Source organism: Cedecea sp. Ae19-4, from assembly GCF_059801165.1.
Window position 1 is genome coordinate 2,572,636 of record NZ_JBCHWG010000001.1, and the last position, 114,567, is coordinate 2,687,202.

The following is a 114,567-nucleotide window of genomic DNA, read 5'->3' on the forward strand; positions in this document are numbered from 1 at the left end:
ATCATGCCGGCGCGGGGCACGATGCGCTCATGCAGGCGCGTGACCAGCTGCTGGAAATGGCCGGCAATAACCCGCAGCTCACGCGAGTGCGCCACAACGGCCTGGACGACAGCCCGCAGCTGCAAATCGATATCGACCAGCGTAAGGCTCAGGCGCTGGGCGTCTCCATCGATGATATCAACAACACCCTGCAAACGGCCTGGGGCTCAAGCTATGTGAATGACTTTATGGATCGCGGGCGCGTGAAGAAAGTGTATGTCCAGGCTGCGGCCAAGTACCGCATGCTGCCGGACGATATCAATAGCTGGTACGTGCGTAATAAAACAGGCGGCATGGTGCCGTTCTCCGCCTTTGCCACTTCCCGGTGGGAAACAGGCTCGCCTCGCCTGGAGCGATACAACGGCTATTCCGCGCTGGAAATTGTCGGGGAAGCGGCACCTGGGTTAAGTACCGGTACCGCCATGGACATTATGGAAGATCTGGTCAGCAAGCTGCCGAACGGCTTTGGTCTCGAGTGGACGGGCATGTCCTACCAGGAACGCCTCTCCGGCGCGCAGGCACCTGCCCTGTATGCCATTTCATTGCTGGTCGTATTCCTGTGCCTTGCGGCGCTGTACGAGAGCTGGTCCGTGCCGTTCTCCGTCATGCTGGTGGTACCGCTTGGGGTGATTGGCGCCCTGCTCGCCACCTGGATGCGAGGCCTTGAGAATGACGTTTACTTCCAGGTCGGGCTGCTAACGGTGATCGGCCTTTCGGCGAAAAATGCCATTTTAATCGTCGAATTTGCCAACGACCTGAACGCCAAAGGCCAGGACCTGGTTGCCGCCACGCTTGAGGCCTGCCGCCAGCGACTGCGCCCGATATTAATGACGTCCCTGGCGTTTATTTTCGGGGTTCTGCCGATGGCGACCAGCACCGGGGCAGGCTCCGGCAGCCAGCATGCGGTAGGCACCGGCGTGATGGGCGGGATGATCTCCGCCACCGTGCTGGCCATCTTCTTTGTGCCGCTGTTCTTTGTCCTGGTGCGCAGACGCTTCCCGCTCAAAGAGCACCACGACTAAACTCTCGGGCAATAAGCCACAAAAAAGGCGGCCTTTTCAGGTCGCCTTTTTGCTGATGTTCGCAGAGTATTCAGTACCAGAATATCGCGCCGTTGCTTTTTATGCCGGAACGCTTATTTGCGCAACATACCTTCGATGAAGTCTTTCCACTGCCCTAATTCGTGCTCGATCATAACCGCCTCTCTTGATGTTGGCGCAAGTATACGCGGATATATCCTGCAGTTGAACCTTTTTTGAGCGGTCAACTATTGAGCGCCATCACAAATATATCGTTAGCAGAATAACGGTTTAGCACTGAATCGCGGCTCGATAATTCCCCTCACCTGCGGCAGAATGGTTGCCCTATGGCAAACTAAAACGGAACCGACCGCCACTATGATCACCATGTACGGCATTAAAAATTGCGACACCATCAAAAAGGCGCGCCGCTTTTTAGAAGCTCAGGGCGTGGATTACCAGTTTCACGACTATCGAGCTGACGGGCTGGATGCCGCGCTGCTGAACAGTTTTATCTCTGAGCTTGGTTGGGAAGCGCTGCTAAATACGCGGGGCACAACCTGGCGCAAGCTGGATGAGGCCCATCGCGCATCCATCAATGACGCACAAAGCGCGGCGGCGCTGATGCTGGAGATGCCGGCAATCATCAAACGCCCATTGCTCTGCGCGCCCGGTCAGCCTATGCTGCTGGGTTTCAACGAAACTCATTATCAGCAGTTTATCAACGAGGTATAGTCCTATGTCCTGCCCGGTTATTGAGCTGACGCAACAGCTTATTCGTCGTCCTTCCCTGAGCCCCGATGATGCCGGTTGCCAGGCGCTGCTGATTGAGCGCCTGCGCGCGATTGGTTTTACCGTTGAACACATGGATTTTGGCGACACCCAGAACTTCTGGGCCTGGCGTGGGCAGGGTGAGACGCTGGCGTTTGCCGGGCACACCGACGTGGTGCCATCAGGGGATGCCGACCGTTGGATTAACCCGCCGTTTGAGCCCACGATTCGCGACGGAATGCTGTTTGGTCGTGGCGCGGCGGACATGAAAGGTTCGCTGGCGGCGATGGTGGTAGCGGCTGAACGTTTTGTCGCCCAGCACCCCAACCATAAAGGCCGTCTGGCGTTCCTGATTACCTCCGACGAAGAAGCCAGCGCAACCAACGGCACCGTGAAGGTTGTTGAAGCGCTGATGGCGCGCCGCGAGCGTCTGGACTACTGCCTGGTTGGCGAGCCGTCCAGTACCGAAGTCGTTGGCGACGTGGTGAAAAATGGCCGTCGCGGCTCCCTGACCTGTAACCTGACCATTCACGGCGTCCAGGGCCACGTTGCCTACCCGCATCTGGCCGATAACCCGGTACATCGCGCAGCGCCAATGCTGGCAGAGCTGACGGATATTGAGTGGGATAAGGGCAACGAGTTCTTCCCGGCCACCAGCATGCAGGTTGCCAACGTGAAGGCCGGCACCGGCAGCAACAACGTTATTCCGGGCGATATGTTTGTGCAGTTTAACTTCCGCTTCAGCACCGAGCTAACCGATGAAGACATCAAGCAGCGCGTTATCGCCCTGCTGGATAAGTACGAACTGCGCTACACCGTCGAGTGGTGGCTTTCCGGTCTGCCGTTCCTGACGTCACGCGGTAAGCTGGTGGATGCGGTAGTGAACGCCGTTGAGCACTATAATGAAATTAAACCGCAGCTGTTAACCACGGGCGGTACATCTGACGGGCGCTTTATCGCCCGCATGGGTGCTCAGGTTGTTGAGCTGGGGCCGGTGAATGCCACCATTCATAAAATCAATGAATGCGTTAACGCCGCCGACCTGCAGCTGCTGGCCCGGATGTATCAGCGCATTATGGAACAGCTTGTCGCCTGACGGGCAGCCAACTGAAGAGGTATCAGCATGGAATGGCTATCGCATTACTGGTGGATTATTGTCCTGGTGTTATTACTGGGGATCTTTATTAACGTCATTAAAGACCTGAACCGAATCGATCCGAAGAAGTACATGGCAGACAAGCCTGAGCTTCCGCCGCATCGTGATTTTAACGATAAGTGGGATGACGAGGACGACTGGCCTAAGAAGAAATAGCAGTCTGTCTCACTCCGGGCGATTCCGGAGTGAGACGCATATTTACAGCAGCTCAATCAGATCATCATCTTTTGGTGCCGCGCCGCCGCTCAAAGCCTCATCGAAATAGTGCTTCGGCACGGTGTAGCGCAGGTGATCCAGCGCCGCCTTCATGCTGCGGTCGTCTATCGCATGCCCCAGATCGTCAATCAAATCCAGCGTCACGTCCCCGCCCAGGCTAAGTAACTTCTCGGCGGCATCCACCGCGTGTGTCGCGTGGATCACTTTGTCGTTGTCGCCATGAATCAGGTGGATCGTGGTGCTGGTGGAGGCCTGCTGCGGCAGCTCCGCATAACGTCCGCTAAAAGCAATGACCCGAGCCGCCAGACCCGGCTGAACCTTAATGCTCTCCAGCGCCATAATGGCCCCCTGAGAGAAGCCAATCAGCGCCGTCGCCGTGGGCGGCACACCGCTTTGCCGCTGCCAGTCACGCACGGCTTCAATAAACTCAGGCATCGCGGCATCCACGCGCTGCTGACGGTTTTCTTCCGTCACGCCTGCCACCGAAAACCACTCCCGGCCTGCGCCACTTTGATTCGGCCCGCTAATACTGACCACCAGAGCATCAGGAAACTCTGGCGCAAACCAGCTCCCAATTTCGCCCATGGCTTTGGCCGTGTCGCCTACGCCGTGAAACAGCAGTATCAGCTGGCTGGCCGGCGTTGCGGGGCTTTGGACAACAAAATGGTCATGTTTCATGGCTTTCTCCTGGTTAATGGAGACAACTATACGCCGCTGCATGGGGATGACCATGCCGTTTCATTGAACAAGTTAGTGGAATTTTTGCAATTGCATAATGCCGTTGTGCAGCTCAGCCGTGCGATCCCGATCGAGATTTTCCAACGCGCTTTGGGCTTCCTGACGCATTAGCGTAAGCAGGGCTTTTTTGCCGGAAAGCCCCAACCGCTGGCTGAGCGCCTCGTTGCTTTCATGTTGCTGCAGGCGCCCGCGAAGCGCATGCAGCGGTAAAACGGACGCCAGCAAAAGGCGATTCAACGCCCCCAGACAGGCTTCCAGCGGACGATGCGCGAAAGCAAAACCGGATAACTCTTCCCAGTCTTCGGCCAACAGTTCTGTTGGACAATCCGCGGTAAGAGGCAAAGACAATTCCAGCCAGTCTTTTTGCCAAGGCCAGTCTCTCCGTAGCCGCCGCCGCTCATTTTCTGCCAGCGACCTGCCTTCGGGGGTCAGAGGCAATAGTGCCATAGCGCTGTAGCAGCCGCTGCTGGCCTCTTTGTGGCTTCCGATTCGCACCAGCTCAAAACCACAGCGTTGCCAGAAGCGCCACAGTTCATCGGTATAGCCGAAGCTGACCGAAAGATAATCACATTGATGATTAACCGCCTGCCGCGCATGTTCAATCATGCTGGCACCAATATGCTCGCGCTGACGCAGAGGATGAACCGCAATGCGGCTGATACGCAGCCCGCGAAGCGTAGCGGCCAATGGGCTTCCGCCATGTGCCGCCAGCGATTGTGCCACCAGATTGCCTCTCGGGCGCCGGAACCCGGCCCACACGCAACGGCTTAGCGTTGCATCGAGTCCACCTTCTTCAACCAGCCACAAAGCGCCTGCACACTGCTCTTTGATAATGGCCGCGATAAAATGCTGGCCGGGCGCATCAAGCATCCGCCGCCAGTCGAGCGGTGAGGTACGGTAATGTGCGCCCGAAAGCAGCCGATACATCTGCTTTAATTGCTCAGGGTTACTAAGCCAGTCTGCCTGCTCAACAACCTGTAAAACGGGATTGCCTTGCGGGAATTGCGCCAGATCCGGCTCATCAAAAAGCATGATCTTGTCAATCACCTGCTCCAGCGGATCGTTCGGCGCCCAGCGGATCGGCGTATTCAGCGTGAAAAGCTTGAGGGACGGAAATGTCGCACAGAATTTCAGTAAAAATCCGCGCCCGGTTCCCTCGTACCCCTGCACCGTCGTGGTCAGTAAAACGCGGGGGAAACGCTCTATTAGCTGGCGTAGCAGCGGGGTCGGAATAGCGGCGGCCTCGTCCACAATCAGCCAGTCATATGCCGCGAATTCACGCTCTGCGGCCAGCGCGTCCGGGGCCATAAACTGAAATGATTCGCCCGCATAGCTTGCCAGCACGTCGGTGGCGGCCTTCGCGGGCGCTGTCACGAGACAAGCACCGGGTGTCCGGTCAACGAGCATGCCCGCCAGCGCAGATTTCCCCCGGCCTCTGGCCGCCGTTACTACCGCCACGCCGCGCGCCATCCCGGACAAATTATCAAGGATAGCGGCCTGCTCTTGCTCCGGCGCACCGCTGGCGGGCTGCCAGACCGGGCGGTGCGCAAAAGGATTCAGGGTGAATGATTTATGCTGCTGCCACAGCACGGCTTCTGAATCTTGCCGTATGCAGCGCTGAAGATGGGAAACAAAATGGGGAGTCGGAATCGCCTGTGGCGCATCGCTCCAGCGGCCGGAATCTTCATCCGGAAGCGAAGCCCAGCGCGACCACTCAGGCGTCAATAGCAGCAACCAACTGCCCGCTTTGAGCATCCCGGAAAGCGCAGCGAAGGCGGCGGCATCCAGGCCTCGCCTGGCATCAAAAACGGCATGCTGAAACTCACGCCCAAGCATGCTGCGCACTGCCGAGGGCGCGCAATGCAAAGGCAACTCAGGGGAAGAGCCAACCCACAGCCAGTCTCCGGGTAAAGAAGTCGACAGCGTTGCAACCTGCTCGCTGCTCCACAGACTATCACCGGCCAGCACCATCAGCCGGCGGATGCCCGTCTGCCACATATGCGCCGTTGCCTGCTGCATCGGCGCGATGAAAGTTGCTGCGGTCATCGATTAACGGAGCGTATTGCCGAAGGTGTTGCACTGGGCCGGATCGCCGCTGTCAAAACCCCGTTTGAACCAGGTATAGCGCTGCTCGGAAGTGCCGTGGGTAAAACTGTCCGGCACCACTCGGCCCTGGCTTTGCTGCTGCAGGCGGTCGTCCCCAATGGCTTCAGCAGCATTGAGCGCTTCTTTCAGGTCACCTGAATCAAGCACCTGCTGTTTCTGCATGCTGTTCCCCCAGACGCCGGCGAAGCAGTCGGCCTGAAGTTCCATTTTTACCGACAGGCGATTAGCTTCGGCCTGAGAAGCATTCTGCTGCAGCTGGCGCACTTTCGGTTCAATACCCAACAGCTTCTGCACGTGATGCCCCACTTCGTGAGCAATGACGTAGCCCTGGGCAAAGTCGCCGCCCGCCCCAAGTTTGTTGCGCATATCATCGTAGAAGGAGAGGTCGATATAAACGGTGCTGTCCGCCGGGCAATAGAACGGCCCCATCACGGACTGGCCGGTACCACAGCCGGTGCGCGTTGCCCCGCGGTACATCACCAGCTTAGGCTGCTGGTAGGTACGCCCCATCTTCTGGAAAATTTCACCCCATGTATCTTCGGTTGTCGCCAAAATGACCGAGGTAAATTTGGCGGCTTCGTCGTCTTTCGGGCTGATGGAGCGCTGCTGGGAAGACTGCTGAGAAACCTGCGGCTCGCCGGACAGGAAGGAAGTAAGATCGACGCCGTAATAGCTTGCCACAATGACCACGACCAGCAGCACCAGCCCGCCTTTTCCGCGTGGGATGCGAAAACCGCCGCCGCCCATGCTCATTCCAGGGCCAGAGGCGTCATTGCGCCTGTCTTCTACATTGTCGCTTTCGCGACGTCCTTGCCAACGCATACGCTCGTCCTCATTAACAATCACAACATGTAATGGATAGATCGTAGGTGGTTACCGGCAGGATTACCATAAGAACAGACAGCGAAAAAACAGGGTGCGCAAAAACGCACCCCATTGCGCAACGTAAACGATTGCGTAGTTAGTCTAATTTAACGCCGAGACGGTGAGCAACTTCCTCGTACGCTTCAATCAGGCCACCCAGACTCTGGCGGAAACGGTCTTTGTCCATTTTATCAAGCGTTTGCTTGTCCCACAGGCGGCTGCCGTCCGGGGAGAATTCGTCACCCAGCACCACTTCGCCTTTGAACAGCCCAAACTCCAGCTTGAAGTCAACGAGGATCAGGCCAGCGTCATCAAACAGCTTGCTCAGTACGTCGTTAGCTTTGTAGCTCAGTTCACGCATGCGGGCCAGATTCTCTTTGCTCACCCAGCCAAAGGTTTCGCAGTAAGATTCATTGACCATAGGGTCATGCATGGCGTCGTTTTTCAGGAACAGATCGAACAGCGGCGGGTTCAGCTCAATACCTTCTTCAATACCAAGGCGCTTCACCAGTGAACCCGCGGCGCGGTTACGAATCACGCACTCTACCGGCACCATGTCGAGTTTCTTCACCAGCACTTCGTTGTCAGAAAGCAGCGCTTCCATCTGGGTCGGGATACCCGCTTCTTCCAGTTTGGCCATAATGAAATGGTTAAACTTGTTGTTTACCATGCCTTTACGGTCGAACTGCTCGATGCGCGCCCCGTCACCTGCTGACGTATCGTTACGGAATTCGAGCACCAACAGATCCGGATTTTCGGTACTGTAAACGGTCTTCGCTTTGCCGCGATACAACTCAGCTTGCTTTTGCATCTTTCTTACTCCAGGTATAGCGATCGCTTGCGCAATCGAGGGGGGTTAATACATAAGGCTTAAATAACAAGGGCCGGAATTAACCGGCCCTTGAGTATTACTTGCTGAATGCTGCCTGGAAGACAGCGACCAGTGCATCGTTCTGAGACTGCGTCAGCGGGTGCCCTTTCGGATCGATGAACTGCAGGCTGCTGCGGTTATCGAGGTCGCCAACCTGCAGCTTATAGTCGCCGTTGGTGAGCCCAGGATCTTTCGCCCCCAGATCACTCCAGCTGCTGTCAGACAGCGCTTTGTAGGTTACCGCGATATTGCCCTGAGAGCGGGTTGTATCGGTGACCTTCATGCCCACTTTTTCAAGCGCGGCCGGCAGGCGGTTCCACACGACGTTGAACGGCGCACGAACGACCAGCATTGGCAGCCCGGTATCATCCGCGGCACTCTGCACGTCAAGCTGCGCTGAGCTGCGGTTGTCCAGCGCATTCTGGCGGGTCGTTTCAGACTTATCGAGACCGGCACTGATGATGTTCAGCATTTGCGCGCTATAGCGCTGCAGAGATGAAGCATCCGCCACCGGCTTGCCGCCCTGCTCCAGGTTCAGCAGCTTAACGACGACTGACTGCTGGTAGCCCTGAGGCTGCACGCTAATCTGGTAGCGGCCACGATACTGGACGTCTTCGTCAGCGCGGTTCCACTGAACCCAGTCGGTTGTCAGGGTCTGGCTGGCATCGTTGCGCTGGGCAATAGCGTAGTTCCCGGCTTGCAGGATACTGACCACCTGAGGCCAAAGGCCGCTTGCCTTGTTAGCTTCAACCTGCAGCGTGGCGGTATCACCGGTGAACTGAGTACGAGCCCCGTTCACCAATGCCAGCGCCTGCGCCGGCGGGCGAATATCCAGCTGCTTGCCTACAGCACCGCTGCCGTTGGTGACCGGAATGTTGTAGTCGCCATTCTGAATCGGCAGGATCATCCCGGCCGGAGAGTGGATTTCCGCAAGTGGGGTCGCATCCAGGTAGGACTCATCGCCGCTAACCTGACGCTTGTAACGCTGATCGGAACTGCACGCCGCTAACAGCATGGCGAGCGAAACAACAGCAACTTTTGCCACCGTCGACTTCTGTACTGAGTAAGCCATCAAATCTCCCTAAGCTTTACAGCAGACCGGCATGCTTAAGCGCGCTGATAATCACCGGGCGACTGGCGTCGGTCAGCGGCGTCATCGGCAGGCGTAAGGTGTCGGTTGCCACAAGACCCAACTCCCTCGCGGCCCATTTCACCGGGATAGGGTTAGGTTCTACAAACAATTTATGGTGCAGCGGCATCAGACGCTGGTTAATTTCGCGAGCCTGTGCAAATTGCCCTGAGGTGGCAAGTTTACACATTTCTGCCATTTCACGCGCGGCTACGTTTGCCGTCACGGAAATCACGCCGTGGCCGCCAAGCTGAATGAAGTCCAGCGAGCTGGCGTCATCACCGCTCACCAGGATGAAGTCATCTTCAACCAGCTCTTTGATCTGGTTTACGCGGCTTAAGTTCCCGGTGGCTTCTTTGATACCGATAATATTTTTGATTTTCGCCAGGCGGCCAACGGTTTCCGGCAGCATGTCACAGCCGGTACGCGACGGCACGTTATACAGCATCTGCGGCAGATGGGTGCTTTCAGCAATCGCTTTAAAGTGCTGGAACAGGCCTTCCTGAGTAGGACGGTTGTAATACGGGGTGACCGTCAGGCAGCCCACAATGCCGCTGTCCTGCAGGTGATGCGTCAGGGAAATCGCTTCGGAAGTGGCGTTAGCCCCGGTACCGGCAATGATCGGGATACGCCCGTCCGCCAGTTCCACGGTAAGCTTCACTACGTCGACGTGTTCGTCGTGGCTTAAGGTAGCCGATTCGCCGGTAGTCCCTACCGAGACAATCGCCGATGTTCCGCTGGCGACATGGTAATCAATCAGTTTTTTCAGGCTGGACCGGCAGACATTACCTTTCTCATCCATCGGCGTAATTATCGCGACAACACTTCCCGTAAACATTAGCCACCCTCTGTGCAAACATGTTCTCCAATGTTACGTTTGGTGCCATAGCAAAAGCAAGCCGCCAGAAGGCGCTAAGCGGTTGGCAGCATACTTTTTTTATGCTTTCCTAATGTGAATCTCACCGATTGACAGGAAGAACACGTTTGACACCCTCATCACACCATTATTTGGTTATCACAGCCCTGGGGGCGGACCGTCCGGGTATCGTCAATACCATCACACGTCACGTAAGCAGCTGCGGCTGTAATATCGAAGACAGCCGGCTGGCGATGCTGGGTGAAGAGTTCACCTTTATCATGCTGCTTTCCGGCACCTGGAACGCGATAACCCTGATCGAATCCACTCTGCCGCTAAAGGGCGCCGAACTCGATCTGTTAATTGTGATGAAACGCACAACCGCGCAGGAAAGACCGGCCACGCCGGCCACGGTTTGGGTGCAGGTTGAAGTGGCAGACTCGCCGCACCTGATTGAGCGATTTACCCATCTGTTTGATACCCATCAAATGAACATTGCCGAGCTTGTTTCCCGCACTCAGCCCGCTGAAAACGGCGTGGGGCCACGTCTGTATATTCAGATCACGGCCCACAGCCCCGGTTCACAGGATGCGACAATTATCGAGCAAGCGTTTAAAGCCCTATGTACAGAACTGAAAGCAGAAGGCACTATTAACGTGGTTAACCCACAGCAAGATGATTAAAGACGGAGAGTAGTGATGAGCCCACTGAAAGCCGGTGATATTGCACCGAAATTTAGCTTGCCCGATCAGGACGGCGAACAAGTAAATTTAACCGACTTCCAGGGACAGAGAGTTCTGGTTTATTTCTATCCAAAAGCGATGACACCAGGCTGCACCGTGCAGGCATGTGGTTTGCGCGACAACATGGATGAGTTGAAAAAGCGTGGCGTGGAAGTGCTGGGCATCAGCACCGACAAGCCGGAAAAACTTTCCCGTTTTGCCGAGAAAGAGCTGCTTAACTTCACCCTGCTTTCTGATGAAGACCACGAGGTTTGCAATCAGTTTGGCGTGTGGGGCGAGAAATCTTTTATGGGTAAAACCTACGACGGCATTCACCGCATCAGCTTCCTGCTGGACGGCGACGGTAAAGTGGAAAAGGTGTTTGACGATTTCAAAACCAGCAACCACCACGATATCGTTGTGAACTGGCTGACCGAAAACGCCTAAGTACAGATAAAGAACAGATAAAAAAGCCGACATCTTAGTCGGCTTTTTTCTTCCTGTTACTCCCGACTCGTCGCGTCATCCACCGCTGAAGCATCCGGCCAGGCGTGAACCACGGCTTTAATCAGCGTTGCCAGCGGGATTGCAAAGAACACGCCCCAGAATCCCCACAGCCCGCCAAAAATCACCACTGACAGAATAATCACCAGCGGATGAAGATTCACCGCCTCCGAGAACAGCACCGGCACCAGCAGGTTGCCGTCCAGCGCCTGAATAATCAGATACACGCCAAAGAGCGTCCAAAACTCAGTGCCCAGGCCAAACTGGAACAGCGCCACGCAAATCACCGGAATAGTGACCACAAACGCGCCGATGTAAGGAATTAGCACCGAGAAGCCAACCAGCACCGCCAGCAGCAGCGAGTAATTCAGCCCGAAAATAATAAAGCCGATATAGGTCGCCACGCCCACGACAATCATCTCCAGCACTTTGCCGCGAATATAGTTGGTGATTTGCTGGTTCATCTCCAGCCAGACTTGCCCGGCCAGACCACGGTTGCGCGGCAGAACACGGCGCACGGCATTCAGCATCTGCTCTTTGTCCTTCACCAGGAAGAACACCATCAGCGGCACCAGAATCAGGTAAATAGCCAATGTCAGCAGCCCAACCAACGACGCCAGCGAGAATTTCACCACCTGGTCGCCCATGCCGGAAAGCCGACTGCGAACGTTTTCGGCCATGGCGTCAATAATGCCCGCATCCACCAGCGCCGGATAACGCTTCGGCAATGTGGCGGCAAAATCGGAAAGTTTGTTGAGCATCCCCGGCATATCACGAATCAGGTTGATGCCCTGCTGCCAGGCGACGGGCGCCACAAACAGCACCATCAGCAGCAAAATGCCGACAAACAGCACCAGCACAATGGTGGTGGCCCACGTTCGGGAACAGCCAATACGCTCGAGGCGCACCGTAGGCCACTCAAGCAAATAGGCCAGAACGATGGCAACCAGCAGCGGTGCCAGCAGACCGTGCAGGAAGAACAGGATGCAAAAACCCGCCACCAGAATAACCAACAGGGCAATCGCCTCCGGGTCGCTGAAGCGACGGCGATACCACTGCAACAACATGTCGAGCATACATCCCTTCCGTGAAGTTTTTTTTGATGCCGAATTGTATCGAAATGTCACCGCAAAGACTTTGCTTTTTACGGCGGATTACAAAGGAGAATCCACCAAATAAAATCTTCGCAGCTTCAACGCCCTACAGTACACTTCTTTAAGCGAACAAACTTGTACTCATCGTGTCAAAATCTGACAACGACTAAACGGGACAGTAGTTATGGTTAGGCAGTTGAAAAAGACCCTGATTGCAACACTTACGGCCTCACTGCTGGTAGGAACCCTACTGCCAGCGCGCGCGGATGTGACTGACCAACTCCCAGATATGGGAACATCCGCGGGCAGCACGCTGTCTATCGCGCAGGAAATGCAGATGGGCGATTTTTACGTCCGCCAGCTGCGCGGTAGCGCCCCGCTGATTAACGATCCGCTGCTGACGCAGTACATCAACTCACTGGGCATGAGGCTGGTTAGCCACGCCAATTCGGTGAAGACCCCGTTCCACTTCTTCCTGATCAACAACGACGAAATCAACGCCTTCGCCTTCTTCGGCGGCAATGTGGTACTGCACTCGGCGCTGTTCCGTTATGCCGATACGGAAAGCCAGCTGGCTTCTGTTATGGCTCACGAAATCTCCCACGTCACCCAGCGCCACCTCGCGCGTGCGATGGAAGATCAAAAGAAAAATGCGCCCCTGACCTGGGTGGGAGCCTTAGGCTCAATTCTGCTGGCAATGGCCAGCCCCCAGGCCGGGATGGCCGCCCTGTCCGGAACGCTGGCCGGGACGCAACAAGGCATGATCAGCTTTACGCAGCAAAATGAGCAGGAAGCTGACCGCATCGGTATTCAGGTACTCCAGCGTTCGGGGTTTGATCCTCAGGCGATGCCTGGCTTCCTCGAAAAGCTGCTCGATCAGGCCCGCTACTCCTCTCGTCCACCGGAAATTCTGCTGACCCACCCATTGCCGGAAAGCCGCCTGGCGGATGCCCGCAACCGCGCCAACCAAATGCGCCCGGTGGTGGTTCAGTCCTCGGAAAGTTTCTACATGGCAAAGGTTCGCACCCTGGGGATGTATAACTCGGGCCGCAATCAGCTAACCCCGGATCTGCTGGATGCCTGGTCAAAAGGCAACGTGCGTGAGCAAAACGCGGCGCAATATGGTCGCGCGCTGCAGGCTTTGCAGGCGGATAAATACGACGAGGCAAGAAAAACGCTTCAGCCACTGATTAGCGCCCAGCCGGGCAACCCGTGGTATCTCGATCTGGCCACCGATATCGATCTCGGCCAGCACAAAGCCAACGACGCGATCAACCGGCTGAAAAACGCCCCGGACCTGAAGAATAACCCGGTGCTGCAGCTGAACCTCGCCAATGCTTACCTGGAAGGCGGGCAGACCGCCGAGGCAGCAACGCAGCTTAATCGCTACACGTTCGCTCACCCTGACGACACCAACGGCTGGGATTTATTGGCTCAGGCTCAGGGGAAACTGGGCAACCGCGATCAGGAGTTAGCGGCTCGCGCCGAAGTCATGGCGCTCAATGGCCGTCTGGATCAGGCCATTTCAATGCTCAGTAGCGCCAGCTCGCAGGTGAAACTCGGCAGTCTGCAGCAGGCGAGGTACGACGCCCGGATCGATCAGCTGCGCCAGCTTCAGCAGCGCTTTAAACCTTATATGAAGATGTAACAGGAGTCCGTATGTCCACGAAGGTCGAAATTTATCACAACCCGCGCTGCTCCAAGAGCCGTGAAACGCTGAACCTGTTGAAGGAAAAGGGCGTCGAGCCAGAAGTAGTGCTCTACCTTGAAACGCCGCCTGACGCAGCTACCGTCAAATCACTGCTGAAGAAACTGGGCTTTACCAGCGCCCGGGAGCTGATGCGCCGCAAAGAAGACTTGTACAAAGCACTGAAGCTGGACGACGCCAGCCTCAGCGAAGAAGCGCTCATTCAGGCGATGATTGAGCACCCGAAACTTATCGAGCGCCCAATCGTACTGGCCAACGGCAAAGCCCGCATTGGCCGCCCGCCGGAACAGGTGCTCGAGATCCTCTGACCTGCCCCGCCCGTTCTCTCTCCGGGAACGGGTTAGCCGCTCACCGGCACAATTTTCAGCTCAGCCAGCCCCACGCCAATCTTACGCGGTTCATGCCCCAAAATATTGCCTTCGTTGGACAGCTGCGGCTTCGGCGGCTCAATAGTCAGCACTTTGCTGCCTGCCGGGTTATAAAAACGTAGCGTGATGGTAGAAAGCTGGTCGCCAAAAGTAATGGTTTGCTCTTCATCACCGACCTTCACCGAAACCGGCTCGCCGACGTTTGGCCCAAAGGCTTTGGCCACCAGCACCAGATCAAACGTGGTCGGCAGCGGATCCTGATACTCAATGGTCACCACGGGCGCCATATTGGCGTTCGACCATCGGCCCCAGGCTTCCGGGCGTGAAATGCCGCTGAACTGCTTCACGCTTTGCGGCGCCCCAGCCACGTTAAAGATAAAGCTGTCCGCCTGGTAGCGAATGTTGTTCTCATCCGCCTTCAGCAGAGCCACATTATTTTTGAAACGATCGTTACTCAGCGTTTGCTCGTCAAACTGCACGTTGTATTCATCCAGCGGTTTGTCCACCAGCCGTACCGTTGGCTCTCCACCAAGCTGCCCCTGGGCCACGCACAGCCCGGTAGAAAGCGCGAGCTGCGGTTCCCACAGGCGCGCCATTTTGTAGCAGCGGTCAGCCCAGATAAACCGGTCATCGCTTTTAAAATCCGCCAGCTGATAGCGCAGCGGCGCGGAGTACTCGCTTTCCGGCAGCGGTTCAATTTTGCCTTTACCGATTTTCAGCAATAACGGCAGCTTGAAGTGCGCGCCAGAATAACTGAACGTGCTCTTCTTCTGATCGATGCTGTAGCGGCTGATGGTTTTCGGGAAGTTCCACAGATCGATCACGTCCGGTTTCCACTCGGTAACCTTCTCTTTCAGGTTGGTAAAGACCATCGACAGAGACTCGCCCGACAGGCTGCTGCGCCCCAGGCCGATGTAGTTCCCCCCGCCGAGGATATCCAGCACCGTCGCGCCGTTATCCATCGTGTTACGCTTCACGGCTTTTATTTCCGCCTGCGGTTTATCGCCGCGAATGACAAAGAACAGGTTCTGCCTGTCCTGCTTCGTCAGGTATTTATACGCCGTGTTGTTCATCGCCAGATGGTCGGAAGAGACCACGATCACCGTGTTACGGAAATACGGCGAGGCTTTGATTTTGTCTATCAGCGCCGCGATATGCTCCTGGCTGCAGGAAACGGCGCTGAAAGATCGGTTTTCTTTGCCCCCGTAGCTGTAGCTGCGGCGGTTACATGTTCTCGAGATAAAGCCATCGGGGTGATGCGTGTCGACCGTCAGGGTAAACAGCGAGAAACGCTTCCCGGCTTTAGAAAGCTCGATAAACTTGTCATAAGCTTCGTCCAGCACCGTATCGTCGTAAAAGCCCCAGTTATTCTTGTAATTCGGGTCCGCCACCATTCCCTTCAGCTCCTGCGCGCCGTACATATGCTCGAAGCCGTGGGACTGCAGGAAAATGTCTTTACCCGCAAAGCGCAGGTCCGCGCCCTGGATAAAGTAGTTTTGATAGCCGGATGCCTTAAGAATATCCCCGAGGCAGATGTTCTTCGGGAAGAAGCTCGACATTGACGCCGAGGAGTTCCCCTCGAAAGGTGCAAACAGCGGGATACCGCACTGCGAGGCCACAATGCCCGCAATGGTGTAGTCCATCCCCGCCATCTGCCCGGTATGGCTGAAATCTATTGCCTGGCTTTTCAGAGCGTTCAGCTCGGGCGCTAAGCCGGGAAACGTCTGCTCATCAAAATAGGTGCGTTCCAGACTTTCGCCGTAGATATAAACCAGGTTGAGCTTCGGCTGTTTAATGGTGCCTTCCGGGACTTTATACCAGTCGGCAAAGTCAGACGCGCCGGTGCGGGTCTGGGATTTAATCAGCGACACCACCTGCTGGTAGGCAGGCGTTGTTTTGATTGAAAACAGGGCCAGAAACAGCGCCAGGCACTGTAGCCCAAATGATGAGGATGATTCTTCCGGCGTAAAATCCAGGTCAGACCGCCAAAAATCGCAATCAACCCCACGGCGAGGCCCAGCCCAGGCAAAATGTATTTGCCGACGCCCGCGCCTGTCATGCTGCTGGTGAGCGTATAGAGCACCGCGTCGTTAATGCCTTCGCCGGTAAAATAATTACTGGCCAGCAACGTCACGTTGAGCACGATAAACAGGCCGAGCATCAGCAGGATGATCGACAGCCACCAGATATTTCGACCCGCCTTTACCGCATATACGGCAATAGCTGCCAAAAACAGCACCAAAGAAAGCAATTCGGACAATGCAAATACCTCAACCCTCGCGCGGCCTGGCGCGATTATTCATGCAGAAAAATAACAGCCGGTAATTTAACCTTACCGTCATATAGCTGCAATTCCCCTGACATTACTTTGCTCACCACCTCGACTTTTCAGAATATCCCGCGAATTTTAGGACTGATGACCTTTAATAGTTTTCAACGATTACAACCATCGCTACTACAACGAACCGGGGAATTGACCTTTTTAAGGCTAAAGTGCTGTAATTTCGCCGCTGTTATAATTTTTTAAAGTGGAATTGTAACGCGCAACACCGGCCACCCCCGCAACGGGTGGCCTTTTTTATGCCCGCCGCATAGCTGTTAGGAAATACCTCTTGATTCAATAAAGCCTACCCATTAGTGACGCAGTTCAAAATTCGGTACCTTTCTCCCATCGCAAAACGGAGGAAGTTTAGATGTCTTTAATTAATACCAAAATCAAACCATTCAAAAACCAGGCTTTTAAAAACGGCGAATTCGTTGAAGTTACGGAAAAAGATACCGAAGGCCGCTGGAGCGTTTTCTTCTTCTACCCGGCTGACTTCACTTTCGTTTGCCCGACCGAACTGGGCGACGTGGCTGACCATTACGAAGAACTGCAGAAACTGGGCGTAGACGTGTATTCCGTTTCTACCGACACCCATTTCACCCACAAAGCGTGGCACGGCAGCTCTGAAACCATCGCTAAAATCAAATACGCGATGATCGGCGACCCAACCGGCGCGCTGACCCGTAACTTCGAAAACATGCGTGAAGACGAAGGTCTGGCAGACCGCGCTACCTTCGTGGTTGACCCACAGGGCATCATCCAGGCTATCGAAGTGACCGCCGAAGGCATTGGCCGTGACGCGTCTGACCTGCTTCGTAAAGTGAAAGCGGCTCAGTACGTCGCTTCTCACCCAGGCGAAGTTTGCCCGGCTAAATGGAAAGAAGGTGAAGCGACTCTGGCTCCATCTCTGGACCTGGTCGGCAAAATCTAAGTTTTACCCGCGTTACCCTCTTTTATTTTACGGCTGCTCCGGCAGCCGTTTTTTTCTCGCCACCAGGGAGACTGACCATGCTCGACACAACAATGAAAACCCAGCTCAAAGCCTATCTTGAGAGACTAACGAAACCTGTTGAGTTGATTGCCACGCTGGACGACGGCGCGAAATCATCTGAAGTAAAAGAACTGCTGGCAGACATCGCTGAGTTATCCGACAAAGTTTCTTTCAGCATTAATAACGACCTGCCGGTGCGCAAACCGTCGTTTTTAATCACTAACCCAGGCTCAAGCCAGGGCCCGCGCTTTGCCGGCTCTCCGCTGGGTCACGAATTCACTTCCCTGGTGCTGGCTTTGCTCCAGGTCGGCGGTCACCCGTCCAAAGAATCTCAGGATCTGCTGGCGCAAATCCGTGAGATCGACGGTGACTTCCACTTTGAAACCTATTATTCCCTCTCCTGCCACAACTGCCCGGACGTTGTGCAGGCGCTGAACCTGATGAGCGTGCTGAATCCGCGCATCACCCATACTGCTATCGACGGCGGCGTTTACCAGAATGAAATTCAGGCACGCAATGTGATGGGCGTGCCTGCCGTGTTCCTGAACGGCAAAGAATTTGGTCAGGGCCGCATGACGCTGGCTGAAATCGTGGGCAAAATTGATACCGGCGCAGAAAAACGCGCGGCGGAAGCGCTGAACCAGCGTGAGGCTTATGACGTGCTGATCGTCGGCAGCGGCCCTGCGGGCGCGGCGGCGGCGGTCTATGCGGCGCGTAAAGGCATCCGTACTGGCCTGATGGGCGAACGCTTCGGCGGCCAGGTGTTGGATACCGTGGATATCGAAAACTACATTTCCGTGCCGAAAACCGAAGGCCAGAAGCTGGCGGGCGCGCTGAAAGCCCACGTGGACGACTATGACGTGGACGTGATCGACACCCAAAGCGCCAGCAAGCTGATCCCGGCCAAAACCGAAGGCGGCCTACATCAAATTCAAACCGCGTCCGGCGCTACGCTGAAAGCGCGCAGCATTATCGTGGCGACCGGCGCGAAATGGCGCAACATGAACGTGCCGGGTGAAGATCAGTACCGCACCAAAGGCGTGACCTACTGCCCGCACTGCGACGGCCCGCTGTTCAAAGGCAAGCGCGTGGCGGTCATCGGCGGCGGGAACTCCGGCGTGGAAGCGGCCATTGACCTGGCGGGTATCGTCGAGCACGTCACCCTGCTGGAATTTGCTCCGGAAATGAAGGCTGACCAGGTTCTGCAAAACAAAGTGCGCAGCCTGAAAAACGTCGACATCGTGCTCAACGCCCAGACGCTGGAAGTGAAAGGCGACGGCAGCAAAGTGACCGGCCTGCAGTATAAAGACCGCGTGACCGAAAGCGTGCATGACGTTGCCCTGGCCGGCATCTTCGTGCAGATCGGCCTGCTGCCGAATACCACCTGGCTGGAAGGCAGCGTGGAGCGCAACCGCATGGGTGAGATCATCATCGACGCAAAATGCGAAACCACTGTGAAGGGCGTGTTCGCCGCAGGCGACTGCACCACCGTGCCTTACAAACAGATCATCATCGCCACCGGCGAAGGCGCGAAAGCCTCCCTGAGCGCGTTTGATTACCTGATTCGCACCTCAGCCCCGGAATAAAGCACCTGCCAATCAGGCCGCGCCACAGCGGCCAGCCATAAAAAAAGCGGCCTGTCATAGGCCGCTTTTTCACGTTATAAATCTTACTTACGACGCCAGGTCGTGCCACCCGCGCCGTCTTCCAGCACAATGCCCATCTCGTTCAGGCGGTCACGCGCCTGGTCCGCCAGCGCCCAGTCTTTCGACTGACGCGCATCGTTACGCTGCTTGATCAGCGCTTCGATTTCCGCCACTTCGCCGTCGTCCGCCTGCGCGCCGCCCTGCAGGAACTGCTCCGGATCCTGCTCCAGCAGGCCCAGAATTGCGGAGAGCTTACGCAGCGCCGCCGCCAGTCCGTTTGCCGCCGCAAGATCTTCCGCTTTAAGGCGGTTCACTTCGCGGGCCATATCGAACAGCACGGAGTAGGCTTCCGGGGTGTTGAAGTCATCGTCCATCGCTTCGCGGAAGCGGGCTTCGAAGGCTTCGCCCCCGGCTGGCGCCACGCTACTGTCGGTCCCACGCAGCGAGGTGTACAGACGCTCCAGCGCCGAGCGAGCCTGTTTCAGGTTCTCTTCACTGTAGTTGAGCTGGCTGCGATAGTGGCCGGACATCAGGAAGTAACGCACGGTTTCCGCGTCGTAATACTTCAGCACGTCACGCACAGTAAAGAAGTTACCCAGGGATTTGGACATCTTCTCGCGGTCAACCATCACCATCCCGGAGTGCATCCAGGTGTTGACGTACTCGCCGTCGTGGGCACAGGTAGACTGCGCGATTTCGTTCTCGTGGTGCGGGAACATCAGATCGGAGCCGCCGCCGTGAATATCAAAGTGGTTGCCCAGCTCTTTGCAGTTCATGGCGGAACATTCGATATGCCAGCCCGGGCGGCCTTCGCCCCACGGAGACGTCCACGCAGGCTCGCCTGGCTTGGACATTTTCCACAGCACGAAGTCCATTGGGTTGCGCTTAACGTCAACCACGTCCACGCGTGCACCCGCCTGAAGCTGATCCAGATCCTGGCGAGACAGCAGGCCATAATTCGGGTCGGTCAGCACCGAGAACATCACATCGCCGTTTTCCGCCACATAGGCGTGATCGCGGGCCAGCAGCTGTTCAACAATTTCGATGATTTCCGGAATGTGTTTGGTCGCACGCGGCTCGCTGTTCGGGCGTGAAATGTTCAGCGCGTCGAAATCTTTGTGCATTTCGACGACCATGCGGTCGACCAGCGCCACAAAGTCTTCGCCATTTTCATGGGCGCGCTTAATGATTTTATCGTCGATGTCGGTGATGTTACGCACGTAGTTCAGCTCATAGCCGAGGGAACGCAGGTAGCGCGCCACCACGTCGAACGCAACAAAAGTACGGCCATGGCCGATATGACAGAGATCGTAAACGGTGATACCACACACGTACATGCCTACCTTTCCGGCATGAATAGGTTTGAATTCCTCTTTTTGGCGAGTCAGTGTATTAAATATTTTTAACATCAGGGGATTCCATGTAAGCGTGTGGAAGAATACTCCCGGTTATCTTACCCGATTATTTTCCCCGACGGCAGTCTGCTTTGCATTACTGACTATGATGTAGCGTTATGCTATAACAGCGTGCTGGTACGACGGCACCGTTTGCCGCCGTACTCTCTGACACTCATAGGATGCAAGCATGGTTACTTTTCACACTAATCACGGCGACATCGTCATCAAAACTTTTGATGATAAAGCGCCTGTTACCGTTAAAAACTTCCTGGACTACTGCCGCGAAGGCTTCTACAACAACACCATTTTCCACCGTGTGATCAACGGCTTTATGATCCAGGGCGGCGGTTTCGAACCGGGTATGAAGCAGAAAGCGACCAAAGACACCATTCAGAACGAAGCGAATAACGGCCTGAAAAACACCCGTGGTACGCTGGCAATGGCTCGTACCCAGGCTCCGCACTCTGCTACCGCACAGTTCTTCATCAACGTGGCCGACAACGACTTCCTGAACTTCAGCGGCGAAAGCCTGCAGGGTTGGGGCTACTGCGTGTTCGCAGAAGTGGTTGAAGGGATGGACGTGGTTGAGAAAATCAAAGCCGTTTCCACCGGCCGCAGCGGTATGCACCAGGATGTACCGAAAGAAGACGTTATTATCGAAAGCGTGACCGTCAGCGAATAATGTCGACACTGTTTATTGCAGATTTACACCTCTGCCCAGAAGAACCGGCGATCACCGCCGGTTTTCTGCGTTTCTTAGCCGGTGAAGCCCGCCAGGCGGATGCGCTCTATATTCTTGGCGATCTGTTCGAAGCCTGGATTGGCGACGACGCGCCGGAGCCGCTCTACCAGCAAATCGCCGCGGCCATTAAAGCGGTGGTTGATACCGGCATTCCCTGCTATTTCATTCACGGCAACCGGGACTTTTTACTCGGCAAGCGCTACGCCAAAGCCAGCGGCATGACGCTGCTACCGGAAGAAAAGCTCCTCGATGTTTATGGCCGAAAAATCCTGATCATGCACGGCGACACGCTGTGTACCGACGACGCAGGCTATCAGGCGTTTCGCCGCAAGGTTCATCAGCCATGGCTGCAGAAGCTCTATCTCGCCCTGCCGCTGTTTATTCGCCAGCGTATTGCCGACCGGATGCGCGCCGACAGCCAGGCGGCGAATAATATGAAGTCGCTGGAGATCATGGACGTAAACCCGCAGGCGGTGGTCGACACTCTCACCCGCCACAACGTTCAATGGCTGATTCATGGGCATACCCATCGTCCGGCTATTCACGAACTTGAGGCTAACGGGCAACCCGCTTTCCGCTGCGTGTTAGGCGCGTGGCATAAAGAAGGGTCGATGATCAAAGTCACGCCGGAAAACGTCGAGCTGATTCATTTTCCTTTCTGACCTAAAAGCCCGCTTTTTTGCCGATTCGTTAACCACGCAACCGTTTTCCTTGCCGGGAGTTCGTGCTATTCTCTGAGCCCTTCTGATATGGGCGCCCGTCGCCCGATGATGTCTGCACACCCACAGGAGTTTTGAGACGCATGTCTTCTGAGCACACCCCGGCGCGTATCGCCATTGTTATGGGTTCCAAAAGTGACTGGGCCACCATGCAGTTCGCCGCTGAAATCCTTACCGCCCTGAATGTCCCTCACCATGTCGAAGTCGTCTCCGCCCACCGCACGCCGGACAAGCTTTTCAGCTTTGCCGAGCAGGCCAAAGCCAATGGCTACCAGGTGCTCATCGCCGGAGCCGGTGGCGCAGCGCACCTGCCGGGTATGCTGGCCGCGAAAACCCTGGTCCCGGTGCTGGGTGTGCCGGTTCAAAGCGCTGCTCTGAGCGGCGTGGACAGCCTTTATTCTATCGTCCAGATGCCGCGCGGCATTCCTGTCGGCACGCTGGCCATCGGTAAAGCCGGAGCCGCCAACGCCGCCCTGCTGGCCGCGCAGATCCTGGCCCTGCATGACGCCGACCTGAGCCAGCGCCTTGCGACCTGGCGTCAAACCCAGACCGACGAAGTGCTGGATAATCCGGATCCACGGAGTGAAGCATGAAGCGCGTCTGTGTCTTAGGTAACGGCCAGCTGGGGCGCATGCTCCGCCAGGCCGGTGAGCCGCTGGGCATCGCCGTTTACCCTGTCGGGCTGGACGCCGAGCCGGAAGCCGTGCCGTTCGCCCAGAGCGTGATCACCGCCGAGATTGAGCGCTGGCCGGAAACCGCGCTGACCCGCGAACTGGCGCGCCATAACGCCTTCGTTAACCGCGATATCTTCCCGATCATCGCCGACCGTCTGACGCAAAAGCAGCTGTTCGATAAGCTCGGCCTGGCCACCGCGCCGTGGAAGTTGCTCTCCGGCAGCCACGAATGGCAGGACGTGTTCAGCCAGTTGGGCTCTCTGGCTATCGTGAAGCGCCGCGTGGGCGGCTACGATGGCCGCGGCCAGTGGCGCTTACGTGCCGATGAAACCGACCAGCTGCCGGCAGAGTGCTACGGCGAATGCATCGTCGAGCAGGGCATTAACTTCTCCGGCGAAGTTTCTCTGGTAGGCGCGCGCGGCCACGACGGCAGCACGGTGTTCTACCCGCTGACCCACAACCTGCATCAGGACGGCATTCTGCGCACCAGCGTTGCCTTCCCGCAGGCCAATGCCGAACAGCAGCGCCAGGCCGAAACCATGCTCACCGCCATCATGCACGAGCTGGGCTACGTCGGCGTGATGGCGATGGAGTGCTTCGTCACGCCAGCCGGCCTGCTGATCAACGAGCTGGCCCCGCGCGTGCACAACAGCGGGCACTGGACGCAAAACGGCGCCTCTATCAGCCAGTTCGAGCTGCACCTGCGCGCCATCGTGGATTTGCCGCTGCCGCAGCCTGTCGTTAATGCCCCGTCGGTGATGGTGAACCTGATCGGCACCGACCTGAACTATGCGTGGCTGAAGCTGCCGCTGGTGCACCTGCACTGGTACGACAAAGACGTTCGTCCGGGCCGTAAAGTCGGGCACCTCAACCTGAACGACAGCGACACCGGCCGCCTGAGCGCCTCGCTGGAAGCCCTGGTTCCCCTGCTTCCGGCCGAATACGCCAGCGGCATCGCCTGGGCGCAGAGCAAGCTGGTGAAGTAAAACCGCACCTCGTCTGACCCTCTGTTTGACTTTAGAGGGTCAGACCATTTTCCCCCTTCCCCTTTCCTTTGCCCGACCAGAAGCGCACAATTCCCCCGTTTCGCCGCTTCAGACTAAGGTTATGCCATGGAAAAACGCCCCAACACGCAGGACTACGACCGCCTGCTGCTCAACGACATCCCGCTGATTGACGTTCGCGCCCCGGTAGAATTCGCTCAGGGTTCAATGCCCGCCGCGCATAACCTACCGCTGATGCTGGACGATGAACGCGCTCAGGTCGGAACGTGTTATAAGCAGCAGGGCCAACAGGCCGCCGTCGAACTGGGGCACCGTCTGGTCAGCGGCGAGCGAAAAGCCAGCCGAATAGAACGCTGGCTGGAAAGCTGCCGCCAGCAGCCCGAGGGCTATTTATGCTGCGCCAGAGGCGGAATGCGCAGCCACATCGTGCAGCAGTGGCTGCGGGAGAGAGACCTCGAGTACCCGCTGGTCACCGGCGGCTACAAAGCCCTGCGCCAGCATGCCATGCAGGTAATCGACACCCGTTCTCAGTCGCCGATGATTATCGTCAGCGGCAACACAGGCTGCGGCAAAACGATTCTGATCCGCTCCCTGCCAAGGGGCGTTGACCTCGAAGGGCTGGCGCACCATCGCGGCTCGTCGTTTGGCCGCACGATTGTCGCCCAGCCTTCTCAGGCCAGCTTCGAAAACAATCTCGCCGTCACTCTGCTGAAAATCAGTCCGACCGAATTGAAAACGCTGGTTGTAGAGGATGAAGGCCGGATGATTGGCTCCCGCCATATCCCCGAAGCCTTCAGGGAACAGATGCTGCGCTCGCCGATTGTGGCCATTGAGGATCCGTTCGAGCTGCGGCTGGAGCGCCTCAAAAACGAATACTTCCGGCAGATGAGCGAGGCGTTTTTATCCGTCAGCGAGGAAGAAACCGCGTGGCGCGATTACGCCGAGTATCTGCACCACGGTCTGTTTGCCATCCGCCGCCGCCTGGGCATGGAACGCTTTCAGCAGTTCACCGCCAGGCTGGACGAAGCCTTGTTGACCCAGAGGAAAACCGGCTCCTGCGAAGGCCATCTGGCCTGGCTGTCGCCGCTGCTGAAAGAGTATTACGACCCGATGTACCGCTATCAGCTCAGCCAGAAGGCCGACCAGATCGTCTTCCGGGGGGATTACCAGCAGGTCGAAGCCTGGCTGCGCAGCGTTAACGAGTAGCCGATTTTTCCCCGGAGGCGAGCGTCAGCCCTAGTCCGGTCACCGCCAGCCCAACCAGCGGAATGCCCACTGCCCACGGCAACGTAAACGCCAGCGCGAACAATGCCGTGCCGGTAGCCGGCCCCACCGATCCCTGCAGATCGCTCACCACCGAAAGTGCCGCCATGTAGGTCGCGCGCAGCCGCGCCGGGGCTAACTTGTTCACCGCCGTCGGGATCAGCGGGCCGGTCATCATCTGGGACAGAGAATAAAGGCAGACCGCCATCACCAGCGTGACGACGTGTGGATGAGCCAATAGCAAAACAAAGGCAGCGATCAGCGCCAAACCCGCACTGAGCGTGATAAACAATGCAGAGCGTCGGGCAAACAGCTTCGTTAAGGCCAGCTGGCCGACCGTGTTAATCCCCGCCCCGAACGCGAAAAGATAACCGATGCTTGCGGCGCTCATTCCCATCTGATTGCTGGCATACAGCGGCATGACGGCTTCCACCCAGCTCCCGGCCACGCCCAGCAGCAGCACCCAAATCAGCACCCCGGCCAGACGGCGATCCCGAAATGCGGGCAGCAGCGCGCTGAGCCCCTCTTCATCGTCGGCCTCATCGTCCACTCCAGCGGCCAACGGACGCGTTTCCGCCAGAGAGATCGCCAGCATCACGCCGCCGACCACCATTCCCGAACCTCCGGCCAGAAAAACGTAGCCCAGCCCCTCTTGCACCAGTACCGTGCCCAGCAGCGGCCCGGCAATCGCGCCTGCACCGGAACACACGCGCATGATGCTGAACTGGCGGCGGTGCTCCGAGGCTGGCGTGGCGTCCGCCACCACGGTGTAAATGGTCGGATGCAGCACCGATTCAAACAGGCCAATAACGATCAGCACAGCGGCGGCGGCAAAAACGCCGTGCGCAAAGAACAGCGCGATAAAGCCCGCCCCAACGCCGGTCGCCGAAATAATCAACACGGGCCTTCTGCCCACGCGATCGGCAATCCCGCCGATAAACGGCGCGGCCAGCAGCTCGCCCCCGGCATAGCAGCCGAACAGCAGGCCAATAAACTCCACCGGGATAGCGGCAGACTGCTGCGCCCACAGCGGGAAAAAAGGCACAATCGCGCCGTCGACCAGGCCAACGATGAAATAGAGGATAAAGCCCAGAACGTGGGGCTTGCGGTACGAAATAAGGGGGGATACAAAAATTGCCATTATGTTACCCAAGTACAATTACCCCGAATGCCGGGGAGAATATGTACGTTGGATAACGTTAACGTTTACGACTTGCGAGAAGCAGGAGCGATACTAGCCAATCGCAGGGGAAAGGGCAACTGTGAGATTTGGGGCAACCTGGATACAAATTTTCAAAGATACGCCGCCCCCTATGTCACCAAGTTCTCTGAACCGCAAACTATCACCCACACATCAAAACATCTGCGTGGGCTCGGAATAAACATGAAATCTAAATTCAGCTAAAGGTTACCAAAATCCAAATGAGCTTTATTTGGCAAAGAAAAAAAGGAAAGCCAATACTGTCATGATCGCCGCTGCCCATTTCCATTTTTTCGATTGCTCAAAGTAAAAAAATAGCATCTGAGATAGAGATATAAAGAGTAATATTACCCCTGAAAAAACGACACTATTATTGCTGCCATTACCTAATGACCCCCTGGGAAATGCCGAATCCATATCATATATGACATCATATTTATCAATCATAGATAAATACATCGCAACCATACACAATAGATAAAACAGAACAAGTACAACCCTAGTAAACACTCTCATTCTGCCCCCTACTGCAAAACCAGTCTGTTAAAGTGCGGCCAATGCTTGACAATAAAATCACCATATCGCGTATCTTTTTTTATATTTTCCAGACTCGGACTCGTACCACGGTTATATCTCGCCCCAATAATTTTCACATCATTAATACTAAGCCGCGAAGGTAACCTGTCATAGTCGGCAAGTTGGCGTAAATGCATAGCAGCAAGATTGATATTATAGGTGTCTTTTTCAAGGCACTGAGACAGGGAGCGAAGCTCTGATGTGCTCATTGTGTCAGCATCCAGCCCCATAGTTTGAGCGGCAGTACGCAACTGCATACTGACAAATCCAAACGAGGTTTTAGCCGGAAGGGAGGTTATTGTGAAATAACGATCGGTATACGCAGGCCCGCTCCAGTCTATGGCTCGAACCTCAAAAGCAAAACGATCTATGATATTTGGGTCACCGCCTACCTCTATCCAGCAAACACCCGCGAGCAATTCTGGCGGAAGTTTATAGCGAAACGCTGCAGCTCTGATAAGAGTACGATTTTTTTTGACCCATGCATCTTTAAAATCTCGGGCATAAGATCTGCCGCCGCCGAATTTTTCGGGAAGTATCTTCCAGCGAAAGACATCAAGAAAAGTCCATGATGGTGATTTCGTCATCCCTCTACATTGTTGGAAATTACGCATATCCATATAAAAATCTCCATTATTCGGGGGCGCTTCTTTTTCCGGCTTTGACCGGGTTTATCTTTTGCTCAACGCTCCGATCATACGGGATGGCTGCACAGTCATATAGATTAAAAATCAGGCAGAATGGAAAAATTCGAGGCGGCTCGCAGGAATGATGAAACGCCTTGGGGAATTGCAGTTTGGGGGTTTATCAGGCAGAAAACCGCCGGGAAATGGGCCTCACAAGCAGCTAAAAATCATATTGGCCGAACGAACGCCCGGCCAGAAAGAAGGTTAATGCCTGTCGCGCTTGTCCGCGCGTTTGGCGAGAAAGTCGCCAAACATTTGCACGATTTGCACCAGCACGATCAGCGCCACAACCGTGACCACCATGACCTGGGTTTCGTAGCGGTAATAGCCGAAGCGGATCGCGAGGTCACCCACGCCGCCGCCGCCGACAATCCCCGCCATCGCCGAGTAACCGATCAGGCTGACCAGGGTTATGGTTAAGCCGCGCAGCAAACCGGCGCTGGCTTCCGGCAGCAGCACGGTGCAGATGATGCGCATCGGGCTGGCACCAAAGGCTTCTGCGGCCTCAATAATGCCTTTGTCCACTTCCCGCAGCGCGCCGTCTACCAGGCGGGCATAAAACGCAATTGCCGCCACCGACAGCGGCACGGAAGCCGCAATCGGCCCGATGGTGTTGCCGAGCAGGAACTGCGTCAGCGGCAACAACAGCACCAGCAGAATGACGAACGGCACCGAGCGCACGATGTTCACCAGAACCGAGCTGATGATGTTCAGCGAACGGTTCTGCCAGAACAGATTGCGGTCGGTCACGAAGATCAAAAAGCCCAGCGGCAGGCCGCCGATGATCGCCAGCAGCGTGGAAATGCCCAGCATCTGGAAGGTTTCGCCAAAGGCAATCGTCAGGTCCGCGACTAAATCATCCATTCAGCACCTCCACACAGGCCGTATGTTTCCGAATATGGTCGATGGCATCCCCTACCGCCGCCGGGTTGCCGGGCGCGGTGATCGCCACCACCAGAATGCCCAGCGCGCGGTCGCTGATGTACTCAATTTTGCCGTGCAGAATGTTCACCGCCACGCCGTATTTCACCGCCGCGAAGGAGAGCACCGGCTGTTCGGCCGAGTCGCCGACAAACATGATTTTCAGCAGCGCGCCGCGCATGTTGTCCAGCAGGCGCACCGGCAACGTCAGGTTCAGCGTGTGGGACACCAATTGGCGGGTAAATTCATGCTGCGGATGCGCGAAGATGTCGAACACCTCGCCGGACTCCACCACTTCCCCGCCGGACATCACCGCCACGCGGTCGCAAATCGTTTTGATCACGTTCATCTCGTGGGTGATCAGCACGATAGTGATCCCCAGTTGCTGGTTGATCTTCTTCAGCAGCGCCAGAATGGTGGCCGACGTTTCCAGATCCAGCGCGGAAGTCGGTTCGTCACAGAGCAAAACATCCGGGTGGTTAGCGATGGCGCGCGCAATGCCCACGCGCTGTTTCTGCCCGCCGCTCAGCTGCACCGGGTAGCGGTTCGCTTTGTCGGCCAGGCCCACCAGCTCAAGAATTTCGGCCACGCGTGGGCCGATTTTACTGCGTTCCCAGCCTGCGGCTTTGAGGCTGAACGCCACGTTCTGCCTGACCGTCCGGGTGTGCATCAAATTGAAGTGCTGGAAAATCATGCCGATACGCTGACGCGCTTTGCGCAGCTCGGCCCCCTGCAGCGAAGTTACCTCAGTTCCAGCGATTTTTACGCGGCCTTCACTCGGGCGCTGGAGCGCGTTCAGAGTACGTAATAAGGTACTTTTCCCGGCTCCGCTGGTGCCGACAATGCCAAAAATCTCCCCCGCGCCAATGTGCAGTGAAACATCGTTCACCGCCCGACTGGTCTGGCTCCGGCCCGTGGGGAAGTCCACGCAGACCTTTTCAATCTCAATCATGACAACCTCAAATTAGCGACAAAAGGCAGGCATCCCGCCTGCCCGCTTTGCTCTATGACTTTTTATCGGCGGCAACCATCCAGTCCGGTTTCTGGAAGGCGTTGAAAATATTCTGCGGATCGTCGATCGCTTTTTCGTAGGCCGGGGATTTCACGGTCTCCACGATGTCTTTGGCGAACGGTTTATCCGCATCTTCGGCACGCACCGCGATGATGTTTTTGAGGTTCTCGTCCAGGTGTTCCTGTTTGAGTGCGGAAGAGAGTTTTAGCCCGGCGGCAATAGCAAAGTTACCGTTGACCAGCGCGGCGCTGGCGCTGTCCAGCGTGCGCGGCAGCTGTGCGGCTTCCAGCGATTTAAACACCAGGCCTTTCGGGTTGGTGGCGATATCGCGCTCGGAGGCTTTGGTCGGGTCAATGTTCTCTTTGATGGTGATAAGCTCCATGGACTGCAGGAAGCGCAGCCCACGGGCGAGGTTGGTCGGGTCGTTAGACAGGGTGACAATGTCGCCCTGCTTCAGCTCGTCCAGGCTTTTGACTTTATGGGAATAAATGCCCATCCCGGCGGTTGGTACGGTAATCAGCTTCGCCAGCTTGAGGTTTTTGTCGGCGGTGAATTTGTCGAAGTACAGCGAGTGCTGGAACAGGTTGGCGTCGATGCTGCCGTTGGCCAGCGCCATGTTGGGCTGCACGTAGTCGCTGAACTCACGCACCACGACTTTATAGCCTTTCTCTTTTAACGACGGGGCGATGGCCTGTTTGACCATATCGCCGTATGGCCCCGGCGCTACGCCGAAGACGATGGTGTGCGGGTCGCTGTTGGCCTGAGCAAACTGCAGGCCGCTGGCCAGAAGTAAAGCGCCGGTCGCCACGCGCCAGCCGAAATGATTTCCCATGGGTATTCTCCCTTACAGAATGATGTGTGGTGTCCTGAGGCGAGCCTCTTTCACGGGCCGCTTACTAAGTTGTTGATCCAACTGGACAGAATAAGATGGCACATTCCGTTAACAGGGTTAATTGAAAATATTTCATCTTGCTCGCAGGAGAAGGCGCGGCGGGCATGAACAGGGCTTTTGCGAATAACAACCAAGCAAAGCGGAAAACCCGCTTTGCATTGAGATGAGCTTAATCCGCGCAGGATTCCGCCCTTTTGCGCTTAACGTTTGTTTTGACATTGAACAGCAAATAACTCGCCAGCGACAAACAGCCCACGCCCACAGCGCCGTAGGCCAGCACGCCGGAAAAACCATTACTCAGCGCCTGAATAATCATGTCGCTGCTGAGCATGGCTCTGGTGCCGCCGGCTATTTGTTCTGCCAGGGCATACCTTTCGCTCACGCTGTCGATATGGCTCTGTAAGCTTTCGGCTATCCCCGCCACCAGCAGGCTCCCCATTAACGCAATATTTATGGCAAGGGTAATTAAGCGCGAACTGATATCAATCCCGGAAGCCATGCCCACGCGGTTAGCACCCACGGAGCCGGTGGTGGTGTTGGTGACCGGGGTATTGATTAACCCCAGCGCCATGCCCGAAAGTATTGCGCCGGGCAGTAAACTGACGTGATAGATAACGCCCAGCCTCATCAGCACAAATCCCAGGCCGATAGCAAGCAGCCCCAGCGGGATGATGCGTGCGGCCCCAAAGCGCAGCACGAGTTTTTCACCGACCGGCGGCATTAATAGCGTGGGCAAGGTGTAGGCCAGCAGCGCCATGCCGGTCTCCATAATGCTGTAACTCTTCCCAATCTGGTAATAAACCGGCAGATAAATCATCAGCGGCCAGAAGCTGAAATTCATCCCCACAGATCCCATTAGCGCCCCGGAGAAAGGCCTGATCCGAAAGACGGAGAAATCAAACATAGGATGCGGGTGGCGTAACTCAATAATGACGAACAGCGCCAGGCTGATAAACGTGCCCAGCAAGATGAACTCGGCTTCACGGCTGGTCCAGCCGATGCTCCCGCCCTGGGTGATGAGCCACGTCGCCCCCACCACGCCCACGCTCAACGTCATCAGGCCAGCGACATCCAGCGGTTTCGTGGTATTTTCCCGCGACTCGACGACATTTTTCAGCGTCAGGGCCAGGGTGAGCAGCGCAATAACGCCGTGGATCAGAAATACCCATTGCCAGCTAAACCACGCCTCCAGCACGCCGCCGATGACGGGGCCAAAGCCCAGTCCAAAACCAAATGTGATCCCCCAGGCGGAAAACGCCCGGCTGCGCGCTTTTCCTGCCGGAAACTGAACCGACAGGATGGCAATCAGGCTGGTTAACATCGCCCCGCCGCTTAGTCCCTGCAAAAAGCGCCCCACAATAAGCCATTCCGGCGTCCGGGACAGGCCACAGAGGATCGACGTCAGGCCAAACCCAATAATGCTGATAATAAAAATACGCTTGCGGCCATATTTATCCGCCAGCGTCCCCGTGGCCATCAGCACCGCGGTGCAGGAGAGTGTGTAAGCATTCATGATCCATTGCAGTTCACGGAAATTGGCCTGCATCTGCTTTTCCAGCACCGGCAGGATAACCGGGACGCTGGATATTTCCAGGCCCGACATCAACGCGGCTAAGCAGACCGCCATCAACGCTAAGAGATTTTTCATACTGATTTCCTGCCAAACGTTAAGAAGGTGCCAGCATGAAAGATTCGGGGTGGAGTAGAAATCGACGCTCAGGTCAGATATCGTCAAGATCGTGCCATTTTTAGAGACAGGACAACCATGCCAGGCATCTCTCCAGATCAAGACCGCACTTTTAGACCGAAAAATCGACGGCTGGTTGTGCTGGCCTATCAGTGTCTCTGCACTTTTGAGTTTGGGATTGCCGTCGAAGCTTTTGGCCGCGTGGACGAAGTGCTCGGCCAGCCTCTCTATGACTTGCGCGTCGCGTCGTTAGAGAACGGCGTTTTTGACGCTCAGGGCGGCGTGCGTTTAGTGGTGGATGGCGGGCTGGAGCTGCTGGAAGACGCAGGAACCATTGTCATCCCCGGCTGGCGAAATGTTTTTGAACCGGCCCCGGAGCCGCTGATTGCCGCCTTACAATGCGCCCATCAAAACGGTTCCCGCATAGTGTCGATTTGCGCCGGCAGTTTTATTCTCTGCGAAACAGGATTACTGGACGGCAAGCGAGCCACCGCCCACTGGAACAGCACCGAGATCCTCGCGAACAGGTTCCCTGCGGTACAGGTGGAGCACAGCATGATCTACGTCGATGAGGGCAGCCTGATCACCTCCGCAGGCGGTGCCGCGGGGGTCGATCTCTGCCTGCATCTTATTCGTCGTGATTACGGGATTGAAATCGCCAACCGGACTGCGCGGCGCATGATTACGCCCCCGTTACGGGAAGGCAGCCAGGCACAGTGGGTCCAACAGCCCGTACCTAAACGCAGCACCAAAAGTCTGGCGCCGTTGCTGGACGACTTGCGCCACCATCTCAATGCGCCCCTGGTGATTGAGCAGTTAGCCAGGCAAGCGGGCATGAGCCGCCGCACCTTCATCCGCCGGTTCAAAGATGCCACCGGCACCACGCCGGGCGAGTGGATGCTCAGCCTCCGGCTGGAAAAGGCTTGTGCGCTGCTGGAAAGCGAGAAAATCAGCATTGACCAGGTGGCAGAGCAGTCTGGATTCGGCTCAGCGGAAACACTCCGGCATCACTTCAGGCTGCGTTTTAAAACCACGCCCACAGAGTGGCGCAAAGCCTTCAGGGCCCGAACATGCTTACCCGTTTCTGAATAGATAAAAAATAAGGCAGGAAACGCTGAATGAGGCGGGCAGCAAGGCTGCCACCCGCCAGAGGCACGATTAGAAATCGTAGCGCAGACGAACCAGGTTCATGTCGCCCAGGTTGTCGGTGCTGGAGGTGAAGACGTGCTCGTAGTCCACCTGGAAGCCGTAATCCAGCTTGAAGCTCACGCCCACACCGTTGTCGATACGCTGGTAGCTGCGGCCGGTCACGTACTGCAGACGGTCACCCATGAAGTATGGCTGTACGGATTTCACCGCGTACTGGCCAACCGGGATGGTGTAACCCGCGAAGTACTCGATGCCCCACGCGTCGCCGGAGAAGTAGTTGTTCACGTCTTTCAGCTTGGTGGTCAGGAAGTTCTGGTACCAGCCGCCGCCGAAGCTAAACGTCCAGTTGTCCGGTTTCCAGCTCAGCGCCGTACCGTAGATGTTCTGGTTGTAAGACTTGCTGTCGCCGTCGGTCGGGTTACGCATGTCGGCACGGGTGTAGTTCCATGCGGTACCCCAGGTCAGGTCTTTGGTGATGTGGTAATCCACGCCCAGAGAGCCGCCGCCTTTACGCTTGTAGCGCATGCCGTTGGTGGCACGGATGTCGTGATCTTCAAACAGGTAAGAAGCGTACACGTCCGCATCGCCGAAGGTGTTTTTGTACTTCAGCATGTTGCGGGAACGGTAAGAACCGTCGTAGTCGCCGTTCATGCCGTTACCTGGAGCCTGACCGATCATGTCGTAGTCCCAGATATCGGTTTTCGCGCCAACCACATCATAGTAGATGCTGTTTTGCTGGCCGTAGGTCAGCTGACCCCAGGTTTTGCTTTTCAGACCGGTGTACAGCATACGGCGAGTGGTATTGTTCGCGCCTTCTGCATAGTGGTTGTCCCACTCGAAGACCGCCGGAATATTCACGCCCAGCTCGTAATAGCTGATCCAGCTAATATCATCGAACAGATAATAATCGGCCGCGAAGCGGAAACGGGTGCCGCCATCAAAGCCATTACGTTTGTAAGAGCCTTTATCGCCGTCGCCGGACATCATATTAAACTGTGGACGAATACTGCCGCCCACGGTGAAATTGAGGCGGCTGAGCGGGTTACCGGCCTGCGGATCTTGCTTCAGGACAGTGATTTCTGCGTTAGCAGCGAAAGATGCCATACCTGCAAGCAGGCCGGCCCCAATCAGTAATGGTAAAGCGCGCAAATTTGCTTTCATGTGGATCCCTGGTAAACGTATTTATTATAAGCGGGGGCATATTAACGCTTATTAAGTCCGATTTCTGAGGGATTTTTATTAATTCGTGCGGTTATCCATCAGTCTTTTCTTAATAGATATTAAAAAAACACCAATAAATGCAGAAAATATGTTCTAACGCAATAAATAGCGAAATATAACAAAGTTTATAGCGGTAGGCGGGCATCCCTGCCCGGCCTCCTCAGATAACAAACTGGCGGAACAGCGCCTTCCCTTTCAGCAAACGAACGCCCAGCCAGCCGCCGCAAAGCGACAGCAATACCGCCCCGGTGACCGGCAGCACGATCCACAGACGCAAATCTGGCTCCCACGGGAAGTCGAACACGCGCGTTTGCAGTACGCCCAGCGCCGTTTCCGCGCCGATGGCCGCTACCAGACCGGACACCAGCCCCAGCACGGCAAACTCGCACCACAGCGTGGTTCTGAGCAGCTTTTTACCCGCGCCCAGCGTACGGTAAACCACCAGCTCCTGATGACGCTGGCGCATCCCCACCTGTACCTGAGCCAGCAACAGCAGCAGACCGCAGGCAGTCACCAGCACCACCATCACCTCAAGCGCGCGGCTGACCTGCTCCAGCACCTGGCCGATTTGTTTCAGGATAGCCCCGATATCCAGCAGGCTGACGGTCGGGAATTCGCGGTTAAGCTGGGTCAGCAGGCCGTTATTCCCCTCCCAGCGGAAGCTGGTGAGCCAGCTCTGCGGCTGCCCGTCCAGCGCGCCCGGCGGGAAGATAAAGTAGAAGTTTGGCCGCAGGCTTTCCCAGTCCACTTTGCGCAGGCTAGTCACCTTCGCGGTGAAGTCCTGGGTATCCCCCACAAAGGTCACGCTGTCGCCGAGTTTAATGTTCAGGCGTTTCGCCACGCCGTCGTCCATCGACACTTCCCCGGCCTTCGGCGGCCAGCTTCCCGCCAGGATAGGGTTATGATCCGGCTTCTGGCTCTGCCAGGTCAGATTCAGCTCGCGGTTCAACGCCTCATCCGGGTTGCCCTCGGTGGGCTGGCCGTTAATCGCCGTCATGCGCGCCCGTACAATGGGATAGAACGACTCCGGGATCACCTGATGGTCAGCAAGGAAGGTTTTCACCGGCTGAACCTGCTCCGGCGCAATGTTCACCAGGAAGTAGTTCGGGCTTTCCGGCGGCAGCTGCTGCTGCCATCTGTCCAGCAAATCCCCCCGCAGCACTAAAAGCAATGCCAGCAGCATAAACGACAGCGAGAACGCCGCCAGCTGGCTGAGCGTCGCCCACGGCTGGCGCAGCAGGCGGTTAACCGCCAGGCGCAGGGCCAGGTTTTTCAGCGTCAGCTTTTTCAGCAGCTTCAGGACGCCCCAGCCAACGAGGCCGCACAGCGCCGCCAGCACCAGCGTGCCCGCCAGCACCGCCCACAGCAGCGAACTGCCGCCCATTAGCAACGCCAGCAGCAGCACCACCACTACGCTGATGACCGGCAAATAAATTTTTAACGGCCAGACGTTGGCCACGGCGTCACGGCGCAGCACACGCAATGGCTGAGTGGCCAATAGCAGCCGGTACGGGCGCAGCCCCACCAGCACGGAGATTGTGACCATCGCGCCGATAGCCCACACCCACGGCCACAGGCTCGCTGGCGGCAGCGCGGCAGGCAGCACCGGCTTCAATAGTTGCATCAGCGCGGCTTCGAACAGCAAGCCGACGGCGCCTCCGGCAATAGCCGAGAGCACCAGCACCATCAGCCACTGGCCGATAATCAGCTTCCGGAGCGCCGCCCTGCCCGCCCCCAACGTTTTCAGGATTGCTACCAGGTCGTAACGGCTGCGGCAGTAATGGCTCATCGCCACGGCAATCGCCGCCACGGCCAGCAGCAGCGTCAGCAGCGCAGAAAGCAGCAGGAACTGCTGCGAACGCTCCAGGGATTTGCCCAGCGCGCCTTCGTCCTGCTCCATGCCGATCCAGCGCTGCTCCGGCTTGAGCTTAGGCAGCAGGTAGTTTTCATACTGCAGCAGCTGCTGCGGGTTACCACCAAACTTGTAGCGCCAGCTAATACGGCTGCCGGGCTGCACCGCCCCGGTTTTCTCGACGTCGGCCAGGTTCATCATCAGGCGCGGCGCAATCTGGAACGGGTTAAATCCGGCGTCCGGCTCCTGAATCACCTGCCCGACAATACGCAGCGTGGCGTCGCCCACGTCAATGTTGTCGCCCACTTTCAGGTTAAGCAAAGCCAGCAGGCGCGGGGCAAGCAGTGCGGTGCCTGGCTCAGGCTTCAGGCCCGGCGGGCTGGTTTCCAGTTCCCCGTACATCGGATACACGCCGTCGACCGCTTTCACATCGGCAAGCTGCGGCGTGTCCCCGGCAAAGGTCATGGTGGCGAAGCTCAGCTGTTTGCCGACCTTTAAGCCGTCGCTTTGCGCCTGAGTCAGCCACTCGTCCGGTACGGCGCGGGCGCTGCGCAACGTCCGGTCGCCCGCCATGTATTCGCGGCTTTGCTGGCTGAGCCCTTTTTCCATTCTGTCGCTGATGCTGCCCAGCGCCAGCACGCAGGCCACCGCCAGACTAAGCGCCAGCCAGACAATCAGCAGCGAGGGAGAGCGCCACTCGCGCCAGAACCAGCGGGCTATCATGCTTCCTCCCACAGTTTGCCTTCGCGCAGCCGCAGGCGGCGGTCGCAGCGTGCCGCCAGCTGTTCGTCGTGGGTGACGAGGATCAGCGTGGTGGCGAAATCACGGTTGAGGGAAAACAGCAGGTCGGCAATGCGGTCGCCGGTTTGCCTGTCGAGGTTGCCGGTGGGCTCATCGGCAAACAGCACGCCCGGCTTGCCGTTAAACGCGCGAGCCAGCGCCACGCGCTGCTGCTCCCCGCCAGATAGCTGAGCTGGCAGGTGATCGAGGCGTTTGCCTAAGCCCAGCTGTTCCAGCAGCGCTTTAGCCTGCGCCCGGCTGGCCGAACTGTTTTCGCCGCGCAGCAGCGAAGGAAGTTCCACGTTTTCCAGAGCATTAAGGGTGGGCACCAGCATAAAGGACTGAAACACAAAGCCAACGTTTTTCGCGCGTAGCACCGCCCGGGCCTCTTCATCCATGCTGTGCAGCGGCTGCCCGCAAAGGTTGACTTCGCCGTCCGTGCCGTCATCAAGCCCGGCCAGAATCGCCAACAGCGTGGACTTGCCCGATCCTGACTCGCCAATCAGGGCGATGGTTTCGGCCGGTTTGACAACCAGCTCAACTCCGGTAAGGATGGAAAGCTCGTGTTCACCCTGACCCACGGACTTACTAAGATGATGAACTTCAACAATGTTTTCCGCTGGCATTTGCCCTTCCTGTTTCTGGCTTTGATGACTTTCCGCGCCGCCGCGGCGGACACGCTATTGATTTTAGGCGATAGCCTGAGCGCCGGTTACCGTATGGCGGCCACCAGCGCCTGGCCCGCCCTGCTGGATGCCAAATGGCAGCCGCAGGGTACAAAAGTCGTGAATGCGAGCATCAGCGGCGATACCGCGGCGCAGGGCCTGGCTCGCCTGCCGGCGCTGTTAAAACAGCACCAGCCCCGCTGGGTTTTAGTGGAGCTTGGCGGCAACGACGGCCTGCGTGGGTTCCAGCCTCAGGCGGTAGAAAAAACCCTCAACCAGGTTATCACCGACGTGAAGGCTGCCGGTGCGCAGCCGATGCTGATGCAAATTCGCCTGCCCGCCAACTACGGACGCCGCTATAATGAGGCGTTTAGCGCTATTTATCCGCAGCTTGCCAAAGCGTTTGATATTCCCCTGCTCCCGTTCTTTATGGAGGAGGTATATCTGAAACCGCAATGGATGCAGGATGACGGCATTCACCCTAATCGGGATGCTCAGCCGTTTATCGCCGACTGGATGGCGACGCGGCTGACTCCGCTACTCTCTAAATAACCGGCACAGCCGCGTCGGATACAACGAGATAGTTAAACACGACTGATAAATAATCGGGGCGCCCTTCGGGTAAAGTTATGCAAAAATCCGTTTTAATTACAGGCTGCTCCAGCGGGATTGGCTTAGCCAGCGCGCAGGAGCTACAGAAGCTTGGCTATAACATTCTCGCCGCCTGCCGCAAACCAGCCGATGTAGAGCGCATGAATCAGCTTGGGTTCACCGGCATTGAGCTCGATCTTGACGATGCGGAAAGCGTCCAACGCGCCGCCGCCGAAGTGATTGCCATCACCGGCAACCGCCTGTACGGACTGTTTAATAACGGTGGCTACGGTGTGTATGGCCCGCTGAACGCCATTTCCCGCGAACAGCTTGAGCAACAATTTTCCACCAACTTCTTCGGCACGCATCAGCTCACCATGCTGCTGCTGCCGGCCATGCAGCCTCATCAGGAAGGCCGCATCGTGATGACCAGCTCGGTGATGGGGCTGATTTCCACGCCGGGTCGCGGGGCCTACGCCGCCAGTAAATATGCACTTGAAGCGTGGTCCGACGCGCTGCGCATGGAGCTTCGCCACAGCGGGATTAAAGTCAGCCTGATTGAGCCGGGGCCGATCCGCACCCGCTTTACCGATAATGTCAATCAAACCCAAAGCGACAAACCGGTAGAGAATCCGGGGATTGCCGCACGGTTTACCCTCGGCCCGGAGGCGGTGGTAGCGAAAGTACGCCATGCTTTTGAAAGCCCAAGGCCGAAGCTGCGCTACCCGGTGACCGTGGTAACTCACGTGATTACCGTGCTCCGCCGCCTGCTGCCAGCGTGCGTAATGGACAAAATTTTACGGAGCTGAGTTGAAGTCCCGGCCTCAGCCCCCATGTAAAAAAACAAATGCTTAACAGAGAATCGCCCATGTCCGCAGAAAACATTATTAACATTACCGAAGCGAACCTGCATCAGACGCTGGAACAGTCCATGGCTAAGCCGGTGCTGTTTTATTTCTGGTCTGCCCGCAGCCAGCATTGCGAGCAGTTAACGCCGATCCTGGACAAGCTCGCGGCCCAATACAGCGGCCAGTTTATTCTCGCTAAAGTTGACTGCGACGCCGAGCAAATGGTGGCTTCGCAGTTTGGCCTGCGCTCCATTCCTACCGTCTATCTGTTCCAGAACGGCCAGCCGGTGGACGGCTTCCAGGGCCCGCAGCCGGAAGAAGCGATTCGCGCCCTGCTCGACAAAGTGCTGCCGCGTGAAGAAGAGCTGAAAGCCCAGCAGGCCGTAGAGCTGATGCAGGAAGGCAAGCACGCCGAAGCCCTGCCGCTGCTGAAAGATGCGTGGCAGCTGTCCGGCCAGAACAGCGAAATTGGCCTGCTGCTGGCGGAAGTGCAGATTGCCCTGAACCGCAGCGAAGACGCAGAAGCGGTGCTGAAAACCGTGCCTCTGCAGGACCAGGACACCCGCTATCAGGCGCTGGTTTCCCAGATTGAACTGCTGAAACAGGCCGCCGACACGCCGGAAATTCAGCAGCTGCAGCAGCAGGTTCAAAACGAGCCGGACAACGCCCAGCTCGCCAGACAGCTCGCGCTGCAGCTGCATCAGGTTGGCCGGAACGAAGAAGCGCTGGAGCTGCTTTACACTCACCTGAAAAAAGACCTGGGTGCCGCCGACGGCCAGGCACGCAAAATGATGATGGAGATTCTGGCCGCGCTGGGCACCGGCGACGCGCTGGCGTCCAAATACCGCCGTCAGATTTATGCGTTGATGTATTAAGCAGAGAGAACGAAAAAAGGCCGGATATTCCGGCCTTTTGTTTATCGGTAAACGCGGATCCCGCCTTCCACCCCATTAGGGCTCAGCAATACCTGCCAAAGCTGAATATTCCTCGCGCGAAATGCGCCCGCACAGGCGTTCAAATAATAGCTAAACATCCTCTTGAAGCGCTCGTCATAATTACGCGAGATATTAGGCCAGCAGCGGAGGAAATTATCGTACCAGGCCATCAGCGTTCTGTCGTAATCGGCCCCGATATTGTGCCAGTCCTCCATAATAAAATGTTTTTCACTGGCGCTGGCAATGTGGCGCACCGAGGGCAAACAGCCGTTAGGGAAGATGTATTTGTTGATCCACGGATCGACGTTTAAATCCGTTTCATTCGACCCAATGGTATGCAGCAGGAACAGGCCATCAGGTTTTAAATTGCGGGCTGCAACTTCAAAATAGGTATTGTAGTTTTTTGGCCCGACGTGTTCGAACATGCCCACGGAAACAATGCGATCAAATTTGCTGTTGAGGTCTCGATAATCCTGCAGCAGGATCTCGACGTCCAGGCCCCGGCAGCGATCCTGGGCCATTTTTTGCTGTTCCGCCGAAATAGTCACGCCGACGACGGAGACGCCATATTCCTGCGCCGCATACTGCCCCAGTCCGCCCCAGCCGCAGCCGATATCCAGCAGCTTCATGCCCGCTTTGAGCTGCAGTTTTTCGCAGATCATCCGCAGCTTGTTACGCTGCGCCTCTGCCAGATTTTCCGCGTCTTTCCAGTAGCCGCAGGAATATTGCATATACGGATCAAGCATCGCGGCAAACAGATCGTTGCCAATATCGTAATGTTCTTTGCCGACTATCCAGGCGCGTTTGCGAGACTGCAAATTAAAGACTCTGGCCCCGGCAATACGCAGCAGGTCGGAGAAATGCTTCGGCATTTTGCTGTCCAGGCCGTGGCGCAAAATATGGGTAAATAAAATGTCCAGCCGGTCGCAGTCCCACCAGCCATCCATATAACTTTCACCCAGGCCAAGAGAACCTTCCTGTAATATTCGCTTGAAGAAGTCTGGATTGTTCACCCGAATATCTGCCGGGCCGTTGCCGTCAATATCAATCGCCATGGGTGAAATTAATTCTTCCACAATTTTCTGCCAGCGGTTGTTATTCGCCTGATGCTGCTCAGCTATTATTGTTCCCATTGCTTCCTCACCGGGATAAGTGTTCTTGCCAAATACCGCCCGCCCGATAGCGCGAGCTGCCGAAGCATTCGATACTACGCCTGCTGACACCATGCGTGAAATGAACTTACTCCATGAAAATCATTCCATTTAGGCATAATAAAAATAAAAACAGCAATTAATTCTTCTCGGGTACAGGGATGTTGCTGAATGTTTCAAATTAAGCAGTTAGACTGAATGCAAAACAAACAGGAGGTTTTTTAATGCTTATCGTGATCCCCGTATTAATTCTCGTGGCGCTGGTGATTGTGGCTGCCGGGGTAAAAATCGTGCCCCAGGGCTTCCAATGGACCGTCGAACGCTTTGGCCGCTACACCAAAACCCTGATGCCAGGCCTGAATCTTGTGGTGCCGTTTATGGATCGCGTAGGCCGCAAAATCAACATGATGGAACAGGTGCTCGACATCCCTTCTCAGGAAGTCATTTCCAAAGACAACGCCAACGTCGCCATTGACGCCGTGTGCTTTATTCAGGTGGTTGACGCCCCGCGCGCCGCCTATGAAGTCAGCAATCTTGAGCTGGCGATCATCAACCTGACGATGACCAACATCCGTACCGTGCTCGGCTCGATGGAGCTGGATGAGATGCTGTCCCAGCGCGACAACATCAACACTCGCCTGCTGCACATCGTCGACGAAGCCACCAACCCGTGGGGCATTAAAATCACCCGTATCGAAATCCGTGACGTGCGCCCACCGGCTGAGCTGATTGATGCGATGAACGCCCAGATGAAAGCCGAGCGTACCAAGCGCGCCTATATTCTTGAGGCCGAAGGGATCCGCCAGGCGGAAATTGTCAAAGCCGAAGGTGAAAAGCAGTCGAAGATCCTGAAAGCTGAGGGTGAGCGTCAGTCGGCTTTCCTTGAGGCGGAGGCCCGCGAGCGTAGTGCTGAAGCAGAAGCTCGCGCCACGCAAATGGTGTCCGAGGCTATCGCCAAAGGGGATATTCAGGCGGTGAACTACTTCGTGGCCCAGAAATACACCGACGCGCTGCAGCAAATCGGGTCGGCCAATAACAGCAAAGTGGTGCTGATGCCGCTGGATGCCTCCAGCCTGATGGGCTCCATCGCCGGAATCAGCGAACTTATTGCCCAGAGCGGCACAGAGCGTAAAAAATGATCGACAGCATTCTCGCGCACCCACACGTCTTCTGGCTTGCGCTTGGCGGACTGCTGCTGGCGGCGGAGATGCTCGGCGCCAGCGGCTATCTGCTGTGGAGCGGCGTGGCGGCGGTAATCACCGGCCTGCTGGTCTGGCTGCTGCCGCTTGGCTGGGAAACGCAGGGCGTCTGCTTTGCCCTGCTGACGCTGGTCGCCGCCTTTATCTGGTGGCGCTGGCTGTCCAGCCGCAGGCAGCAAATTCCAGGTGAAGTGCTGAATCAGCGCGGGCAGCAACTGGTTGGCCGCCGTTTCCGTCTTGAAGCGGCACTGGTCAATGGCCGGGGACATGTTCGCGTGGCCGACAGCAGTTGGCCAGTCACCGCCGATGAAGATCTCCCGGCGGGCTGTGAAGTTGTGGTGCTGGCCGTGGAAGGCATAACGCTCAAAATTAAAGCGGTTTAGTTAATCTCGTGGCGATGGCAGCAGCCGGAAAGATTGTCGATGATCGGGCAATCGGCGCTGTCATCACCCGGGCAGGCTTCCGCCAGCGTGAGCAAATGCTGGCGCATATTCTGCAGCTCAATAATGTGCCGCTCGATATCCGCGACTTTCTGCAAAGTTCGGGCTTTTACGTCCGCGCTGTGCCGGGCCGGATCGTTAAACAGGCTCACCAGCTCTTTGCACTCTTCCAGATTAAACCCGACCTGACGGGCCTGGCGCAGCAGCGTCAGCTCATCGAGATGCTTTTGCGTATAGCTGCGGTAGCCGTTGTCGGCGCGAAACGGCGGCGTGACCAGCCCTTTCTCTTCGTAAAAACGAATCGCCTTGCTGGTTAGCCCGGTTTTTTTCGCCACATCGCTAATATTCATTTTTGCTCCTTGACCTTCCCCTTGATGGAAGGTTTAACCTCTTTCATAGTTAACCGAATCATCCTTTCGGTCAATATTTCACCTCACCATCATACAGGAGTCTTGCGATGTCACACATTGTGGATCTGAATCTGGATGGCCTGACCTGCGGCCATTGTGTTAAACGCGTCAAAGAGAGCCTCGAGCAGCGTGCAGACGTTGAGCAGGCTGAAGTCACCCAAACCCACGCCCGCGTTACCGGCAGCGCTACGCCGGAAGCGTTAGTGGAAACTGTCCAACAAGCGGGATACGGCGCAGAAGTCGCCAGCCACCCAAAGGCTGAACCGCTGGCAGAGTCATCAACTCCGTCGGAAGCACTGACAGCGGTCGCCCCTTCGCTTCCGGCAGCGTCTACCGACGATGACAGCCAGCAGTTGCTGATCGGCGGTATGAGCTGCGCCAGCTGCGTCTCCCGGGTGCAAAATGCCTTACAAAATGTACCGGGCGTCAGCCAGGCACGGGTTAACCTTGCGGAGCGTAGTGCGCTGGTGATGGGCACCGCCTCCGCAGAATCGCTGGTCAAAGCCGTGGAAAGTGCCGGTTACGGTGCCGAAGCGATTGAAGACGATCAGAAACGCCGCGAGCGCCAGCAAGAAACGGCAAACGCCGCCATGAAACGCTTCCGCTGGCAGGCGATTGTCGCCCTTGCCGTCGGGATCCCGGTGATGGTCTGGGGCATGATCGGCGACAATATGATGGTCACCGAGAACAACCGTTCCCTGTGGCTGACCATCGGGATTATTACCCTTGCGGTGATGGTCTTTGCCGGCGGTCATTTTTACCGTAGCGCCTGGCGCAGCCTGATGAACCGCGCGGCTACCATGGACACGCTCGTCGCCCTCGGTACCGGCGCGGCCTGGCTCTACTCAATTACCGTAAATATCTGGCCGCAGCACTTCCCGATGGAAGCCCGCCACCTCTACTACGAGGCCAGCGCGATGATCATCGGCCTGATAAACCTTGGGCATATGCTGGAACAGCGTGCACGTCAGCGTTCTTCTAAAGCGCTTGAACGCCTGCTGGACTTAACGCCACCGACCGCGCGAGTGGTGACGGAAGAAGGCGAAAAAACGCTGCCGCTGGCGGAAGTCACCGCCGGAATGACGCTGCGCCTGACCACCGGCGACCGCGTGCCCGTTGACGGGGAAATCACCCAGGGCGAAGCCTGGTTCGACGAAGCGATGCTGACCGGTGAACCGGTGCCGATGCAAAAATCAAACGGCGACGGGATTCACGCCGGGACCGTAGTGCAGGACGGCAGCGTGCTGTTCACCGCCACCGCCACCGGCAGCCACACTACGCTGTCGCGCATTATCCGCATGGTTCGCCAGGCGCAGAGCAGCAAGCCGGAAATCGGCCAGCTTGCCGATAAAATTTCCGCCGTATTTGTGCCGGTCGTCGTCGCTATCGCGCTGATCAGTGCCGCCATCTGGTACTTTTTCGGCCCTGCACCGCAAATTGTTTACACGCTGGTCATTGCCACCACGGTGCTGATTATCGCCTGCCCTTGCGCCCTGGGCCTTGCCACGCCGATGTCGATTATTTCAGGCGTGGGCCGTGCAGCCGAATTTGGCGTTCTGGTTCGTGATGCCGATGCCCTGCAGCGCGCCAGCACGCTGGATACCGTGGTCTTTGACAAAACGGGTACGCTGACCGAAGGCAAACCACAGGTGGTCGCCGTGGAAACCCGCGCCGGCGTGGACGAGGTGCAAGCGATACGCCTTGCAGCCGCGCTTGAGCAGGGTTCAAGCCACCCGCTTGCTCGCGCCATTATTGAAAAAGCAGGCAGTTCAACGCTGCCGGAAGTGACGTCGTTCCGTACTTTGCGCGGGCTGGGCGTCAGCGGTGAGGTGGACGGGCACAAACTGCTGCTGGGCAACAAAGCATTGCTCGATGAGCAGGGCGTGGACACTCAGCCGCTTGCCGACAGCATTGACGCTCAGGCTCGCCTGGGCGCAACCCCGGTGCTGCTGGCGGCAGACGGCCAGCTCATGGCGCTGTTAGCCATCCGCGACCCGCTTCGCAGCGACAGCGTCAGTGCGCTCCAGCGCCTGCACCGTAACGGCTACCGCCTGGTCATGCTCACCGGCGATAACCCGGTGACCGCCAACGCTATCGCCAAAGAAGTCGGCATTGATGAAGTGATTGCGGGTGTGCTGCCGGGCGGCAAAGCTAACGCCATCAAGCAGTTACAGCAGCAGGGCCGCCAGGTGGCGATGGTCGGCGACGGCATAAACGATGCCCCGGCGCTGGCTCAGGCCGAGGTAGGGATTGCGATGGGTGGCGGCAGCGACGTAGCCATTGAAACCGCCGCCATTACGCTGATGCGCCACAGCCTGGTGGGCGTTGCCGATGCGCTGGCCATTTCCAAAGCCACGCTGCGGAACATGAAGCAAAACCTGATGGGAGCCTTCGTGTACAACTCGCTTGGCATTCCGATTGCCGCGGGCGTGCTCTACCCGCTGACCGGCACGCTACTCAATCCGGTGGTTGCCGGTGCCGCGATGGCGCTGTCTTCCATCACCGTGGTGAGCAACGCCAACCGCCTGCTGCGCTTTAAACCGAAAGGCTAGCCTCTCTGCGGCCTTCCCTTCTCCTTTTGAGCGGAAGGCCGACTTTTTCCTTCCCCCTTCCAGCCCAGGGCGTTAGCATGGCTTTTTAGCCAGGGAATCGCGATATGGGTTTGTTCCAACGTCTTAGCGCACTGCTTTCCAGCCTGACAGCCTCTGGTTATCCCTGGCCTGCCCTTGATATTACGCTCCCCGGCAAGCGCCATTTGCACCTCGTGGGCAGCATTCATATGGGTACCCGGGACATGGCTCCGCTTTCCTCTCGCCTGGTGGACAAACTTCGCGCGGCAGATGCGCTGATCGTCGAGGCAGATATCCGCTCTGGCGATTCGCCGTTCAGCGAAATAGTGGAGGACATCGACCTGGAGGCTCGTCTGGCTCCAGACGATTACCAGCAGGTGCTGAGCCTGTGCAGCGAGTTAGGTATTTCACTGAGCAGCATTGAGCACCAGCCCGCCTGGCAGGTGGCACTGATTTTACAGGCACATCAGGCCCAGCGGCTTGGCCTTCGCCCTGACTACGGCATCGACTATCAGCTGCTGGAAGCTGCACAGCGCTACGGCGTGCCTGTCACCGAGCTTGAAGGCGCGCAAAGCCAGATAGAATTATTGAAGGGGTTGCCTGACGGTGGGCTGCCGCTGCTGAACGACACGCTGGAGCACTGGCACACCAACGCGCGGCTGCTGCAGATAATGATTGGCTGGTGGCTGGAAACGCCGCCGCAGCAGGGCAATATTGCGCTACCGAACACCTTTGGCGATGCGCTGTATGACGTTTTGATGCATCAGCGAAACCGCCAGTGGCAGGCGTTTCTGCAACAGCTGCCCGCCGGGCGCTATGTGGTTGCGGTCGGCGCGTTGCACCTTTACGGCGAAGGTAACCTGCCAGAAATGCTGAAAAAAGGATAAAAAAATGGCCAATATTTCTATTGGCCCGTCAAAGAGGAATTTCATTTATTATTCTGTTTATCCCGGCTGCCGAAGCAACCGAAGCTGAATTGTCGCTTAATGTGATGGTTTACGCCATCACTATTATGTAGCGCTATATTACTCGTCAAGTATATCACTATGATTACTATTTTGTGCGTTTTCAAAACAACGAATAAAGAAGGAAACCATGACTCCCGCGGTAAAACTCCTCGAAAAGAACAAAATCAGCTTTCAAATTCATGCCTATGAGCACGATCCGCTGGAAACCAACTTTGGTGACGAAGTGGTCCGTAAGCTGGGGCTAAATGCCGACCAGGTCTATAAAACGCTGCTGGTGGCGCTGAATGGCGACATGAAACACCTCGCCGTGGCAGTGACGCCGGTTGCCGGGCAGCTTGATCTGAAAAAGGTCGCTAAGGCGCTGGGCGTGAAGAAGGTTGAAATGGCGGACCCGATGGTCGCGCAGCGAATCACCGGTTATCTGGTGGGCGGCATTAGCCCGCTGGGGCAGAAAAAACGCCTGCCAACGGTGATTGATGCTCCGGCACAGGAGTTTGCCAGCATCTACATTTCCGGCGGCAAGCGCGGGCTGGATATCGAACTCGCGGCAAGCGATCTGGCGAAACTGCTGGATGCCAGCTTCGCCGATATCGCCCGCCGCGATTAACGCTTAGTTCCAGCTTACCTCGCCCTTAGGTTGGTAAGCATTTACGTCCAGCGGGGAGTTCTGTTCGATGTACTGCTTCAGGACTTCCGCATCGACAAACCCGGTGTTGACGTAGCCCGGCTTTTTATCGATTTCCGGGTAACCATCGCCGCCAGTGCCGTTGAAGCTCAGCGTGGCCATGCGGTAAGTTTTGGCCGGATCAATCGGCTGGTCTTTGATTTTCAGGTTACTCAGCTTGCCGCCGGTTGAGGTGAAGCTGACGTTAGAGAACTGCGGGTAAGCGCCGGAGTCCGGTGTTTTCTGCGCCACCGCCGTCAGGTATTCCTCAACGTCTTTGCCGTTCATGTCGATATAAACCACGGTGTTGCCGAACGGCTGCACCTTGAGCACATCTTTATAGGTAATGTTCCCGGCTTCGATAGAATCTCGCACGCCGCCACCGCTCATCACCGCAAAGTCCGCGCTGGTTCGGGCCATTTGTGCCGCCAGCAATACGCGCGCCAGGTTGGTCTGCACAAAGCGCACTTTGCTGCGGTCCCCTTCCAGATGCCCGTTCACGCTGCCTACTTTCACCTTCAGCGCGGCCTGGCCTTTGTTCTGGAACGGCGTCAGCAGGGAAAGCATCTGCTGGCTTTCGGCGATTTCAGGCGTGTAAAGTACGCGCTCACTTTGCCCGTTGTCGTAGGTGATTTTCTTTTTCAGGTTGATGGGGATCAGCTGATAGTGCACCAGCTTCATCTCGCCGTTGCGGAACTCAAAATCTGCCCGCCCGACGTATTTCCCCCACTCATGCGCCTGCACAATCCAGGTGCCATTTTGCCTGTCCGGCGCGCATGGTGTGCCCGGCACATAATCTTTCAGCTTCTGGTTTTCCTGCGCCATGCAGACCGGATCCTGTGAGTGACCACCCACAATCATCGTCAGCGCGCCTTCCGGCAGGCTTCTTGCCATTTCGACATCGCCCGGCGCATTCGAGCCGTGGTTGCCGTTATCATAGTGGCCCATATGGGTTGCGGCGATGATCACGTCCGGTTTTTCGGTGCCCTGTAGCTCCTGGATCACCAGTTTGGCTTCCTCCGCAGGTTTGCGGAATTCGATGTCGGTGAAGTATTCCGGATTGCCGATTTTAGCCGTATCGTCGGTGGTCAGGCCGATAACCGCCACCTTAATGCCCTGAGGTTTGAAAATCGCATAAGGCTTAAACAGGCGCTCGCCGGTACTTTTTTGATAAATGTTGGCGGACAGCAGCGGGAACTTTGCCCATTTTTCCTGCTGGCGCAGCACGGATAAGGGGTTGTCGAATTCGTGGTTGCCGACGGCCATGGCGTCATAGCCAATCAGGCTCATGCCGCGAAAATCCGGTTCAGCATCCTGCAGGTCTGATTCCGGCACGCCGGTGTTGATATCCCCGCCGGACAACAGCAGCACGCTGCCGCCTTCCGCCGCGACTTCTTTACGCACGCTGTCTACCAGCGTTTTTTGCGCTGCCAGCCCGTATTCTCCATACTCATTCCGCCAGAAGTGACCATGGTGGTCGTTAGTATGAAGAATGGTAATTTTATAGGTCTTGTCTTTTTCCCAGGCCAGCGCTGAAGCGCTGGTTAAACTCAATGCCACCAGCAGCGCCGTGGTTATTGTTTTCGCAGCAAACCGCATTGCAAATCTCCATGTCAAAATGTAACTGCGCAGAAATAACAGATAGCGTTCAGGATAGACAGCTATCTTTTCCGAAATGCGACTTTCTTCAAATCCCCCGCGCGAGTATGTTAGCAGGGTAAGAATTTCTTCCGGGCGATCTCCTGCGCCGCCCGCTCTAAAAACAATAACCGTTCGTACAGGTAATTATGGCAAGCTCTCAAACCCTCACCCAGCCGGGTACGCCCCCGGAGCAAAAAAAAGCGCGCACCGCATTTGGGATCCTTGGCGCTATAAGCCTCTCCCACCTGCTTAACGACATGATTCAGTCGCTGATTCTGGCTATTTACCCGCTGCTACAGGCCGAGTTCTCCCTAAGCTTTATGCAAATCGGGATGATCACCCTGACCTTCCAGCTCTCTTCATCGCTGCTGCAGCCGCTGGTGGGCTACTACACAGACAAATACCCGATGCCGTGGTCATTGCCGATCGGCATGTGCTTTACCCTTTGCGGGCTGGTGCTGCTGGCGCTGGCGGGCAGCTTCCCGGCCGTTCTGGTCGCCGCGGCGCTGGTAGGCACAGGCTCTTCGGTATTCCATCCTGAGTCCTCACGCGTGGCGCGTATGGCGTCCGGTGGCCGTCACGGGCTTGCGCAGTCGCTGTTCCAGGTGGGCGGTAACTTCGGCAGCTCTCTGGGGCCATTGCTGGCGGCTATTATTATCGCGCCTTACGGCAAAGGTAACGTGGCGTGGTTCGTGCTCGCTGCTCTGCTGGCTATCGTGGTTCTGCTGCAAATCAGCCGCTGGTACGCCGCTCAGCATAAAATCGCCAAAAGCCGCCCTGCCGTGCCGGTGGTCAACCCGCTGCCGCGCAACAAAGTGATTCTGGCGGTCTCGATTTTACTGCTGCTGATCTTCTCTAAATACTTTTATATGGCGAGCATCAGCAGCTACTTCACTTTCTACCTGATGCAAAAATTCGGATTATCCGTACAAAATGCCCAGATTCACCTGTTCGCATTCCTGTTTGCCGTCGCGGCAGGCACGGTGATTGGTGGCCCCGTGGGGGATAAAATTGGCAGAAAATACGTAATTTGGGGCTCTATCCTCGGCGTCGCGCCATTTACCCTTGTTTTACCCTACGCATCACTTTACTGGACGGGCGTCCTGACGGTGATCATTGGCTTTATTTTGGCCTCCGCTTTCTCGGCCATCCTGGTGTATGCTCAGGAACTGCTTCCTGGCCGTATCGGTATGGTTTCCGGGCTCTTTTTCGGCTTCGCCTTTGGGATGGGCGGCCTGGGTGCAGCCGTACTCGGGTTAATTGCTGACCACACCAGCATCGAGTTGGTCTACAAAATATGTGCCTTCTTGCCGTTACTCGGCATTATGACAATATTCCTGCCCGATAATCGCCACAAAGCGTAGATTTTAGCGGCCAAAGTATTGCTTTGGCCGCATCCTGTCTCCATACCCTTCTGGCAGTCGCCTCAGATAACTGAGTTAAATGCTACTCAGAGCCTATTTTTTATCGAAATGCGCTTTTTATTCAAAATTCAACAATTATTCATAAACGCCGATAAAGAATTTGTCATAAACTGTGTAACAGAACGTTTTGGAACATCGGCCAACCAAAGGAGACGGAATGCATCACGCCACACCGCTTATCACCACCATTGTTGGTGGTCTCGTGCTCGCTTTTTTACTGGGTATGCTGGCTAACAAGCTGCGCATATCTCCGCTGGTGGGCTATTTATTAGCTGGTGTGCTGGCGGGACCTTTTACCCCTGGTTTTGTTGCTGATACCAAACTTGCCCCTGAGCTGGCGGAGTTAGGCGTGATTCTGCTGATGTTCGGCGTCGGGCTGCATTTTTCATTGAAGGATTTGATGGCGGTAAAGGCCATCGCCATCCCCGGCGCCATCGCGCAAATAGGCGTCGCGACGCTGCTGGGCATGGCGCTTTCCTGGCTGATGGGCTGGTCGGTGATGACCGGTATCGTCTTTGGGCTTTGTTTATCGACGGCAAGTACCGTCGTGCTGCTGCGCGCGCTTGAAGAAAGGCAGCTAATTGATACTCAGCGAGGGCAAATAGCCATTGGCTGGCTGATTGTCGAAGATCTGGTGATGGTGCTGACTCTGGTGCTGCTGCCAGCCGTCGCCGGCATGATGGAAAAAGGCAACGTTGGGCTGGTTTCCCTGAGCCTGGATATGGCTATCACCATCGGAAAGGTCGCGGCGTTTATCGCCCTGATGATGCTGGTTGGCCGCCGCCTTGTGCCGTGGATTCTGGCTCGCAGCGCAGCGACAGGTTCCCGCGAGCTGTTTACCCTTTCCGTGCTGGCGCTGGCCCTGGGCATCGCATTCGGCGCGGTTGAATTGTTTGATGTCTCCTTTGCGCTGGGTGCCTTCTTTGCCGGTATGGTGCTGAATGAGTCAGAGCTAAGCCACCGCGCGGCACACGACACCCTGCCGCTGCGCGATGCGTTTGCGGTGCTGTTCTTTGTTTCCGTCGGCATGCTGTTTGATCCGCTGATCCTGATTCAGGAACCGCTGGCGGTACTGGGCACGCTGGCCATCATCATCTTCGGTAAATCCCTGGCGGCGTTCCTGCTGGTGCGCATGTTTGGTCACTCCCAGCGGACCGCGCTGACCATCGCCACCAGCCTCGCGCAGATCGGTGAGTTCGCCTTTATTCTGGCCGGCCTCGGCATGGCGCTGAACCTGTTACCACAAACGGGGCAAAATTTGGTGCTGGCTGGCGCAATTCTGTCGATTATGCTGAACCCAATTCTGTTTGCCGTGCTTGAGCGCTACCTCGAGAAAACCGAAACGCTGGACGAGCAAACCCTGGAAGAAGCCATCGAGGAAGAGAAACAAATCCCGGTGGATATCTGCAACCACGCTCTGCTGGTGGGCTATGGCCGCGTCGGTAGCCTGCTTGGCGAGAAGCTTATTGCCGAAGGTGTGCCATTGGTGGTGATCGAAACCTCCCGCAGCCGAGTGGATGAGCTGCGCGAACGCGGGATCCGCGCCGTGCTGGGCAATGCTGCTAACGAAGAGATCATGAGTCTGGCCCATCTGGACTGCGCCCGCTGGCTGCTGCTGACCATTCCTAACGGCTACGAAGCCGGTGAAATCGTCGCGACGGCCAGAGCAAAATGCCCGGATATCGAAATCATCGCCCGCGCACATTACGACGACGAAGTGGATTACATCACCGAGCGTGGCGCTAATCAGGTTGTGATGGGAGAAAGGGAGATTGCCAATACCATGCTTGGGCTGCTGGTGCCGCCGGTCACACAGGAAGCGGTGACGGGTTAATGGTCTTTTGGGCAGGTCTTGCACCTGCCCGTTTCAACAAAAGCTGAGCGTTATAGCTCAGCGCTTCAACTTAACGTTCCCAGTAAGACTCTTCGAGACTGTCTTCCCGCTCGGGCAGGCCGCGCGTCAGGCGTGGCGAATGCTGATTCAGGACCTGATAACTCACACGGTTGGCGTATTTGCACACCTGGGCCAGCGAGGAATAAGTCAGCCAGGTCAGCTTGTGTTTGCTGGAATTCGGCACGTTACTGCGGTGGTAATTGTTCGCGGTGATATCGTGCAACAGCGCCGCAAGCGCCCCGTCTCCCGCGCCGTTGGTGTTCATGATCTTCTCCGGGCCGCCCATATATGGCGCGATGTGGGAGTAGATTCGCAGCGGCTCAGCGCAGTCTTTCAGGCGCATCGCGCGGCTAAATTCGAACTGGTTAAATTCGGCAATCGCACCAGGCAGAAGTGGGTGCTGGGTTTTACGCTTCGCGGTCTCTTCGGTATAACCCGCCATATAAAGGCCTACCGGCCCGGAGGTGCAAAGCACCAGGTCAACCCAGTCCAGCGCCTTGTCGGCGGCCAGCAGCGGATCGCTTTCACCGGTTAGCGCTTCACCCTCTTCTTCGTTCATCGCCAGGATCGAAACGTGCTCGCTCAGGAAAGCCTGCCACCAGGTCGGGTTTTCGGCAATCACGTATTTGGTGCCCAGAGTCAGTACCACCGGCACGTTGTGTTTCTTCGCCCAGGCAATCGCCTGCATGGTGGCCTCCGGCATCGGCTCGCCCGGCTTACAGCGCACCAGATAAGAGGTCAGCACCAGCGCGGATGCCCCGGCAATCACTTCTTCCGGAATGCTATCCGCACGTAGCTGGTTCATGTGGCCCGGGCTGATGGCAAAAGTACGCTCGCCCTGGTCGCCAATCAGCGTAAAGCAGCGGCCAATCGGGCCATCAACGCCCTGCAAATAGTTAAGGTCGGTCCGGCTGGAGGTATTGCAGAGGTAGCGGTAGGCGTAGCTACCGATCTCGACATTGCGGCACATTACGCCGAGCAGCACCGAGCGGTCATCGGCCAGCACTGAGTAATTGTGCATGGTATTGCCGATGGTGCCTCCGGCAAACTGGTGGGTAATCAGGTTGTTGTCGACCAGCTCTTTGTAGAGCGCGTCGGCCACATCATCCTCAATCACCAGAGAATGGCCAAAACTCAGCCCGTAGCGCTGTACAAACTCATCGTCCACTTTGGCTTCAATGTCGACCAGCGTTTGGTCGATGCCGACCACCCAGGAAGAGCCGCTTTCTGCTTCAGGCTGAGTTTGCTGTAAGAGCGGGTCGCGGGCGCTGACGGGGAAGTAGTGTTTGGATTTGCGTTTACCGGGAAATTTCATGGTGTCGTTACGGGGCTGGATAATAAGGCGGAGAATAGTAGCATTCCCCGCCTCAGGTTTCTATTTGCGATACCGCTCCACCAGATTCATCATCATCGCGATATGGGCCGGATCGTCATTCAGCGCCGGAATGTACTCGTATTTCGCCCCGCCCGCCTCGATAAACACTTCCCGGTTCTGGACCGCCATCTCTTCCAGCGTTTCCAGGCAGTCAGCGGAGAAGCCCGGGCACATCACCTGAATATGCTTCACGCCCTTTTCGGCCAGCATTTTCAACGTTTCGTCGGTGTACGGCATCAGCCAGGGTTCGCGGCCAAAGCGGGACTGGTAGGTCATCATCACTTTTTCCGGCGGCAGCTCAAGGGCGCTCAGCAGTTCGCGGGTGGTGTCGCGGCAGCGCTGCGGGTAATCATCGCCTTCATTCGCGTAGCGCTGCGGAATACCGTGATAGGAAAGCAGCAGCACGTCCGGTTCACCGTGTTCGGCAAAAGAGCGTTTGACCGAGGCCGCCAGCGCGTTGATGTAAGCCGGCTCTGTCGCGTAGTCGCGAATCAGGGAAATAGAAGGCAGACTGCGGTAATCGGCGAAGATACGCCCCAGCTCGTCCCATACCGCCGCCACGGTTGAGCAGGAAAACTGCGGATAAAGCGGCAGCACCACAATGTGCGTCACGTTCTGCGCCAGGAGGTCGTCCACGGCGCTTTTGAGCGACGGTTCGCCGTAGCTCATCCCTAGCGCAACCGGCGTGTCCGGCAGCTGCTGCGCCAGCGCTTTTTCCTGCCGACGGCTGTATACCATCAAGGGCGAGCCCTCTTCCATCCAGATGGACTGATAGAGTTTGGCGACACGCGGTGAACGGATCGGCAGAATGACGCCGCGCAGCAGCGGCCACCAAAGCAGGCGGGGCGTATCTACCACGCGCTTATCGCTGAGGAACTGACGAAGATAGCGGTTGACCGCCGCCGGTGTCGGGGCGCTCGGCGTACCAAGGTTAGCCAGTAAGATGCCAATTTTTTCCTGATTCATTCCCACCCCTTATCTGTAAATTGCCGTCAATTGTAACGTAAAAGAGCGAAACGAGAACCGATTACAGTGAAAGGGGAAAATAGGGGCAAAAAAATACCAGGGCATGCCCTGGTATTTTTTGCCGCTGCGGGAAATTATCCGAGGATTTTTTCCAGTTCAGCGCGCACGTCAGCCACGGCCTGGGTGCCGTCAACTTTAGCGTATTGGGTGTTACCCGCCTGCGCTTCTTTAGAGTAGTAGCCGATCAGCGGCGCGGTCATCTGATGGTATTCCACCAGGCGTTTACGCACGGTTTCTTCCTGATCGTCTTTACGGGTAGTCAGCTCTTCGCCGGTCACGTCGTCTTTACCTTCAACCTTAGGCGGGTTGAATTTAATGTGGTAAACGCGGCCGGAAGCAGCGTGCACGCGGCGACCCACGATGCGGTCAACGATCAGCTCGTCAGGTACGTCGAACTCCAGCACGAAATCAACCTTGATGCCCGCTTCTTTCATGGCGTCTGCCTGCGGGATAGTGCGTGGGAAACCGTCCAGCAGGAAGCCGTTACGGCAGTCTTCCTGCGCAATGCGCTCTTTAACCAGGGCGATAACCAGCTCATCGGTCACCAGTTTGCCAGCATCCATGATGTCTTTGGCCTGTTTACCCAGTTCTGAACCAGATTTAACCGCAGCACGCAGCATATCACCGGTGGAGATTTGCGGAATACCGTATTTCTCCATGATGAACTGAGCCTGAGTCCCTTTACCTGCGCCCGGTGCGCCGAGCAGAATGATACGCATTGCGTAATTCCCCATACATTTAATTATTCAATCGAATTTGAGGCGAAAACCATACCACTAAAGGCGGTATCATCACAAGGAAGGGAGGCGCTCAGGCTGAAGCCCTGGGCCTCGATTTCGCTTGAATCCCGACCGCTTAGCGGCCCTGATGGAAGCCAGAATCGGTTCAGCCAAACAGCATTTTTATTTTTCAGCAGCGGCCTTATCCCTTATCTCATCGGGGGAATAATAAGGTTTTCGCCTGGTAATTTATGAACCGTCAGGCTGGCTGAAAAAGGCCTGCTATATAGATTAGGTTTATGTACAGCAATTATAATGACGGCCAACACAGCCTGCCGACGCTGTTTGGCGTCAGGCTGTTAACCAGGAGATCTATTTTGCTAAAAGGAAGAGCGCCCGCCATGAATAAGCCCTTAATTGCCATTATCTGTTGTTTGCTGCTAAGCGGGTGCACATCTCAGTGGGTAAAAACTCGCAGTAACGCGCAGGAGTACACCAGCGCACGAGGAGACTGTGAAACCCAGTCCCAGCAGGCTTTTCCGGTAAGGAATGAGGTTGCACAACGTACTAAGTACACCACTTACTACGAAGCCTGTACTAAAAAAGATGAGTGTGATGGCGAGAAAACCCGGGCGGTAAAAAAGCCAGAAATTGAAAGCTATGTGATGGACGTGAATAGCGAAAGCCGGGACCGGTTATTTAATCAATGCATGGAACTGAAAGGTTGGGAAAGCAAAATAAAGTGGCTGTAATATCTGAAATTCAACATCCATAGCCCGTATTCCGACAGAAAAATAACCTTACTTTTTAAAGCATGAAATTTTCTGCAGTTACTGTGCCTGAATATTTAAGTGAAAAAAAACCACCTGTCGATACAGGTGGTTTTTGTCAGATAATCAATCCGACTTAAGAAACCAGCAGCTGGTTCATGCGGCGGATGAACTGGTTAGGATCTTCCAGCTGGCCGCGTTCAGCTAACAGCGCCTGGTCAAGCAGCAGCTCAACCCACTCGCTAAACTGCGCGTCATCCTGCGTATCCGCAGCGCGTTTCACCAGCGCATGCTCCGGGTTAAGCTCGAAGATGTACTTCACTTCCGGCACTTCCTGGCCCGCAGCGGCAAACAGTTTCGCCATCTGGGTGCTCATGTCGTTGCTGTCGGTGGTGACGATCGCCGGGGTATCGGTCAGGCGATGCGTCAGACGCACTTCCTTCACACGCTCGCCCAGCAGGGTTTTCACGCGGTCCACGAACGGCTCCAGCGCCTTCTCAGCTTCTTTCGCTTCTTCGGTTTCTTCGTCCGTCAACTTATCCAGTGATTCATCGGTCTTGCTGACTGACTGGAACGCTTTCCCGTCGAACTCGGTCAGGTAGCTCATCATCCACTCGTCGATGCGATCGGAAAGCAGCAGGACTTCGATGCCTTTCTTACGCAGCAGTTCCAGGTGCGGGCTGCTCTTCGCCGCCGCGTAGCTGTCCGCGGTGATGTAGTAGATCTTCTCCTGGCCTTCTTTCATGCGGGAGACATACTCTTCCAGCGACACGGTCTGCGCGGAGGAGTCGTTGTGCGTGGTCGCGAAGCGCAGCAGTTTAGCGATAGCTTCCTGGTTCGCGTTATCTTCCGCCGGGCCTTCTTTCAACACCAGGCCAAAGTTTTTCCAGAAGGTCTGGTATTTCTCAGCATCGTCTTTCGCCAGCTTGTCCAGCATCTGCAGCACACGCTTGGTCAGCGCGCTGCGCAGGTTCTGGGTCACGCGGCTGTCCTGCAGGATTTCACGGGAAACGTTCAGCGGCAGATCGTTAGAATCTATCAGGCCACGCACGAAGCGCAGGTAGTTCGGCATGAACTGCTCGGCATCGTCCATGATAAACACGCGCTGCACGTAGAGTTTCAGCCCGTGTTTGTGGTCACGGTTCCACATATCCCACGGCGCCTGCGCAGGGATGTACAACAGGCTGGTGTACTCCTGCTTCCCTTCTACACGGTTGTGGCTCCAGGCCAGCGGGTCGGTAAAGTCGTGAGCGATGTGCTTGTAGAACTCTTTGTATTCGTCATCGCTAACTTCGGATTTGCTTCGGGTCCACAGCGCCTGAGCTTTGTTGATTTTTTCCCAGCTAACGATGGTCTCACCGTCTTTTTCTTCCTGCTGTTCAATCTCAACCGGCAGAGCGATGTGATCAGAATATTTGCTGATGATGGAGCGAACGCGCCAGTCGTCGAGGAACTCATCTTCGCCTTCACGCAGATGCAGCGTGATTTCGGTACCACGATCGACTTTCTCAATGTCGGCCACGGTGTATTCACCCGCGCCTTCAGACTCCCAGAACACGCCCTGCTCCGCGCTGGCACCGGCGGCGCGAGTGCGAACGGTGACTTTGTCCGCCACGATAAACGCAGAATAGAAGCCTACGCCGAACTGGCCGATAAGCTGGCTGTCTTTCGCCTGGTCAGACCCCATGGACTCGAGGAAAGCCTTGGTGCCGGATTTAGCAATGGTGCCCAGATGATCGATAACTTCATCACGGGTCATGCCGATGCCGTTATCGGCAATAGTCAGGGTACGGTTGTCTTTGTTAAAAGAGACGCGAACGCGCAGTTCACCGTCACCTTCGTAAAGGCTGGCGTCAGACAGGGCGCGGAAGCGCAGCTTGTCTGCCGCATCGGAGGCGTTGGAGATCAGCTCACGCAGGAAGATTTCTTTGTTTGAATAGAGAGAATGGATCATCAGGTGCAGAAGCTGTTTTACCTCTGACTGAAAACCGCGGGTCTCTTGTCCTTTCATGGTCATTGATACCTCAACAAAATCATACGGGATGAAGAAAACGTTGAGGGGGATATGGTAGCGATTTGTGCCTTTTCAAGCTGGAGGAGGCAAAAACCTCCCCCAACCGATTAAAAATTAATCTTATGGCGACCCAGCAGCGAGTGTGAAAGCGTGGTGCCATCCACCATTTCCAGCTCGCCGCCCACCGGCACCCCGTGGGCGATACGGCTGGCTTCAACGCCGTACTGCGCGCACAGCTCGGCAATGTAGTTCGCCGTGGCTTCGCCTTCTACCGTCGGATTAGTGGCAAGAATAACTTCTTTCATCGGCTCGCTGGCAAGGCGCTGCTCAAGGCGATCCAGTCCAATATCGTTCGGGCCAATGCCATCCAGCGGCGAGAGGTGCCCCATTAAGACAAAGTAGCGGCCTGAGAACTGGCCGGTTTGCTCGATGGCGTGAATATCCGCCGGGCTTTCCACCACGCAAATCTGGCCGTTTTCCTGGCGACGTGGATTGGAGCAAATGGAGCAAACTTCCTGCTCGGTAAAGGTACGGCAATCCGCACAGTGGCCAATCTCGGACATGGCGCGGGTCAGCGCCTGAGCCAGACGCATGCCGCCGCTGCGGTCGCGCTGCAACAGGGCAAACGCCATACGCTGGGCGGATTTCGGGCCAACGCCGGGCAGGCAGCGCAGGGATTCCATAAGGGCTGAGAGTAAAGGACTGGTTTGCATCGCTCGGGCTTGTGAGAAAAAAGTGGGCTATAGCCTAACATTAGCCCCGCGGATGGGTATAGGAAAAGATATCCCCCGCACGAAGGCTCGCCGGGGGAAATGTTTACGCGATGTCTTTGCCGAAACGACCCTGATTAAAATCATCGATGGCCTGATGAATCTCCTCTTTGGTGTTCATCACGAACGGGCCATAACCCACCACAGGTTCATTCAGAGGCTCACCGCTGAGCAACAGAACCACCGCGTCATTATTGGCTTCGAGGGTCACGCTTTCGCCTTTGGCATCCAGCACTACCAGCTGTGCTTCACGCGCCACCTCTTCACCGTTGACCAGCACCGTGCCTTTCAACACCACCAGCGCCGTGTTCCAGCCGTCTTTCACCGCCAACTGCGTAACGCCTTGTGGGTTCAGGCGCAAATCCCAAATGCTGATTGGCGAGAAGGTCCTGGCCGGGCCTTTGGTTCCGTCAAACTCACCGGCAATCACGCGAACCTTACCGGCATTGTCGGGCAAATCGACCACCGGAATATCGCCGTCGGTAATCGGCTGATAGCCAGGCGCGGTCATTTTGTCTTTTGCAGGCAGGTTAACCCACAGCTGCACCATTTCCAGGCTGCCGCCCGCTTCGCTGAATGCCGGAGAATGGTATTCCTCGTGAAGGATGCCGCTCCCGGCGGTCATCCACTGCACGTCACCCGGGCCAATCACACCGCCGTTGCCCGCGTTATCGCGATGCGCCACTTCGCCTTTGTAGACGATGGTCACGGTTTCAAAGCCACGATGCGGATGCTGATCCACGCCGCGCTGGCCTTTATTGCTCGGCTTAAATTCCGCCGGGCCCGCGTAGTCCAGCAGCAGGAACGGGCTAAGCTGCTCGGCAAATTTTGAGTACGAAAACAGCGACCGAACCGGGAAACCATCCCCCACCCAGTGGGAAGCCGGTGCGGTGTAGACGCCAAGAATTGATTTCATGATTCTCTCCACAAGGGTTGTTTCTGATGGGATAAAGCTTACCCGTCAGACGCTCAGCCCGGTAGAGTGCTAAAATGGACTCAGTGTCCCATAATCAGGACAATAGAAATGCAGGACCTAAACGATCTGTGGTACTTCGTGCAGGTGGTAGACCACGGCGGTTTTTCCCCCGCCAGCCGGGTTATCGACATTCCAAAGTCCCGCCTGAGCCGCCGCATTGCGCTGCTGGAAGAGCGGCTTGAAACCCGCCTGCTGCAGCGCTCGACGCGGAGCTTCACGGTCACCGAAGCCGGGCAGATCTTCTACCGCCACTGCAAGGCAATGATGATTGAAGCAGAAGCGGCGCAGGAAGCCATCGACACGCTCAAGTCAGAGCCGCGAGGGCTGATCCGCCTCACCTGTCCGATAGCGCTGCTGCATGTCCACGTCGGCGATATGCTGGCGCGCTTTATGCATCTTTATCCGCAGATTGTGATTCAGCTTGAGGAAACCAACCGTCGCGTGGACGTGCTGAACGAAAACGTTGATTTAGCTATTCGCGTGCGCCCTTTGCCGCTGGAAGACAGCGACCTGGTGATGCGCAAGCTGGCCACCCGCAGCATGTGCCTGGTCGCCAGCCCTGATCTGGTCGCCCGCCAGGGTATGCCTGCGGCACCTACAGATCTCGCCCACTGGCCAAGCCTGGCGCTGGACAGGCCGCAGCAAACTTATCGCTGGTGCCTGTTTGGCCCGGAACAGCAGGAGGTGATTGTTCACCACAAGCCCCGCTATGTGACGACGGATATGATCGCGCTGCGTACCGCGGCGCTGAACGGGATTGGCGTCGTGCAGCTCCCGAAGCTGATGCTTAACGACGCGCTGGCGCAGGGCAAGCTGGTTCACGTGTTGCCAGAATGGCGAGCAAGAATGGAGATCGTGCATGCGGTCTTCCCTTCACGACGAGGGCAGTTACCTGCGGTGCGGGCGTTGATTGATTTTCTGGCGGAGAGCTATCAGGCGCTGGACGAGGAGTAAGAAAACGGCCTTCTCCCGGGCGGGAGAAGGCGGAAAATCATCAGAATGGCATTTTGAAGCCCGGTGGCAACTGCATGCCGTTGGACACCCCAGCCATTTTTTCTTTCTGCGCTTCGCCGATACGGCGAGCGGCATCGTTGAAGGCTGCGGCAACCAGGTCTTCAACCATCTCTTTGTCATCTTCCATCAGGCTTGGGTCGATTTCGACACGGCGGCAGTTGTGCGCCCCGTTGATGGTGACTTTCACCAGGCCCGCGCCGGACTCGCCGGTGACTTCCATGTTGGCGATTTCTTCCTGAGCCTGGGCCATTTTTTCCTGCATCTGCTGGGCCTGCTTCATCAGGTTACCCAGACCGCCTTTTCCAAACATAATCTTCTCTCTTTCATCGGGCCAGCCCTCACAGAATGCGAGAGTGGCTATCAGGGTTTCACACTATGCCGCGCCAGGCGAGGCATATCAAACAGGGCGAATACTATCTTCATCCAGCTCAGCATCAAAGAACCTTTGCAGAGTCTGAATATTGCTGTCGTTGCTCATCGCCTCGCGCGCCTGCGCCAGCTTCTCTTCGTAGATAGCCTGACGCCACTCCAGCGGCGTACGGCGAGCCAGATTATCATCTTCAATAATAGTCAGTTCTATCGCTTCGCCATGGTGCGAACTCAGGGCATCTGACAGCGTTTTTTGCGCCGATGGCGAATTCAGGTGGCGCTGGCCAGGACGCAAATGCAGGCAAACCCGGTTGCCGTCCACCTCTTTCCAGGCGTTAAGCGCCAGCTGTTGTACCAGCTTTGGCAGCACCAGCTGATTGATTTCCGCCGCCCATTCATCGCGCTCGATAGCCTCTTCGGCCAGCTTCTGCGCTAGCTCCGGCGTTTTTTCATGCTCAAGCGCCTTTTTCAGCGCCTTGGGCGTAGCGACCGGTTCAGGGGCGACTTCCGTCGGATTTTGTGCCTTCCAGCGATAGGCTTCAGGCTTCGCTGGTTTTTCCAGCGCCGTCGGCGCAGGGCGCGCCTGAACGCGTTCGGTCACCGAGGCCAAACGTTCCAGCGCGGAGCTTTTTGCCGGCCGCGCTAGTCGTTGCGCTGCCGGCTCATTCTTTTTTGCTTTATCAGCCTCCTGCTGGCGCATCAGTTGGCTGCGCGCCTGGAGGATCTGGCTGGTGGCATCCGGCAGCGGAGGGGCTTCCCGGTCCGGCGGCGGTGCCGCCTGCTGCTGCCTTACCGCTGGCTGGTGTGAGACCGGGTTAATCACCGGAATGCTTGCCGCCTGGCGAGGTGCTTCCGGCTCAGGCAGCGGCTTGCGCGGATGGAAAGCCAGCGCGCGCAGCAGCGTCATTTCTACGCCCATGCGGCGATCCGGCGCCCACGGCAGCTCTTTGCGGCCAATCAGCAATGTCTGGTAATAAAGCTGCACGTCGGCCGGGGGAACAACGCGGGCAAGCTCTCGCATGCGCTGTTCGATGGCTGCCATATCGCTGCCAAGGGCGGACGGAGAAAGCTGAACCATCGCCACGCGGTGTAGCAGCGCGGACATTTCTACCAGCAGAGCTTCCCACTCCACGCCGCGAGCGGCTGCGTCGTTAAGCAATGCCATGACTCGCTGGCCGTCAGCCTGGACGACAGCTTCAATCAGCGACAGCGCCTGGTCATCATCCAGCGTGCCGAGCATAGCGCTGACGGCGGCGGTGGTGACCTTCCCGTCGCCGCTGGCAATCGCCTGGTCGGTGAGGCTCAGCGCATCACGCAGGCTGCCGTCCGCCGCGCGGGCTAACAGCTGCAGCGCGCGGGGCTCGCTCACGACCTTCTCTTCACCAAGAATATGCTCCAACTGATGGCGGATCTGTTCGACGTCCAGCGCTTTCAGGTGGAATTGCAGGCAGCGAGAAAGAATGGTCACCGGCAGCTTTTGCGGATCGGTAGTTGCCAGCAGGAATTTTACGTGCGGAGGCGGCTCTTCCAGCGTCTTAAGCAGCGCATTAAAGCTGTGGCGCGAGAGCATGTGCACTTCGTCGATAAGGTAGACTTTAAAGCGGCCACGCGCGGGGGCGTACTGCACGTTGTCCAGCAGATCGCGGGTGTCTTCTACTTTGGTGCGCGAGGCGGCGTCTATCTCAATCAGGTCGACAAAGCGGCCCTGTTCTATTTCGCGGCAGTTATCGCAGACGCCACAAGGGGTCGCGGTAATACCGGTTTCGCAATTCAGCCCTTTCGCCAGCAGACGGGCGATTGAGGTTTTCCCCACCCCACGAGTGCCGGAAAAAAGATACGCATGGTGGATGCGGCCCAGCGACAAACCATTAGCCAGCGCGGTCAGTACGTGTTGCTGGCCGACAACATCAGCAAAAGTTTGGGGGCGCCATTTGCGGGCTAAGACCTGGTAGCTCATCTGGAGTTAGGCTCTGGTTCGCGGGAAAGGTGAATCGAGGGGGTAATGCTAACATAAGCCCCGCCCGCTGGGCGAGGCTTGTGATATCTGACTGGATATTGACGCTTTAAAAGCATTCTCTTCGCCTCAAAAAAGCAAAGGATATGAACTTTTGGCTTGCCCAAACGCCTAAAAACCACGTTTTTTGGGCGTTTGTCTCTAAACTAAAGCCCCGCCCGCTGGGCGAGGCCTGTAGGTCGAAGAAGCTTAGTGGCCCGGGAAAGGCACCAAGCAGAAGCTTTTCACGCCCATGTTTTCCAGACGCTGCTCGCCGCCGAGGTCAAACAGGTTGATAACGAAAGCGGCATCAGTCACTTCCCCACCGAGGCGGCGAATCAGTTTCACCGTCGCTTCAATGGTCCCGCCTGTAGCCAGCAGATCGTCCACGACCAGCACTTTATCGCCCGGTTTGATGGCATCTACGTGGATTTCAAGGCTGTCGGTGCCGTATTCCAGCTCGTAGCTTTCGGCGATGGTTTCGCGCGGCAACTTACGAGGTTTGCGCACGGGAATGAACCCCACGCCCAGCTCCAGCGCAACCGGAGCACCAAACAGGAAGCCACGGGCCTCGGTGCCCACCACTTTGGTGATACCGGCGTCTTTGAAACGAGAAACTAACAGCGCAATGCTGGTGGCATATGCTTTCGGATCTTCCAGCAAGCTGGTCACGTCACGGAACAGAATTCCTGGTTTTGGGTAATCAGGAACGCTTTTAATGCTGTTTTTGAGATATTCAAGCTGCTGCGCAGTCGCGGTCATCGGTTTATGCCTGCTAAAAACATGATACTAAACAGAGTACCTGTGGGTTCAAATGTGAACCACTGGTTAACGGTTAACCAGCTGTACCCGTGCTCGAAAACGCTCGAATTTACTGGCTGGACGCGACAATTGCAACAGCTTCTGCTGCGGTTTATCGCTTTTGTTGCGCTTCATCAACCACCGGAATGCGCCACATAAAGATCAACAGCGCACAAAGTATCACCAGCAGCAAAATTCTAACCCACACTATCTTCACCAGCCATAGCGAAAGCGCGAAGGTGGCAAGAATAAACAGGATAGCTTTTGGCTTAGATCCGCGGGGCATCGCGCGGTGAGTTTGCCAGTGCCGCAGATAGCTGCCAAACCATGAACGGTACAGCAGCCAGTGGTGAAAACGAGGCGACGAGCGGGCAAAACACCACGCGGCCAGCAGCAAAAATGGCGTGGTCGGCAACAGCGGTAATATCACGCCAAGCGTCGCAAGCACTACCGCCAGCCAGCCGATGATGAGTAGAATAAGACGCTTCATGCTGTAACCTCTGACAATCCCTGGAGAGCCATTCTGTGAAAACCGCTTCGCTGTTACAAGCCCTGGAAACCCGGGTCGCCGAGCTGGCCGCCGCCGTTGAGCCGGTCGCCCTGCTTCGGGCAAGCCAGGCGCGCTTCGACCGCAAGCTTTTCCATACCCACAGCACGCAGCTGAAAGACTATCTCCAGGAAGCTCAGGCTAATCTCGCCCAGCTTCAGCTTAGCGTCAGCCACGGTAAAACGGACCAGGTGGCATTTATCGCCGAAAAGCTGGTGGCACAGATTGCCGCGCTACAGCGGGAATTGGCCACCGCGCATTTACGCCAAAGCGAGCCGCAGCAAAAGGTGCAGGAAAACCTGTACGAAAAACTGGCTACCCATCAGGATTACGAACGCAGGCTGCTGGCGATGGTGAGCGATAGAGAAAGCCAGCTTTCCCTGCAAACCACGCTTGCTGGCCAGCAAAAGCTTCAGCGAGAACTGGCCGCGCTGGAAGGCCGCCTGCAGCGCTGTCGTCAGGCGCTGACCCGCATAGAAAAAGCCATTGAAAGACGCGAACGCGGGCTGAGTTAACCCCAACTAAGGAGCAAGAATGTCGCTGGATAACGCCCCGGACGAGGTCAAACTGGCCGTCGATTTAATCATGCTGCTGGAGCAGCACCAGATCCCAACGGACACCGCCCTCGCGGCGCTGGACATTGTCCGTCAGGATTTTCTGCGTAAGCAGCGGGAAGCACAAACGCCCCCCGCCGGCGATTAAGGCTGGCTGGTCGGCGGCGGCAGGCCGCCGTTTTTGCCTAAATCACGCTTAACTTCCGTTAGTTCATCGCCTTTTTCATTGTGCAGATGCACTTCAAGCTGGTTAAAGGCGATGTTGATATTGTTTTCACGGCACAGTCTGTCAATGGCGCGGTTCAGCTCATCCACGGTAATGCTGCGGTCGCGTAGTTCACGGACATACAGGCGCAGTTCATGGTCAAGCGTGCTGGCGCCAAACGTGGTGAAGTACACCGCTGGTTCCGGGTCGTGCATCACTCTCGGATGTTCCATCGCCGCCTTCAGCAAGATCGCTTTCACTTTATCGAGATCGGATCCATACGCCACGCCGAGCTTGATCACCACGCGGGTGATCGTGTCCGTCAGCGACCAGTTGATCAGTCGTTCGGTCACAAACGCTTTGTTCGGAATGATCACTTCTTTACGGTCAAAGTCGGTGATTGTCGTCGCACGGATGCGGATCTTACTGACGCTACCGGAGAATGTCCCGATGGTAACGGTATCGCCGATGCGGACCGGGCGTTCAAACAGGATGATCAGGCCGGAAACGAAGTTACCGAAGATCTCTTGCAAACCAAAGCCCAGGCCCACCGACAGTGCCGCCGCCAGCCACTGCAGTTTGTCCCACGACACGCCCAGCGAGCCAAACACCGTCATCGCTCCAATCACGATAATGGCGTAGTTGAGGATGGTCGTAATGGCGTAAGAGGCGCCCTGGCGCATTTTCAGCCGCGACAGAACCAGCACTTCCAGCAGGCCCGGCAAGTTTCGAATCAGCGCCCAGGCGACCATCGTCGCCACTATCGCGAACAAGATGCTGCCCATCGTAACGTTTTTCATCACCGTGGCGCCGGCTTCGCTGCCGGTGTAATGCCACAGCACGATGCTGTCGAGATAGGCAAAGACGGTAATTAAATCCGACCAGATGGCGTAGAACACCACGCCGAACAGGGCGAACATCAGCAGCATGGTCAAACGCATGGTTTGCTGGTTGATCTGATCCAGCGCCAGCGGCGGCTCTTCGACCAGCTCTGCGCCCTCTGCCCCCTCTTTAACCATATTCTGGCGGCGAGCCAGCGCGCGGCGGTAGGCAATACGGCGTGCCGCAACGCTCAGACCACGAATCACCGTCTGGTGAATCAGGTTCCAGATAATGACCAGATAAACTGTGTCTATCCAGCGATTAGCCAGGCGCAGCGTGGTATAGAAATAGCCGGTTGCGGTCAGCACCAGCAGCGCGACCGGCACAATGGAGAGCACCGTAATGGTCAGCAGCCGCATCGGATGGGACTCTTTGTCCCGCCAGTTGTCGCGGCACATCGGGATAACCAGCGCGGTGATCAGCAGTAGGTTAAGGAGGATCATAAACTGCCCGAGCACATCGTCCATCAGGTTCAGCGGTGACATCTCGCCGACGACAGACCAGAACAGCAGCGGCAGCAAGGCAAAGCTGATGCGCACGATTTGGCGACGATAATGACGGGTCAGGTGCTCCGGCATGTTAAACCAGATCACGGCCAGACCGCGGCTGCTCAGAATGCGCCAGGCCATGCCAAACACCAGCCAGAACAGCGCCAGCTCTTTGGCAAACGCCCACAGCAGCTCACTGATATTGAGCTGCATAAACAGCAATACCAGCCCCACCGAGAGAATGGCCATCGTCAGCGGCAGCACTTTCAGGAAGTTGAGCAGAATCGCCTTAGGCGTGTTGAGCTGGGTATCCGTGCGCAGCTGCCCGACCTCCGAGGCCAGCTTAGCCAGCTGCCTGTCGATCCACTTGTAGCGCCAGCGCAGCAGCCCGGCCAGCAGCATTAACGGCAGCGCGGTGAACAGCGACATAAACAGCCCGTCCAGCACTTTGTGCCAGCTGATATCCAGCTTCATGCCTTTGATTTGGTCGTGCAGCGCACCCGGGAAGGATTTGATCCACTCCCAGTTCATCGGTTTGTTACTGTTCACCCAAAAGATTTGCTGGGTCAGCATTTTCTTCAAGCTGCTGCTGACGCTCATCAGCTGCTGTTGGTTAATCTGCAGGTTAATCGCCATCATCAGCTGGTTGCCCAGCTGCTTGTTGAGCTGGTCCAGCAGCTCACGACGCATGTCCACCACCTGCATCAGCGCGTCGTGAACTTCGTCGTTAACCTCGTTTTTATGCCCTTCGACAATCTTGTCGACGTAGCTGTCGCTTTGGAACAGCGCATCACGCTGCTGGTTGATGTCGAACTGCTCCAGGCGCAGGTCGGCGATGCGGTTGGTGAGGTCTTCCAGGTCGTCGGCTGACGGCAGCGTTTGCTGCTGCTGATAAAGAATGCGCGACAGCAAAAGGCTGCCCTTCAGCACCGAGATTTGTTCTTTCAGATTACGCTCGGACTGTAGCGCACGATCGAGCCAGTTTTTAACGCGGATATTCCGCTGAACCAGCTCATTCCCGCTTTGAGTGGCGTTAATCAGCCGCTGGCTGAGCTGGTGGTTAACGTCCAGTTCCTGACGCACCAGCGGGTTATTTTGCACCGCGCTGGCATCGGCGTCGTCTGGCGTGACGGCTTCCTGAGCCGTTTTTTCCGTCAGCGTTAAGCGCTTACTGTTAACCGCTTCCTGCAGCAGTTGAAGCGTGTGCTCAAGCTGCCCGATATTGGCGTTGGTGTAATCGCGCTGTTTTTGCAGCGCATCCTGCAAGACAGTGTTGCCTTCCAGGCTTTTCCGCTGTTGCTCAATTTGGGTATTCAACAGCGCCTGCTGCACCAGCAGCAAGTTTTGCTGGCTTGGACGGAGAGTGGCTTCCCCCGGCGTGGTGCCGTTCAGCCTGTTACGCACCTGCAGAAGCTGCTGAGAGGCGCTGTACATGGCATTCTGCACGCGCTCAGGCTGGGTTTGCAGCGACACCAGCTGACTGTTCAGCGTGGATAAATCGTTGTTGGCCGACTGCAGCTGATCCAGTACGCCGGTCAGCCGGGCTTCCAGTTGACGAAGGGAAAGCGAACCCAGCGTTTTACGCGTCGCTTCGTCATCGGCTGGCGTGCTCAGCGAATTCAGCGCGTCGGTCGCCTGCTTCAGCTTGTCCGGTGCCTGGGCAACCGTGGTTTTGAGCTGTGCCGTTTCCTGCTTCACGCGGTCGAGCTTGTCCAGCATCTCAAGCGTTTCGGTGAGATCTTTCTGGGTAAGCTTATCGTCCGGCGTCAGCGTTTTTTGCTTATTCAGCGAGTCCAGCTGCGACTGCACCTCTGCCTTTGTCGGCAAATCGCCATTGCCTGCCGCCGCCTGGGCCACAGAAAAAGGCAACAGGACGGAAACACACAAAAACAGGAAAAGAATCAATGCGGAACGGGAAGTCCGCGACAGAGCGTTGGGCTGGATAGTCATGGTTGAGTCATTACGGTGCTGCGCATGTGAGTGCCAGCTAAAAGTAAAAGGCCACGGAAGACGCGCAGAATAACACGGCTTCAGGGCGCAGAATAGCAATCGCCCTCGGAGGAATCTCAAATGATTTATCGGGTGAATGGCAGCCGAAAGTTACGCCGGTTTGTTCAGCGTGGGGCTAAGCTGGAACATCTCCAGCAGGACGGCGACAAAGTCTGGCGCTTTAGCATGTAAATCAAAGGTTTCCGGAGCCACCAGCCAGTTCTCAATCAGCCCGGTAATGTAGCTGCGCATCAGCGTGACGGCGAGGGAAAGGCGCAGGCCTGCAGGGAGTTTTCCGGCATCGATACAGCGCTGTAAAGCGGCTTCGATACGCTCATTTCCTTCCATATAAAGCGTGCGTCTGGCCTGCTGCAAAACTTCGAGTTCGCCTACAAACTCACACTTGTGGAAAATGATTTCGGTCATCAGGCGCCGGCGCTCTTCTGTCACCGTTGCCTGTAGGATATAAATGAGTAATTCTCTTATCACCGAGAGTGGATCGTCTGGATATTTTGCCCGATACTCAATCTCTAAGTCACCAATACTGGATTCGGTTAGCTCCCAGATCTCACTAAACAATTCCGACTTATTTTTGAAATGCCAGTAAATTGCACCACGAGTTACCCCGGCAGCCTGCGCGATATCCGCTAGCGAAGTCGCAGAGACGCCCTGTTGTGAAAACAGGCGAATCGCAACGTCGAGGATGTGCTGGCGGGTTTCAAGCGCCTGAGCTTTAGTTTTTCGTGCCATAAGTGAGTGAATTTACTTTAGTCAGATTTACATACATTTGTGAACGTATGTACCATAGCACGACGATAATATAAACACAGCAATGGGTTTGTGGACATTTGATCCATTGAACAACTTTGAAATCGGACACTCGAGGTTTACATATGAACAAAAACAGAGGGTTTACGCCTCTGGCGGCCGTTCTGATGCTCTCAGGCAGCTTAGCGCTTACAGGATGTAACGAGAAAGAGACTCAGCAGAGTGCGCCGCACGCCCCGGAAGTGGGTGTAGTGACTCTGAAAAGCGCGCCATTGCAGATTACTACTGAGCTTCCAGGACGCACCAACGCCTTCCGCATCGCAGAAGTTCGTCCTCAGGTTAGCGGCATTATTCTGAAGCGTAACTTCACTGAAGGGAGCGACATTCAGGCCGGTGTTTCGCTGTATCAGATCGATCCTGCCACCTATCAGGCTGCCTACGACAGCGCGAAAGGCGACCTGGCGAAAGCCCAGTCCAGCGCGAATCTTGCACAGCTGACCGTCAAACGTTACCAGAAACTGCTGGGCACCAAGTACATCAGCCAGTCTGACTACGATACGGCTGCGGCAACCGCACAGCAGGCAAACGCTGACGTCGTCGCAGCAAAAGCCGCAGTGGAAACTGCTCGTATCAACCTGGCCTACACCAAAGTCACTTCACCTATCAGCGGCCGCATCGGGAAATCCGCGGTCACCGAAGGTGCGCTGGTTACCAGCGGGCAAACCACCGCCCTCGCCACCGTCCAGCAGCTTGACCCGATTTATGTGGATGTGACCCAGTCCAGCGATGACTTCCTGCGCCTGAAGCAGGAGCTGGCCGACGGCAAACTGAAACAGGAAAACGGTAAAGCGAAAGTCCAGCTGACGATGAACAACGGCGTTGCCTACCCTCAGGAAGGCTCGCTGGAATTCTCTGAAGTGACCGTTGACCAGACCACCGGGTCTATCACCCTGCGCGCTATCTTCCCTAACCCGGACAAAACCCTGCTGCCAGGAATGTTTGTTCGCGCCAAACTGGAAGAAGGCGTTAACCCGAATGCCATCCTGGTTCCGCAGCAGGGGGTAACTCGTACTCCACGCGGTGATGCTTCAGCGATGGTTGTTGGGAAGGATGACAAAGTTGAAGTTCGCCAGCTGCAAACCAGCCAGGCGATCGGCGACAAATGGCTGGTTACCGATGGGTTACAAACAGGCGATCGCGTGATTGTTACCGGCCTACAGAAAGTAAAACCGGGTGTTCAGGTAAAAGCGCAGGAAGTTGCGGAAGACAATAAAGGCCAACAGCAACCCGCCGCAGGCGCGCAGTCAGAACAACCGAAGTCTTAACTCAAACAGGAGCCGTTAAGACATGTCTAAGTTTTTTATCGATCGCCCCATCTTTGCCTGGGTAATCGCCATCATTATTATGTTGGCGGGTGCGCTTGCGATCATGAAATTGCCTATCGCGCAGTATCCTACGATCGCGCCACCGGCAATTCAGATCTCTGCTAACTACCCGGGTGCAGATGCGAAAACGGTACAGGATTCAGTAACCCAGGTTATCGAACAGAATATGAACGGTATCGATGGCCTGTTATACATGTCCTCTACCAGTGATTCCTCTGGTACCGTTCAAATCACCATCACCTTCGATTCCGGCACCGATGCCGATATCGCACAGGTTCAGGTGCAGAACAAACTGCAATTGGCTATGCCGCTGCTGCCGCAGGAAGTACAGCAGCAAGGGGTTAGCGTTGAGAAGTCCTCAAGCAGCTTCCTGATGGTACTGGGTATGATCAGCACCGACGGTTCTATGAACCAGCAGGATATTGCGGACTACGTTGGCGCAACCATTAAAGACCCGGTCAGCCGTACCCACGGTGTCGGTGACGTTCAGCTGTTTGGTGCTCAGTACGCGATGCGTATCTGGATGGATCCGAACAAACTGAACAACTACCAGCTGACGCCGGTGGATGTGATCAACGCTATCAAGGCACAAAACGCCCAGGTAGCAGCGGGCCAGCTCGGCGGAACGCCGCCGGTCAAAGGTCAACAGTTGAACGCCTCCATCATTGCGCAAACCCGTCTGAAATCAGCAGAAGAGTTCAGCAAAATCCTGATGAAAGTGAATCAGGATGGATCTCGCGTACTGCTGAAAGACGTGGCAAAAGTTGAGCTGGGCGGCGAAAGCTATGACGTTATCGCTCGCTATAACGGCCAGCCTGCTGCCGGTCTGGGTGTAAAACTGGCGACAGGTGCTAACGCCCTGGATACCGCCGAAGCGGTACGCGCCACGGTAGAAAAACTTCAGCCTTACTTCCCGGCAGGCCTGAAAGTTGTATATCCGTACGACACCACGCCGTTCGTTAAAATCTCCATTAACGAAGTGGTGAAAACGCTGGTCGAAGCTATCGTGCTGGTGTTCCTGGTTATGTATCTGTTCCTGCAGAACTTCCGGGCAACGCTGATTCCAACCATTGCGGTACCGGTGGTACTGCTGGGCACGTTCGCTATCCTTGCCACCTTTGGCTACTCGATAAACACCCTGACGATGTTCGGCATGGTGCTGGCGATAGGCCTGTTGGTGGATGACGCCATCGTTGTGGTTGAGAACGTCGAGCGCGTGATGGTGGAAGATGGACTGCCACCGAAGGAAGCCACGCGTAAATCCATGGGTCAGATTCAGGGCGCACTGGTCGGTATCGCGATGGTACTGTCTGCAGTGTTTGTCCCAATGGCCTTCTTCGGCGGCTCTACCGGTGCCATCTATCGTCAGTTCTCGATTACTATCGTTTCGGCGATGGTGCTGTCGGTACTGGTCGCGATGATCCTGACTCCTGCACTCTGTGCAACCATGCTTAAGCCAATCCCGAAAGGTCATCACGATGACAAGAAAGGGTTCTTCGGCTGGTTCAACAGAATGTTCGACAAGAGCACGCACCACTACACCGACAGCGTCGGTAACATTCTGCGCAGCACCGGCCGCTATCTGGTGGTGTATTTGCTGATTGTTGTCGGCATGGCAGTTCTGTTTGTTCGTCTGCCAAGCTCGTTCTTGCCGGACGAAGACCAGGGCGTGCTGTTAGCCATGGCGCAGCTGCCTGCGGGGGCAACCCAGGAACGTACGCAGAAAGTGCTGGATGAAGTCACGGATTACTTCCTGACGAAAGAGAAAGCCAACGTTAACTCAGTGTTTACCGTTAACGGCTTCGGCTTCTCCGGTCGTGGTCAGAATACCGGTCTGGCGTTCGTGTCGCTTAAAGACTGGAGTGAGCGCTCTGGAGAAGAGAACAAAGTTCCGGCTATTGCAGGCCGTGCGATGGGCACCTTCTCGCAGATTAAAGATGCAATGGTCTTTGCCTTTAACCTGCCGGCGATTGTCGAGCTGGGTACCGCAACCGGCTTTGACTTCCAGCTGATTGACCAGGCAAACCTTGGCCACGAGCAGCTCACTCAGGCTCGTAACCAGCTGTTCGGCATGATTGCCCAGCACCCTGACCTGCTGGTTGGCGTGCGTCCGAACGGTCTGGAAGATACACCGCAGTTCAAAATCGATATCGATCAGGAAAAAGCACAGGCGCTGGGGGTATCCATCAGCGATATTAATACCACGCTGGGCGCAGCCTGGGGCGGCAGCTACGTCAATGACTTCATCGACCGTGGCCGCGTGAAGAAAGTGTACGTCATGGCCGAAGCGCCATACCGTATGCTGCCAAGCGACATCGGTAACTGGTACGTGCGTGGCTCTTCCGGCCAGATGGTACCGTTCTCCGCGTTCTCTACCTCACGCTGGGAATACGGTTCACCGCGTCTGGAACGTTACAATGGCTTACCGTCCATGGAAATTCTTGGCCAGGCAGCACCGGGTAAAAGTACCGGTGAAGCAATGGACATGATGGAACAGCTTGCGTCGAAATTGCCAACCGGCATTGGCTTTGACTGGACGGGCATGTCCTACCAGGAACGCCTGTCCGGCAACCAGGCCCCTGCCCTGTACGCCATCTCGCTGATTGTGGTCTTCCTGTGTCTGGCGGCGCTGTATGAGAGCTGGTCAATTCCGTTCTCGGTCATGCTGGTTGTTCCGCTTGGCGTATTCGGTGCCCTGCTGGCGGCAACGATGCGTGGCCTCACCAACGACGTTTACTTCCAGGTTGGTCTGCTAACAACCATTGGTTTGTCGGCGAAGAACGCGATACTTATCGTTGAATTCGCCAAAGATCTGATGGAGAAAGAAGGCAAAGGTCTGATTGAAGCGACGCTGGAAGCCGTGCGTATGCGTCTGCGTCCGATCCTGATGACTTCTCTGGCGTTTATCCTCGGGGTAATGCCGCTGGTTATCAGTACCGGTGCGGGCAGTGGCGCGCAGAACGCCGTAGGTACCGGTGTAATGGGCGGTATGGTGACTGCGACCGTGCTGGCTATCTTCTTCGTGCCGGTGTTCTTCGTGGTGGTACGCCGCCGCTTTAGCCGCAAGAGTGAAGATATTGAACATGCGCATGCGGTAGAGCATCACCAGTAAGCCGTTCAATCACATAACAAAAGGCCGCGTAATGCGGCCTTTTTTATGAATACAGAAACCGGTTTCAGTATTGTTAATTCAGATTTCTTATTTCCACATTCACTTCTCTCTTCCGCATTATCTTCAACATAAATGCCGCCTCATTTCGGAAAAAATAACGCTTAAATGCTCGTTAATCCATGATTAACGAAACAACAAAAACCGAAGTGTTACATTTATTTGGGAATATTCTTATAAATTAACGCCTGATTTTTAGCCGGATACAGAATAGTCTTATAGATGGATTAACCAGCTGAAAGTTATAAATATTACCGATTATGGGTTAATGACTGTCTGAGAATTTAAGTTAAAATTCATACTAAAGTTTTAATTCACATTTAGTAACGTATTCTCCTTTTTTAACTTAATTGTAATTTTTCGTTAGAGCCGCATGAAATCCAGGCAATATTGATTTATAGTTACAGCACATGTAATAATCGTGGCAACAGTTCTTCACCTCTTCAGGTGTGTCCACCCCAACCCGTTGTGTTTATCATTTGGTTTACCGATAAAAGGGGCAGCACTATGGACGAATACTCACCAAAGCGGCACGACATCGCGCAGCTTAAGTTCCTCTGTGAGAGTCTGTATCACGATTGTCTGACCAATCTTGGTGAGAGCAATCATGGGTGGGTTAATGATCCTACGTCGGCCATTAATCTGCAGTTGAATGAATTGATTGAGCACATTGCAGCATCGGCGCTTAATTATAAGATTAAGTATCCAGATGAGAGCAAATTGATTGAACAGATTGATGAATACCTGGACGATACTTTCATGTTATTTAGCAATTACGGCATTAACGCACAGGACTTGCAGCGGTGGCGTAAATCAGGGAATCGCTTGTTCAGATGTTTCATCAGTGAGAGTCGCGCTAACCCAGTAAGCCACTCGTTCTAAAAATATTAAAATACTTAAGGCGAATTTATGACTACCAAGCTCACTAAGACCGATTATTTGATGCGCCTGCGGCGTTGTCAGACAATTGATACGCTGGAACGCGTAATAGAAAAAAATAAATATGAATTATCAGATAATGAACTGGCGGTATTTTATTCAGCAGCCGACCACCGTCTTGCAGAACTGACGATGAATAAACTGTATGATAAAATCCCACCCTCAGTGTGGAAATTTATTCGTTAATAGCTGTCTTATTAAATAATATTTAAAATCACATTTTATCTTCTGTTATTGTCTGGTTTGTCTCAGTCGATGTTACACAGGTTTGGATTAACGCCCGTTAACCAGCCAGCGAAATACCGCCAGCACTCCTCTACGCTAACCTTCCGCGCCGCAGTCTGCGACGTGAGGTCCATCACGCTCGGGGAACGATACCCACTCTTTTCTTCCGAAATTCAGGTAGCCTTGCAGGCCACTGAAGAGGGAACCCGTGATGAGTGAAGAAAAGCGTAAAATGATTGCCGGAGAGCTATACCGGCCTGGAGACGAAACCCTGCAGCTGGAGAGCCACAAAGCACGCCAACTGCTGCATCGCTACAACCAAAGTTCGCCGGACGAACAGGCGTACCGCGATGAGATCCTCGCCGAGCTGCTTGGCCAGAGCGAAGGGGCTTACATCGAACCCACTTTCCGCTGCGACTATGGCTACAACATCTACCTGGGTAAAAACTTCTACGCCAATTTTGAATGCGTCATGCTGGACCCTTGTCCTATTCGCATTGGTGACAACTGTATGCTGGCACCTGGCGTTCATATTTATACCGCGACCCATCCCCTGGATGCAGAAACACGAAATAGCGGCGTCGAACTTGGCAAGCCAGTGACAATTGGCAATAACGTCTGGATTGGCGGACGCGCGGTTATTAATCCGGGCGTCACCATTGGTGATAATGTGGTGGTGGGTTCAGGCTCGGTAGTGACCAGAGATATTCCAGCCAACTGCGTTGTGGTGGGTAACCCGGCCCGTATCATTAAGACACTTTAAGTCGGTCAGTCTTGTTAACTGTTATGGTTATTTTTGGCTTATCTGTTACTTTTTTGCCTGGTCCCTGGTTCTTAAAATAGTCTGGCCACGCGTACAACCGAAACAGAGAACTTAGAAGGCACACTATGTCAGAAATTCAGCGCCTGCTTACCAATACCATCGAACATCTGAATGAAACTGAAAAGCGCGATAACCGCCCGCGCTTCAGTATCAGTTTTATCCGCAAGCATCCCGGATTATTTATCGGCATGTATATCGGCTGGTTTGCCACAATGTGGGTAATGCTGGAATCAGAAACCCTGGCGGGCTCAGTATGGCTGCTGGTCGTGCTGTTCGCGCTGATGAACGCGTTTTTCTTCTTTGACGTCAACCCTCGCTACCGCTACAGCGATATTGACGTTCTCGACCTGCGCGTTTGCTATAACGGCGAATGGTACAACACCCGCAACGTGCCCACGGCGCTGATCGATGAAATTCTTAACTCCCCAGGCGTGGATGAAGAGCAAAAATCTTTGTTGCACAAAATGCTCAACCGCAAAGGGGAACTGTCGTTTTATGATGTCTTCTCACTCACCCGCCAGCAACCTGCGGGTGAGCGATAACCGCTAGCGACGTTTCTTCCGTCCCTGCACCGCTTTAAAACGCGGATTAGATTTGCAAATCACATACAGCCGCCCCTTACGCTTCACAATCTGGCAATCGGGGTGGCGCTGTTTTGCACTGCGAAGTGAATTCAATACCTGCATTTCTTAAGACTCCTTCCCGCCAAAGAACTTGCCAAAACGCTGCTGGAAGCGCGCCGGGCCGCCTTCATTGACGAAGACTTTCTGTTTGCCGGTGTAATGAGGATGTGAAGCAGAAGAGACTTCGATCGTCACGTAGGGGTAAGTCACCCCGTCCAGCTCAATCTCGCGGTCGGTTTTGATCGTCGAGCCCACTTTAAAATATTCATTTACGCTGGTGTCGTGAAACACCACGGTCCGGTAAAACGGATGGATATCGCGCTGCATAAAAATCGTTCCGATATGTTATAACGTAACAATAAAATAAAAGATGATTGGGCAAATTGCAAGCGGGGTTTCAACGGGAAGGTAGGCCAAAAAGAAACGGGCACCGCCTGGGTGCCCGCTGTGATTAGAGTTTAAATCCGGCGACTACACGCTCAAGCTGAGTGGATTGTTCCGCCATCGAATGCGAGGCGGAAGAGACTTCCTGGACCAGCGCGGCGTTCTGCTGCGTGGTGCTATCCAGCTGATTAATCGCCAGATTCACCTGCTCAATGCCGGTGCTCTGCTCGCGGCTGGAAGACATAATTTCGGCCATCAGCGTCGTCACGTTACGCACGCCCTGAGTCAGCTCTTCCATGGTGCTGCCAGCCTGATTAACCAGCTCAGTCCCCAGATTCACATTGCTCACCGAATTTTCGATCAGCGCTTTAATTTCCCGTGCCGATTGCGCAGAGCGCTGAGCCAGGCTGCGAACCTCAGAAGCCACAACCGCAAAACCTCTGCCCTGCTCACCGGCTCGGGCGGCCTCAACAGCGGCGTTGAGCGCCAGGATATTGGTCTGGAAAGCGATGCTGTCAATCACGCTGATAATATCCACCACTTTGCCGGAAGAAGTCTGAATAGCATTCATCGTGCTGACGACCTGCTTCACCACTTCTCCCCCTTTCACCGCCACGCTGGACGCTTCGCGCGCCAGCTCGTTGGCGTGGGCGGCGTTGTCGGCATTCTGGCGAACGGTGCTGGTCAGCTCCTCCATCGATGCCGCCGTTTGCTCAATCGAACTGGCCTGATCTTCGGTGCGGGCGGACAAATCCTGGTTGCCCGTCGCAATCTGATGAGAGGCCGAAGAAATGGCCCTGGCGCTATCCCCAACCTGCCGCAGCATGGTTTGCAGGTAACTAATCACGCCGTTAAAACTGTCGATAATGGCGTTAAATTCCGGGCTGCTGGTGGGCTCAAGGCGCTGCGTCAGATCAGCACCACCGGCAGACAGGCGGCTGATGTTGTGGTTAAGATCGCCCAGGCGGCGCATCATGTTGCGAACAAACAGCACCAGGATCCCGAGCAAAACGATCGCCATCGGGATCTGCACCATGCCAAGGCGCAGCAGAATCGCGTCCGTTTGTTTGGTCAGCAGCGCAGTTGGCAGGTCAACCGCCAGAATCCACGGGCTGCCTTTTACCGTCTGTAAAATAACGGTGTGCGAAGTGCCGTCGTTATCGTATTCATTCTCACCGCTCTGGCTGGCATTGAAACCGGGCAACATTCCCTGAACCGCTTTCGCCATTGGCAGCGAGCCGCTCAGCTCAGAAAGATTTTTTAAGCCCGCCGTTTTGCCAATCTGATCCGCGTTGCCGACGACTTTCCCGTCGGCTTCGATGATCAGCACCTGGCCTTTCACCGCCTCGCTCATCTGTTTGGCCAGCTGATTAAAGAAGCCCAGCGTCACGTCGATGGTTGCCACGCCCCACGGCTGCCCCTCTTTGGTAATCGCCATGGCGCAGTTCGTTCGCGGCTGCGGGCTGGCGTCATCCTGGTAGGCGTTTGCCCAGGCACATTGCCCTGCCGGAGAAGCCAGCCCGGCTTTGTACCACACCTGCTCGTAATAGTTAGGCGCGGCATCCGAGTTCCAGTAGGTATTTTCTTCAAGTTTATTGCTGCCGTTGCGGGCAAAGAAAGTGCTGAACTTATTGCGCCCCGCCTCGCGTTTTTCCGGCAGAGGCCAGATGCCGCCGCCAAACACGTTCACATCCAGGTACTGATCCACCAGCGTCGGTAATAACTTATTGATATCATCGCTTTGCATTGCAGCCACGGACTGGGTAATGCTGCGCATCTGCGCCTGTACCCGGTTCATCTGCTCGGTAATATTGACCGCCACGTTATCCACTTCGAAGCGAATCAGCTGGGTTTCGTTGCGCTTCAGCTGCGGCGTCACAAAAAAGTGAATCACCAGCGAAGTGACCGCGATTAACAACATGAAAAACAAACATAAAGAGGTAATAAATCGGGATTGTGTAGTTTTTAGCATGATGAAGACACCTGGGGGTAGAAAGCGAAACGCTTAGCAACCTCTTCGGCATAAAACCCATAAACTTAACTGCCGCCATAACTTAACTGCTCGTTAACTATTTCTAAATGTAATTAAGCCTCAGTGAAATCCATAAGTTACCCCTATTCATTGAAATATTTTGCAATGATTAGACTTTTCTCGTTTCCGCAAATGCTTAGAACCCCACCGGGTCATACCTTAGAAGATAACAATATTGGGCGAGGTTTTTTGATTGCGGCAAGGTAAGCGCTAACGCTACCCGACCGTATCCAGAAGGACATTGCCATGATGCTGTGCCGCTGTTGTGCCGAACTCAACCCGACCGCCTTTTCTAAGACTTTATTGACCGGAGTAAACTATGAGCACCAATCCAGGCCTGGCACTGCCGATTCTTGACCTTTCCCAGCTGAGCGGCAGTGAAACTGACCGTTCAGCCTTCCTCAGCCAGCTGCGCTACGCCGCGCGAGAAATTGGCTTTTTCTACCTGATCAACCACGGTATCAGCCCTGACCTGCAGCAGGCGGTCCAGGACGAAGCCCGCAGCTTCTTTGCCCTCCCCGACGATGAAAAACAGCAGGTGGCGATGATCCATTCGCCGCATTTCCGTGGCTACAACCGCGCCGCCAGCGAACTTACCCGCGGCCAGCCCGACTGGCGCGAACAGTTTGACCTCGGCGCAGAACGCCAGGCATTGCCGCCGGATGAATATGCCCCGGCGTGGCGTCGCCTGCAGGGGCCAAACCTCTGGCCGACCGCCAGGCCAGAACTCAAGCCCACGCTTTTACGGTGGCAAAGCGAAATGACCGCGGTAGCGTTAAAACTGCTGCGCACCTTTGCCGAAGCCCTTAGCCTGCCGGCCGATGCCTTTGACGACCTTTACGGCAACCTGCCCAACGAACACATCAAACTGATTCGCTATCCTGGGCAGTCTGCCACGCAGAGCAGCCAGGGCGTGGGCGCTCACAAAGACTCCGGCTTCCTGAGCTTCCTGCTGCAGGACGAGAAAAAAGGCCTGCAGGTCGAAGTCTCGCCGGACAACTGGGTCGATGCCCAGCCGCTGCCGGGCAGCTTTGTGGTCAATATTGGCGAACTGCTGGAGCTGGCCACCAACGGCTACCTGCGCGCTACCGTTCACCGCGTAGTTTCTCCTCCTCAGGATGAAGAACGCCTGTCCATCGCCTTCTTCCTCGGCGCACAGCTCAACGCCGTGGTGCCGGTTTATCAGCTCCCGGAATCGCTGGCCCGCGAAGCCCTGGGGCCAGAAAGCGACCCGCAAAACCCGCTGCTGCGCGACGTGGGCTGGAACTATCTGAAAGGCCGCCTGCGCTCACACCCTGACGTGGCGGAGTGTTATTACCCGGATGTCCTTCGTAACAGCAGTGAACTGATCGCTTAATAACACATTAAAACAAAAGGAAAATAATGATGAAAAAGACCGCTTTTAAATTGGCTGGCGTTGCGCTGTCACTGTCTCTGACTTTCGCGGCACAGGCCGCAGATGCGCTGCGCGTCGCGGCAGATCCGGTCCCGCATGCGGAAATCCTCGCCTTTGTGCAAAAACTCGACCCTAATCTCAAGCTGAAGGTCGTCGAACTGAGCAACGGCGTTAACGCCAACGAACTGCTGGCGAACGGCGACGTCGATGCCAACTACTTCCAGCATGTGCCTTATCTACGTGACCAGGAGAAAGCGCTCGGCAAGAAATTTGTCGTTGCCGCCACGGTACATATCGAACCGCTGGGCATCTACTCACACAAATACAAAGACCTGAAATCCATCCCGGAAGGCACAACCATCGCGGTACCGAACAACGTCACCAACCTCAGTCGTGCCCTTTACCTGCTCCAGGACAAAGGCCTGATCACCCTCAAACCGGAATTTAAGGACGCCGCCACCAACCAGGCAACGCCCAAAGACATTGCCAGCAACCCGAAGAAGCTGAAAATCCTGGAAGTTGAATCCCCGCAGATTCCCCGTTCGCTGGATGACGTAGGCCTGGGCGTGATCAACGGCAACTATGCGCTGGAAGCCGGACTCAGCCCGGCCAAAGACTCCCTTGGCCTGGAAAGCGCCACCCATAACCCTTACGCCAACATTCTGGTCACCAACCCGAATCTGGAAAACGACCCACGCATCAAACAGCTGGCGAAAGATCTTGAATCCCCTCAGGTGGCCGAGTTCATTCGCAAGCAGTACAACGGCTCGGTGATCCCGGTAGAGACTAAGTCATGATCGCCCTTGAGCGGCTGAGCAAAGTGTACGCCGGAGAAGGCCGACCGGCGCTGGATGACATTAACCTTGTGGTCCCGGATGGCGCTATTTACGGCATTCTGGGCCGCAGCGGCGCCGGGAAAAGTACGCTTATTCGCTGTCTCAACCTGCTGGAGCGGCCCACCTCGGGCCGCATTATCATGAATGACCGGGACATCACCACTTTTAACCAGCGCGAGCTGCGCCAGCACCGCCAGCGCACCGGCATGGTGTTCCAGCATTTCAACCTGATTCACGCCCGCAGCGTGGAGGACAACGTTGCCGTGCCGCTGGAAATCTCCGGCACACCGCGTGAGGCTCGCCAAAAGCGCGTTGCCGAGCTGCTGAATCTTGTGGGCCTGAGCGACAAAGCCAAAGCCTTTCCGTCCCAGCTTTCCGGCGGGCAAAAACAGCGCGTTGGCATTGCCCGGGCGCTGGCCGCCCACCCGGAAATCCTGCTCTGCGATGAGGCCACCAGCGCGCTGGATCCTGACACGACCGCGTCAATTCTGGCCCTGCTGGCGGACATCAACCGCCAGCTTGGGCTGACGATCGTACTGATCACCCATCAACTGGAAGTCGTCAAAGCCATCTGCGATCACGCGGCGCTGCTGGAGCACGGCCAATTAATCGAAAGCGGCCCGCTGTCTGAACGATTAGTCGACCCGTTCTCCAGGTTACGCACTTCGCTGCTGCACGACGCAGAGGCCGAACGCGAGTTCTTACGCCGCCACGGCGTGGAAGGGAGAGTCTTATGCGAAGTAGCATGAGTTGGGAAGATCTTTGGCCGCTCCTGCTGGACGGCACCCTCGACACGCTTTACATGGTGGGCCTGGCCGGGCTGTTTACCGTACTGATTGGGCTGCCGCTCGGCGTCCTGCTGTTCCTGACTCGCCGGGATGCGGTATTGCCCGCGCCCCGCCTGAATCATGTACTCGGCAGCATCATTAACGTGGGGCGCTCGTTGCCGTTTATTGTCCTGCTTATCGCGCTGATCCCGCTGACCCGCATTATCGTCGGCACCACGCTCGGCAGCACTGCCGCTGTGGTGCCCATCACCATCGGCGCCTTCCCCTTCTTCGCCCGCGTGGTCGAAAGCGCGCTGGATGAGGTAGACAAAGGCCGGATTGAAGCCATTCTGTCGATGGGCGGCAACGCCTGGCATGTGGTGAGTAAAGTGCTGCTGCCCGAGGCGCTCCCTGCCATTCTGGCGGGCATCACGCTGACAATAGTGATGCTGATCGGCTTCTCTTCAATGGCCGGTGTTATCGGCGGCGGCGGTCTGGGGGACCTGGCGATTCGCTACGGCTACCAGCGCTTTAACAACCAGGTCATGGTCGGGACCGTCATCATCCTGATTGTAATGGTGCATCTGGTGCAAAGCCTCGGCGATCATTTAGTTCGCCGCCTGGCCCATCGCCGCTGATCCGCCCTGATGAACGCCCGATGCTCTGCATCGGGCCTCCCTCTAATTTCCCTCTTTCGCTGATGATCCAATCTGGATCACAAAACCACATTGTTAACGTTAACTATTGCGATTAACATCACATTTATGAAGCTTACGCTCTTCTCCCAGCCAAAAGTTAACGTTAACAATACAGTCATTCAAGCATTCAGAGACTGCACACATGGCACTGACCAAACGCAATAAACACCACTATCTGATCCTGAGCGGGCTGCTGTTTACCTTTTTCTGGACCTGGTCATCGGCGTTTTCACTGATCGCCCTCTGGCTGAACCAGAAAATCGGCCTGAAAGGAGCGGAAACCGGGCTGATCTTCTCCATCATCGCCTTTACCGCCCTGTGTGCCCAGCCGCTGTACGGCTTTGTTCAGGACAAACTGGGGCTTCGTAAATCGCTGCTGTGGGTGATAGGCGTCCTGCTTCTGATAAGCGGCCCCTGGTTTATCTTCGTCTGCACGCCCTTGCTCCAGATAAATATTGTCGCAGGTGCTATCAGCGTCGGGCTTTATGTCGGGGCAACCTTCTTCGCCGGGATTGGTGCGCTGGAGTCCTATACCGAGCGCGTCAGCCGCATCGTTGGCTTTGAATACGGCAAGTCACGCATGTGGGGCTCTTTAGGCTGGGCTGGCGCTACATTTTTTGCCGGGCTGCTCTTTAATCTCGATCCACAGCTGAATTTTTGGATGGGTAGCGCCTCTGCCTGCCTGTTTCTGCTGTTGCTGTGGCGCATGCGCGATATGCAACCTAACGCCCTCAGCGAACTGGAATACGGCAAAGCCAGCGCCCTTACGCTGACCGATGCCTTCGGGCTGCTGAAGCTCTCTCGCTTCTGGGCGCTGGTCCTTTTCGTTTGCGGCGTCAGCGTCTACAACGTATACGATCAGCAGTTCCCGGTTTATTTCGCCTCGCTGTTCAACGACGTACAGCGCGGCAACGAAATGTTTGGTTTTCTCAACTCTTTCCAGGTCTTTCTGGAAGCGGGCGGAATGTTTCTCGCCCCAATGCTGGTTAACCGCATCGGGGCCAAACGCGGGTTGCTGCTCAGCGGCCTGATCATGGCGATGCGTATTTTTGGCTCCGGGATGGCAAGCGATCCGCTGACCATCTCCTGCATGAAGCTATTGCACGCCGTTGAGCTTCCTATCCTGCTTATTTCAATGTTTAAGTACATCACCACGCAGTTCGATCAGCGACTCTCCGCCACGCTGTATCTGGTGGGCTTCCAGTTTATAACGTCAATCTGTGCCACCGTACTTTCTCCACTGGTAGGGCGCGGCTACGACCAGCTAGGCTTCGCGGACACCTACATGATTCTGGCCGGACTGGTTCTGGCACTCACGCTGATATCCGCTTTTCTGCTCAAAGACTCAACCCCCGGGAACGAACATCCTTCTTTAAATCTGACCACCAGGTAATGCTATGAATACCCCACTGAACAAGGCTCAATCCGCCTTAGAAACTCTGCAAACAGCGCGCGGCAACGCCTTTTATCCGCTCTATCATCTGGCCCCACCCGCGGGCTGGATGAACGATCCTAACGGCCTGATTTATCACAATGGGCTTTACCACGCCTTCTATCAGCACCACCCGTTCGATCAAAACTGGGGGCCAATGCATTGGGGGCATGCCACCAGCCGGGATATGGTTCGCTGGGAACATCAGCCCATTGCGCTGGCGCCGGGGGACGAATGGGATCGCGATGGCTGCTTCTCCGGCAGCGCGGTGGACGATAACGGCGTGCTCTCGCTGATTTACACCGGGCATATCTGGCTGGAAGGTTCGGGCAATGACAGCGCTATACGCCAGGTGCAATGCCTCGCCACCAGCGAAGACGGGGTTCACTTTAAGAAACAAGGCGTCATTCTCACCCCACCGCCCGGCATCATGCATTTCCGCGATCCGAAGGTATGGCAACAGGAGGGCACCTGGTGGATGGTCATTGGTGCCCGGGACGAGCACGATCGAGGCAAAGTATTACTTTATCGAGGCAATTCACTTCGTGAGTGGCAGTTAGATCGCATTCTCGCAGAAGCCAACGCGGATATGGGTTATATGTGGGAATGCCCGGATTTCTTTCCGCTCGGAAACAGCCAGATCCTGATGTTTTCCCCGCAGGGCATCAAGGCTAAAGGCCTGGCTTATCAGAACCTGTTCCAGAGCGGCTATTTACGTGGGCGATGGCAACCGGGGAAAGGCTTCACCGTTTATCAGCCGTTTGAAGAGATGGATCACGGCCACGATTTTTACGCCCCGCAGTCCTTTGTCGCCGAAGATGGCCGCCGCATCGTGCTGGGATGGATGGACATGTGGGAATCTCCCATGCCTTCTAAACGCGAAGGCTGGGCGGGTTGCCTTACCGTGCCGCGCGAGCTGTGCGTGATGCCAAACGGCAAACTCTACCAAAATCCGGTTCACGAACTGGCAACGCTCCGCACCGGGGAGCAATTAGTGCTGCCCTGCGTGCTGGACACGCAAGAGTTGATGCTGCACCCGAATGCAGAAGCCGTGGAGTTAGAGATAGCCTGGGAAGCCGGGCAAAGCACGGCTGAACGCTACGGTATTCGCCTTGGACAGGGTTGTGAGCTGTTTGTCGATGCGTTGACGCAGCGTCTGGTGCTGTCACGCGGCTATCAGGACGCGCAGTTGGACGGCGATCGCAGCGTGCCGTTATCGGAAAACGGCGACCTGCATCTGCGGATTTTTATCGATCGCTCTTCCATCGAAGTCTTTGTTAACCAGGGCGAATATTGTCTCAGCAGCCGCCTCTACCCGCAGCCTGGGGAACGTCAGCTGGAACTGTTTGCCAGCCACGGGAAAGCCTTATGCCGGGGCGGCACGCTGTGGCAATTGAACGCGCTATAGCGAAACGCGCTTGACCAGCGGGCAAGGCAGCCGCTGGATGCCGCTGCGGGTCAACCCGTCAATTAAATGCAATGCCGCCTGGCGACCAATCGCGTCATGCGGCAACTGAACCGTCGTCAGCGGCGGAAGGAACAAATCACCGATCCCTATCTGATTATCGAATCCAAGCACAGCCACCTGCTCAGGAATTGCCACGCCCTGCGCCAACAGCGTCTGCCAGGCCACAAAAGCGATGCGGTCATTACCGCACACCAGCACATCGAAATCCGCTTTTCCCTGCTGGCAATGTGCCAGAACAAGCCCAGCCAATTCAGGATAATGGCTATCGCCCCACTGCATGTGATACTGCATCACAGTCTCAACGTCGAGCCCGGCTTCGCGCCAGGCCTGCTCAAATCCATCCTGACGAGAACGGCTGGCAAGCGCTTCTTCGGGCAGCCACAGGCAAAGCGGACGGCGGTATCCCCGCTCAATCAGATGGCGAGTGGCCTGGTACTGCCCGTTAAAATCATCCGGAATGTAACTCGGTAAATCAGCATCATCACTAATACAGTTGGCCAGCACCACCCGGTGGTTTTTTAGTACCGCAGGGAGCTCAACGTGCCGCAGCCCCATCGAGGTAAAAATGATGCCGTCCGGCCGCTGGGCCAGGAGTTGATTCACTGCCCGCTCGGCGTCGCCAGCAGAAAGGATATTAATGAGAAAACTGTTCCAGCCTCGCTCACGTGCAGTCTGCTCAATGGCCAACAGTATTTCTACAGAATAGGGCGTGGTGGCGGTGTCCAGTGCCAGAATACCGATTGTCGATGCTTTAACGCCTTTGCTTCGAATCTTCCTGGCGGAATAGTCCGGCACATAATTCAGCTCATCAATGGCCCGCTGTACCCGCTCCCGGGTCGCCGGGCTAACGTGTTCAGCCTGATTAATGACCCTGGAAACGGTCATCAGCGACACGCCCGCCAGGGTTGCAACATCTTTCAGAGAAGCCATATCCAATCATTCAGCACGAGAGAAAAACCGATAGTAGCGGTTTTTACACGCTTTTTCTCGACGAGAATGCGTTTGTCTCTTTCTCACGCACCAGCACGGTGGTCAGCGCGAAAGAAAGTCCCAGCGCCAGCGCCACGCCCAGCAGGGCAAAGATAAAGTACGGCCCAATATAAGCGGGCAGACTAAAAATGCTCGACAGAATATAGCCGTACAGCCGCACGCCGAAGAACGCGATGAAGGCCGACGCAATCGAACTGGCAACCGTGGCGGCAATAAACGCTTTCTTGTAGCGGGTTAACACGCCAAACAGCGCCGGTTCGGTAATCCCCAGCAGCGCGGAGATCCCGGCAGAGAGCACCACCGAACGATCCGCCTTCGACTTGCTCTGCCGCCAGATGGCAAACGTCGCCCCGGCGATAGCCATGTTGGCCATAAACATCATCGGCATCAGCATGTCATAGCCGCGATCGGTAAAGTTCTGCAGTGCAATCGGCGTCATGGCGTGGTGCATTCCGGTCAGAATCGCTATCGGGCGAATTGCGCCCACCACCAGCCCGGCGAAGCTCGCGGAAATCCCGAACAGCCCTTCAATAAACCAGGCCAGCCCTTTCCCCAGATAAATCCCCAGCGGGCCGATCACCACCAGCGCCACCAGCGCGGAGATGAATAACGTCAGTGTCGGGGTGAACACCGTTTTCAGCACGTCAGGCATGATGCTGTCCACCCAGCGGTGGATGTAGCTCAGCGCCAGCACCGAGAAAATAACCGGGATCACGCTGGAGGCGTAGTTAAACACCGAAACCGGGATCGCATTCAGAAAATAGAAAGCATCCACCGCGCCCGCCTGATGCGCGGCCAGCGCTTTCGCCGCCTCAATCAGCGACGGATACATGAAGCAGGCCGCCACCGCCGCCGCGAGGTATTCGTTAGTTTTAAACATTCTTGCCGCGGAGATCGCGAGGAAAAACGGCAGGAAATAAAACACGCCGCTGGCGATGAGATCGATAACGATCACCGTATCGCTTTTGGCCGAAATCAGCTTGAGCGCCACCAGCCCGGCCAGCAGGCCTTTGATCATCCCCGCCCCGGCTATTGCCGGGACAATCGGGCCAAAAACGCCGGAAACCGTGTCCATAAACAGCGACACCAGACTCTTACGCTCTTTCTTGCCAGTAGAAGCGGCAGGTGCCTCTTTTGCGCCGCCAAGCAGCGCAGTCAGTTGCTCATACCAGCTGTTCACCTGTGGGCCGATGATTATCTGAAACTGATCGCTTTGTGTCTGTGCGCCCAGCACGCCGGGCAGCTTTTTGATCTCCGCCTGGTTCACTTTATTATCATCAATTAAATCGAAACGCAGACGCGTCATGCAGTGCCAGACTTTATTAATATTATCCGTCCCGCCGACCAGACGAATAATAGAAGCAATGACGTCACGACTCCCCATGAATAACTCCCCGGTGTTGGTTTATTGTTATGTGTTGCTGCGCCGATGGTAGAGAATAGAAAAATCAAAAACAAACCAATGAAACATGACAATCGTCACAAATAGCCAAAACAAAAGAACAAGAACAGCAATTGGTACGGTTTTATGGCCTTTAAAAGTGAAATAACTGACCAATAAAAAAGAGTCAAAAAAGCGTTTACCCGAAGAGAAAAATAGGGTGATAGTAATAGCAGAATTTAATTCACTGTGTTTATCTCAGCCTGACGGTGGAGCTTTCTCGTGCTACCCACAATTATCGAAAATATTGAATGTTTTATTACTAAACCGGACCGGCACAACCTGGTCACGGTCCGCGTCACCACTCACAAAGGCGTCACCGGCCTCGGCTGCGCCACCTTCCAGCAGCGGCCGCTGGCGGTAAAAACCCTGGTCGATGAATACCTCAAGCCGCTGTTAATTGGCCGCGACGCCAACCACATTGAAGACCTGTGGCAGATGATGACCGTCAACGCCTACTGGCGAAACGGCCCGGTCATGAACAACGCCATCGCCGGCGTGGATATGGCGCTGTGGGACATCAAAGGCCAGCTGGCGAATATGCCGCTTTACCAGCTTTTGGGCGGCAAATCGAAGGATGCCATCGCCGTTTACAGCCACGCCGCCAGTGAAACGCTTGCAGGGCTTTATCAGGAAGTGGATAAGCTGCTGGCGCAAGGATACCGCTACATCCGCTGCCAGCTGGGGTTCTATGGCGGCACGCCTCAGAGTATGCACCAGACCAAAGATCCCACGCCCGGCGCGTATTACGACCAGGACGAATACATGGCTAACACGGTGGAAATGTTCCGCGCATTGCGTGAGAAATACGGCCACCGCTTCCATATCCTGCACGACGTTCACGAGCGGTTATTCCCCCAGCAGGCCATTCAACTGGCGAAAGCGCTGGAGCCTTACCAGCCGTGGTTTATCGAAGATATTCTGCCGCCGCAGCAAAGCGCGTGGCTGGAACAGGTGCGCCAGCACTCCTCCGTGCCGCTGGCGATGGGCGAACTGTTCAACAACCCGGCGGAATGGCATGACCTGATCGTGAACCGCCGCATCGATTTTATTCGCTGCCACGTTTCGCAGATCGGCGGGATCACCCCGGCGCTAAAACTGGCGGTGCTCTGCCAGGCCTTTGGCGTGCGCCTCGCCTGGCACGGGCCACCGGACATGACGCCGATTGCGGTTGCGGTGAATACGCACCTGAACATTCACCTGCATAACGCGGCGATTCAGGAGTTTATTCCCGTCAAAGAGAACACCGCCGCCGTCTTCCCCGGCTCCCCGGCTGCGGAAAAAGGCTATATGTATCCTCTGGAAAAATCGGGCATTGGCGTGGGGTTTGACCAGCAGCAGGCTGAACGCTTCCCGGTGGAATATCGCCCGCACGAATGGACGCAAAGCCGTCTGCCCAACGGCGCGATCCACACGCCTTAAGACGTTTTACGGCGGGCGAGATTAGCGTGGTTGAAGGGGATAACGTAGGTGCAGGAATAGTTGATATCGACGATATCGCTGATCTCAAACACCCGTCCCCCATCCAGAATGCCGCGATTACTGATTTGCATCGCGGGCTGGCCCTTCTTGCATTCGAGCAGCTGGGCCTGTTCTTTATTGACCGCAACGGCCTGGTAGCGGGTCAGTAAATGCGAAATACGAAACCCCTTGCTCAGGACATATTGCTGCAAAGAGCTTTCTATCGCCTTCTGGTTGAGGTCGGGGAAATCTTTAGCCGGCAGGCGCGACGTTTCAATCTGTACTTTCTGGCCATCCACCAGGCGCAGGCGGCAAAACTGCCAGATAAACTCCCCGGCGCCAAGGCCAAAAACCTGCTGTTCGTCGCGGTCGGGCAGCTTTTTATGCAGGCTAATCAGCCGAAACGTAATGCGGTCGAAAGACTTTTCGGTAATCGAGTTATACACCAGCGGACTGCTGCGGGCCTGCTCGTTAATCCAGATCCCGGACCCTTGAATAATGGAAACCACGCCAATGCTGACCAGTTTTTCCAGCGCCTGTCGAATGGTAAAGCGTGAAACCCCATATTCTTCGGCCAGCTGCCGCTCAGGCGGCAATTTGCGCGGGCCAGATTCGCTGTGCTGATAAATTTTGCTCAGTAAATCCTGGGTCACAAAGTCTTTCTTTTTCATCGCGGGCTCCTAACCTTTGCGCTGAAACATAACATTCCTGTGCCCGGTGAACTATGCTGGCAGGTAAATTATCCCTGACATTTACCCCTTACGCCGGAACCCACTTATGACAAGCCAAAAAAGGGTCACCCTCGTCAATGGCGTACTGATCGTGGCAGTGCTGCTGCCCATCTTGCTTAGCATTTATCTGGCCCATAACAAAGCCGAGAAAAACTTCCATAACGAGCTTGAAAATTACGCCGATCGTGGGATGGTCCGCAGCGACAAAGTTATTAGCCAGGCCAACATGGCGCTCAGGCAAATCAACGCTTTTCGCGGCCAGCACTGCTCTGCCAGCCATCTGGATGCCATGCGCCGCGTCGCTTTTGATTATCTCTACATCCAGGAAGTCGTCTATCTCGTCGGCGACCGGGCCGTATGCTCTTCCCTTGAAGCAGCACACCATGGCATTAAGCTTGGCCCACCCGATACGCAAAGCACACGGGGCTTCTTCGCCTGGTACACCGACGTCACCGATCTGGGTTTTCAGCGCCCAATGATATACATCGGTAACCAGGATCATGTGGTGGTTATCGATCCGCAGGCCTTCATTGACGTCATTCCTCTTGGCAATACGCCGGTCAACGTTGCCCTGGTTGGCCTGGCGCGTAATCGACTGATTGCCAGTAACGCCGGGTTGCCCAACAACAGCTGGGAAAGCCAGGTAGCAAAGGGCGTGACAACTTACTCCGACGGGAAAAACGACTATGTCATTCTCCGCTCTCCGGCGTCCGGGTTGGCCCTGATAACCTGGGCGTCCAGTGCCCCGCTGCAAACGGCCTGGTATAAGCAACTGGTCATCTGGCTGCCAATAGGTATTCTCGTTAGCCTTAGCGCAGGCTGGTTCATCACTCGCCTGCTGCGCCGTCTTGAATCCCCGCAGGCGCGTATTCAGGACGCCATCAGAGGCCGGGAATTTAGCCTCGAATATCAGCCCATCGTTGATTTAAAAACCGGTGAAGGCGTAGGTGCAGAAGCGCTGCTTCGCTGGCGCTTACCGGACGGGAGTTTCATCAGCCCGGACATCTTCATTCCCATTGCCGAGCAGACCGGGCTTATTTCGCAGATCACCGAGCTGGTGATTAAAAAGACTTTCGCCGATCTCGGTGACTGGCTGCACGCCCACCCTCGGCACCATATTTCAATCAATCTCTCCCCGAGCGACGTGCTTAACGACAGGGTGCTGCTGGCCATCAGGCCGCTGCTGCTGAAGTATCAGGTCAAAGCGGAACAAATAGCGCTGGAGATTACCGAGCGAGGCTTTGCCAACCCTAAGGTGAGCGCCCCGATTGTGGCGAAATACCGCGAAGCGGGTCATCCTATCTATCTGGATGACTTTGGCACCGGCTATTCCAGCCTCAGCTACCTGCAGGATCTCGACGTTGATATCCTGAAAATAGACAAATCGTTCGTTGACGCGCTGGAGTACAAAAACGTCACGCCGTACATCATTGAAATGGCGAAAACGCTTCATCTGGCAACGCTCGCCGAAGGGATTGAAACGGCGGCGCAGGCGGCGTGGCTGCGGGAACACGGCGTCGCCTGGGGGCAGGGCTGGCTTTACAGCAAAGCCCTGCCAAAACAGGCTTTTATCGACTGGATTGCCCGCAACCGCATTGTGAACTGATCACTTCCGCAACAGCTGCTGGAGGCGCTGCTGCTGGCGTTTCTCCAGCCAGCCCTTCAGCAGGAACAGGCGCAGGCCGCCCATTACCAGCAGCGCGCCCCAAATCAGCGTTGCCCACTGGAACCAATAGTGGCCCGGCGAAGTCAGCCAGTTAATAACGGCCAGGCCGGTACACACAATCGCCCACACCAGCACGGAACGGTAGAAGCGATACTCGCGAGCCACGCGGCGCTTAGCTTCAAGAATGCGCGTATTGAGCGCATCCTCAGGTTCACCGTCCGGCTCATTGTCGTCGTATAAATCCGTCACCTTGAGATCGAACGCCGCCGCAATCGCGCTCATGGTTTCCAGGCTTGCCTGGCCGCCATTTTCAATACGCTGAATAGTTCTGACGCTCAGGGAAGAGAGTTCGGCCAGCTGCTCCTGGGACCAGGCGCGGGACAAACGCAACGCTTTAATGTTGTTACTCATGGCTGGAGATCCTCAAATGATTTAACCCGCCCTGACTATGGCTCAGCCCGCGCCACTTCAACACGACAGCGACACGACATCAACCCGACAGCAACCTGACAGCCCTAATGCGCCGCTTTTCGCCGGGCAAAAGCAAAGCAGATAATCGGCAGAGGCAAAGTGAACAGCAGCAGCAGCCATACTAAAGTATAAACCGCATCCACGCCGTCGTTTTGCAGATTGGTATACAGCTTGACGGGGATCCCCTGAGGGAAATAGGCAAAAATCATCACGATGCCAAATTCACCGATGGCCCGAACCCAGGCCACGGCAAGCGCCGACGCAAGTCCCGGCGCGGATATCGGCAAAGCAAGGCGCAGGAAGCGCTGCCAGGGCGAGGCCCCGAGCGTGCGCCCGGCTTCAAGGATCTCTTTCGGCACCGCGGCAAACGCGGAACGGGCGGCGGTAATAAAGTAAGGCAGCGCGCCGTAAACCTGAGCCAGCACGAAAGCCCCGGGGTTATTCACCAGCGTCAGCCCGAAGCGGGACAGCCACTCCCCCGCCAGGCTATACGGCCCCCAGGCGGAAATCAGCAAAATCCCCATCGCCAGCGGCGGCGTAAGCAGGGGAAGCAACACCAGTGCCTCAACCAGCAGTCGACGCCGGCCTTTGGCCCAGGCCAGCCACCATGCCACCGGCAGCCCCAGCGCGACAACAATCATCAGCGCCAGGCCGCCCAACCCAAGAGAAACGGCAATCGCGCTACCGTCTCCCCAGGCCAAATGAAACCCGTGCCACGGCGTGACGCCCAGCAAAGTCGCAAACGGAATCGCCAGCAGAAGCAGTGCCGGGAGCGACAGCCACATTGCCGGGCTACGCATCATTGCGCGTAAATCGCCTGGCCTTTAGGTGCCGCATAGCCATTCGCTTTAAACAGCTTCTGGCCTTCGGCGCTGCGCATAAAGTCGATAAACTTCTGCCCCTGCGGCACGCCGTTCGGGGCGTTTTTCAGCACGGCAGCGTAATAGACCAGCGGCTGGGTATGCAGCACCTGATCTTTCCCGGCGCTGTCCTTGATGGTGAAGCTCACGGTGTCGTACCACTGTTTGGCTTCATCAGGGTTGCTGAGGTTGATCTCATCCGGCAGCGCGATGTACGGCAGTTTGGCGGAAATCACTTCGCTTTCGTACCCGGCGGCGGCGTCAACCTGCCCGCTCTCCAGCCGCGTCAGCAGGCCACCTTCCAGGCTGACCTGGGCAGGGTTTTGTACTTCCCCCATCACCTGCTTCGCCACGCCCGGCTGCTGGTAATATTTTTCCGCCAGCAGCAGCGTAAAGACAATATTCTGCCCTTTAGGATCGTTATACGGATCGGTACGGCCAAACTTCAGCCCCGGCGTCGCCAGCACTTTCAGCCAGCTGGCGTCTTTTCCGTTCGCGGCGGCAAACTGCGGCGCGTATTTTCCTTTCGGGCTATAGGCGATAACCATGCTGGTGCTGGCCACCGGCACGGCATCGTCAATCAGCCCGGCATCTTTCAGGATTTGCATAGGGCCAGGGGTGATGGAGACAAACACATCGGCGGTAATTTTCTTGCTGGCGAGCAGCCGCGCCATTCCGTAAGCGCCTTGCCCCTGCCCCTGGTAATCACCGTGGTTTTCTTTCGCGAAGGCCGGACCGAGGGACTGGTCCATGACCTTGCCCATCGAACCTGCATAGGTGACGCGAATATCGGCAGAAGCCAGCGCCGAAGCGCTGAAAAGAAGTGAGCAAAGCGCCAGGGCGCCCGCGCTGCGTGCTGAAGTCAAAGCCATAGCATCCTCGTTATATATAAAAATACACAGCGATTATCCGCGCCGCTTCGCCGCTAAACAACGAGTTTGTATGATGAATTTATCTGCGGTTGAAGTTAAGAGGTACTCCCTTGGGGTGATTTCACTCCCAGCCGCTTCGCCAGCCGGTGGAGGTTGGCCACATCGACGCCGAGCTGCCGGGCGCTGGCCGCCCAGTTATTGCCGTTACGGGCAAGCGCTTCCCTAACCTGGCCGCGCTGAAACGCATCGGTCGCTTCTCGCAGGCTGGCAAAAGGGTTTTCTACGGGTGGCGTTTCTGGCTCGTGGGCTACCACATCCAACTGGCCAGCAAGCTGGAAATGTTGAGGCTGAAGCACAAGCTCGCCCTGTGGGTAACCGGCGCGGGCCAGCACAATCGCGCGATAAATGGCGTGTTCCAGCTCGCGGATATTTCCCGGCCAGCCATACTGCGCCAGAAGCATCCGAGCCGATTCACTCAGCCCAACCTGTTTCAGCCCCATCTTCACGCGGCTTTGCTCGCAGAAAAAACCGGCCAGCAGCGCAATGTCCTCTCCCCGCTCGCGTAACGGTGGAATGTGCAGCGGAAAAACGCTCAGGCGGTGAAACAGGTCGGCGCGAAACTCGCCGGCCAGTACCTGCTGGCGCAGATCGCGGTTAGTCGCGGCCAATACCCGAACATCCACGCGCTGGCTGCGATCGTCCCCTACCCGCTGAATATCACCGTACTGCAACACGCGCAGCAGCTTGGCCTGCAGCGCCAGCGGTAATTCACCGATTTCATCGAGAAACAGTGTGCCGTTATCCGCCATTTCAAACTTGCCGGTACGGTGATGAATCGCCCCGGTAAAAGCGCCCTTCACATGGCCGAACAGCTCACTTTCCGCCACGCTTTCCGGCAGCGCGGCGCAGTTAAGGTAAACCAGCGGACTTGCCACCCTGGCCGATCCGGCGTGAATCGCCCGCGCCACCAGCTCTTTCCCCACGCCAGTCTCGCCGGTGATCAGCACGTTCAGATCGGAACTGGCAACGATATCAATCTCTTTTTTCAGCTGGATGATGCCCGGCGAGCGGCCAATCATCTCCCCGGCGGCCTCCCGCGCAATAGCGGGCTGTACCGTGCCTTCCGGCGTTTGTTTTTCAAGCTGTTCCAGCAGCAAAGCATTGTTCAGCGCCCCGGACGCCAGTACGCCAATCAGCCTGAGCTCCTCATCGCTGAAGCTGTCGAACTGATAAGGATCCATGCCGTCCACGGTCAGCGCCCCGATGAGCGTCTGGTCGGCAAACAGCGGCAGCCCCAGGCAGGCGTGAACTTTGAGTTCTTCATGGTCTGGAATCAGGCCGTCATACGGGTCGGGCAGCTCGCTGTCGGCCGGGAAACGCACCACGTCACCCGCGCGGGCAATGGCCTCCAGTCGCGGATGAGCGTCCACGGCAAAGCGCCGCCCCAGCACATCGAGGGCAAGGCCGTCTATCGCCAGCGGGTAAAAATGCCGCGACTCGTAGCGCAGCAGCGCCGTGGCATCACCGCCGAGCAGCTTTCTCAGGGTTCGGATAACGCGGGTAAAGCGATCGGAATGGCTGATGCCGCTCTGCAGTTCGATTGCAATGGCGGCGAGAGAAGACATCGACAGGCTCATAGGGAGGCTCCTGGAACGCGAGGCGTTCAGCTTACGCCTGAGTAGTCAAAATGACAAACATCAGAGTCATTATGACCAAAAACAAAAATGTCATTATGACAATAAAAAAGAACACAAAAAACAACAAATAATTAAAAATCAATAAATTATAAAACTGGCACGATACTCGCAATAACACCGTCATTGAAGTACTTAACGCTATGACATCAATGAGGTTCTCAATGGCTATTCAGGTTAAAAACAACATTCAATGGGTTGGGCAACGTGACTGGGAAGTGCGTGATTTTCACGGCACGGAATATAAAACGCTACGCGGCAGCAGCTACAACAGCTACCTCATTCGCGAAGAGAAAACTGTCCTGATCGACACTGTGGACCACAAGTTCAGCCGCGAGTTTGTGCAAAACCTTGAGCGTGAAATCGACCTTAACACGCTCGACTACATCATTATCAACCACGCGGAAGAAGACCACGCGGGGGCGCTGACCGAGCTGATGTCACGCATCCCGCACACGCCAATCTACTGCACCGCCAACGGCATCGACTCCATTAATGGTCACCACCATCACCCGGAGTGGAACTTTAAGGTGGTGAAAACCGGCGACAGCCTGGACATCGGCAATGGCAAACAGCTGATCTTCGTTGAAACGCCAATGCTGCACTGGCCGGACAGCATGATGACCTATCTGACCGGCGACGCGGTGCTGTTCAGCAACGACGCCTTCGGCCAGCATTACTGCGACGAGCATCTGTTTAACGACGAAGTGGATCAGACCGAGCTGTTCGAACAGTGCCAGCGCTACTACGCCAACATCCTGACGCCATTCAGCCGCCTGGTAACGCCAAAAATTACCGAAATCCTCGGCTTCAACCTGCCGGTGGAGATGATTGCCACTTCCCACGGCGTGGTCTGGCGCGACAACCCGACGCAAATCGTTGAGCTGTACCTGAAATGGGCCGCCGATTACCAGGAAGACCGCATCACGCTGTTCTACGACACCATGTCGAACAACACCCGCATGATGGCGGACGCCATTGCCCAGGGCATTCACGAAGTTGACCCGCGCGTGGCGGTGAAAATCTTCAACGTGGCACGCAGCGATAAAAACGAAATTCTGACCAACGTGTTCCGCTCCAAAGGCGTGCTGGTCGGCACCTCCACTATGAACAACGTGATGATGCCGAAAATCGCCGGGCTGGTGGAAGAGATAACCGGGCTGCGCTTCCGCAACAAACGCGCCAGCGCCTTCGGCTCCCACGGCTGGAGCGGCGGCGCGGTCGATCGCCTTTCCACCCGCCTGCAGGACGCCGGGTTTGAAATGTCCCTCAGCCTGAAGGCGAAATGGCGTCCGGACGGCAACGCCCTGGAACTTTGCCGCGAACACGGTCGCGAAATCGCCCGCCAGTGGGCGCTCTCCCCGCTGCCGGTGGCTCAGGCTTCAATCACCGTCGCTCCGCTAGCCGAAGAAGCAAAAGCAGAATCCACCGGCGCCGACCTCGGCCCCCGCATGCAGTGCAGCGTTTGCCAGTGGATTTACGATCCAGCGCAGGGCGAACCGATGCAGGCCGTTGAGCCAGGCACGCCATGGAGCGAAGTGCCTGACAGTTTCTTGTGCCCTGAATGTTCGCTGGGCAAAGACGTCTTCGACGAACTGGCAACGGAGGCCAAATGAACAACGGCATTGTGATAGTCGGCTCAGGCTTTGCCGCCCGCCAGTTGGTGAAAAATATCCGCAAACACAGCGCAGAGGTGCCCATCCGGCTGATTGCCGCCGACAGCGCCGACGAGTACAACAAACCGGACCTGAGCCACGTCATCAGCTTAAACCAGCGGGCCGAAGCGATGACCCGCCAGCAGGCTGGCGCGTTTGCGGAGCAGTTCAACCTGACGCTGCACGCCAATAGCTGGGTCAGCAGCCTTGACCCAAAAAATAAACGGGTCAACTGCGGCGAGCAGCAGTGGCGCTACGACAAGCTGGTGCTGGCGACCGGCTCTGCCGCCCTGCTGCCGCCCGTTGCCGGCAAAGAGCTGATGACGACGCTCAACAGCCAGCAGGAGTATCAGGCCTGTGAAGCCCGGCTGCGCGACGCCCGGCGGGTGATGATCCTCGGCGGCGGGCTGATCGGCAGCGAGTTGGCGATGGACTTCTGCCGTGCGGGCAAAGAGGTTGTGCTGGTGGATAACGCCAGCCACCTGATGGCGTCGCTGCTTCCGGCAGAGGTTAGCGGCCGACTGCAATCCCGCCTGAACCAGATGGGCGTCGAGCTGCTGTTCAACCAGCGTCTGGAAGCGGTGAGCCAGGCGGAGTCAGGGCTGTGCGCCACGCTTAACAACGGACGTGAGCTGCAAGTTGATGCGGTAGTGTCCGCCATCGGCCTGCGCCCGAACGTCGGGCTGGCGCAGCATGCAGGACTTGAGGTTAACCGGGGCATCCTGGTGAACAGCCAGCTGCAAACGTCTGACCCGGATATTTACGCCCTCGGCGACTGCGCAGAAATCGATGGCAAAGTGCTGCCGTTCCTGCAGCCGATTCAGCTCAGCGCCATGACGCTGGCGAAAAACCTGCTCGGGGCGAGCGACGCGCTTTCCCTTCCGGCGATGCTGGTCAAGGTGAAAACGCCGGAGATGCCGCTGCACCTGGCCGGAGAAACCCACCGCCGCGACCTGACCTGGCAGATTAGCGCCAGCCCGCAGGGGCTGATTGCCAAGGGGATGGACGCTGCACAGCAGCTAAGGGCGTTTATCGTCAGCGAGGAGCATATGAAGCAGGCGTTTAGTTTGGTGCGGGAGTTAACTTCAGCGCCTTAAGCCTGGCCGTTTCTATGCAAACATGGCTAAAGTCCCGTTCACCTTAAGTAAAGTTTTATATTTTGCCACCGCGTCGATGAACGTCTCAGGGGAGTCACCGTCACTCCCCTGAGAACCCGGACTCCCGGCGAAATAAATCGACCGCTGAAGCGGCAGACCTCCGTTTTATCTCCCAGTCCTGGGTCGGCTGAGATGCGTTCCCGACGCTCTCAGCCTCCGGCCGTTCCCGACGGCCGGACCCTGGCCAGTCGGAGAGAAAACGGAGGCGATTTAAGCCGGAACCGTGCCTCGCTTTACGACTAACGTTGTCCTCAACCACGACGTCGCTTCTGGTTTTTCCCCTCTCCCCTGTGGGGAGAGGGTTAGGGTGAGGGGCAAATCTTTACAACGCCTCAACTTTCTCCAGCGCCGCCAGCAAACTCTCCGGCGACAGCGCCACCGGCAGCGCATGAATCGACTCCCCGGCCTGTAAAGTACGGGCAATCACCTTATCCAGGTCGGCACGATTATGGATATCCACATCCAACTGCGCCAGTTTTGTTGGCAGATTGAAACGCTTATAGGCCTGCGTCAGCTGCGCCAGAACATCGTCCTGCCCCAGCAGTGCGCTCTGTACCAGAATCCCGTAGGCCACTTTCGTGCCGTGCAGGAAGCGGTCGGTTTGCGGCAGCGTCGTCAGACCGTTATGGACGGCATGCGCGGCGGCAACGCGGGTGTAACGTTCGCCCAGGCCACCCACCATCCCGCCCCCGGCAATAATCGCCTCGACCACGTCCAGAAACGCCTGACTTAACTTGCCCTGGCGCTGATCTTCCAGCGCTTGTTCGCTGCGCTCCAGCAAAACATCGCGGATCGCCAGCGCCGCACCAATACCGAGGCGCACGGTCAGCGGCAGATTTTCCGGCTGCGGGCTAAGCACCACCGCTTCGTACCACTTCGCCAGCGTGTCACCGACGCCGGCCAGCAAATATTCCTGCGGCGCACGCAGGATAATTTCCGGCTCCACCAGCACCAGATGGTTAGCATCGTTGAAAATCTCGAAGCGCAGCGCCTGGCCGGCGTCGTTGTACCACACAGACAGCGGCGTCCAGGCCGCACAGGTTGCCGCGATGGTCGGGATTGCCACCACTGGCGCATTCAGCCGACGAGCAACCACTTTGACCGTATCCAGCAGCGCTCCACCGCCGAGGCCGATCACCACCTGACGTTCACCAGACTCCGCCACCAGCCTCTGCACGTCGCTTTCGCTGCAGTGCCCACCAAACTGAATATGCTTCGCGCCGGGCAGCGAAAACGCCGTCGGCAGGAAAGGCCGGGCCGCCGCAAACGCGCGTTCGCCGTAGATCCAGACTGCGTTATTCAGCTGATCTTCGCTGTAAAACTCAGTCAGACGAGCAAGGCTGCCGGGGTGTGAATAGTAATTCGCGGGGCCGGTAACCACGCGGATAGCGGTGCTGGTCATGATGCATTTCCTTTTCTTCGCTGGCGGGATATATTCTATGCCGATGATATGTCCAGACATCTGGACGGCTAATATCATTTTGCTTTATCTTATGTCTTTTCGTTCATTGCCCGCAACCCAGAAGGCCGTTAAAAATTCGACAGATCAATTCATTAAACCCGGAAGTCGCCGCCGCTATGACCACGCTTAACCGCCTTGAGATGCGAGAAATCTCTATCGCCTTCGCGGGCTTTAACGCGCTGAGCCAGGTGAATTTCCGGCTGGAGGGCGGCTCGGTACATGCTTTAACCGGCGCAAACGGCGCGGGTAAATCCACGTTGATGGCGGTGCTTTCCGGCGCGCACGAGGGTTACCAGGGCGAAATCCTGATCGACGGTGAAACGGTGACGATCCGCAACCCGCGTGACGCCAAACTGCTGGGGATCCATCTGGTGCAGCAGGAAGTGGACGTTGCCCTGGTGCCGGGCCTGAGCGTGGCGGAAAACATCATGCTCGATAAGCTGGCCGAAACGGGGCATGTCTACCGCTGGTCGAAAATTTACCGGCAGGCTCGAGAAGCGCTGGCGCAGCTCGACGTAGAGATCGACGTCAAAAAACGTATTGAGCAATGCACCCTGGCGGAAAAACAGCAAATCCTGCTGGCGCGGGCGCTCTCACATCATTGCCGCTTTCTGATCCTCGACGAACCCACCGCCCCGCTGGACAGCCAGGAAAGCGAGCATCTTTTCCGCGTCGTGCAGCGACTACAAAGCGGTGGTATTGGCGTGGTGTTTATCTCCCACCGCATCCATGAACTGAAAGCCATTTGCGACCAGATGACGGTGCTGCGCGACGGCAAGCTGGTGGACAGCGGCCCGATGGGGCATCTCAGTGGCGAAGAGATTGTAGAGAAAATGCTGGGCCACCAGCTGGACGACATTTATCCCCCTCACCGCCCGCCGGTTGAGGGCGACACGCTGCTGGCAGTGGAAGGTCTGCATGACGATGTGCTGCTGCGCGACATCTCGTTACGCCTGCGCAAAGGCGAAATTCTGGGTATTGCGGGCCTCGCCGGAGCGGGGAAAACCGAGCTTTGCAAAGCGCTGTTCGGCGCCACCCGCAGCACGCTTGATCGCGGCGAATTAAAAGGCAAGGCCTGGCGCCCGACCGACCCGGCGGATTCCGTCACTCGCGGCGTTGTGCTGGTGCCGGAGGAGCGCCGCAAAGAAGGCATTTTTATCGACGAGTCGGTCACCATGAATCTCGCCGTCAGCGCCGACAGCCAGTTTACCCGCTGGGGGCTGTTCGACTACCGCAAAGCTAAGCACTGGGCGGAGGAGACCATTCAGCAGTTGGGCATTCGCACCAGCGGCCCGGCGCAAGCGCTGCGCCGCCTGTCCGGCGGCAATCAGCAAAAAGTGGCCATCGGCAAATGGCTGCGCAACGAAGCCGACGTGCTGATTTTTGATGAGCCAACCAAAGGCGTAGACATCAAAGCCAAAACCGACCTCTTCGTGCTGATTGACAAGCTGGCCCGTCGTGGCAAAGGGGTGATTTACGCCTCGGGCGAATTTGCCGAGCTGGTCGGGCTGTGCGATCGCATCTGCGTGCTGTGGGACGGGCGCATCGTCGCTGAGCTGGACGGCCACCAGGCTACCGAAGAAACCTTATTACTCTACTCCACCGGAGGAACCCCCGCGTGAGCAAAGCATTATCCCTTAAGGCCAGCGCGTCAGGCCGCCAGCAGTTCTTTGACTTTCTCTACAAATGGGGGATGTTGCTCACCGTGGTGGCCCTGGTGGCGCTGTTCGGCATCGCGTCCGACAGTTTCCTTGAGCCGAACAACATCATCAATATTCTGCGCTCCATCGCCATCGTGACGGTGATCGCCATCGGCGTGTCAATCTCGCTCACCGTGGGCGGGTTTGATTTGTCCGTCGGCTCGACCGCCTCGCTGGCAAACGCGCTGGTGATTTCGCTGTTCGTCTGGCACGGCTTCGGCACCACCGAAGCGATTCTTATTACCCTGGTGCTGTGCACGCTGGTCGGGCTATTCAACGCCTTCCTGATCGTGGTGCTGAAAATTCCCGACATGCTTGCCACGCTTGCCAGCCTGTTTGTGATTCAGGGCGTGGCGATGACCTACAGCTACGGTGGATCGATCACCGAAAACATGGTGCTGCCGAGCGGCGACATGGCGGAAGGGACGATTCCCGCCGCCTTTGGCCTGCTCGGGCAGGTGCCGACCATCGTCATCATCATGCTGGTGGTCACGCTGGTCGCACAGCTCGCGCTCTCTCTGACCAAACATGGCCGCCGGATGTACGCCATCGGCGGCAACCCGGAGGCGGCTCGCCTGTCCGGCATTCGTACCACCCGTTACCGCGTGGCGGCCTACGTGCTGGCCTCGCTGCTGGCAGGTTTGGGCGGCATCCTGCTGGCCTCACGTATTGGCTCTTCACAGGTTAACGCCGGTGGCGGCTACCTGATGGATGCCGTGGCTGCCGCCTGGATTGGTTTCTCTCTGGCAGGTTCCGGTAAACCTAACGCGCTCGGCACGCTGGTAGGCGCGGTGATTCTGGGCGTGCTGCAAAACGGGCTGGTGATGCTCTCCGTGCCCTATTACGCGATGGACATTATTAAAGGCCTGGTGCTGGCTGCCGCGCTGGCAATTACTTACATACAACGACGCTAAAACAACAACTTCACACAGGGTAACGACCATGAAAAAACTGACAACTTCGCTGCTGGCGCTTAGCCTGCTTGCCGCTCTGCCGGGCCACGCCGCTACGCCATCGCCGGTGCCGGAAAAAATCGCCGCCCACGACGGTCCAATCCGCATCGCCGTGATCCGCAACCTGGGCTCCGACGACAACACCACGCAGTTTGTCGCAGGTGCGGTTCAACAGGCTAAAAAGCTGGGCTTCAAGGTCAGCACGTTCCTGAGCAACGGCGACGACGCCCGCTTCCAGGACTTTGTGAACCAGGCGATCAGCCAGAAGTATGACGGGATTATTCTTTCTCAGGGTCGCGATCCTTACTCCACCGAACTGGTGAAAAAAGCCGTAGCCGCAGGCATTGCGGTGTCGGTCTTTGATACCGCCGTAAACGGCACCATTCCCGGCGTGACCGTCACCCAGCAGGACGACGCCTCGCTGACCAGCCTCTCCTTCGGCCAGTTGGTCAAAGACTTCAACGGCAAAGCCAACATCATCAAGCTGTGGGTGGCCGGTTTCCCACCGATGGAACGCCGCCAGGCGGCCTATCAGGAACTGCTGAAAGCCAACCCGGGCATTAAAGAGCTGGAGTCCATCGGCGCGGTTTCTTCCGACGTGCAGGGCGACACCGCCAACAAAGTGGGCGCAGTGCTGGCGAAGTACCCGAAAGGCAAAATCGACGCCATCTGGGGCACCTGGGATGCCTTCAGCCAGGGCGCCTATAAAGCGCTGCAGGAAAACGGCCGTACCGAAATTAAGCTCTATAGCATCGACGTTTCCAACCAGGACATTCAGCTGATGCGCGAAGCCAACAGCCCGTGGAAAGTCAGCGTGGCGGTCGATCCGAAGCTGATCGGTGCCACCAACGTGCGCCTGGTGGCCTACAAGATCGCCGGGGAACAAACGCCTGCGACCTACGACTTTAAAGCCGCAGCCATTCCGCAGGCTCTGCTAGCCAGCCAGCCTGGCCCGGTCAACGTCACTTCGTTGGGCAAAATCATTCCAGGCTGGGGCCAGACCGACGACTTTATCGCGCCGTGGTTCGCCACGCTCGAAGCGAAAAATAAATAAGGAGTTCCGCAATGGCACTGCCACAACCCGAATACAGCCGCAATATGCGGCTGATCGGCCATAGCGATCAGGGAGGAAAACCGGACGGCGTGCAGCTAATGGTGCACCGGGGCTATGCGTATATCGGCCATATGGTGTCGCAGGGCTTTTCGATTGTGGACGTCCGCGATCCTAAAAACCCGAAAGCGGCGGGTTTCGTGCCCGCGCCGCCGGGTACCTGGAATATTCACCTGCAGGCGCACGACGACCTGCTGCTGGTGATTAACGCCCGGGATCTGTTTGCCGACGTGCGCTTCGCCGATGAGAAGGTTTACTACACCAAATCGGTTGGCGAAACGGTTCGCGACGTGCAGGACAAAGGCTGGAGCGCCGGATTACGCATTTTTGATATCTCCACGCCGGATAAACCCAAAGAAATCAGCTTCCTGTCGCTGAGCGGTATCGGCATCCACCGCTGCTGGTATGTGGGCGGCCGCTGGGCCTATGTTTCCGCGCTGATCGATGGGTTTAGCGATTATATCTTCCTGACTATCGACCTCGCCGACCCGCGCAATCCGCAGGTGGCAGGCAACTGGTGGCTACCGGGCATGAACACTGCCGCAGGCGAGCAGCCCACCTGGCCGGAAGGCAAACGCTATGCGCTACACCACGCGATTATCAGCGGCTACACGGCGTATGCCAGCTGGCGCGACGGCGGCCTGACGCTGCTGGACGTTTCCGATCGCACTCAGCCGCAGCTCATCAGCCACCGTAACTGGAGCCCGCCGTTTGGCGGCGGCACCCATACGGCGCTGCCGCTGCCGAATCGCGATTTGTTGGTAGTACTCGACGAAGCGGTACTGGACAATCAGGAGGACGGCGAGAAGCTGATTTGGCTGTTCGATATTCGCGACCCGTCGAACCCGGTCAGCATCTCCACGTTCCCGCAGCCGGATGAGATTGATTATGTGGCGAAAGGCGCGCATTTCGGCCCGCATAATCTGCACGAAAACCGCCCAGGTAGCTTTATCAGCGATACGCTAATTTTCGCGACGTATCAGAACGCTGGCGTGCGAGCCTACGATATTTCCAACCCGTACCGCCCGGTAGAAACAGGTGCGCTGGTACCTGCCGCCCCGGAAAAGATGATGGATACTCGCCCTGGACGCCCGCAGGTGATCCAGTCCTGTGATGTCTTTGTCGACGCTCAAGGGATTGTGTACAGCACGGATTATAACGGCGGGTTGTCGGTTATTGAGTATTTGGGGTAGTTTGCCTCAAAGAAGCAATTTCTTTGCCATTGATAATTTTTATGCAGATATGGATGAAATTCCGTTCACTTCCAGTCCTGTTTTATAGGTAACCCGGCATAGGTGAACGTCTCAGGGGAGTCACCGTCACTCCCCTGAGAACCCGGGCTCCCGGCCAAATAAATCGACCGCTGAATCGCGAACGACCCCGAATATTTGGGTGATAGCCGGTGGGTTTACCGCTTCAGCGGCGATGAGCTCGCCGGGCGCCGGGGGTTGTCAGGGAGATGGCGTTATCTCCCTGACAACCCCCGGTGCGGTGGCTGCATGTAAATTTGTGCTTGAGGTGAACGGAACCTTTCGCCAGCCCCTCATAGAAGAGATTAACGGTTGAAATAAATTTTGAGGCAGAGAAACTCACCCCTTCTGCCGAACCCTCGCAATAAACTCATCCACCGAATTCACCTGCCCGGCGATCAGAATCAAAAACTTGCCCAGCTCAATAGCGTGGCTGACGCAGGCCAGGCGCGCCGCCTCATCCTCAATACTTTCCAGATCGGCAACGTGCGACAAACCAACCGAGCGGCGAATCAGTTCGGTGCCGCAGAAGCCTACCGCATCAACCCACACTTTTTGCAGGTAGTGCTCAACGTAGCCTTCCGTTGCCAGCGCCGCGTCGCGTGTTTTCTCGCGGGCAAGCGCCGTAAAGCGCTCTGAGAAGCTCAGCCACAGTTCCTGAATATCCTTCAGGCGCTGTTCACGCTGGCTGGCTGCATCCCGTGGACCAAAATGCCCCGGCAGCGCGCAGTAGTTCAGCAGCAGGTTGCCGATGGCGGTCCCAAGATCAAACCCGGCCGGGCCCACGTAACCAAATTCAGCGTCGATCGCTTTCAGGCTACCTTCCGCAACGAAAATCGACCCGCTGTGGATGTCGCCGTGCAGCAGCGCTTCCGCGCTGGAAAAGAATTTATGCTTCAGCAACGCCACGGCCAACTTCAGGTCGCTGTCGCTTCGCAGCGCGGCAACCTGTTCTTCCAGCGCGGCCGGGTAGTTATTTCGCTCGTGGATCTGATACGGATCGTTAAAGAACAGATCTTCTGTGATTTCGCACATTTCCGGGTTGATAAAGCGGGCAACCAGCGCCTTCTTATCGTGCGGATGCAGATAAAAATCTGACGTGTGGAACAGTGCTTTTGCCAGATACTCACCAAGCTGGCTGGCCGCCTGAGGATAATACACGCCCTTCACCAACTCGCCGCGCCAGATGCGATGGCTGGAGAGATCTTCCATCACCATCACCGCCAACTCTGGGTCGTAATGCACCACGTTGACCGTGTGCTCCGGGCTGTGCTGGTAGTGCTCCACCAGGGTTTGCGCCTCAAGGCGAGCGCGATCCAGCGTCAGCGGCCAGGACTCGCCCACGCAGCGCACATACGGCAGCGCCTGCTTCACGATAGTCCGGCTGACGCCATGATTATCAAAGATTTTAAACACCAGATTGAGGTTGCCGTCGCCCACTTCCTGCGCCTCCACCAGCTCAGACGGCGTCTGCAGCCCGCCAAACTGTTGAGCATAGGCCACTGCGTCAGCGGCGGTAAAAGTGCGGTATTGCGACATGGCGATCCTCTCAGAAAATAAAGTCAATTAAGACGTTTGGACGTCTATACATCTGGAAGTCATGTTGGCACAATATACCGCAACAACGCAACATGGAATTAACACGAATGCATAATTTAAAAACCACCAGCCTGGAAGTGCGTGATAACCAGCTTTGGATCCTTGATCAGCAGGCGCTGCCGCAGCAGAAAAACTGGCTCCCGGCGCACACCGTGTCACAGCTGGTCGCGCATATTCACGCCCTCAGCGTACGCGGCGCGCCGCTCATCGGCCTTTCCGCCAGCCTGCTGCTGGCGCTGTTGGCGGAGCAAGGGCTGACAAAAGCTCAGCTCGCTGAAGCCCTGGAAACCCTGCGGGCGTCCCGCCCGACGGCGGTAAACCTGATGAATAACCTCGACCGCATGAAGCAGGCGCTGGCTCAGGAAAATGTTGTGGCTGCGCTCGAAGAAGAGGCGCTGCGGCTGGTGGCAGAAGATAAAGTGCTGTGCGATAACATCGCCCAGGCGGGCGCGGCGCTGGTTAAACCCGGTAGCCGCCTGCTGACCCACTGCAATACCGGCGGGCTGGCTACCGCAGGCATCGGCACCGCGCTGGGCGTTATTCAGCGGGCATTTAACGAAGGGAACGTCGCCAGCGTTTGGGTGGACGAAACCCGCCCGCTGCTGCAGGGCGGCAGGCTAACGGCGTGGGAATTAGGGGAGCTGGGTATTCCTTACCAGCTGATTTGCGATTCCATGGCCGCCAGCCTGATGGCGAAAAAGCAGGTGGACGCCATCTGGGTGGGCGCGGACCGCATCGCCGCGAACGGTGACGTTGCCAATAAGATCGGCACCTACAGCCTGGCCGTGCTGGCGCATTACCACGGCATTCCATTCTACGTTGCCGCGCCTCATACCACGCTCGACAGAAATTGTCCGAACGGCGAAGCCATTCCGATTGAGCAGCGTGCCGCCAGTGAAGTGACCGGCGTGGCGGGCAGCTTTGGCAGCGTGCAGTGGGCGCCAGACAACGCAAGCGTGTATAACCCGGCGTTTGACGTTACCCCGGCAGAGTTGATTAGCGGCTGGATTTTGGATACGGGCGTGGTGACGCCGGAACAGGTTCGGGATGGGGTATTTTTACCGAAGAAATAATGCCCCTCATTCTGACCTTCTCCCCAAAGGGGAGAAGGAATAGAACGCACTACAGATTCACAATTTTCCCCCTCTCCTTTGGCAGGAGAGGGTCAATCTCAGCCTACGGCAAGCGTGGATAAGCATCCGCAATCGCATCGCCGGTAAAGTGCGCCACCCAGCCTTCCGGGTTATCAAAAATACGAATCGCGGTGAAATGCGGCTCGGACCCCATATCAAACCAGTGCGGTGTCCCGGCCGGGACGGAAATCAGGTCGTTCTTCTCGCAGAGGATCTGATACACCTTGTCGTCCAGATGCAGGCAGAACAGCCCCGCGCCTTCGACGAAGAAACGTACTTCATCTTCGCCGTGGGTATGTTCAGACAGGAATTTAGTCCGCAGCACGTCTTTCTGCGGGTTGTCCGCCCGCAGGCTGATCACATCCCAACTCTGATAGCCCTTCTCCGCCACCAGCTTGTCGATAGCATGCTGATAAGCGTGGATCACCGTTTCCGGCGTTGGGTCGTTGCCTAAATCCTGGTTCGCTTCCCAGCGTTCAAAACGCACGTCTTTGGCGTTCAACTGCTCGCGAATTTCTTGCGCGTCCGTGCTGTGCCATACCGGCTCCTTTGCTTCGGTATCGGTAAAAATGGTCAATGCGCTCATGAAGAAAACGACTCCAGATTAATGTGGTCGAAACGGTTTACCTGGCGATGGCGGCTGACGTCATCCGCCTCGCCGCGAATAAGCTGCACGGTTTGCCAACCGCCTTCCCGTGCAGCATCCAGCTCCTGGTGAATATCTGACAAGAACAGCAGCGACTCAGGTGCCACGCCGATCTCCGCCGCGATGTTGCGGTAGGACTGCGCTTCACGCTTGGCCCCTACGTGGGTATCAAAATAGCCGCTGAACAACTCAGTAATATTCCCGGCGTCGCTGTAGCCAAAAAGCAGCTTCTGCGCCGCCACCGAGCCGGATGAATAGACATACAGGGCAATACCCTGCTGTTTCCAGGCCTTGAGCGCGGGCAGAACGTCATCATAGAGATGGCCGGTGAAGTCTCCATTCACGTAGCCATCCCGCCAGATAAGGCCCTGCAGCGCTTTTAGCGCGGTAGATTTACGATCTACATCCATGAAGCTAAACAACGTCTCAATCAGCCGTTCAATATCCGCCTGCGGTTCATTAATTTCCGCCCGCAGGTCGTTGAGTATTGGGGCTATTTCATTTTGCTGCTCGCGAACAAAACCCGCGAGGCGTTCGCGGGCATACGGGAACAGGATGTTGTGCACAAAGCGAATGTCGCTGGTGGTGCCTTCAATATCGGTAACAATGGCGCGAATCATCATCTCTCCAGCCGTTAACGCTGCGTTATGTTGGCAACTGAGGTCATTATTATTTAGACGTCTAAGCGTCTTGATTGCTAAATCTTAACATCGTGTTATAGTCCCGGCAACACAGGGAAACACACGCACCACGTTAAGGTCGAAGAATAATGAGCCACTCCCCTTTGATTCCAGAAAGCAAACTGCCGGCGCTCGGCACCACTATTTTCACGCAAATGAGCGCCCTCGCGCAGCAGCACAATGCGATTAACCTTTCCCAGGGCTTCCCGGATTTTGACGGCCCGCGCTACCTGCAGGAACGCCTGGCGTTTCACGTCAGCCAGGGCGCAAACCAGTACGCACCGATGACCGGCGTGCCGGCCCTGCGCGAAGCCATCGCCGAGAAAACCGAAGCGCTGTACGGCCACAAGCCGGATGCCAATACTGATATTACGGTCACCGCTGGCGCCACCGAAGCACTTTATGCCGCCATCACCGCGCTGGTTCGCCCGGGCGATGAAGTGATTTGCTTTGACCCAAGCTACGACAGCTATGCCCCAGCCGTGACGCTTTCTGGCGGCATTCTGAAACGTATTGCTCTCCAGCCGCCGCACTTCCGCGTCGACTGGCAAGAATTTGCTGCCCTGCTGAGCGACAAAACTCGCCTCGTCATTCTTAACACGCCGCACAACCCGTCCGCTACCGTCTGGCGCAAAAGTGATTTTGCCGCGCTGTGGCAGGCCATTGCGCAGCACGAAGTCTACGTGCTGAGCGACGAAGTGTACGAGCATATCTGCTTCGACGAAGAAGGCCACGCCAGCGTGCTGGCCCACCCGCAACTGCGCGAGCGCGCTATCTCTGTGTCCTCTTTCGGCAAAACGTTCCATATGACGGGCTGGAAAGTGGGCTACTGCGTGGCACCGGCGGCCATCAGTGCGGAGCTGCGTAAAGTTCACCAGTACCTGACGTTCGCGGTGAATACCCCGGCGCAGCTTGCGATTGCCGACATGCTGCGTGCCGAGCCGGAACATTATCGTGAACTGCCGGAGTTTTACCGCGCGCGCCGCGACCGCTTTGTTGAAGCGCTGGCGGACAGCCGGTTTGAAATTCTGCCCTGCGAAGGGACTTACTTCCTGCTGGCCGACTACAGCGCAATCTCCGATCTCGACGACGTGAGTTTCTGCCAGTGGCTGACCAAAGAAGTAGGTGTGGCGGCAATTCCGCTGTCGGTGTTCTGCGCGGATGCTTTCCCGCACAAGCTGATTCGCCTGTGCTTTGCTAAGCAGGAAGCGACGCTGGACGCCGCGGCAGAAAGATTACGCCAGGTATAACGCGACATTCCCCGTCGGCGGACGGGGAAAACTACAGGCTGAGGATCTCTTTGACGAACGGAATAGTGAGTTTGCGCTGGGCGGTAATCGAGGCGTGATCGAGCTGATCGAGCGTCATAAACAGGGTTCGCATTTCGCGATCGAGGCGTTTTAACAGGAAACGCCCCACGTCTTCCGGCAGCTCAAACCCCCGCAACCGGGAGCGCAGCTGCAGCGCCTGCAGCTTGTCGTCATCGGAAAGCGGCTGCAGCTTGTATATTTGCCCCCAATCGAGGCGGGAAGCCAGGTCAGGCAACTGCAGATTGAGCTGACGAGGCGGCCTGTCACCTGTGATCAGCAGGCGCGTTTTCCCGGATTCCAGAATGCGATTATAAAGATTGAAGATCGCCATTTCCCACGGCTCATCCCCGGCCACGCATTCGATATTGTCGATGCAAACCAGCGACAGCTGCTCCATCCCGTCGAGCACTTCCGGCACAAACCAGGTGCGCTTATCCAGCGGCACATAGCCCACGGCTTCACCGCGCTGGGAAAGCTCTGCGCAGGCCGCATGCAGCAAATGGCTGCGCCCGCCGCCTTCACGCGACCAGAAATAGATGTACCCGCTGTGATCCTGACGGAGTACCGCCTGCAGGGCGGCTAATAAAGAAGGGTTGTCACCCGGCCAGAAACTCGCAAAGGTTTCGTCGTCGGGAAGATAGAGTGGCAGTGAGAGCTGTGCCGGCGTATTCAGAAGTACCTCAACCATAACAGGCAGAAAATCGAAACGAGTCTAACACAGAATGGCTGAGGTTTAGAACCGGGCGAGGATCCGCCCGGCGAGGAAACGATCAGGCCTGCGCGTCGTTGTCTTTCGCGTCAAGCACGACTTCTTCCGGGCGCAGTATGCTGATAAGTTTGAAAATAAGACTCAGGCCCACGCCGACGATGGTCGCCAGCGCCATGCCTTTCAGCTCTGCCGCACCAATGTGCACCTTCGCCCCGCTCACCCCGATGATCAGGATCACGGAGGTCAGGATCAGGTTTTGCGCTTTGCTGTAATCCACTTTGGATTCGATCAGCACGCGAATACCGGAGGCGCCGATCACTCCGTACAGCAACAGAGAAACACCGCCCATCACCGGCACCGGAATGATTTGAATCGCCGCCGCCAGTTTGCCGACACAGGAAAGCAGAATGGCGATAATTGCCGCACCGCCGATAACCCAGGTCGAGTACACGCGGGTGATCGCCATAACGCCGATGTTCTCACCGTAGGTGGTGTTTGGCGTGGAGCCGAAGAAGCCGGAGAACACGGTTGAAATGCCGTTGGCAAACATCGAACGGTGCAGGCCCGGGTCACGAATCAGGTCTTTTTTCACGATATTCGCGGTCACCACAAGGTGACCCACGTGTTCGGCAATAACCACCAGCGCCGCAGGCAGAATGGTGAAGATAGCGAACCATTCAAAGCGAGGCGTATAGAAGGTTGGCAGCGCGAACCAGTGCGCTTCGCGGATGGGCGTCACGTCTACCACGCCCATGGCGAAGGAGAGCGCGTAACCCGCCAGCACGCCGATGAGAATCGGGATAATGGCCATAAAACCACGGAACAGCACGGAACCAAACACCGTGACCGCCAGCGTCACCAGCGAGATAATAATGGTGGTGGAATCCGGGGATGCGCCATCCGCAGGCAACAGTCCGGCCATGTTAGCCGCCACGCCCGCCAGCTCAAGACCGATAACCGCAACAATCGCACCCATCGCCGCCGGAGGGAACATCACGTCCAGCCAGCCGGTACCGGCTTTTTTCACAATCAGCGCCACGATGCAGAACAGCACGCCGCACATGATAAATCCGCCGAGCGCCACTTCATACCCCAGCGGCAGCAGCAGCAATACCGGAGAGATAAACGCGAAGCTGGACCCCAGATACGCCGGGATTTTGCCCTTACAGATGAACAGATAAAGCAAGGTGCCAATGCCGTTAAACAGCAGCACCGTGGCCGGGTTGATGTGGAACAGGATCGGCACCAGCACGGTTGCGCCGAACATGGCGAACAGATGCTGCAGGCTCAACGGAATCGTTTGCAGTAAGGGCGGGCGTTCACTTACCCCAATGGCGCGGCGGGTCATGTTGTTTTCCTCTAAGTGTTATTTTTAACGAACGGTGTTTGCTTCAATCAAAAAAAAGCCGACTTTCAAAGTCGGCTGATGAATCTTATTTTGTTCCGAATATCTTATCGCCCGCATCACCGAGGCCAGGAATAATGTACCCGTGCTCGTTGAGGCCCTGATCGATAGAAGCGGTGTACAGCTCCACGTCCGGGTGCGCTTTTTCCAGCGCGGCGATGCCTTCCGGCGCGGCAACCAGCACCAGTACCTTAATGCTGGTACAACCCGCTTTTTTCAGCAGGTCGATGGTGGCAATCATAGAACCGCCGGTCGCCAGCATCGGGTCAACCACCAGCGCCATACGTTCTTCTATATTAGAAACCAGCTTCTGGAAGTAAGGTACCGGCTGCAGGGTTTCTTCATCGCGGTAAACGCCAACGACGCTGATACGCGCGCTGGGTACGTTTTCCAGAACGCCTTCCATCATGCCAAGGCCAGCACGCAGAATTGGCACAACGGTAATTTTTTTGCCTTTGATCTGGTCGACTTCCACCGGGCCGTTCCAGCCTTCGATGGTGACTTTCTCGGTTTCCAGGTCCGCAGTGGCTTCATAAGTAAGCAGGCTGCCTACTTCAGAGGCGAGTTCACGAAAGCGCTTGGTGCTGATGTCTTGCTCGCGCATCAGGCCCAGCTTGTGTTTGACGAGTGGGTGTTTCACTTCCACGATCTTCATACTCTTTCTCCCCCGAGATAGTTGGCTACCACAAAAAAAATCGCCGGATTATACCGCTTTTTTGCCGCTGCGCTACAGCTAATGGGATGATCGAGATCAACCGGACTGGATTGAGTCTATCTCAGGAATTCTTTTCTTGCCGATGACAAGAGGCTCGCAAACGTTTGCCTGCACTGTTAGAATTGCCGCGTTTTTCTTATATACCACCCGTGGGGAACGAGCAGTGACCGATAAAACCTCTCTCAGCTATAAAGATGCCGGTGTAGATATTGATGCTGGTAACGCTCTGGTCGACAGAATTAAAGGCGTAGTGAAAAAGACCCGCCGCCCGGAAGTGATGGGTGGCCTGGGCGGTTTCGGTGCGCTGTGCGCGTTGCCTCAGAAATATCGCGAACCGATTCTGGTTTCCGGCACCGACGGTGTGGGGACCAAGCTGCGTCTGGCCATGGATTTAAAACGCCACGACGCGATCGGCATTGACCTGGTCGCCATGTGCGTGAACGACCTGGTGGTTCAGGGCGCCGAGCCGCTGTTCTTCCTCGACTACTACGCCACCGGCAAGCTGGACGTGGATACTGCCGCCAGCGTTATCACCGGCATCGCCGAAGGCTGCCTGCAGTCAGGCTGCTCGCTGGTTGGCGGTGAAACCGCTGAAATGCCAGGCATGTACCACGGGGAAGACTACGACGTGGCCGGGTTCTGCGTGGGCGTAGTTGAGAAGTCTGAAATCATCGACGGGTCTAAAGTTGCCGATGGCGATGTCCTGATTGCGCTGGGTTCAAGCGGCCCGCACTCCAACGGCTACTCGCTGGTGCGCAAAGTGCTGGAAGTGAGCGGCACCGACCCGCTGACCACCGAACTGGAAGGGAAACCTCTGGCGGATCACCTGCTCGAGCCAACCCGCATTTACGTGAAAAACATCCTTGAGCTGATTGAAAACGTGGATGTTCACGCCATCGCCCACCTGACCGGCGGCGGCTTCTGGGAAAACATTCCGCGCGTACTGCCGGACAACACCCAGGCCGTTATCACCGAATCTTCCTGGCAGTGGCCAGCCGTCTTCAACTGGTTGCAGCAGGCCGGCAACATCAGCCGCCACGAAATGTACCGCACCTTTAACTGCGGCGTGGGCATGGTCATTGCGCTGCCGGCGGCAGAAGCGGATAAAGCCGTTGCGCTGATGCAGGCCAAAGGTGAAAAAGCGTGGAAAATCGGTATC

At 56.4% G+C, this 114,567-nt stretch carries 103 protein-coding genes, 1 pseudogene and 1 other annotated feature (2 of these 105 cut by a window edge); of the genes and pseudogenes, 53 read left to right on the forward strand and 51 right to left on the reverse strand.

The window, feature by feature from the left end:
• Positions 1–1,061, forward strand: the final stretch of a protein-coding gene (gene acrD, locus AAIE02_RS12165) for a multidrug efflux RND transporter permease AcrD (RefSeq protein ID WP_008460186.1). 2,050 nt of this gene lie to the left of the window's left edge; only the last 1,061 of its 3,111 coding nucleotides appear in the window; its start codon lies beyond the left edge, outside the window; its stop codon occupies positions 1,059–1,061.
• A 113-nt stretch (positions 1,062–1,174) separates the two neighbouring features.
• Here the strand turns inward: acrD and ypfM are convergent, their stop codons facing one another.
• Positions 1,175–1,234: a protein YpfM gene (gene ypfM, locus AAIE02_RS12170; RefSeq protein WP_139827443.1), complete on the reverse strand. Its 60-nt coding sequence runs from the start codon at positions 1,232–1,234 to the stop codon at positions 1,175–1,177.
• Between the two features lie 202 nt (positions 1,235–1,436).
• Here ypfM and AAIE02_RS12175 point away from each other — a divergent pair, with 202 nt between their 5' ends.
• Genes AAIE02_RS12175 through AAIE02_RS12185 form a run of 3 tightly spaced genes read left to right on the forward strand, consistent with a single transcriptional unit; the run spans position 1,437 to position 3,141 of the window.
• Entirely contained in the window at positions 1,437–1,793 is a 357-nt protein-coding gene (locus AAIE02_RS12175; protein ID WP_166990691.1) for an ArsC family reductase, read from the forward strand.
• 4 nt (positions 1,794–1,797) lie between these two features.
• On the forward strand, positions 1,798–2,925 hold the full coding sequence (gene dapE, locus AAIE02_RS12180) for a succinyl-diaminopimelate desuccinylase (RefSeq protein WP_498532590.1): 1,128 nt from the start codon (positions 1,798–1,800) through the stop codon (positions 2,923–2,925).
• 27 nt (positions 2,926–2,952) lie between these two features.
• Positions 2,953–3,141 carry a YpfN family protein gene (locus AAIE02_RS12185; protein ID WP_008460189.1) on the forward strand — a complete coding sequence of 63 codons (189 nt, stop codon included), beginning with the start codon at positions 2,953–2,955 and terminating at the stop codon, positions 3,139–3,141.
• Positions 3,142–3,183: 42 nt separating this feature from the next.
• On the opposite strand, the gene ypfH is transcribed toward AAIE02_RS12185, so the two are convergent.
• From ypfH to dapA, 6 genes are all read right to left on the reverse strand, one after another.
• Entirely contained in the window at positions 3,184–3,879 is a 696-nt protein-coding gene (gene ypfH / locus AAIE02_RS12190; protein WP_498532591.1) for an esterase, read from the reverse strand.
• 72 nt (positions 3,880–3,951) lie between these two features.
• Positions 3,952–5,985: a tRNA(Met) cytidine acetyltransferase TmcA gene (locus AAIE02_RS12195; RefSeq protein WP_498532592.1), complete on the reverse strand. Its 2,034-nt coding sequence runs from the start codon at positions 5,983–5,985 to the stop codon at positions 3,952–3,954.
• Between the two features lie 3 nt (positions 5,986–5,988).
• A complete protein-coding gene (gene ypfJ / locus AAIE02_RS12200) occupies positions 5,989–6,867 on the reverse strand; it encodes a KPN_02809 family neutral zinc metallopeptidase (RefSeq protein ID WP_034809797.1) in 879 nt (292 codons plus the stop codon).
• Between the two features lie 139 nt (positions 6,868–7,006).
• Complete coding sequence (gene purC, locus AAIE02_RS12205; RefSeq protein WP_008460193.1) at positions 7,007–7,720, reverse strand: phosphoribosylaminoimidazolesuccinocarboxamide synthase; 714 nt, start codon at positions 7,718–7,720, stop codon at positions 7,007–7,009.
• Positions 7,721–7,817: 97 nt separating this feature from the next.
• Complete coding sequence (bamC, locus tag AAIE02_RS12210; protein WP_008460194.1) at positions 7,818–8,852, reverse strand: outer membrane protein assembly factor BamC; 1,035 nt, start codon at positions 8,850–8,852, stop codon at positions 7,818–7,820.
• Between the two features lie 16 nt (positions 8,853–8,868).
• Positions 8,869–9,747, reverse strand: coding sequence for a 4-hydroxy-tetrahydrodipicolinate synthase (gene dapA, locus AAIE02_RS12215; RefSeq protein WP_008460195.1), 879 nt, complete (start codon positions 9,745–9,747; stop codon positions 8,869–8,871).
• Positions 9,748–9,893: 146 nt separating this feature from the next.
• On the opposite strand from dapA, the gene AAIE02_RS12220 reads away from it, so the two are divergent.
• Positions 9,894–10,448, forward strand: a complete 555-nt coding sequence (locus AAIE02_RS12220) for a glycine cleavage system transcriptional repressor (RefSeq protein ID WP_008460196.1) — start codon at positions 9,894–9,896, stop codon at positions 10,446–10,448.
• 15 nt (positions 10,449–10,463) lie between these two features.
• Positions 10,464–10,934, forward strand: coding sequence for a thioredoxin-dependent thiol peroxidase (gene bcp, locus AAIE02_RS12225; protein ID WP_008460197.1), 471 nt, complete (start codon positions 10,464–10,466; stop codon positions 10,932–10,934).
• 56 nt (positions 10,935–10,990) lie between these two features.
• Here bcp and AAIE02_RS12230 read toward each other — a convergent pair whose 3' ends face one another.
• The gene (locus AAIE02_RS12230) at positions 10,991–12,067 is read right to left on the reverse strand and encodes an AI-2E family transporter (RefSeq protein ID WP_008460198.1); all 1,077 of its coding nucleotides are present in this window, start codon (positions 12,065–12,067) and stop codon (positions 10,991–10,993) included.
• A gap of 202 nt (positions 12,068–12,269) precedes the next feature.
• Here AAIE02_RS12230 and bepA point away from each other — a divergent pair, with 202 nt between their 5' ends.
• Positions 12,270–13,733 (forward strand): beta-barrel assembly-enhancing protease, encoded by a 1,464-nt coding sequence (gene bepA, locus AAIE02_RS12235; RefSeq protein ID WP_008460199.1) that lies wholly within the window; start codon positions 12,270–12,272, stop codon positions 13,731–13,733.
• 11 nt (positions 13,734–13,744) lie between these two features.
• Positions 13,745–14,101: an arsenate reductase (glutaredoxin) gene (arsC, locus tag AAIE02_RS12240; RefSeq protein ID WP_166990681.1), complete on the forward strand. Its 357-nt coding sequence runs from the start codon at positions 13,745–13,747 to the stop codon at positions 14,099–14,101.
• Positions 14,102–14,133: 32 nt separating this feature from the next.
• Here arsC and opgB read toward each other — a convergent pair.
• A pseudogene (gene opgB, locus AAIE02_RS12245) lies at positions 14,134–16,421 on the reverse strand (phosphatidylglycerol--membrane-oligosaccharide glycerophosphotransferase).
• A gap of 433 nt (positions 16,422–16,854) precedes the next feature.
• On the opposite strand from opgB, the gene ahpC reads away from it, so the two are divergent.
• Complete coding sequence (gene ahpC, locus AAIE02_RS12250; protein WP_008460202.1) at positions 16,855–17,418, forward strand: alkyl hydroperoxide reductase subunit C; 564 nt, start codon at positions 16,855–16,857, stop codon at positions 17,416–17,418.
• A 77-nt stretch (positions 17,419–17,495) separates the two neighbouring features.
• Positions 17,496–19,064 (forward strand): alkyl hydroperoxide reductase subunit F, encoded by a 1,569-nt coding sequence (ahpF, locus tag AAIE02_RS12255; protein ID WP_008460203.1) that lies wholly within the window; start codon positions 17,496–17,498, stop codon positions 19,062–19,064.
• A gap of 83 nt (positions 19,065–19,147) precedes the next feature.
• On the opposite strand, the gene cysS is transcribed toward ahpF, so the two are convergent.
• On the reverse strand, positions 19,148–20,533 hold the full coding sequence (gene cysS, locus AAIE02_RS12260) for a cysteine--tRNA ligase (protein WP_008460204.1): 1,386 nt from the start codon (positions 20,531–20,533) through the stop codon (positions 19,148–19,150).
• A gap of 175 nt (positions 20,534–20,708) precedes the next feature.
• On the opposite strand from cysS, the gene ppiB reads away from it, so the two are divergent.
• The 5 genes from ppiB to mnmH all read left to right on the forward strand — a co-directional run bounded on the left by ppiB (position 20,709) and on the right by mnmH (position 24,866).
• A complete protein-coding gene (gene ppiB / locus AAIE02_RS12265) occupies positions 20,709–21,203 on the forward strand; it encodes a peptidylprolyl isomerase B (protein WP_008460206.1) in 495 nt (164 codons plus the stop codon).
• Entirely contained in the window at positions 21,203–21,925 is a 723-nt protein-coding gene (gene lpxH, locus AAIE02_RS12270; protein ID WP_336706786.1) for a UDP-2,3-diacylglucosamine diphosphatase, read from the forward strand. The genes ppiB and lpxH overlap by 1 nt, the downstream gene beginning before the upstream one ends.
• Positions 21,926–22,065: 140 nt before the next feature.
• Positions 22,066–22,575, forward strand: a complete 510-nt coding sequence (gene purE / locus AAIE02_RS12275) for a 5-(carboxyamino)imidazole ribonucleotide mutase (RefSeq protein ID WP_498532593.1) — start codon at positions 22,066–22,068, stop codon at positions 22,573–22,575.
• On the forward strand, positions 22,572–23,642 hold the full coding sequence (gene purK, locus AAIE02_RS12280) for a 5-(carboxyamino)imidazole ribonucleotide synthase (protein WP_498532594.1): 1,071 nt from the start codon (positions 22,572–22,574) through the stop codon (positions 23,640–23,642). The genes purE and purK overlap by 4 nt, the downstream gene beginning before the upstream one ends.
• 126 nt (positions 23,643–23,768) lie before the next feature.
• The gene (mnmH, locus tag AAIE02_RS12285; RefSeq protein ID WP_498532595.1) at positions 23,769–24,866 is read left to right on the forward strand and encodes a tRNA 2-selenouridine(34) synthase MnmH; all 1,098 of its coding nucleotides are present in this window, start codon (positions 23,769–23,771) and stop codon (positions 24,864–24,866) included.
• Here mnmH and AAIE02_RS12290 read toward each other — a convergent pair.
• The 6 genes from AAIE02_RS12290 to AAIE02_RS12315 form a co-directional block, all read right to left on the reverse strand.
• Positions 24,856–26,064, reverse strand: coding sequence for an MFS transporter (locus tag AAIE02_RS12290; protein WP_498532596.1), 1,209 nt, complete (start codon positions 26,062–26,064; stop codon positions 24,856–24,858). The genes mnmH and AAIE02_RS12290 overlap by 11 nt on opposite strands.
• A gap of 584 nt (positions 26,065–26,648) precedes the next feature.
• Positions 26,649–27,320 carry a hypothetical protein gene (locus tag AAIE02_RS12295; protein WP_498532597.1) on the reverse strand — a complete coding sequence of 224 codons (672 nt, stop codon included), beginning with the start codon at positions 27,318–27,320 and terminating at the stop codon, positions 26,649–26,651.
• A gap of 270 nt (positions 27,321–27,590) precedes the next feature.
• Entirely contained in the window at positions 27,591–28,250 is a 660-nt protein-coding gene (locus AAIE02_RS12300; RefSeq protein WP_166990654.1) for an ABC transporter permease subunit, read from the reverse strand.
• Positions 28,243–29,259, reverse strand: coding sequence for a virulence-associated ABC transporter ATP-binding protein SfbB (sfbB, locus tag AAIE02_RS12305; protein WP_008460219.1), 1,017 nt, complete (start codon positions 29,257–29,259; stop codon positions 28,243–28,245). Before sfbB ends, AAIE02_RS12300 begins: the two co-directional genes overlap by 8 nt.
• A 52-nt stretch (positions 29,260–29,311) precedes the next feature.
• Positions 29,312–30,151: a MetQ/NlpA family ABC transporter substrate-binding protein gene (locus AAIE02_RS12310; RefSeq protein WP_498532598.1), complete on the reverse strand. Its 840-nt coding sequence runs from the start codon at positions 30,149–30,151 to the stop codon at positions 29,312–29,314.
• Between the two features lie 229 nt (positions 30,152–30,380).
• On the reverse strand, positions 30,381–31,859 hold the full coding sequence (locus AAIE02_RS12315) for an MFS transporter (protein WP_498532599.1): 1,479 nt from the start codon (positions 31,857–31,859) through the stop codon (positions 30,381–30,383).
• A 117-nt stretch (positions 31,860–31,976) separates the two neighbouring features.
• Here AAIE02_RS12315 and AAIE02_RS12320 point away from each other — a divergent pair, with 117 nt between their 5' ends.
• Positions 31,977–32,990 carry a helix-turn-helix domain-containing protein gene (locus tag AAIE02_RS12320; RefSeq protein ID WP_498532600.1) on the forward strand — a complete coding sequence of 338 codons (1,014 nt, stop codon included), beginning with the start codon at positions 31,977–31,979 and terminating at the stop codon, positions 32,988–32,990.
• 66 nt (positions 32,991–33,056) lie between these two features.
• Here the strand turns inward: AAIE02_RS12320 and AAIE02_RS12325 are convergent, their stop codons facing one another.
• The 3 genes from AAIE02_RS12325 to ybbA form a co-directional block, all read right to left on the reverse strand.
• Positions 33,057–34,208: a porin gene (locus AAIE02_RS12325; RefSeq protein ID WP_008460227.1), complete on the reverse strand. Its 1,152-nt coding sequence runs from the start codon at positions 34,206–34,208 to the stop codon at positions 33,057–33,059.
• A gap of 220 nt (positions 34,209–34,428) precedes the next feature.
• Positions 34,429–36,843: a putative ABC transporter permease subunit YbbP gene (gene ybbP / locus AAIE02_RS12330; protein ID WP_498532601.1), complete on the reverse strand. Its 2,415-nt coding sequence runs from the start codon at positions 36,841–36,843 to the stop codon at positions 34,429–34,431.
• Positions 36,840–37,526: a putative ABC transporter ATP-binding protein YbbA gene (gene ybbA, locus AAIE02_RS12335; RefSeq protein ID WP_498532602.1), complete on the reverse strand. Its 687-nt coding sequence runs from the start codon at positions 37,524–37,526 to the stop codon at positions 36,840–36,842. Before ybbA ends, ybbP begins: the two co-directional genes overlap by 4 nt.
• Between ybbA and tesA the strand changes: the two genes are divergently transcribed.
• The 3 genes from tesA (at position 37,494) to AAIE02_RS12350 (ending at position 39,879) form a co-directional block, all read left to right on the forward strand.
• On the forward strand, positions 37,494–38,117 hold the full coding sequence (gene tesA, locus AAIE02_RS12340) for a multifunctional acyl-CoA thioesterase I/protease I/lysophospholipase L1 (protein WP_008460232.1): 624 nt from the start codon (positions 37,494–37,496) through the stop codon (positions 38,115–38,117). The two genes, ybbA and tesA, sit on opposite strands and share 33 nt — an antisense overlap.
• Before the next feature lie 77 nt (positions 38,118–38,194).
• On the forward strand, positions 38,195–38,965 hold the full coding sequence (locus tag AAIE02_RS12345) for an SDR family oxidoreductase (protein ID WP_008460234.1): 771 nt from the start codon (positions 38,195–38,197) through the stop codon (positions 38,963–38,965).
• Positions 38,966–39,024: 59 nt separating this feature from the next.
• Positions 39,025–39,879 (forward strand): co-chaperone YbbN, encoded by an 855-nt coding sequence (locus AAIE02_RS12350; RefSeq protein ID WP_498532603.1) that lies wholly within the window; start codon positions 39,025–39,027, stop codon positions 39,877–39,879.
• A gap of 41 nt (positions 39,880–39,920) precedes the next feature.
• Here the strand turns inward: AAIE02_RS12350 and cfa are convergent, their stop codons facing one another.
• Positions 39,921–41,072: a cyclopropane fatty acyl phospholipid synthase gene (gene cfa, locus AAIE02_RS12355; protein WP_498532604.1), complete on the reverse strand. Its 1,152-nt coding sequence runs from the start codon at positions 41,070–41,072 to the stop codon at positions 39,921–39,923.
• 242 nt (positions 41,073–41,314) lie between these two features.
• Here cfa and AAIE02_RS12360 point away from each other — a divergent pair, with 242 nt between their 5' ends.
• Positions 41,315–42,229 (forward strand): SPFH domain-containing protein, encoded by a 915-nt coding sequence (locus AAIE02_RS12360; RefSeq protein WP_008460237.1) that lies wholly within the window; start codon positions 41,315–41,317, stop codon positions 42,227–42,229.
• On the forward strand, positions 42,226–42,672 hold the full coding sequence (locus tag AAIE02_RS12365) for an NfeD family protein (protein ID WP_498532605.1): 447 nt from the start codon (positions 42,226–42,228) through the stop codon (positions 42,670–42,672). The genes AAIE02_RS12360 and AAIE02_RS12365 overlap by 4 nt, the downstream gene beginning before the upstream one ends.
• Here the strand turns inward: AAIE02_RS12365 and cueR are convergent.
• Positions 42,669–43,079, reverse strand: coding sequence for a Cu(I)-responsive transcriptional regulator (gene cueR, locus AAIE02_RS12370; RefSeq protein WP_008460239.1), 411 nt, complete (start codon positions 43,077–43,079; stop codon positions 42,669–42,671). The genes AAIE02_RS12365 and cueR overlap by 4 nt on opposite strands.
• 107 nt (positions 43,080–43,186) lie before the next feature.
• Between cueR and copA the strand changes: the two genes are divergently transcribed.
• The 3 genes from copA to ybaK all read left to right on the forward strand — a co-directional run bounded on the left by copA (position 43,187) and on the right by ybaK (position 47,284).
• Complete coding sequence (copA, locus tag AAIE02_RS12375) at positions 43,187–45,691, forward strand: copper-exporting P-type ATPase CopA (protein WP_498532606.1); 2,505 nt, start codon at positions 43,187–43,189, stop codon at positions 45,689–45,691.
• Positions 45,692–45,795: 104 nt separating this feature from the next.
• Positions 45,796–46,596 (forward strand): TraB/GumN family protein, encoded by an 801-nt coding sequence (locus AAIE02_RS12380; RefSeq protein WP_498532607.1) that lies wholly within the window; start codon positions 45,796–45,798, stop codon positions 46,594–46,596.
• 208 nt (positions 46,597–46,804) lie between these two features.
• Positions 46,805–47,284: a Cys-tRNA(Pro)/Cys-tRNA(Cys) deacylase YbaK gene (gene ybaK / locus AAIE02_RS12385; RefSeq protein WP_008460244.1), complete on the forward strand. Its 480-nt coding sequence runs from the start codon at positions 46,805–46,807 to the stop codon at positions 47,282–47,284.
• A gap of 3 nt (positions 47,285–47,287) precedes the next feature.
• Here ybaK and ushA read toward each other — a convergent pair whose 3' ends face one another.
• Positions 47,288–48,940 (reverse strand): bifunctional UDP-sugar hydrolase/5'-nucleotidase UshA, encoded by a 1,653-nt coding sequence (gene ushA / locus AAIE02_RS12390; RefSeq protein WP_498532608.1) that lies wholly within the window; start codon positions 48,938–48,940, stop codon positions 47,288–47,290.
• A gap of 188 nt (positions 48,941–49,128) precedes the next feature.
• Here ushA and AAIE02_RS12395 point away from each other — a divergent pair, with 188 nt between their 5' ends.
• Both AAIE02_RS12395 and ybaL read left to right on the forward strand, forming a co-directional pair.
• On the forward strand, positions 49,129–50,346 hold the full coding sequence (locus tag AAIE02_RS12395) for an MFS transporter (RefSeq protein ID WP_008460246.1): 1,218 nt from the start codon (positions 49,129–49,131) through the stop codon (positions 50,344–50,346).
• Between the two features lie 217 nt (positions 50,347–50,563).
• On the forward strand, positions 50,564–52,240 hold the full coding sequence (ybaL, locus tag AAIE02_RS12400) for a YbaL family putative K(+) efflux transporter (RefSeq protein WP_008460247.1): 1,677 nt from the start codon (positions 50,564–50,566) through the stop codon (positions 52,238–52,240).
• A 70-nt stretch (positions 52,241–52,310) separates the two neighbouring features.
• Here the strand turns inward: ybaL and AAIE02_RS12405 are convergent, their stop codons facing one another.
• The 3 genes from AAIE02_RS12405 to adk all read right to left on the reverse strand — a co-directional run bounded on the left by AAIE02_RS12405 (position 52,311) and on the right by adk (position 55,420).
• On the reverse strand, positions 52,311–53,615 hold the full coding sequence (locus AAIE02_RS12405; protein WP_498532609.1) for an inosine/guanosine kinase: 1,305 nt from the start codon (positions 53,613–53,615) through the stop codon (positions 52,311–52,313).
• 60 nt (positions 53,616–53,675) lie between these two features.
• Positions 53,676–54,641, reverse strand: a complete 966-nt coding sequence (gene hemH, locus AAIE02_RS12410) for a ferrochelatase (protein ID WP_498532610.1) — start codon at positions 54,639–54,641, stop codon at positions 53,676–53,678.
• Between the two features lie 134 nt (positions 54,642–54,775).
• Positions 54,776–55,420 (reverse strand): adenylate kinase, encoded by a 645-nt coding sequence (gene adk / locus AAIE02_RS12415; RefSeq protein ID WP_008460251.1) that lies wholly within the window; start codon positions 55,418–55,420, stop codon positions 54,776–54,778.
• 401 nt (positions 55,421–55,821) lie between these two features.
• Here adk and AAIE02_RS12420 point away from each other — a divergent pair, with 401 nt between their 5' ends.
• Positions 55,822–56,172 (forward strand): hypothetical protein, encoded by a 351-nt coding sequence (locus AAIE02_RS12420; RefSeq protein ID WP_008460252.1) that lies wholly within the window; start codon positions 55,822–55,824, stop codon positions 56,170–56,172.
• 154 nt (positions 56,173–56,326) lie between these two features.
• Here the strand turns inward: AAIE02_RS12420 and htpG are convergent, their stop codons facing one another.
• The 3 genes from htpG to AAIE02_RS12435 all read right to left on the reverse strand — a co-directional run bounded on the left by htpG (position 56,327) and on the right by AAIE02_RS12435 (position 59,890).
• Positions 56,327–58,201 carry a molecular chaperone HtpG gene (htpG, locus tag AAIE02_RS12425; protein WP_008460253.1) on the reverse strand — a complete coding sequence of 625 codons (1,875 nt, stop codon included), beginning with the start codon at positions 58,199–58,201 and terminating at the stop codon, positions 56,327–56,329.
• Between the two features lie 110 nt (positions 58,202–58,311).
• On the reverse strand, positions 58,312–58,917 hold the full coding sequence (recR, locus tag AAIE02_RS12430; protein WP_008460255.1) for a recombination mediator RecR: 606 nt from the start codon (positions 58,915–58,917) through the stop codon (positions 58,312–58,314).
• Between the two features lie 103 nt (positions 58,918–59,020).
• The gene (locus tag AAIE02_RS12435; protein ID WP_008460257.1) at positions 59,021–59,890 is read right to left on the reverse strand and encodes a pirin family protein; all 870 of its coding nucleotides are present in this window, start codon (positions 59,888–59,890) and stop codon (positions 59,021–59,023) included.
• A 108-nt stretch (positions 59,891–59,998) separates the two neighbouring features.
• Between AAIE02_RS12435 and AAIE02_RS12440 the strand changes: the two genes are divergently transcribed.
• Positions 59,999–60,904, forward strand: a complete 906-nt coding sequence (locus tag AAIE02_RS12440; RefSeq protein WP_498532611.1) for a LysR family transcriptional regulator — start codon at positions 59,999–60,001, stop codon at positions 60,902–60,904.
• 40 nt (positions 60,905–60,944) lie between these two features.
• On the opposite strand, the gene AAIE02_RS12445 is transcribed toward AAIE02_RS12440, so the two are convergent.
• The 4 genes from AAIE02_RS12445 to AAIE02_RS12460 form a co-directional block, all read right to left on the reverse strand.
• On the reverse strand, positions 60,945–61,274 hold the full coding sequence (locus AAIE02_RS12445) for a YbaB/EbfC family nucleoid-associated protein (RefSeq protein WP_008460260.1): 330 nt from the start codon (positions 61,272–61,274) through the stop codon (positions 60,945–60,947).
• Positions 61,275–61,361: 87 nt separating this feature from the next.
• Positions 61,362–63,290 carry a DNA polymerase III subunit gamma/tau gene (gene dnaX, locus AAIE02_RS12450; RefSeq protein WP_498532612.1) on the reverse strand — a complete coding sequence of 643 codons (1,929 nt, stop codon included), beginning with the start codon at positions 63,288–63,290 and terminating at the stop codon, positions 61,362–61,364.
• Positions 61,962–62,026 (reverse strand) — a sequence feature (DnaX frameshifting element). (Overlaps the previous gene by 65 nt.)
• A gap of 246 nt (positions 63,291–63,536) precedes the next feature.
• Positions 63,537–64,088, reverse strand: coding sequence for an adenine phosphoribosyltransferase (gene apt / locus AAIE02_RS12455; protein ID WP_008460281.1), 552 nt, complete (start codon positions 64,086–64,088; stop codon positions 63,537–63,539).
• Between the two features lie 151 nt (positions 64,089–64,239).
• On the reverse strand, positions 64,240–64,617 hold the full coding sequence (locus AAIE02_RS12460; RefSeq protein WP_166990606.1) for a DUF454 family protein: 378 nt from the start codon (positions 64,615–64,617) through the stop codon (positions 64,240–64,242).
• Positions 64,618–64,652: 35 nt separating this feature from the next.
• Here AAIE02_RS12460 and priC point away from each other — a divergent pair, with 35 nt between their 5' ends.
• A complete protein-coding gene (gene priC / locus AAIE02_RS12465; protein WP_008460286.1) occupies positions 64,653–65,189 on the forward strand; it encodes a primosomal replication protein PriC in 537 nt (178 codons plus the stop codon).
• Positions 65,190–65,208: 19 nt separating this feature from the next.
• Entirely contained in the window at positions 65,209–65,376 is a 168-nt protein-coding gene (gene rsmS, locus AAIE02_RS12470; RefSeq protein ID WP_008460289.1) for a pleiotropic regulatory protein RsmS, read from the forward strand.
• On the opposite strand, the gene mscK is transcribed toward rsmS, so the two are convergent.
• Both mscK and acrR read right to left on the reverse strand, forming a co-directional pair.
• A complete protein-coding gene (gene mscK / locus AAIE02_RS12475; RefSeq protein ID WP_498532613.1) occupies positions 65,373–68,753 on the reverse strand; it encodes a mechanosensitive channel MscK in 3,381 nt (1,126 codons plus the stop codon). The two genes, rsmS and mscK, sit on opposite strands and share 4 nt — an antisense overlap.
• A gap of 150 nt (positions 68,754–68,903) precedes the next feature.
• Positions 68,904–69,542, reverse strand: a complete 639-nt coding sequence (gene acrR / locus AAIE02_RS12480) for a multidrug efflux transporter transcriptional repressor AcrR (protein ID WP_008460292.1) — start codon at positions 69,540–69,542, stop codon at positions 68,904–68,906.
• Between the two features lie 143 nt (positions 69,543–69,685).
• Between acrR and AAIE02_RS12485 the strand changes: the two genes are divergently transcribed.
• From AAIE02_RS12485 to AAIE02_RS12510, 6 genes are all read left to right on the forward strand, one after another.
• Entirely contained in the window at positions 69,686–70,885 is a 1,200-nt protein-coding gene (locus AAIE02_RS12485) for an efflux RND transporter periplasmic adaptor subunit (protein ID WP_166871834.1), read from the forward strand.
• A gap of 22 nt (positions 70,886–70,907) precedes the next feature.
• Entirely contained in the window at positions 70,908–74,057 is a 3,150-nt protein-coding gene (acrB, locus tag AAIE02_RS12490) for a multidrug efflux RND transporter permease subunit AcrB (protein ID WP_166990600.1), read from the forward strand.
• 564 nt (positions 74,058–74,621) lie between these two features.
• Positions 74,622–74,996, forward strand: a complete 375-nt coding sequence (tomB, locus tag AAIE02_RS12495) for an Hha toxicity modulator TomB (protein WP_008460297.1) — start codon at positions 74,622–74,624, stop codon at positions 74,994–74,996.
• 27 nt (positions 74,997–75,023) lie between these two features.
• Positions 75,024–75,239, forward strand: a complete 216-nt coding sequence (hha, locus tag AAIE02_RS12500; protein ID WP_008460299.1) for a hemolysin expression-modulating protein Hha — start codon at positions 75,024–75,026, stop codon at positions 75,237–75,239.
• Positions 75,240–75,489: 250 nt separating this feature from the next.
• A complete protein-coding gene (maa, locus tag AAIE02_RS12505; protein WP_008460300.1) occupies positions 75,490–76,041 on the forward strand; it encodes a maltose O-acetyltransferase in 552 nt (183 codons plus the stop codon).
• 125 nt (positions 76,042–76,166) lie between these two features.
• Positions 76,167–76,643 (forward strand): YlaC family protein, encoded by a 477-nt coding sequence (locus AAIE02_RS12510; protein ID WP_008460303.1) that lies wholly within the window; start codon positions 76,167–76,169, stop codon positions 76,641–76,643.
• Positions 76,644–76,646: 3 nt separating this feature from the next.
• On the opposite strand, the gene ykgO is transcribed toward AAIE02_RS12510, so the two are convergent.
• The 3 genes from ykgO to AAIE02_RS12525 form a co-directional block, all read right to left on the reverse strand.
• Positions 76,647–76,787 carry a type B 50S ribosomal protein L36 gene (gene ykgO / locus AAIE02_RS12515; protein WP_003859006.1) on the reverse strand — a complete coding sequence of 47 codons (141 nt, stop codon included), beginning with the start codon at positions 76,785–76,787 and terminating at the stop codon, positions 76,647–76,649.
• 3 nt (positions 76,788–76,790) lie between these two features.
• Positions 76,791–77,051, reverse strand: coding sequence for a type B 50S ribosomal protein L31 (locus tag AAIE02_RS12520; RefSeq protein WP_008460319.1), 261 nt, complete (start codon positions 77,049–77,051; stop codon positions 76,791–76,793).
• A 124-nt stretch (positions 77,052–77,175) separates the two neighbouring features.
• The gene (locus AAIE02_RS12525) at positions 77,176–79,080 is read right to left on the reverse strand and encodes a methyl-accepting chemotaxis protein (RefSeq protein WP_498532614.1); all 1,905 of its coding nucleotides are present in this window, start codon (positions 79,078–79,080) and stop codon (positions 77,176–77,178) included.
• Between the two features lie 379 nt (positions 79,081–79,459).
• Here AAIE02_RS12525 and AAIE02_RS12530 point away from each other — a divergent pair, with 379 nt between their 5' ends.
• The 6 genes from AAIE02_RS12530 to AAIE02_RS12555 all read left to right on the forward strand — a co-directional run bounded on the left by AAIE02_RS12530 (position 79,460) and on the right by AAIE02_RS12555 (position 85,677).
• Positions 79,460–80,497: an isopenicillin N synthase family dioxygenase gene (locus tag AAIE02_RS12530; protein WP_498532615.1), complete on the forward strand. Its 1,038-nt coding sequence runs from the start codon at positions 79,460–79,462 to the stop codon at positions 80,495–80,497.
• Positions 80,498–80,526: 29 nt separating this feature from the next.
• The gene (locus AAIE02_RS12535; RefSeq protein ID WP_498532695.1) at positions 80,527–81,333 is read left to right on the forward strand and encodes a MetQ/NlpA family ABC transporter substrate-binding protein; all 807 of its coding nucleotides are present in this window, start codon (positions 80,527–80,529) and stop codon (positions 81,331–81,333) included.
• Positions 81,330–82,121, forward strand: coding sequence for a methionine ABC transporter ATP-binding protein (locus AAIE02_RS12540; protein ID WP_008460326.1), 792 nt, complete (start codon positions 81,330–81,332; stop codon positions 82,119–82,121). The genes AAIE02_RS12535 and AAIE02_RS12540 overlap by 4 nt, the downstream gene beginning before the upstream one ends.
• On the forward strand, positions 82,118–82,777 hold the full coding sequence (locus AAIE02_RS12545) for a methionine ABC transporter permease (RefSeq protein ID WP_498532696.1): 660 nt from the start codon (positions 82,118–82,120) through the stop codon (positions 82,775–82,777). Before AAIE02_RS12540 ends, AAIE02_RS12545 begins: the two co-directional genes overlap by 4 nt.
• Before the next feature lie 202 nt (positions 82,778–82,979).
• Positions 82,980–84,230, forward strand: coding sequence for an oligosaccharide MFS transporter (locus tag AAIE02_RS12550; protein WP_166990588.1), 1,251 nt, complete (start codon positions 82,980–82,982; stop codon positions 84,228–84,230).
• A gap of 4 nt (positions 84,231–84,234) precedes the next feature.
• Positions 84,235–85,677 carry a glycoside hydrolase family 32 protein gene (locus tag AAIE02_RS12555; RefSeq protein ID WP_498532616.1) on the forward strand — a complete coding sequence of 481 codons (1,443 nt, stop codon included), beginning with the start codon at positions 84,235–84,237 and terminating at the stop codon, positions 85,675–85,677.
• Here the strand turns inward: AAIE02_RS12555 and AAIE02_RS12560 are convergent.
• Both AAIE02_RS12560 and AAIE02_RS12565 read right to left on the reverse strand, forming a co-directional pair.
• Positions 85,672–86,667 carry a LacI family DNA-binding transcriptional regulator gene (locus tag AAIE02_RS12560; protein ID WP_498532617.1) on the reverse strand — a complete coding sequence of 332 codons (996 nt, stop codon included), beginning with the start codon at positions 86,665–86,667 and terminating at the stop codon, positions 85,672–85,674. The genes AAIE02_RS12555 and AAIE02_RS12560 overlap by 6 nt on opposite strands.
• 43 nt (positions 86,668–86,710) lie before the next feature.
• Positions 86,711–88,111 (reverse strand): PTS transporter subunit EIIC, encoded by a 1,401-nt coding sequence (locus AAIE02_RS12565; RefSeq protein WP_166990579.1) that lies wholly within the window; start codon positions 88,109–88,111, stop codon positions 86,711–86,713.
• Between the two features lie 279 nt (positions 88,112–88,390).
• Here AAIE02_RS12565 and AAIE02_RS12570 point away from each other — a divergent pair, with 279 nt between their 5' ends.
• Positions 88,391–89,590: an enolase C-terminal domain-like protein gene (locus AAIE02_RS12570; RefSeq protein ID WP_008460333.1), complete on the forward strand. Its 1,200-nt coding sequence runs from the start codon at positions 88,391–88,393 to the stop codon at positions 89,588–89,590.
• Here the strand turns inward: AAIE02_RS12570 and AAIE02_RS12575 are convergent.
• A complete protein-coding gene (locus AAIE02_RS12575) occupies positions 89,587–90,300 on the reverse strand; it encodes a GntR family transcriptional regulator (protein ID WP_336982004.1) in 714 nt (237 codons plus the stop codon). The genes AAIE02_RS12570 and AAIE02_RS12575 overlap by 4 nt on opposite strands.
• A gap of 106 nt (positions 90,301–90,406) precedes the next feature.
• Here AAIE02_RS12575 and pdeB point away from each other — a divergent pair, with 106 nt between their 5' ends.
• Complete coding sequence (gene pdeB / locus AAIE02_RS12580) at positions 90,407–91,966, forward strand: cyclic di-3',5'-guanosine monophosphate phosphodiesterase PdeB (RefSeq protein WP_336706743.1); 1,560 nt, start codon at positions 90,407–90,409, stop codon at positions 91,964–91,966.
• On the opposite strand, the gene AAIE02_RS12585 is transcribed toward pdeB, so the two are convergent.
• The 4 genes from AAIE02_RS12585 to norR form a co-directional block, all read right to left on the reverse strand.
• Positions 91,967–92,437: a 2TM domain-containing protein gene (locus AAIE02_RS12585; RefSeq protein WP_008460336.1), complete on the reverse strand. Its 471-nt coding sequence runs from the start codon at positions 92,435–92,437 to the stop codon at positions 91,967–91,969.
• Between the two features lie 104 nt (positions 92,438–92,541).
• Entirely contained in the window at positions 92,542–93,300 is a 759-nt protein-coding gene (locus tag AAIE02_RS12590; RefSeq protein ID WP_498532618.1) for a molybdate ABC transporter permease subunit, read from the reverse strand.
• Complete coding sequence (locus AAIE02_RS12595; protein WP_008460339.1) at positions 93,297–94,229, reverse strand: extracellular solute-binding protein; 933 nt, start codon at positions 94,227–94,229, stop codon at positions 93,297–93,299. Before AAIE02_RS12595 ends, AAIE02_RS12590 begins: the two co-directional genes overlap by 4 nt.
• A 95-nt stretch (positions 94,230–94,324) precedes the next feature.
• The gene (norR, locus tag AAIE02_RS12600) at positions 94,325–95,866 is read right to left on the reverse strand and encodes a nitric oxide reductase transcriptional regulator NorR (RefSeq protein ID WP_498532619.1); all 1,542 of its coding nucleotides are present in this window, start codon (positions 95,864–95,866) and stop codon (positions 94,325–94,327) included.
• A 221-nt stretch (positions 95,867–96,087) separates the two neighbouring features.
• On the opposite strand from norR, the gene norV reads away from it, so the two are divergent.
• Positions 96,088–97,539, forward strand: a complete 1,452-nt coding sequence (gene norV, locus AAIE02_RS12605; RefSeq protein ID WP_008460343.1) for an anaerobic nitric oxide reductase flavorubredoxin — start codon at positions 96,088–96,090, stop codon at positions 97,537–97,539.
• Complete coding sequence (norW, locus tag AAIE02_RS12610) at positions 97,536–98,675, forward strand: NADH:flavorubredoxin reductase NorW (protein WP_498532620.1); 1,140 nt, start codon at positions 97,536–97,538, stop codon at positions 98,673–98,675. Before norV ends, norW begins: the two co-directional genes overlap by 4 nt.
• Positions 98,676–99,057: 382 nt before the next feature.
• Here norW and AAIE02_RS12615 read toward each other — a convergent pair whose 3' ends face one another.
• Positions 99,058–100,137 (reverse strand): oxidoreductase, encoded by a 1,080-nt coding sequence (locus AAIE02_RS12615; RefSeq protein ID WP_498532621.1) that lies wholly within the window; start codon positions 100,135–100,137, stop codon positions 99,058–99,060.
• Positions 100,138–100,313: 176 nt separating this feature from the next.
• Between AAIE02_RS12615 and AAIE02_RS12620 the strand changes: the two genes are divergently transcribed.
• From AAIE02_RS12620 to AAIE02_RS12635, 4 genes are read left to right on the forward strand one after another with little or no spacing between them, the layout of a single operon-like run.
• Positions 100,314–101,819, forward strand: coding sequence for a sugar ABC transporter ATP-binding protein (locus AAIE02_RS12620; protein WP_498532622.1), 1,506 nt, complete (start codon positions 100,314–100,316; stop codon positions 101,817–101,819).
• Positions 101,816–102,811, forward strand: coding sequence for an ABC transporter permease (locus AAIE02_RS12625; protein ID WP_008460348.1), 996 nt, complete (start codon positions 101,816–101,818; stop codon positions 102,809–102,811). Before AAIE02_RS12620 ends, AAIE02_RS12625 begins: the two co-directional genes overlap by 4 nt.
• Before the next feature lie 28 nt (positions 102,812–102,839).
• Complete coding sequence (locus tag AAIE02_RS12630) at positions 102,840–103,904, forward strand: sugar ABC transporter substrate-binding protein (RefSeq protein WP_008460349.1); 1,065 nt, start codon at positions 102,840–102,842, stop codon at positions 103,902–103,904.
• A gap of 11 nt (positions 103,905–103,915) precedes the next feature.
• Positions 103,916–105,154: an LVIVD repeat-containing protein gene (locus tag AAIE02_RS12635; RefSeq protein ID WP_498532623.1), complete on the forward strand. Its 1,239-nt coding sequence runs from the start codon at positions 103,916–103,918 to the stop codon at positions 105,152–105,154.
• Between the two features lie 396 nt (positions 105,155–105,550).
• Here the strand turns inward: AAIE02_RS12635 and mtnK are convergent, their stop codons facing one another.
• Positions 105,551–106,750 carry an S-methyl-5-thioribose kinase gene (gene mtnK, locus AAIE02_RS12640; protein ID WP_498532624.1) on the reverse strand — a complete coding sequence of 400 codons (1,200 nt, stop codon included), beginning with the start codon at positions 106,748–106,750 and terminating at the stop codon, positions 105,551–105,553.
• 107 nt (positions 106,751–106,857) lie between these two features.
• Here mtnK and mtnA point away from each other — a divergent pair, with 107 nt between their 5' ends.
• Positions 106,858–107,883, forward strand: coding sequence for an S-methyl-5-thioribose-1-phosphate isomerase (gene mtnA, locus AAIE02_RS12645; protein WP_498532625.1), 1,026 nt, complete (start codon positions 106,858–106,860; stop codon positions 107,881–107,883).
• Between the two features lie 103 nt (positions 107,884–107,986).
• On the opposite strand, the gene AAIE02_RS12650 is transcribed toward mtnA, so the two are convergent.
• Positions 107,987–108,529 (reverse strand): 1,2-dihydroxy-3-keto-5-methylthiopentene dioxygenase, encoded by a 543-nt coding sequence (locus AAIE02_RS12650; RefSeq protein WP_008459357.1) that lies wholly within the window; start codon positions 108,527–108,529, stop codon positions 107,987–107,989.
• Positions 108,526–109,209 carry an acireductone synthase gene (mtnC, locus tag AAIE02_RS12655; protein ID WP_336709027.1) on the reverse strand — a complete coding sequence of 228 codons (684 nt, stop codon included), beginning with the start codon at positions 109,207–109,209 and terminating at the stop codon, positions 108,526–108,528. Before mtnC ends, AAIE02_RS12650 begins: the two co-directional genes overlap by 4 nt.
• Before the next feature lie 149 nt (positions 109,210–109,358).
• Here mtnC and AAIE02_RS12660 point away from each other — a divergent pair, with 149 nt between their 5' ends.
• A complete protein-coding gene (locus AAIE02_RS12660; RefSeq protein WP_494492671.1) occupies positions 109,359–110,519 on the forward strand; it encodes a methionine aminotransferase in 1,161 nt (386 codons plus the stop codon).
• Between the two features lie 31 nt (positions 110,520–110,550).
• Here the strand turns inward: AAIE02_RS12660 and AAIE02_RS12665 are convergent, their stop codons facing one another.
• From AAIE02_RS12665 to upp, 3 genes are all read right to left on the reverse strand, one after another.
• On the reverse strand, positions 110,551–111,252 hold the full coding sequence (locus AAIE02_RS12665) for a DnaA inactivator Hda (protein WP_213715630.1): 702 nt from the start codon (positions 111,250–111,252) through the stop codon (positions 110,551–110,553).
• A 97-nt stretch (positions 111,253–111,349) separates the two neighbouring features.
• Positions 111,350–112,636: a uracil permease gene (gene uraA, locus AAIE02_RS12670; protein ID WP_008459365.1), complete on the reverse strand. Its 1,287-nt coding sequence runs from the start codon at positions 112,634–112,636 to the stop codon at positions 111,350–111,352.
• 85 nt (positions 112,637–112,721) lie between these two features.
• Entirely contained in the window at positions 112,722–113,348 is a 627-nt protein-coding gene (gene upp / locus AAIE02_RS12675; RefSeq protein WP_008459367.1) for a uracil phosphoribosyltransferase, read from the reverse strand.
• A 223-nt stretch (positions 113,349–113,571) separates the two neighbouring features.
• Here upp and purM point away from each other — a divergent pair, with 223 nt between their 5' ends.
• A protein-coding gene (gene purM / locus AAIE02_RS12680) for a phosphoribosylformylglycinamidine cyclo-ligase (protein ID WP_166990532.1) crosses the window boundary here: on the forward strand, positions 113,572–114,567 show its 5' portion. It continues 42 nt past the right edge of the window; only the first 996 of its 1,038 coding nucleotides appear in the window; it begins with the start codon at positions 113,572–113,574; its stop codon lies off the right edge, out of view.

Excerpts from the sequence above, each read along its gene's own strand:
- AAIE02_RS12175 (WP_166990691.1), top strand. The coding sequence starts at position 1,437 with ATGATCACCATGTACGGCATTAAAAATTGCGACACCATCAAAAAGGCG.
- dapE (WP_498532590.1), top strand. The coding sequence starts at position 1,798 with ATGTCCTGCCCGGTTATTGAGCTGACGCAACAGCTTATTCGTCGTCCT.
- AAIE02_RS12185 (WP_008460189.1), top strand. The coding sequence starts at position 2,953 with ATGGAATGGCTATCGCATTACTGGTGGATTATTGTCCTGGTGTTATTA.
- ypfH (WP_498532591.1), bottom strand. The coding sequence starts at position 3,879 with ATGAAACATGACCATTTTGTTGTCCAAAGCCCCGCAACGCCGGCCAGC.
- AAIE02_RS12195 (WP_498532592.1), bottom strand. The coding sequence starts at position 5,985 with ATGACCGCAGCAACTTTCATCGCGCCGATGCAGCAGGCAACGGCGCAT.
- ypfJ (WP_034809797.1), bottom strand. The coding sequence starts at position 6,867 with ATGCGTTGGCAAGGACGTCGCGAAAGCGACAATGTAGAAGACAGGCGC.
- purC (WP_008460193.1), bottom strand. The coding sequence starts at position 7,720 with ATGCAAAAGCAAGCTGAGTTGTATCGCGGCAAAGCGAAGACCGTTTAC.
- bamC (WP_008460194.1), bottom strand. The coding sequence starts at position 8,852 with ATGGCTTACTCAGTACAGAAGTCGACGGTGGCAAAAGTTGCTGTTGTT.
- dapA (WP_008460195.1), bottom strand. The coding sequence starts at position 9,747 with ATGTTTACGGGAAGTGTTGTCGCGATAATTACGCCGATGGATGAGAAA.
- bcp (WP_008460197.1), top strand. The coding sequence starts at position 10,464 with ATGAGCCCACTGAAAGCCGGTGATATTGCACCGAAATTTAGCTTGCCC.
- AAIE02_RS12230 (WP_008460198.1), bottom strand. The coding sequence starts at position 12,067 with ATGCTCGACATGTTGTTGCAGTGGTATCGCCGTCGCTTCAGCGACCCG.
- bepA (WP_008460199.1), top strand. The coding sequence starts at position 12,270 with ATGGTTAGGCAGTTGAAAAAGACCCTGATTGCAACACTTACGGCCTCA.
- arsC (WP_166990681.1), top strand. The coding sequence starts at position 13,745 with ATGTCCACGAAGGTCGAAATTTATCACAACCCGCGCTGCTCCAAGAGC.
- ahpC (WP_008460202.1), top strand. The coding sequence starts at position 16,855 with ATGTCTTTAATTAATACCAAAATCAAACCATTCAAAAACCAGGCTTTT.
- ahpF (WP_008460203.1), top strand. The coding sequence starts at position 17,496 with ATGCTCGACACAACAATGAAAACCCAGCTCAAAGCCTATCTTGAGAGA.
- cysS (WP_008460204.1), bottom strand. The coding sequence starts at position 20,533 with ATGTTAAAAATATTTAATACACTGACTCGCCAAAAAGAGGAATTCAAA.
- ppiB (WP_008460206.1), top strand. The coding sequence starts at position 20,709 with ATGGTTACTTTTCACACTAATCACGGCGACATCGTCATCAAAACTTTT.
- lpxH (WP_336706786.1), top strand. The coding sequence starts at position 21,203 with ATGTCGACACTGTTTATTGCAGATTTACACCTCTGCCCAGAAGAACCG.
- purE (WP_498532593.1), top strand. The coding sequence starts at position 22,066 with ATGTCTTCTGAGCACACCCCGGCGCGTATCGCCATTGTTATGGGTTCC.
- purK (WP_498532594.1), top strand. The coding sequence starts at position 22,572 with ATGAAGCGCGTCTGTGTCTTAGGTAACGGCCAGCTGGGGCGCATGCTC.
- mnmH (WP_498532595.1), top strand. The coding sequence starts at position 23,769 with ATGGAAAAACGCCCCAACACGCAGGACTACGACCGCCTGCTGCTCAAC.
- AAIE02_RS12290 (WP_498532596.1), bottom strand. The coding sequence starts at position 26,064 with ATGGCAATTTTTGTATCCCCCCTTATTTCGTACCGCAAGCCCCACGTT.
- AAIE02_RS12295 (WP_498532597.1), bottom strand. The coding sequence starts at position 27,320 with ATGGATATGCGTAATTTCCAACAATGTAGAGGGATGACGAAATCACCA.
- AAIE02_RS12300 (WP_166990654.1), bottom strand. The coding sequence starts at position 28,250 with ATGGATGATTTAGTCGCGGACCTGACGATTGCCTTTGGCGAAACCTTC.
- sfbB (WP_008460219.1), bottom strand. The coding sequence starts at position 29,259 with ATGATTGAGATTGAAAAGGTCTGCGTGGACTTCCCCACGGGCCGGAGC.
- AAIE02_RS12310 (WP_498532598.1), bottom strand. The coding sequence starts at position 30,151 with ATGGGAAATCATTTCGGCTGGCGCGTGGCGACCGGCGCTTTACTTCTG.
- AAIE02_RS12315 (WP_498532599.1), bottom strand. The coding sequence starts at position 31,859 with ATGAAAAATCTCTTAGCGTTGATGGCGGTCTGCTTAGCCGCGTTGATG.
- AAIE02_RS12320 (WP_498532600.1), top strand. The coding sequence starts at position 31,977 with ATGCCAGGCATCTCTCCAGATCAAGACCGCACTTTTAGACCGAAAAAT.
- AAIE02_RS12325 (WP_008460227.1), bottom strand. The coding sequence starts at position 34,208 with ATGAAAGCAAATTTGCGCGCTTTACCATTACTGATTGGGGCCGGCCTG.
- ybbP (WP_498532601.1), bottom strand. The coding sequence starts at position 36,843 with ATGATAGCCCGCTGGTTCTGGCGCGAGTGGCGCTCTCCCTCGCTGCTG.
- tesA (WP_008460232.1), top strand. The coding sequence starts at position 37,494 with ATGATGAACTTCAACAATGTTTTCCGCTGGCATTTGCCCTTCCTGTTT.
- ybbA (WP_498532602.1), bottom strand. The coding sequence starts at position 37,526 with ATGCCAGCGGAAAACATTGTTGAAGTTCATCATCTTAGTAAGTCCGTG.
- AAIE02_RS12345 (WP_008460234.1), top strand. The coding sequence starts at position 38,195 with ATGCAAAAATCCGTTTTAATTACAGGCTGCTCCAGCGGGATTGGCTTA.
- AAIE02_RS12350 (WP_498532603.1), top strand. The coding sequence starts at position 39,025 with ATGTCCGCAGAAAACATTATTAACATTACCGAAGCGAACCTGCATCAG.
- cfa (WP_498532604.1), bottom strand. The coding sequence starts at position 41,072 with ATGGGAACAATAATAGCTGAGCAGCATCAGGCGAATAACAACCGCTGG.
- AAIE02_RS12360 (WP_008460237.1), top strand. The coding sequence starts at position 41,315 with ATGCTTATCGTGATCCCCGTATTAATTCTCGTGGCGCTGGTGATTGTG.
- AAIE02_RS12365 (WP_498532605.1), top strand. The coding sequence starts at position 42,226 with ATGATCGACAGCATTCTCGCGCACCCACACGTCTTCTGGCTTGCGCTT.
- cueR (WP_008460239.1), bottom strand. The coding sequence starts at position 43,079 with ATGAATATTAGCGATGTGGCGAAAAAAACCGGGCTAACCAGCAAGGCG.
- copA (WP_498532606.1), top strand. The coding sequence starts at position 43,187 with ATGTCACACATTGTGGATCTGAATCTGGATGGCCTGACCTGCGGCCAT.
- AAIE02_RS12380 (WP_498532607.1), top strand. The coding sequence starts at position 45,796 with ATGGGTTTGTTCCAACGTCTTAGCGCACTGCTTTCCAGCCTGACAGCC.
- ybaK (WP_008460244.1), top strand. The coding sequence starts at position 46,805 with ATGACTCCCGCGGTAAAACTCCTCGAAAAGAACAAAATCAGCTTTCAA.
- ushA (WP_498532608.1), bottom strand. The coding sequence starts at position 48,940 with ATGCGGTTTGCTGCGAAAACAATAACCACGGCGCTGCTGGTGGCATTG.
- AAIE02_RS12395 (WP_008460246.1), top strand. The coding sequence starts at position 49,129 with ATGGCAAGCTCTCAAACCCTCACCCAGCCGGGTACGCCCCCGGAGCAA.
- ybaL (WP_008460247.1), top strand. The coding sequence starts at position 50,564 with ATGCATCACGCCACACCGCTTATCACCACCATTGTTGGTGGTCTCGTG.
- AAIE02_RS12405 (WP_498532609.1), bottom strand. The coding sequence starts at position 53,615 with ATGAAATTTCCCGGTAAACGCAAATCCAAACACTACTTCCCCGTCAGC.
- hemH (WP_498532610.1), bottom strand. The coding sequence starts at position 54,641 with ATGAATCAGGAAAAAATTGGCATCTTACTGGCTAACCTTGGTACGCCG.
- adk (WP_008460251.1), bottom strand. The coding sequence starts at position 55,420 with ATGCGTATCATTCTGCTCGGCGCACCGGGCGCAGGTAAAGGGACTCAG.
- AAIE02_RS12420 (WP_008460252.1), top strand. The coding sequence starts at position 55,822 with ATGAATAAGCCCTTAATTGCCATTATCTGTTGTTTGCTGCTAAGCGGG.
- htpG (WP_008460253.1), bottom strand. The coding sequence starts at position 58,201 with ATGAAAGGACAAGAGACCCGCGGTTTTCAGTCAGAGGTAAAACAGCTT.
- recR (WP_008460255.1), bottom strand. The coding sequence starts at position 58,917 with ATGCAAACCAGTCCTTTACTCTCAGCCCTTATGGAATCCCTGCGCTGC.
- AAIE02_RS12435 (WP_008460257.1), bottom strand. The coding sequence starts at position 59,890 with ATGAAATCAATTCTTGGCGTCTACACCGCACCGGCTTCCCACTGGGTG.
- AAIE02_RS12440 (WP_498532611.1), top strand. The coding sequence starts at position 59,999 with ATGCAGGACCTAAACGATCTGTGGTACTTCGTGCAGGTGGTAGACCAC.
- AAIE02_RS12445 (WP_008460260.1), bottom strand. The coding sequence starts at position 61,274 with ATGTTTGGAAAAGGCGGTCTGGGTAACCTGATGAAGCAGGCCCAGCAG.
- dnaX (WP_498532612.1), bottom strand. The coding sequence starts at position 63,290 with ATGAGCTACCAGGTCTTAGCCCGCAAATGGCGCCCCCAAACTTTTGCT.
- apt (WP_008460281.1), bottom strand. The coding sequence starts at position 64,088 with ATGACCGCGACTGCGCAGCAGCTTGAATATCTCAAAAACAGCATTAAA.
- AAIE02_RS12460 (WP_166990606.1), bottom strand. The coding sequence starts at position 64,617 with ATGAAGCGTCTTATTCTACTCATCATCGGCTGGCTGGCGGTAGTGCTT.
- rsmS (WP_008460289.1), top strand. The coding sequence starts at position 65,209 with ATGTCGCTGGATAACGCCCCGGACGAGGTCAAACTGGCCGTCGATTTA.
- mscK (WP_498532613.1), bottom strand. The coding sequence starts at position 68,753 with ATGACTATCCAGCCCAACGCTCTGTCGCGGACTTCCCGTTCCGCATTG.
- acrR (WP_008460292.1), bottom strand. The coding sequence starts at position 69,542 with ATGGCACGAAAAACTAAAGCTCAGGCGCTTGAAACCCGCCAGCACATC.
- AAIE02_RS12485 (WP_166871834.1), top strand. The coding sequence starts at position 69,686 with ATGAACAAAAACAGAGGGTTTACGCCTCTGGCGGCCGTTCTGATGCTC.
- acrB (WP_166990600.1), top strand. The coding sequence starts at position 70,908 with ATGTCTAAGTTTTTTATCGATCGCCCCATCTTTGCCTGGGTAATCGCC.
- tomB (WP_008460297.1), top strand. The coding sequence starts at position 74,622 with ATGGACGAATACTCACCAAAGCGGCACGACATCGCGCAGCTTAAGTTC.
- hha (WP_008460299.1), top strand. The coding sequence starts at position 75,024 with ATGACTACCAAGCTCACTAAGACCGATTATTTGATGCGCCTGCGGCGT.
- maa (WP_008460300.1), top strand. The coding sequence starts at position 75,490 with ATGAGTGAAGAAAAGCGTAAAATGATTGCCGGAGAGCTATACCGGCCT.
- AAIE02_RS12510 (WP_008460303.1), top strand. The coding sequence starts at position 76,167 with ATGTCAGAAATTCAGCGCCTGCTTACCAATACCATCGAACATCTGAAT.
- ykgO (WP_003859006.1), bottom strand. The coding sequence starts at position 76,787 with ATGCAGGTATTGAATTCACTTCGCAGTGCAAAACAGCGCCACCCCGAT.
- AAIE02_RS12520 (WP_008460319.1), bottom strand. The coding sequence starts at position 77,051 with ATGCAGCGCGATATCCATCCGTTTTACCGGACCGTGGTGTTTCACGAC.
- AAIE02_RS12525 (WP_498532614.1), bottom strand. The coding sequence starts at position 79,080 with ATGCTAAAAACTACACAATCCCGATTTATTACCTCTTTATGTTTGTTT.
- AAIE02_RS12530 (WP_498532615.1), top strand. The coding sequence starts at position 79,460 with ATGAGCACCAATCCAGGCCTGGCACTGCCGATTCTTGACCTTTCCCAG.
- AAIE02_RS12535 (WP_498532695.1), top strand. The coding sequence starts at position 80,527 with ATGAAAAAGACCGCTTTTAAATTGGCTGGCGTTGCGCTGTCACTGTCT.
- AAIE02_RS12540 (WP_008460326.1), top strand. The coding sequence starts at position 81,330 with ATGATCGCCCTTGAGCGGCTGAGCAAAGTGTACGCCGGAGAAGGCCGA.
- AAIE02_RS12545 (WP_498532696.1), top strand. The coding sequence starts at position 82,118 with ATGAGTTGGGAAGATCTTTGGCCGCTCCTGCTGGACGGCACCCTCGAC.
- AAIE02_RS12550 (WP_166990588.1), top strand. The coding sequence starts at position 82,980 with ATGGCACTGACCAAACGCAATAAACACCACTATCTGATCCTGAGCGGG.
- AAIE02_RS12555 (WP_498532616.1), top strand. The coding sequence starts at position 84,235 with ATGAATACCCCACTGAACAAGGCTCAATCCGCCTTAGAAACTCTGCAA.
- AAIE02_RS12560 (WP_498532617.1), bottom strand. The coding sequence starts at position 86,667 with ATGGCTTCTCTGAAAGATGTTGCAACCCTGGCGGGCGTGTCGCTGATG.
- AAIE02_RS12565 (WP_166990579.1), bottom strand. The coding sequence starts at position 88,111 with ATGGGGAGTCGTGACGTCATTGCTTCTATTATTCGTCTGGTCGGCGGG.
- AAIE02_RS12575 (WP_336982004.1), bottom strand. The coding sequence starts at position 90,300 with ATGAAAAAGAAAGACTTTGTGACCCAGGATTTACTGAGCAAAATTTAT.
- pdeB (WP_336706743.1), top strand. The coding sequence starts at position 90,407 with ATGACAAGCCAAAAAAGGGTCACCCTCGTCAATGGCGTACTGATCGTG.
- AAIE02_RS12585 (WP_008460336.1), bottom strand. The coding sequence starts at position 92,437 with ATGAGTAACAACATTAAAGCGTTGCGTTTGTCCCGCGCCTGGTCCCAG.
- AAIE02_RS12590 (WP_498532618.1), bottom strand. The coding sequence starts at position 93,300 with ATGATGCGTAGCCCGGCAATGTGGCTGTCGCTCCCGGCACTGCTTCTG.
- AAIE02_RS12595 (WP_008460339.1), bottom strand. The coding sequence starts at position 94,229 with ATGGCTTTGACTTCAGCACGCAGCGCGGGCGCCCTGGCGCTTTGCTCA.
- norR (WP_498532619.1), bottom strand. The coding sequence starts at position 95,866 with ATGAGCCTGTCGATGTCTTCTCTCGCCGCCATTGCAATCGAACTGCAG.
- norV (WP_008460343.1), top strand. The coding sequence starts at position 96,088 with ATGGCTATTCAGGTTAAAAACAACATTCAATGGGTTGGGCAACGTGAC.
- norW (WP_498532620.1), top strand. The coding sequence starts at position 97,536 with ATGAACAACGGCATTGTGATAGTCGGCTCAGGCTTTGCCGCCCGCCAG.
- AAIE02_RS12615 (WP_498532621.1), bottom strand. The coding sequence starts at position 100,137 with ATGACCAGCACCGCTATCCGCGTGGTTACCGGCCCCGCGAATTACTAT.
- AAIE02_RS12620 (WP_498532622.1), top strand. The coding sequence starts at position 100,314 with ATGACCACGCTTAACCGCCTTGAGATGCGAGAAATCTCTATCGCCTTC.
- AAIE02_RS12630 (WP_008460349.1), top strand. The coding sequence starts at position 102,840 with ATGAAAAAACTGACAACTTCGCTGCTGGCGCTTAGCCTGCTTGCCGCT.
- AAIE02_RS12635 (WP_498532623.1), top strand. The coding sequence starts at position 103,916 with ATGGCACTGCCACAACCCGAATACAGCCGCAATATGCGGCTGATCGGC.
- mtnK (WP_498532624.1), bottom strand. The coding sequence starts at position 106,750 with ATGTCGCAATACCGCACTTTTACCGCCGCTGACGCAGTGGCCTATGCT.
- mtnA (WP_498532625.1), top strand. The coding sequence starts at position 106,858 with ATGCATAATTTAAAAACCACCAGCCTGGAAGTGCGTGATAACCAGCTT.
- AAIE02_RS12650 (WP_008459357.1), bottom strand. The coding sequence starts at position 108,529 with ATGAGCGCATTGACCATTTTTACCGATACCGAAGCAAAGGAGCCGGTA.
- mtnC (WP_336709027.1), bottom strand. The coding sequence starts at position 109,209 with ATGATTCGCGCCATTGTTACCGATATTGAAGGCACCACCAGCGACATT.
- AAIE02_RS12660 (WP_494492671.1), top strand. The coding sequence starts at position 109,359 with ATGAGCCACTCCCCTTTGATTCCAGAAAGCAAACTGCCGGCGCTCGGC.
- uraA (WP_008459365.1), bottom strand. The coding sequence starts at position 112,636 with ATGACCCGCCGCGCCATTGGGGTAAGTGAACGCCCGCCCTTACTGCAA.
- upp (WP_008459367.1), bottom strand. The coding sequence starts at position 113,348 with ATGAAGATCGTGGAAGTGAAACACCCACTCGTCAAACACAAGCTGGGC.